Below are 84,631 nucleotides of genomic sequence, written 5' to 3'. Positions count from 1 at the left end.
CCGTTTAACCGGACTGCAAAGATACAAAAAAAATTAAAACCCACAACTTTTATTTATTAAAATATTGCTAAGCTTTTTCTCCTGATTCCTGTAAGCTTTTTTAAATACCTATCGCTTATCTAAAAGCTCTTCTGCGCTACTGAACTACTCTCGTTTTTCAGTGCGGCAAAGATAACAACTTATTCAAACGCAAAACAAACTTATTTAACATAAAATTTACATACATTTTACATTGGGGATAAGTATTAATACAGTATTTTGATTATTAAGACTTTATGAACATGGCGTAGTTATCCACAATCGTCGTTGAGAAAAAAAATAAGAAAGTTTGGTTTAGAAAAAACGTTTAACTAATACCTTATATATAGAGTATCCAATCAGACATCCTATAGTATCTGCTACTATATCTAAAGATTCCATGGATCTGCCTAAGCCCATTTCTTCCTGGAAGATTTCAGTAAGGAAAGCATATATAAGGATGATCTGAAAGAAATATAAAAATTTAATTTTGTGAAAAGTGGCAATGAAACAGAAACCCAACATTGCAAATATGCTCACATGCAAAACTTTATCAATACCGTTGAACATGAACCAGTATTCGTTATTTTCTTCGCCTGGTTTTAGGAGCATATAAGTAAGAAATGCCCAATAAATGGGCAAAATCTTACTAAATATTTTTGAAACTTTATCCAATGATTGCCTGGTATTCTTCTGCAGTAAGCAGTTCTGAATGATCTGCACCATCAGCAATTTCTAATTTAATGATCCATCCGTTTCCATAAGGGTCTGTATTTAACAGCTCAGGCTGATCTTCCAACTCTGAATTAAACTCAATAACTTTTCCGGCAATAGGCAGGAATAAATCTGAAACAGTTTTCACTGCTTCTACACTTCCGAAAACAGCCGCCCCTTCAAGATCATCATCTACAGTATCTACATCTACGTATACGATATCGCCCAATTCTCCCTGTGCAAAGTCTGTAATACCGATTGTAGCAACATTACCTTCAATCTTGATCCATTCGTGATCTTTAGTGTACTTTAATTCTGATGGTGTATTCATTTTAATTTTTATTTTGTACAAATGTATTCAAAATAATAAAAGGTTCAAAGAGGTAATGAATATCTTAATTAAATTTTGGAGACAAAATAAAAAATCGCTACTGAATCAACGATTGACTATTGTATAACAATTATTTTTTTTATTGCTTTTAACTCATCCATTTCTTTCATGAGCTTATCATTATTCTCCTGAAGTTTTTTAAGCTGCTTATTTTGCTCAATCGTATACAGCGTAAGTTCTTCGATTTTCTGAAGAAGCTTAATCTGAAAGTCTCCAATATTAACTCCTTCTTTTTCCATCTGTGCTGCTGATGCAATTTCAGGAAGGTGCTTTTTCTCTTTAATGTGCTTTTCAACCTCATCTAATTCCGGCAGCTTATACTCTTCATCAAAAACAAAATCAGCTGTTGGTGTTAGGGTTACTTTTACTTCCTTTGCTTCAAACTTTCCAAATAAAGCCATATTTCCCTCATCTGAAAGCTTTAATTTTGCTCCATACATTGTTCCATCATTTGAATAATTCCAGAATTGCAAAGCATTCCCATAGTTGCCAGTCATGTTGTATATAGCCCACTTTCCAGCAGTGTTTGATGCTGTTTTTGTTGGATTTTCTAAAACAATTACCCCTCCTTCATTCGAACTCATTTTAGAAGAGAGCTGCCCGTTAACTTCAAATCTGTCTCTACTTAGAGTCGCTATAAGTTTCCTATCATCCGTATTAGAAACTAAATTAAAATTAATCTGATTCTCTAACAATCTTATAAAGGAGCCTCCTAAATTTGTATTTATACGTGGAAATGATTGCCCAGTAACATAGTTTCTAACATTATTACCGATTCCTACACCAGTATATGTCTCTTGAGGCTCTGAAGCCCAAAGTGATAAATTAGCAGGACTATTTACTCCATCGCCAGAAGAATGTAATAAAATGGTAGAGTTTTGATGGTCGCCAGAAACAGTAAGTTTTTCGGACGGGGCTAGGGTTCCTATACCTACATTCCCCATAATTGTTTGTTTACCTATAAAATCATTAGTACCTTTAGTTGCCAGTTCATTCCAAGAATTCCAAACATTAAAGTCCCCATTTCTTGTTCTAAAAGATATGTTGTTTCCATTATAGGCTGAGCTTATTTGTGTATCATACTGATTTGCAAAGCCACCAAAACTTATGAGTGAGCCATTCCAAGGTGTCCCAGAAGTAGCATAGGCAAAAGTATAGCCTCCTTTAAAGTTATCAGCTGAACCAGATGCAGAAATTGATACTGTAGGTGACAAATTCTGTGCTATGGACATTATCGACAATAAGCTAAGAAAAGATAAAGTAATTTTTTTCATATATATTAAAAGTATTTTTTTACAAAGATATTGCATAAACCAAGCTATTCCAAAAAACGTGAATTAAAACTAAAATCCCCTTCTTTTACAGAAAGGGATTTTTATTTTAGTAATTATATATTAATTTTTTTCTTAGAAACCACCACCTGAGTCTCCAAATGTAAATGTTGCAGACAGACCGGCCCTAATGGTAGACAACGGAAATGCCGTTGATATTTTGTATTTGGAAGTCATCTGCTCATAGAATACTCTCAGGTTCAGATTTTCTGAAACGTTATAATCTGCAGAAAGCTTTATATTCATGAGTTTCTGTCCTCCGGTGATCTGTGAATCATTCAACAGGATATTCATGATGGAAGTTTTGCTGTCTCTCAGCGAGATATCTCCTCTGATGTTCAGGTCACTTCCTTTCCCCCTAGATCCTCTCGTATTGGCCATACCAAGTCTGAAGTTTTTAACGATATATCCAAGTCTTACTACATATTCCGTATTGGAGTCTTCAGTAAGAGTATGGTTGACCAATCCTAATAGCATCATCCTGTTTCTATTATACTGAAGTCCAAACTGCATATTGTTTCTCATGGTAACATCTATACCGATAAGTGGCGAGAAAGACTCCACATAACCAACCTGAGAGAATGTAAACGGATTGATGTAATCATTATTGACATCAAATGCATTTCCACCGGAAAGCCTGTTAAAGTAATCTATACTTGACTGGATACCGGTTGCCGTATAGGTCGCGGTATATCCGTGCAGGATATCAAATTTAGAGAACTGACCATTAATGATCGGAATGTTTCTTAAACCTGAATAGGTAATCTTCCAGTTTGGAATCGGAAGACCTGCTTTTTTAGCATTTCCCATCTGCTTAACAGATTTGCCTTCAACTGCCGCCCGGAATGCAGGGATCAATACATAAGCATTGGCAATACTATAATGATCTGCAAAGCCATCGCTATTCAGTACTTCTCCTAATCCCATCTGCTGGGAAAGGATCATTGCATTTTCCCTGATTGCCTGATAAACGGCCTGGGTCTCTTTGAATGACGTTTTAAGAAGTACCACAGAGTTAGAATAAGTTACCTGATCATTCGCAAATGCATAATCATGATTTGCTGTTCCAAGGTTATTTCGGTTATTAAATCCAGACTGTGAAAAGTTTCTGTTGTAGTTATGCAGTGCACTAAGATCAATTCTGAAATCATTGATAGGAACGATCTGTAAATTGGCCCTTAATTCTTTTGTTGACATTTTCACATAAGGATCGGTCATATAAGGGGAATCACTTACCCATCCATTTTCCAGCACGGTTCTTCTGATATCAGCCTGTGATCCGAAAAGGAATCCAATCGTAGGGCCTCCTAATGTCTGGCCATATCCATACATATTTGGTGCTGAAAGTAGACCTGGAAGTACCGTTCCGTTATTTTCAGAATAATTAATATCTAACTGTTTGAATGATGTTAGTGCGAAAGCTGCGCTCTGCAGTATTGTCAGTTTATTTTTGAATTTATAGCTCTTATATCTATATCTTTTCTTCTCCCACTGCTGTGTATATGCGTTGTTCAATGAGTCAATTTCCTGTTTACGCTTCTGCAGTTTTGCAGAAATGTTTTTGAAATATTTAAACTGCCCGAAGAACTTCGGAATATCCGCAGTAGCCGTAGCCTGAATCACGTTTGTATTCTGACCTACGGAACCTAGGCTTCCTTCAGGACTTGAAAGAAGTGCGGTAGATCTTGCATTCCAGTTGTATGTAAGTCCATACCCAACTTCTGCATCGATGAAATCTAAATACGGAAGGTACTGGAATGGCAGTTTGTAGTTTAGCTGTACTCTGTGATTGTACAATACCGGTCTACCTGCTCTGAATACATTTCCAAAGATAGATTTGTCACTCATACCATTTACATCCACATTATCATTGAGGGTTCTCGTTGCAGAGTTGATTTCTAACTTTAATGATTTTGTAAAGTTGAATCCTAAACCGTACTGCCACCCGAAGAAGAAGTTTCTGTTTTTGATTGCAGCAAAACTATCACCGGTATTTCCGCTTAAGATTGCTTCTACATTTCTAAATTCAAGCTCATTGTAATTTCTGTCTACTTCAGTTCTGAAAGATAATCTTGTAGGAACCGGGTTGAAATTGAATTCTTTGATCCATCTCAGATACTTTGTAGATTTCGCCGTATCACTGATCATTTTGTTGAATGGCTTAATTACCCACGGTTTGAAAGTATAGTTGTAATCAACATAACCTCTCAGATATTGTCTATAGTTTCTTGAAGTATAAATATCTCTGTAATAATCGTCATTATAAACTGCCGTTACGGAAACGTTCTCAATATCATAGAATTTAGGTTTCTTATTTGGATTTACCCTTTCCTTATGCATATTGACAACGCCAATACTTCTTTGCTGTGTATAAGTTCTTGCTACTTTTTTAAGCTGCTCCTTGTTAGCTGCCTTGCTGAATTCCACATCGGTATCAAGAGGGTTATATTTCGGATCCTCGATAGTTTGTGAATAGGAATAGTTTAAAGGAATTTTCATCCCGCTTTTTTCAGGAAGGAATTTATCTACGTTTACAGCAGTATTAATACTGAATGCAGACTGTGTAGACTGGTTTCTTTCTGCCGGCTTTGAATCTATATTACCAAAACCTACGGATGTATAAGATGCACTCGTATTTACAGTAGCAAAATCTCCAAGGTTAAAGTTCAAACTTGCGTTACCTGCATATCCTCCATCATTTTCAATTTCAGAAAGACGGATCTCATTTACCCAAAGAATTCTGGTAATAGAGTTTGAACGGCTTGTATTTCTTACCCCAATCATAATGGTAGTAATATTTCCTAAACTTGGACGCCCTTTGATATAAATTCTTTTTGACTCATCTCCAAAATTAGGATCCATGATTCTGTCTACAATATTAGATGAACTCTTATCTCTTCGAATTTTAGCATCTACAAAGTTTTGGATTTCCAGATCCACATTGTTTTCAACAGGCCAGATTTCAAAAGGTGTAGTTGCTGTCCTAGGCGTAAGCAACATTTGAGATTCATATTCATAATAGTTGTCCGTAGCATCACTTCCGAAACGGATGAAGAATTTAGATTCAGAATCGATACCCTGATATCTGTCTGTCGGGTCCTGAGCATGTACAAAAAGTTTTAGCTTTTTATATCTTCTCATATCCAGAGTAGTATTCTTGAAAACTCCTCTTGCTTCTCCGGCAAGACCGTCTATCTTCATGTAAAGTGAAGCTTCATTCTGTCTCTGTGCTCCCGCATTTCCACTCAACACCTGTCTGTCAATTCCCGGAGGCAATACATAAGGAGGCTGGTTAAGGGCATTTTCTTCAATATTTACACTTCCTACTTCAAAGTTATTATTTTGTGCTATACCTACCCCTTCCTGTTGTGAAGATACTGTAGGGCTGGCAATCTGATTTGGATATCTTCTCCAGTCTGATCTTACAAGATCCATTGTCCCGAATCTTAAAGTTGAAGTCTGCTCAAAACCTGCAAGCATTAGTCTCGCGAATCTTACGTTATTAAGCACTGATGCACTTCGTTCTCCTTCCGCATCAGTTTCTGCATATTTCGAAACAGGAATTCTGAACAGGTACCATTTCACGTCAGAAGACTGTCCGTTCTGGAAAGTGGCCTTTACAGTTTTTACATCTACGATATTGTTCTGTCCTAGGGCAAGACTCGGCTTATCTAGTTTTACAACATATTCATTGTAGCTTTCTGTCTGGTCAAGGTTATAATCTTTGTTGATATCTTCTGCGTCCGGAGTCTGTGAAGCCACTTCCAATGAATTAGCCTGAGAGTTTCCTTCCGGGTTTCTGAAATATTTATATCTCTGAACAAGTGATGCCGCCTGATTACCTGTAAATTTATCTGACATGAAGAATACGAAATCATCCACAGCAGGGTCAACCAAGTTGGTAACCGGGTTAACAAATGTATTTCCGAATCTCATAGATTCTTGATCTGAGCTTAAACCATCATATCCTAAATCCTGAGATCTTCTGTCATCACCTTCACTTGAAAACGCATAAAGAATTGGCGGCTGTTTCGGTTGTACTCCCCAATTGGAAGTGGTAGTAGTAGAAGGTGCTCCCGGAGTAGGAAGACCATTTTCATACTGCATTTTGCCGTCTTTCAGGATATCTTCGGAAACGTTTCCTAACTGAAGTAAAAGTCTCGCTCTATCACCTAAGACAGTTCCATCCGCATAAGGATCCATCATCCAGAATTCAACATATTCTATATTTGAATTAACGAAATTGGAAACACTGATGGGTCTCATAATTCCCGCCCATCTGGAAGCCGCTGTTTCGGAACCCGGATTAACGTTGTATGGACCTTTTTCCTGAGGATAGTAAGAAATATCTAAAGTATTGGTGAAGGTCTGCTCACCCGCAACAAAATCTCTGTTATTATAAATTTCGGAATACTGAACTCTTCTGGATGCGTGGTTGGAAACAGACTGCGCTGTAATTCCTGCCGGTGCTCTTCCTCCTACTCCCCAGAATCTCGGATCAATATTATACCATGATAAAAGTCCTCTTCCATAACCGCTTGTCACAGCGTCATCACTAGGAGCTCCGTTAAATGGTGCCGCCAAGTTTTTCTCTGGTCTTGAAGCCAAGCTCCATGCAGTGGGTTCTTTTAAGGATATTTTAGACGTTGTCTGTTCGAAATCGTCTACATAAGATTGATCATTTGTTCCTTTATTCAATCCCGGAAGAAGATATGCCCCTTCCATTTTAAAGTTCAGGTTCGATGGAGCTTCTGTATTTACAAATGGGATCTTATCTGTAAGCCTTGTCAGGAAAGGAACCTGATTGTTGTACATCATGTTGATCCCGGCCATCGTGTTATTAACAGCTTCCTGCCCGTAGTTTACTTTCTGAGTAAGTGGAGATTCGGAATAGTTAACAACTGTTCCCCCTATTATAAAGTTCTCATTGAATCTTCTTTCCAGGTTTAATCCCAAGAATCTTTTTCTCTGGGTATTAAAGGTAAGCTGGTTTTCTAATGAGATATTGATAGCCTGTCCGGACTGCTTAACATTTTCATTGATGATGGTTACTGTTCCAAGCATATAATCCACGGTGTAGTCTACCCCTTCTGTCAGCTGAACACCATTCGCCGAAACTTTTACAGATCCCTGCGGAACGTTTACAGCACCAAGAGAAATCCCCTGCCCCTGTGTTCCTTTGTACCGTCCTTCTATGGTATATCTCTGGGCAAGATTGCTGGAAGATGCCACCTGCTTCTGCTGCCTGTAGAGATCTGTGAAAACAAACTGCGGATCATTCCCGACCTGTCCCTGCATAAAGCTTCCGAAAGGCTGTACTTTGGTAAAGATAATCCTACCTGTTTCCGGCCTGATCGTAATTCCGTTAACAAAGTCAAAGATACCGTCTCCCAATATACCGCTGCTGGCCTGGATGTCACCATTCATGTTGAGACGGTCCCAGTTAAGCAATTTCAGTAAATTTTTGTCCTGGACACTGGTTCCGGGAAGATAATTCACTTTACCACCGGTTTTCGGATCTCTGTAGAATACATTAAGAATAAAGCCGTCTTGCGCTACCTGCCCTGCATCTAAAGAATAGATGTTTTTCATCATCAGGTCCCACATTGGAGATTCTGTATTTACTTTATTGTTTACCCTAAGAACTTTCGTTACCAATACAGGACTTTCTTCGGAGAATTCCCCTACTTTATAAACTTTATTGGTACCATCCGTAAAGGAATAGGAAACGGCTAAAAGCTGATTCTCGTTCAGCTTTTGGTTCAATGAAATATATCCTAACTGAGGTTGTAATGTATATTCATTAGCATTCAGCCTTCTTGCTTTTGTATTAAAAATAAACTGTTCTCCGTTATCGTAAGGCTGCGCACTTCCCGGGAACATCTGCCCCTGAAAGGTTGTCGCATAATTTTTACCAGCTTCTCTTGGTCCTATTGCTGCATTAATAGACGGGTATAATCCATTCTGAGAGTTGTCCGGCAATCCTGAAGCACCTTCTCCCAAATCTCGGATACCAATAATACTTTTCTGATATGCCAGGTTACTGTTCCCCTGGTCTAGTACCCAGACTTCCAGCCTGGTAATATTTACCGTGGAGTTGATCTGTGGATAATTGGACAGTGCATTATCATAACGGTCCAGGAAGTAATGTCCCAGGAAAAAGTGTTGGTTGTCTTCGTAGTCAATAGCGTTGACTTTAAAGTTATTCATAACACCTCCACCCTGTACTACAATATTACGGGCTTCCCCCTGTTGCTGGGAAAGAACTACTGTTCCATAGGTTTTTCCTAACTGGAATTCTGTTTTTACCCCGAATAATGACTGCGAGCCTCGGATAAGACTGGTAGAAAGCGGCATATTAACGTTACCGAATTCTATTCTTTTAATAATTTTATCTTCTCCTCCTGCACTGGGTTTGTCTACTTCACCAAGACCTTTAGTCTGAAGGTCTTTCCAGTTTCCTTTTGCCTGCCATACAAGATTCATCCTGTTTTCGAATGCAAAACCACTCTGGGTATCGTAATTGGCTTTCAACTGGAGATTCTCTCCTACTTTACCCAATAATCCAAGCTGTATCCTCTGGTCTATATCAAAGGTAAAACTGGTCCTGTTCTGTGGCAGGATCAGTGGATTATCTATTTTTTGGTACAGTCCGGCAAAATCTAAAGAGGCATATCCTGAAGGAATGATCTCTATCTTATTACTTCCGAAAATAGTTTCAAACAGCCTGTTGTTGATCATCAAAGACGGAATAAGACCTTTCTTACGGGCGTCCGTTCTATCTCTTCTGTAAAGGAGACTGTACTTATCGGATTTTTCTTTGTAGTAAGCTTTTGACTGCGTTGCGAGCATAAATTCTTTATACTCTTCCGGAGACATGGCTGTAGGAGGACCTGTATAGGTATTTCCTATTTTAGGATATACATAGTACATCCCTGTTTTTATGTCATAAAAGGCCTCATACCTTGTAGGGTCAGCCAGTTGATAATCTTTCTTTATGATCGCAGTATCACGTACCTGTTGTGCAAAGGCACTTACTGACATGCACAGGAACGACAGGAACAAAAATATTTTCAGATGCTTATTATTCGCCACCAAATGTTAAATGTTTTTTAAAATTTGTTTTACCAATTCTTCTACGGAGATCTCAGGATTCTGCTTCATCATCCTGTCTGCGATCTTCTCGCTCATTCGTTTCGGAATCCCTAAAACTTCTAATGCAGATAACGATTCTTCCTTGACTTTATTATCCACAAAAGAAGAAATATTTTCTTCTCCAATACTGAATTTTTGGACTTTATCCTTTAAATCTACAATAATTCTTTCTGCAGTTTTGGCACCTATTCCTTTGGCTTTTTGAATCAGTGCGCTGTTCTTGGAGAGAATGGCTGAAGCGATCTCTTCAAGGCTCAAGGTGGAAAGGAGGATAAGGGCAGAAACAGCTCCTACTCCGTTAACACTTATTAACAGATTGAACATGTCTTTTTCTGAACGAGTGTTAAATCCAAAGAGAAGATGAGCATCTTCCCGTATGATCTGCTGAGTAAATAAGAATGCCGGCTTATTCAGGGCCAGAGCCTGGGAGGTCATCAAACTGATACCTACATAGTAACCAACTCCTTGTACGTTGATCACTGCGTAAGTGGGTGTAAGTTCTTGAACACTGCCTTGTAAGGAAAATATCATTATTAATTTTTAAAACTCCCAAATATAGCAATTTAAACTAATTAATATTTTCATTTCACGTGCGAATGATTTTTAACTTAAATTTTGATCGTAAATTCAAGGAATTAATATAAAAACAAAAGACTCCAAAATAGGAGCCTTCTATTATTTTTATGATTATCAAACTGCCATTTATGGCGGCCTCAGCATTTAACTATTTTTTTTCAGAGTTTTTCTTTTCTCTTCTCTGGGCATCAAGAACCGCCACAGTAGCTAAGTTTACAATTTCATCTACGCTTGAACGCATCTGTAAAACGTGTACAGGCTGCTTTAATCCCATCAAGATTGGTCCGATCACCTGTGCCACTTTCATTCCTCTGATGATCTTGTAAGAAAGATTGGCACTTTCAAGATTCGGGAAAACGAAAGTATTGGCAGGAGTTGTTCCTAATTTTGAGAAAGGATAATCGCTTAAATGATCTGCATTCATGGCAAAATCCGGCTGGATCTCACCATCAACAACCATTTTAGGGTATTTCTCGTGGAGAATGCTTACTGCTTTGGCTACTTTTTTGGAAGTGTCAGAAATTGCGGCAAAGTTTTCGAAACCAAGCATGGCAATTCTAGGCTCTATAGCAAAAGATTTCACTGTGATTTCAGCCATTTTAGCAATATTCACAAGATCTTCCGCTGTAGGATTCTGATTGATGGATGTGTCGGCGAAGAAGATTGGCTTCTTTTCTGAAAGGATCATCATCATTGCTGCTATTTTGTCTACTCCTTTATCTTTTTCAATAACTTCTAAAACAGGACGGAGCACTGAAGTATAGTTTTTAGAGAAACCAACGATAAGGCCATCTGTATCTCCATGTCTCAGCATTAGCGGACCGAAATAATCTCTCTGACGCACATATCTTTTCGCTTTGTACTCGTTCATCCCTTTTCTCTGACGAAGTTTCCAAAGAGTTTCTCTGTACTTTTTCCTGTTTTCTTTCTGATCGTCATCACTTGGATCTATAATCGGAATATCCAGGGTGATACCGAAACGTTCCATTTGCTCTTTGATGTATTTTTTATCTCCTAACAGACTTGGGAAAGCAATCCCTTCTTCGTAAAGAATCTGTGCGGCTTTCAATACATTATATTCTTCAGCGTTGCCTAAAGTAATTCTCTTTGGATTCGATTTAGCACGGCTCTGCATCATTCTTACCAGCTTCTCATCTCTTCCCATTCTGTCCAGCAGCTGGTTTTCGTATTCTTCGAAGTCTTCGATGGTTTTTCTGGCAATACCACTTTCAATGGCTGCTTTTGCTACAGCGCTGGACACTTTGGTAATTAACCTGTTATCAAACGGCTTTGGAATAAAGTATTCTCTTCCAAATTGCAGGTTCTGAACATTATAAGCCAATATTACAGCTTCCGGTACGGGTTCTTTTGCAAGATCTGCGATAGCGTGTACAGCTGCCAGCTTCATCTCTTCGTTGATTCCTTTTGCCTGAACATCTAATGCTCCACGGAAAATATAAGGGAATCCCAATACATTGTTCACCTGGTTAGGATAATCACTTCTACCTGTTGCCATGATCACATCTTTACGGGTTTCAAGGGCAAGGTCGTAAGCAATTTCAGGATCCGGGTTTGCCAAAGCAAAAACGATAGGATTCTCATTCATGCTGGAAAGCATTTCCGGAGTCATTACGTTTCCTTTTGACAGACCGATGAAAACATCTGAACCTTTTACGGCATCTTCAAGTGTTTCGATATCTGTATTGGCAATAAAGTCAATTTTTTCAGGCGTAAGGTTTTCTCTTTTATGATTGATCACTCCCTTACTGTCACACATTAAAACATTTTCTCTTTTCAGACCCAGAGAAATATATAGATTGGTACAAGCAATGGCTGCGGCTCCTGCTCCATTTACTACCATTCTCACTTCTCCGATATTTTTGCTAGCGATCTGAAGAGCATTAATCAATGCAGCAGCTGAAATAATTGCCGTTCCATGCTGGTCATCGTGCATTAAAGGAATATCCAGTTCTTCTTTAAGCTTCTGTTCGATATAGAACGCTTCAGGAGCTTTAATATCTTCAAGGTTGATTCCTCCGAATGTAGGAGCAATACCTTTTACAATCTGAATGAATTTATCCGGATCTTTTTCATCGATCTCAATATCAAAAACGTTGATATCTGCAAAGATCTTGAACAAAAGACCTTTTCCTTCCATTACCGGTTTTGAAGCTTCAGCTCCAATATCTCCAAGTCCTAATACAGCTGTTCCGTTGGAAATTACAGCTACCAGGTTTCCTTTACCTGTGTAGTCGTACACAGTTTCCGGTTTATCATGGATCTCCATACAAGGAACCGCCACCCCCGGTGAGTACGCCAATGACAGATCTCTTTGAGACGAGTGCGGTTTTGAAGGGATAACTTCGATCTTTCCTTTAGGTTCGGCTTTATGATAATCTAACGCGGCCTGATTAAAGTTCTTTTCGTCGCGGTGGGTTTTACTTGACATAGAATTTTGTTTTTTATTAAAGTATATACTTAATATGGTAGTCTACTAAACTTTCGATAGGTTTCTGGACAACGTGGCCCACATGTAAATGAAATTCTGCCGCAACAGAGCGGAGGGTACTTTCATAATAATAAGCGATAGAGCCGATGAAATTGATCTCGGCTTCTTTTGATTCCTGATATGGAATTACCTGGTATTCAAAGAAATTTTTCATTTCTTCGTACACCATATTTTTAAAGTAAGGATGTTCCTTTCTTTCGATGACAAATTTGTTGAAATCCGCTAACCAGGCATTAGGTCGCGGGCTGTGATACATGTTTTTCAATGCATCTTCAATCTTCAGTCCATAGTTCTGTTCGAATTCTGTATGAAGATCTGCCGGCAATTTTTTCATAAAGTATCTGCGCACGAGCTGTTTCCCGATAGCACTTCCGCTTCCTTCGTCTCCCATAAGAAAACCCAGGGAAGGTAGTTCTATTTTAAGGTTTTCCCCGTCGAAATAGCAAGAGTTTGATCCTGTACCTAAAATACATACCACAGCTGGCTTTCCGCTATATGCGGCATAAGCTGCGGCCATAAGATCTTCTTTCACAACGATTTCTGCTTTTGTAAATATCCTTTTAAGCTCTTCTTCAATAGTTTCGCAGTTTTTTTTCACACCGCAACCTGAGCCATAGAAGAAGATCTTGGTTATGGAATTTTTGACTAATATAAGGCTGCTGTTCTTTTCTATTTCAGGAACAATAAGTTCTCTGTTGATAAAATTGGGATTAAAGCCGATGGTTTCTGTTTTTAAAAACACTTTTTTGAAATCATCCAGTATCACCCAATCTGATTTGGTAGACCCACTATCAACAATAGCAACCATATTTTACATTTTAGTTTAAGGATGCTAAATTATGAATTTATCTTCAAATAGCGTTTAAAAACAGACTGGAAGCTTCTAATGTTTTATATCAGCTTTTTGGTTATCAAATTTGATGAGCCAGTCTTCAATTTCATCTTCCAGATAAGAGCTCTGAAGCATGATGGCGTTGATAAAATCATCAGGCACAGGTTCATTGGTAGAGTTTTCTAGGTTCCACAATTCGTCTGTCATATTTTCATATTCTGAATACACTCTTTTGAAGCGGGAATTTTCTCTCTCAAGAGCTTCAATATTTTTTTGCTGAAGCTGGAATTTTCTGTATTTGTTTTGACTTTTCATACAAATATTGTTATAATTTGGGTCGTAAAAATTATGGTAGTATGCGTTATACCGCACATTACAAGATAGAAAAAACCATCAACACAAGAAGTTGAAAATGAATTTATTATCAGGTTATAATTACATCATTCTGAATATTAAATTTAGAAATTATTTTGGTTCAAAAAAATAATTTAACAACTTTTTTCAATGTTTAACATATGCTTACCAAATTATTTTTGGCTGAAACTTTCAGATTCCTTTTAGACATCAATGTTGCTATCGTTTTTAATTTTTTTTGAAATGATAAAAAGAAATTTCCCATTCCTTATTAATAATTATAACTAATGAATATCAGACGCATGACTTTTATAACTATGTATGATACCGGAAATTAAACCATCATATATTTCACTAAAAACCAATTTGTTAAATCAATATTTTATTTTAAAATATTCTTTTATTCTTCCATTATTGACATATAGTTATAAATTTGCACCTCATATATATTGAATGAGAGAATTACTAATACGCCAGAAACAGGTTTTGTTCTTCATTATTGCCGGTGGGCTCAGTGCTATTGTAGAGATTGGAAGCTTCAAAGCATTCAGTACTTACCTTCCGCATGTTTTCGCCAGAGAAACCAATTTTCATGGCATTCATTATCCTTTAAGTAATATTTTCTCTACATGCTGTGGAATCATCAGCAACTATTTCCTAAGCATCTGGTTTGTCTTTGAAAGAGGAAAGCATTCCAAAAGAAAAGAGTTTGCTTATTTTATGGGAGTATCCTTCATTTCAACTTTATTAAGCTTAGGCTTTTTCCAGATTTTTTACAGCTTTATATTTAAGGACAATATCAATTTATTTTTTTATACCTTAAGCCCTGAAATGATCAGTAAGATTGCAGCAATCCTCCTGGTTTCCATACTTAATTATTCAGTGAAAAAGAAAGTAATTTTTAACGGTTAAGCAGTGACAAAAATTTTAAATTATCTCTGGAGACTATGGCTGCTGCTGCTGGCGTTTTTTTTAACGGTCACATTGGGAATCCCTGTCTATATCTTATCCTTTAATAAAAAGCATTACAAATATGCTTACAAATTTATCCGGATCTGGTGTTTTGGAATGTTTTACGGCATGGGTCTGAGGTACGATCTCATCAATCTTTCTGACCAGAAAAAAGACAAAAGTAAACCGTACGTTTTCATTTCGAACCATACTTCCATTATGGATATTATGCTTGCCTGCATCCTGATGCCCCATCATCCGATCTGCTTTGTAGGCAAAAAAGAACTTGTAAAAATTCCCATTTTCGGTACCATATATAAAAGGATATGTGTGATGGTAGACAGAGGCAGCGCAAGAAGCCGTGCAGATGTTTACAGAAGATGTGCAGAAAAGATGGAAGAAGGAAATAGTATTGCGATATTCCCAGAAGGCGGCGTTCCTGACGATACTTCTATTATGCTTGATGAATTTAAAGACGGAGCATTTACTTTATCTTCCAAACACCACTCTCCAATTGCAGTGTACACTTTTGTAGGATTAAAAGAAATATTTCCTTTCGACAGTGCAAAAGGTTACCCGGGAAAAGTAAAAGTATATTTCAACGGAATCATGGAACCATCAGATTCTCCGAGAGATCTGAAAACAAAAGCTTACAAAGAGATAAAAAAAACATTGCTGGAACATTCTATTTAAAAGAAATAGTTATATTTGTTTGCGAAATTTTTAACAAACATGTCAAATTATTCTAAACAAACCAATTGGGGACAGTTTATTCCCTTGGTTACTGTGTTTTTTTTCTGGGGATTTGTTGCGGCAAGTAATGACATTCTCATACCAGTTTTCCAAAAAGCCTTTAAATTGACCCAAACTGAAAGTATGCTCGTACAGATTTGCTTTTATGTGGCGTACACCGTGGGTTCTTTAATTTATATGGCTGTTTCAAAAGGTTTGAAACAGGATCTTATTAATAAAATAGGTTACAAAAATGGTCTTATCTTGGGTCTTCTTATTTCGGCCTCAGGAACTTTACTGTTCTATCCGGCAGCAAATCTGGCATCGTTTCCGTTGATGATCTCCGGTTTGTTCATTGTTGGACTCGGTTTCTCATTACAACAGATTGTAGCGAATCCACTAGCTATTGAAGTGGGACCATCTGAAACAGGATCTCAGAGACTTACCATGGCAGGAGGAATCAATAACCTGGGAACAACCATCGGACCGCTTCTCGTATCATTTGCGATTTTTGGTGCTGCATCTGCAGCTAATACAGAAGCAAGTATCGAAAGCGTAAAGGTCCCTTATCTTATGCTGGGAGTTGCATTTGTACTGGTGGCCATCATGCTTAAGTTCTCTTCTCTTCCTGCAATCACTCCTACTATTATAGAGGATACTGACGATGTGATTCCGGGAGATCACAAAACATCCGCTTTTCAATACCCTCAGTTGGTAATGGGTATGATTGCGATTTTTGTATATGTAGGTGTAGAAGTTTCTACAGCAAGTAACCTTCCTGCTTATATGGAAAAAAGCTTAGGGTTTGAAACCAAAGATGTAGCGCCTTATATTTCCTTATACTGGGCTTCATTAATGATAGGCCGTTGGACGGGTGCTGTAGAAGCATTTGACCTGAGTGCCGGATTCAAAAAGATTCTAAGATTCCTTGCCCCTTATCTTGCATTTGGTGTATTCTTATTAGTGAATGCAATTGCTAAGCATGACCTTTCACCTTTCTATGTATACGGTGCTGTTATTATTGTGATGATCATCTGTGACATTATGAGTAAAGGAAACCCGGCGAGAATGCTTTTGATTTTCTCTGTAGCAGGTATAGCCGCCTTACTGATAGGAATGTTTACAACAGGGATGGTATCAGTATACGCTTTTACCAGTGTAGGATTATTCTGTTCTACCCTCTGGCCTTGTATTTTTGCTCTTGCAATCAACGGTCTCGGAAAGCACACCAACCAAGGTTCAGGCTATCTGATCATGATGATCATGGGTGGTGGTATTGTAAGCTTTATCCAGGGATATATTGCAGATAAAACCAATATTCACTTCAGCTATATCGTAGGTGTTGTGTGTTTTGCTTATCTTGCATTCTATGCAATCCGTGTAACAGGGATCTTAAAATCCCAGGGTATTGATCTGGATAAAATCTCTAAAGGCAGTGGTCACTAATACAACAAAAATAATATATAAAAAGAGATTTTGGGCAGGTGTATTACTTGCCCAATTTCTTTTGTTCTATGGCTTCTCAAAGTCCGGAATAACGATCTATTTCTTTGAGCGTTTTTTTGAATTCCAGAAAAAGCTCCATCAAATACTTTTCAGCTGGATCCCTTTTTCTTTTGGGGATCTTATCTATATTCTCTTGGGAATTTTTCTTTTATACTGTCTTGTTTTATGTTTTAAAAAGAAAAGCAGAAACGAGACTATTTTGAAGCTTCTGGCTACCATTAATATCTTTTACTTCATCTACCAGGTCTTTTGGGGAATGCTTTATTTTCAGACTCCTGTCATTAAAAAACTTTCCAGCCAAAAAGAACCTGAAATTGGTAAAGCAAAAATATTAGCCCTACGCTATCTGGAAAAATGCAAAGCTACCCGACAATCCGTTCGGGAAGATAAAAACGGAATATTCATTATTACCGATCTTATTTCTATCCAGACAGAAATTTTGCATCAGCAAGCCCGGCTTCCGAAATATATTTCGGATAAAAGTGCTCCACAGATCAATGCTTTTAAACCAAGTCTTTTCAAAAGTGTGATGAATTTCACAGGAATACTGGGATATTATAACCCTTTTACAGCAGAGGCCCAATATAATGCAGAACTTCCCCATACTCTTATCCCGTTTACTTCTGCACATGAAAGTTCTCACCAGCTTGGTTTTGCCAGAGAGCAGGAAGCCAATTTCATAGGCTATCTGATTGGTGTGAATTCCAAAAATACAGATTTAAGGTACAGTACTGAATATTTTACGTTAAAAAGTCTTTTAAGGTTTATTGTTGAGGAAGACCCCGAATTTGTAAAATCAGTCCTTAAACAATATTCTCCGGCAATGAAAAGAGATCGGATGTACGAAAGAAGTTTTATTTTCAGACATCAGGGGTGGCTGGATGATTTTTTCGGGTTTACGAATAATTTGTTTTTAAAAAGCAACCAGCAAGAAGGTGCTGTTACTTATTCTTACTTCATTGATCTCTTGTTGAATTACGAAAAGTAATAAACAAACAAAAGAATCGTATCAGGCGATACGATTCTAAAAACACAAATGATGAAAAAAAATTTATTACCTTGACTTGTTCCCTCATTCAAGGCGATGTAAAAGTACAATATATTTTATAAATACAAAAACATTTCCATTGTTTTTTAAAACTTTAAGAAAACTTTATGATTTTTTAAGTTTTTTTGTGTTCAACATTGAAAATTAGAACCTTAACAAAATTTATGATTCAGTAATCAATCAACATAAAAAGTTAAAATAGACTAATAAAAATTCACAAAACTAAACATTTGTTTAAAAATAAAGCATTCATGTTTTTGCAGTTTTTTTATAACCATAAAATTAGAGTTATTTAATAATATTATTGAAGATTCAACTTATTTTTAATCTAGCAACAACAAAACATTAGCACGTATCATTTTACTTTATGGTCAAACTATACATAAATAAAAAGTAAAATTAAATTTAGAAACTAAAATGAATATTTCTGTAAAATAATTATACATGATGATGAGTAAAGCGCGGATATAATCCTTACTCTGAAAAATGAGAGAAATGGAGTAAAAACCTGTTAAAACAAAAAGCAATTGAAAATTATAACTTACCTGAGTTGATAAAAAGCTGATGTGAAAAAACAACTAATCTTCTAAAGTACAGATACGTTCGATAATCAGAGGCGAAACATTTTTTTCTTTAACAAATTATTGATATTCAAATTAAATCCACCAAAACATCCTTATATCTCACCCTTAATAGAAAAAAAATTTGTTTTTTTAAAACATCTGCGTATTTTAGTTAAAAATATTACTATGATTTTCGACAAGCTAATTAACTATCTAAAACTTGATAAACAGGAGTTTTCTTTTCAGTTCAATTCTCATCCAAACTACCCTTCTGCGTTGGCTTTTAGTGATACGCTTAACTTTATGGGCGTAAAAAATGATGCTTATGAACTTGATAAGGAATATTGGGATGAGCTGCCGGAAGAGTTTATCGCGATCGTAGATAATTCCTTTTCTCTGGTAAAGAAATCGGGAGCCAGTTATTCGGTTTATTCTGAAAAAGCCAAAACACTCAATAAAGAAGAACTTCATAAAAAATCAACAGATTTCGTCCTACTTTTTGAAAAAACTGAAAATGCGGAAAATAAGACAGCCTTTGATTTTAAACCTCTTTTATATGTTGTTTTCGCCATCATTCTTGGCTACTCTTTTTTCACTCAAACGATATACGAGGCTCTTTTTAATATTCTTTCTCTGGCAGGTGTCTATATTTCTCTGGAGATCTTCAACCAGAAATTCGGAAATACTTCTACAGTAATCGGAAGTATTTGTGGAGATACCTCTGCCAAACAGACTACCAATTCATGTGACAAGATTATCAAGCAGGATAAAACAAGTATTTTTGGTTTAAAATTCTCAGATTTTTCTCTGATCTACTTTACAGGGCTTGCCATACTGGGGCTTTTCTTACCGGCAACAGCTTATATTGTAAAAGGATTTACATTTGTTTCCGTATTGGCCATTGCCTATTCATTATACATCCAGGCTTTTGTAGAAAAGGCTTTCTGCAGAGTATGTCTTCTGATTATTTCAATCTTGTTAGGGCAATTGGTACTTAGCATTCTGTTTTTTCAAAGTACACCGTTTAGTGTGGGAATTTTATTATTAACAGCTGTTCTGTGGATCCTTGTTTTCTCTGCTGTTTTATATTTCAGCAACATTCTTTCTCAAAAAGAAAGCCTTCAGAAATCAAATGCTAAAAACCTTAGATTTAAAAGAAATTATGAACTTTTCAAAAGCCAGCTTTTAGAAAATGAAAAAATAGAATTCCAGGATACGGAGACTTTCGTATTAGGAAATAAAAACTCTAAACTTCGTCTTTCAATTGTATCCAATCCTTATTGTGGTTTTTGTAAAGACGGCCATAAGATCATGGAAGGGCTTCTTGAAAAATATCCTGATGACATTTCTGTACAGATCCGTTTCAACTACTCTACGGAAAGAGCTGATGAGAAATACACCAAATTACTTTCAGCTTTTAAACATATTTATCACAACAAGTCTGAAAAAGAATTTTTGAAAGCTGTTGAAGAATGGTTTGAAACAAAAGATGAAAACAAGATCGTCTCTTTATCGGGATCGTCTACAACAGAAGATTTAACGCCATTTATTGAAATGACCAAGGATAACAGCAACAACGGTCTGAACTTCACTCCTATTTTCATTCTCAACGGGCATCAGTTTCCGGACAAATATGACCGTGAAGATATTTGGTTCTTTGTTGATGAATTAATGGAAGATGAGGACTTTCAATAAATCTTTCCGGAATTGAAAAATTCACTATCTTAGGAAAAAATAAAAGCGAATTCCAAGAGCGGAAAATAAATAACTTAGTAACTATGAAAAGCTTAAAGAAAATCTCAAGAGAGGGTTTAAAAACCATTAAAGGAGGACTTAGACAATGCCCTCTGGATGGTAATTGTGGTGGAGATCAATGCTGTGCAAACGGTGTATGCAGATCCATAGCCGGAGCTGGTCCTAATACGTATTATTGTACTCCTCCTACAGTGATTGATGTTACGCCGTAAACAGGTTAATAACTTTCAACCTTAAACAAAGCTCAATAATATGAAAAATCTAAAAAAACTGTCAAGAGAAAACTTGAGAATACTTCGAGGAGGTATCACAGAGATTAGCCAAATGATTAATTAGTACAACAATGAATAAAGTAAAAATGTCGTCATATGTGGCGACATTTTATAATGAGTATAAATTTTGAAGAAATTTCCCTTTTATAAACAGCCGGATGCTAAAGACTGCGGACCAACCTGCCTTAGAATAGTAAGTAAATATTACGGCAGAAGTATCTCTCTGCAGCAGATCCGTACACTTTCTGAAACCACCCGTGAAGGAAGCAGCCTTTTGGGGCTGAGTGATGCATCCGAAAACTTAGGGTTCCGTTCCCTTGGAGTCCAGATCGATTTTAATACCCTTGCAGAAGAAGTACCGTTCCCATGTATTGTCCATTGGAATAAGAACCACTTCGTTGTTGTCTATAAAATTGATAAAAATAATAAAGTCTATATTTCAGATCCGAGTTACGGACTGATTACCTATACCCGCGAAGAATTTATTAAATTATGGATCGGGGAAAATGCCAACGAAAACACAGAAGAAGGGATTGCCCTTATTCTTGAAACAACGCCCGCATTTTTTCAGACAGAGTTTGACACAACGGAAAGTAAAGCCAGCTTCTCTTTCCTTTCGAAATACCTGCTTAAGTACAAGTCACTTGTTATACAGCTTGCCGTAGGTCTTTTGGCCGGAAGTTTACTTTCGCTTATATTTCCGTTTCTTACCCAAAGTATTGTAGATGTCGGAATACAGAACCAGGATCTCAACTTTATTTATGTTGTGCTTCTTGCTCAAATTATGTTATTCCTGGGAAGAATGGGTATTGAGGTGATCCGAAGCTGGATCCTCCTTCATCTTTCCGCAAGGATTAATATTTCGATCATCTCAGATTTCTTTATCAAGCTGATGAAGCTTCCTATAAGCTTTTTCGATACGAGAATGACGGGGGATATTATGCAGAGGATCAATGACCACCACAGAATAGAACAACTTTTGACGAGTTCCTCGTTAAATACCCTGTTTTCACTTGTCAATCTTATCATCTTCAGTATTGTCCTACTGTTCTACGATTATAGACTTTTTATCGTTTATCTTGTAGGAGCAGCATTATATATTGGATGGATCAGTTTCTTTCTTAATAAGAGAAAAGAACTGGATTATAAAAGATTCTCTCAGGTTTCACAGGAACAGAGTAAAGTAATCGAACTGATCAATGGTATGCAGGAGATTAAAATGCATAACGCGGAAAAGCAGAAGCGTTGGGATTGGGAATTTTTACAGGTAAAGCTGTTTAAAATCAGGATAAAATCTCTATCTCTGGAACAATGGCAGTCTGTAGGAGGAAATTTCATCAACCAGATGAAAGATATTCTGGTAAGTTTCCTTTCTGCAAAACTGGTTCTGAGTGGCAATCTTACCTTGGGGATGATGCTCTCGGTGCAATATATCATTGGACAGCTGAACAGCCCATTATTGCAGCTTATCGATTTTATCAAACAGACTCAGGATGCAAAAATCTCATTGGAAAGATTGGGTGAGATTCACGACAAAGAAGATGAAGAAGACAAAAATGAACAGTATGCGGGTGAAATTCCGGAGAAAGACATTGATGTCAGCAATATATCATTCAGGTACATTGGATCTGATGTTCCTGTATTTGAAGATCTCACCCTTACAATTCCCTACCAGAAAACTACAGCTATTGTGGGGGCCAGCGGAAGTGGTAAAACCACACTTCTGAAGCTTTTGATGAAATTTTACGAACCTAATTCGGGAGAAATTAAACTTGGAAATACCCAGTTAAGAAATATTTCCCCGAGATTTTGGAGAGATCATTGCGGAGTGGTAATGCAGGAAGGATATGTATTCAATGATACTATAGCCAATAATATTGCGGTAGGTGAAGATCATGTGGACAAACAGAAATTAAGAAGAGCTGTAGAAATTGCCAATATCAAAGAGTTTATTGAAAGCCTTCCGTTAAGTTATAATACAAAGATTGGAAACGAAGGTGTGGGAGTCAGCGGTGGTCAGAAACAAAGGCTTTTCATTGCCAGAGCGGTTTATAAATCGCCGGAATTTATCTTCTTTGATGAAGCCACTTCTGCTTTGGATGCCAATAATGAAAAAGTGATCATGGAGAATCTTGAACAGTTCTTTAAGGGTAAAACTGCTATCGTTATTGCTCACAGATTATCCACGGTAAAACATGCCGACAAAATCATAGTTCTCGATAAAGGTAAAGTGGTAGAAGAAGGTAACCATGCCGAATTGGTCTCTTTAAAAGGGGAATATTACAGACTGGTGAAGAATCAGCTTGAATTAGGAAATTAACAATACTCTGAAAGCACAGGGAAAATTTATCTTTGAAACATGAAAGAAGACATCTTAGACAATATTGAACTTCGTTCGGAAAGTGTTCAGGACATTCTCACACAGCCTCCTCATTGGATGATACGCTGGGGAAACAGCATTATATTAGTTATACTTCTGCTTATCCTTGTGATGAGCTATATCATCAAATATCCGGAATTTGTTTCCGCTCCCGTTATTGTTACGTCACAAAATCCGCCTGAAAAGATAGAAGCCAGAACCAGCTCAAAAATTGAAAAGATCTTTATTAAGGATCATCAGGAGGTTAAGAAAAATGATGTATTGATGGTGATGCAGTCCACAGCAAATTATAAGGATGTTTTGGAACTGAAAAAGCTTGTAGATTCTATTGCTCCCAATCAGCTTAGCTCTTTCCCGATTGCACAGACATCCAGATTCAAACTTGGAGAATTGCAGGGTGATTACAATAGTTTCGCAAAAGCTTTTCAGGATGAGGAGCTTTTCACGAGGCTACAGCCTTATGCTCCTGAAAATATTGCAGCGAATCAAAGTATCTCAGAATACAGGGGAAGAATCACAACTTTAAAACAACAGAAAAGCCTGGAATTAGCTAAATATGAATTATCAAAAAAAAGCTATCAGAGATCTCAGGAACTTTTCAACCAGGGAGTAATCGCTTCCGTAGAACTTGAAAATGAAAAAATAAAATATCTTCAGGCACAACAAAATCTTGAAAACCTTAATATTTCCATTTCACAAATGGATGAGGGAATTTCAAATCTGAACAAAACGAAAAGCGGCACAGCTATCAATACGGAAAAAGATAAAATAACATATTCTTCGCAGACTTTACAGCTTTTTGAACAGCTTCGTAAATCTTTAAAGCAGTGGGAACAAAATTATCTTGTTATATCATCCACCGATGGTATGGCCAGTTTTCAACAGTTTTTCGGAGAAAATCAATTTGTAAAAGTAGCAGAACCCATCCTTTCCATACTTCCTACAAACAAGGAAAAGCTGGTAGGAAGAATGTCTGTTCCTACCGTTAACTCAGGAAAGGTAACTACAGGCCAAAAAGTATTGATTAAACTTGATAACTACCGTTTTCAGGAATATGGTATTATAGAAGGAAAAGTACAGAATATTTCTCTTATTCCTGATGATAAAGGAAATTACTATGTAGATATCACTCTCCCCAAGGGATTAAAAACAAGCTATAATAAGAACCTTACGTTTGATAAAGAACTCAGAGGTAATGCAGAGATCGTAACACAAGATTTACGGCTTATTGAAAGATTTTTCTATCAGATCAGAAAATTATTGGGGTACCAAAGTTAATTTGCCCTCTTACATATAAAGAAACCGCGGCTGTTGTAAGCTGCGGTTTTCTATTTATGACACTATATTAATTCAGATTAAGCTCTCAATAGCTACATAAAAATTAAAATAATGGAAAACTTTATAGGGGCGGAGTTGGGATCATAAATCACTGGAAACTTATAGTAAATGGTTTTAATTCATCTTAAAAGAATATAATGATGAATTTTATTTAAAATAAAAAAAGGAAAGTAATATGTATTACTTTCCCTTTTATTGTAGCGAAGACGGGAATTGAACCCGTGACCTCAGGGTTATGAATCCTGCGCTCTAACCAACTGAGCTACCTCGCCGTTTTGGTGGTGCAAATATAGAAAATATTTGTTTACCACCAAAATTATTTTAGCTTAAAATATTCCAAAACATTGCCCACGTGGTCTGGCTTATTGATTATCTTATTGTTAGCATCTAAAATAAAATAAGTAGGAGTTGCATGTACGTTATAGGTATCTACATAACTGCTGTTCCATCCTCTTAATTCAGAATCATTGATCCAAGGAAATGCAGCAATCTTTTGAGTGTAAGAATTCTTATCCATATCTAAAGACAGCCCAATAACCTGTATATTCTTTGCTTTTAAATCATTGTATTTTGCCAGAAGCTGAGGCAGCTCGCTTTCACAATGAGAGCATGTAGATGACCAGAAAACAATTATTTTCTTATCAGCTTTTACATCATACAATGATTTTGCAGATGTATTAGCCGGTGACTGGAATTTAACATTGGGAAATGCTGCTCCCATTTCAACATTGGCATTAGATTTTAAAGTAGTTGCCAGCCTGTCAGTGATGGTGCATTTAAGGTTTTTTGCAAGCGTAAGATATTTGGTTTTGAACTCTTCCATATCGTAGGCATCAAAAATATCAATCAGCTCTGACAAAACGGTTTGCCCTCTTGGAGTTTCAACCTTTAAACGGTCTAATAGGGTATCTACAGAGCCTGCAACATTCGTATTACCACCTGAATTAAGATATGAAACCAAAACAGGCCTTAAAAGTGAGGAAGACTCAAGCATATCATTGGATTTATCCAGGAAGTTAACAATATCGTCCTGACTGGCTTTTTTTGCAGGATCTGTGGAGCTAGACAGAAATTTACTATAGTTGGTATTATAATAAGAAATGAATGGATGCTGGGCTGCATCAATACCGTTACTCATTCCGGCAAGTCTTTCTATCTCACTTTTTAATGCTTTTCCGAACTCAGTATTATCCTTATAATATTCTTTGATCTGTGCCAATGCCGGAAGGATAAGTTCTTTTTTCTGGGATCCTTCCTGCTGTTTGCTCATCAGATCATTAACTTCATCAAGATAGATAACATCTTTGAGTTTATTATTCTGAACATCCATTTTAATGCTTACATTTTTGTTTTCCGAAACAAAGTTTACCGCATTATTTGAAGCCGGAAAATATACCTTCATCATTCCCATATAATGGTTTGGATATTTAAAGGTCCATGTATTATTCTTGCTCTGTTCTTTAGTGACGATTATATCTTTCGATCCGTTTAATGTATATAGAATGGCATCTTGATCTTTGAATTCTGCAGGAGCCTGAATGGTAACAGTAAACTGAGCCTGCAAAGAAAATGCAGATAATACTGCAGATAATATATAAATCTTTTTCATAAAGTAAAAATAAAAAAACTCTCTGACTAATCAGAGAGTTTAATGTTATTTTAATAAAATTTTAGGCTTTTTGGCTCTTCAATTTCTTTGTATAGTATATAATAAATACAACTGCAACAATAGACAGCAGATAAACATACATGTCAATAGGCGATGCAACCCCGCCGGGTCCTACCCCGCCGGTACCACCATCTTCTGGTGCTGGCGGTATTTCGTCAGCCGCCTTGACCAGTAGGGTCCCAAAAAAGAAAAGAGCAAGTACTAGTTTATTAATAGTTTTCATAATATTTATTTTAAGATTTTAGTGTTAACAGTTTCTCCCTTATCAGAAACAATTTTTACAACATAAGAATTTTTAATTGCTCCATTAAGCTCAATTACAAAATCCGTAGATGTATCAACTGCTTTTTTAGAGATAACTAGTTTACCGCTCATATCATAAACTTCAATATCTGCTTTTTTCCAGTTTGGATCGAATCTAACAATGTAGTTGGTAATTTCTGGATTGTATACCACCATTGTTCTTGAAGGTGTAGCAACTGTTTCTTTTGCGGCTAATACCACATTGCTTGGCTCACCATAATATAAGTCATAAGATGCAACAGCATTAGGTGCAATACCATCCTGTGTTGCAGGTTGTAGAGTACCGTTTGATGCTTTATAGTAAAAGCCGATACCTGCAGATAGCAAGTGAGTTCCTGCTGGAACCAACTCCCCATTTTCTCTTATTTCAAATTTGTAAGATTTTACTTTACCGGTATCGTAATTTACCAGTTTAACATTCTTACCTTTAAAGTTACTTTCATTGGCTTCATTAATGTATAACCAATATTTAGATGTGTAGTTTGTATCATAACCTCCATTTAAAGCTTCTTCAAATGTACCGATAATGTTACTTCCTGCAGTTGCCTGAACAGTAGTTGCTACAGAAGTCTGGTGACCCGTAACAGAATTAGGTGAAACTACATAATAAGTTCTTGCAACTTCTTTTCCTGAATCATCTAAACCAATTACTCCAAGCTGTTTTACCGTACCGTCGATGCTTTTTGCAGCATTTTTAGCAGCAGTAACACTATAATCAGTAGCAGCTGCTCTAACGGTTGAGTTAAATCTTCTAAGAGTATTAAAATCCAATGTTTGGGCAGTGTTATCTCTCAATTTCAGAACGAAAGTCTGCATTGGCTTGATGATCATACCAACATCCCCAACAGGAACCCCACCTGGATTAGTATAAGTCTGAATCAATGCTCCTGTACTGTAAGCATTTCCTTGTGATCCTACAACTACAGTTCCAGGATCATATCTAACTCCCCAAATATTAGAAATGTTATTTCCATCTGTGGTTCCTCCATTTTCTAAATATCCTATTCTTGATAAATCAAGATTAGTTAAGAAAGGGTTTCCAAATTGGTAAATATTCTTACCATAAGTAAGAGTCCAAGGAGTAATTGTGGTTTCAAACTGATCCTGCAGATAAGTATTGTATCTTTCGTTGTATCCATTGATAGCCGTACCATTTGTCCCAAAATTAACATTTCCTGCATTCTGAAGAGTTGTAGCAGAAGCAAATGTCGCATAAGGACGACCATTAATAGTATGCATAGCACTACTTACATCTAAGTTGTTATTGTTAGATCCAAGCATGTAGTACGCAGAACCATTACTGGTAGTAAGGGATAAGTCCGGATAATGATCAGCTATAGCTGCAGTATTGTTCCATTTTAGAATTTCGTTTTGGCTTCTTCTTACAGTGCCAAATGTTTTACCCAATTCAGTGGATAAAGTGCTCATAGTTTTACCAAAGAATGGCAAACCAACCTGTTGATAATAATTTCCAGTACCATTCTTTTTGGTTCTGAATTCCTTACTTACAATTCCAGTAATCTGTCCTTGGCTTAAACCATCAACATATAGCTGTCCGTAAGTAGACACATCGTCAGTAGCAGTGGGAGTATTAAGTCTTAAAATAATATTTCCGCCATCGGTTTTATCTGCACCGGCAGCGTCAATTGTTTTAAAAGCATCTCCAGATACGCCTACAACCATAACGTTTCCATGGACATCCAAAAGGCCATTGCCTCTTGTTTGTACACCTCCACCGCTATAAACTAGGGTACCTTCGCTTACATACATATTAGCATTAGTGTCAACATGACATAGTATCTGCGCCTGAACAGAGTAACTAATTGCTAAAAGACCTATAGCAAATAAACTTTTTCTCATTGTATAAATTATTTGTGTGTTAATACAATCTTCACCCGCAAAGGTAAGATTTTTTTTTAAAGAAAAAAAAATATTTTATTTATTAACAAAAATATTATCTTCAGTTAATATAATTTCTTTCTCTTCACCTATTGAAAACATATAGTCTTCCAGTACTTTTTCAGTTGTTCCTCTTAAGCCTCTGGCTCCCAATCCTTTTTCGATAGTCTCTTCTACGATCTTTTCAATAGCACCATCCGTAAATACCAAATTCGTGCCATCCATTTTGAAGAGTTCTACAAACTGATTGATGATCGAGTTCTTAGGCTCCTTCATGATCCTTATCATCGTCTCTTTGGTGAGCTTATCAAGGTAGGTAATGATCGGAAATCTACCTAAAAGTTCAGGAATTAAACCAAAAGAACGAAGATCGATTGCATTAATATGCGTCAATACATATTCATCTTCATCAGTTTTATTGATTTTTTCTGAACTGAAGCCTATGGCCTGTTTATTCATTCTTCTTTCGATGATCTCTTTAATCCCGTCAAAAGCACCTCCTGCAATAAACAGAATGTTCTGGGTATTTACCTGGATATATTTCTGATCCGGATGTTTTCTTCCTCCCTGAGGCGGAACATTCACAATACTCCCTTCTAAAAGCTTCAGCAATCCCTGCTGTACACCCTCTCCGGAAACATCTCTTGTAATACTTGGATTGTCTGATTTTCTTGCAATTTTATCGATCTCATCAATAAATACAATTCCTCTTTCAGCCTTTTCCACATCATAATCTGCAACCATCAGGAGTCTTGAAAGGATACTTTCCACATCTTCTCCTACATATCCGGCTTCCGTAAGGATAGTAGCATCTACGATACAGAAAGGAACGTTTAGCTCTCTTGCAATGGTCTTTGCCAGAAGAGTTTTTCCTGTACCGGTTTCACCTATCATAATGATATTCGATTTTTCCAGCTCTACTTCCCTGTTTTCGTCCTGAGCGTGAAGCAGTCTTTTATAATGGTTATATACCGCGATCGAAAGCTGCTTTTTGGCCTGATCCTGCCCAATCACATATTGGTTAAGGAATTCTTTGATCACTTTCGGTTTCTTAAGTTCGTCTATATTTGCAGCAGGAGAAGATCCTGTTTTAGAAACGCTGTCTTTTACAATAACATGCGCCTGTTCGATGCAGTTCTCGCAGATAAAGCCACTCTGCCCGGAAATAAGCATTTGTACTTCATTTCTTTTTCTGCCGCAGAAAGAACATTGGTTTGAGTTCATACTATATAATATATGTTAAAGAAAATCGTAAAAAATTTCTTTTTTACGATTTTACGATTTTATGCTTCAGAATTAATAATTGAGTTTTGGATCTCTTTATATTCTTCGTCTGTTAATTTTAGTCTTTCATTTCTGAAGTTCATATCTTCCATCTTGTTTAAAGGAATAAGATGGATGTGTGCATGGGGAACTTCAAGCCCTACTACAGCTACTCCCACTCTTACGCAGGGAACAGCATTTTTAATTTTTTTAGCGACCTGCTGGGCAAATCCCCAAAGATTTTTATATTCTTCACTTTCCAGATCAAAGATCAGATCAACTTCTTTTTTAGGAATCACCAAAGTGTGTCCTTTCACCAAAGGCATTGCATCAAGGAGCGCTATAAAATGGTCATCCTCAGCAATTTTGTATGAGGGAATTTCACCATTAATGATCTTTGTGAATATACTGCTCATTTTTTAGAAGTTAAATGTTAGAATTAGAATTATTCTGGATATTGTGCTTAGATTATAGAGTGATTTCCAATACTTCGAAAGACAGTTTGTTTCCGTTTGGCAATGTAATATCTGCCGTTTCGCCTATTACTTTTCCGAGTAATCCTTTTGCAATAGGTGTATTCACAGAAATTCTTCCAGTTTTAAGGTCGCTTTCATTATCCGGTACTAATGTAAACACCTGCTCCTGATTGGTTGCATTGTTTTTAAGTTTTACAGTAGTAAGGATTGAAACCTTTGAAGTATCTAATTGACTTTCATCTATGATCTTGGAAGTTGCGATAATATCTTTAAGTTTGGAAATTCTCATTTCAAGCATCCCTTGAGCCTCTTTAGCTGCATCATATTCAGCATTTTCAGATAAATCTCCTTTATCTCTTGCTTCTGCGATTTGCTGGGTAATTTTTGGTCTTTCCACAGTTTCTAACTGTTCCAGCTCAGCTTTCATTTTCTCTTGTCCCTCCTTTGTTACATAGCTTGCCATAATTTTCAAAATTTAGGTTTGGTATAAAAAAATAATCCGACATTTGCCGGACAATGTTTTACGTGTTATAATCGTTTAACTTTTACAAATATATAAAAATTTAAATTGAAATGAAAAAAACTTTTTCAATCCTGTCTATTTTAACTTTACTGATTTTCAGTATTTTAACTATAAACTCTTGCGGAAGTAGAGAAGATACTGTCAGCTGTTTCCCGAACAATCCAGTTAATGTAACCTTAAATCTGAATTTACCTGCTTATAACAACCTCAACTATGATGGAGGCTGGATTTATGTGAATGAACAACAGTCTAGCACAAGAGGTCTGATTGTGGTCCGTGTAGGAGAAACTTTCAAAGCATATGACCGGAATGCTCCTCATATTTGTCCTGATGCTAATACCACTCTTGAGGTAAAAGATAATATCAGTATTCTGTGTCCCAAAGACAATACCCGCTGGATCCTGAGAACAGGTCAGCCGGAATCAGGAGCTGCAACTTCCCTTCCTCCTAAAACATATCCTTACAATTATGATCCGTCCACCAAAACTTTAAATATTTATTACTAGAAAATGAAGGTTGTTATACAAAGGGTTTCTGAAGCACATGTAAAGGTAGACGGAAAGGTTGTCGGGGAAATTAAGAAAGGATTGATGCTGCTCACCGGGATTGATGAAAATGATGAAAAAGCGGATGCGGAGTGGCTTGTCCAGAAGATCTTAAATTTAAGGATTTTCGGTGATGAAGATGACAAACTTAATCTTTCTGTGAAGGATATTTCGGGAGAAATTCTGTGCATCAGCCAGTTTACATTAATTGCAGATTATAAAAAAGGCAACCGTCCTTCTTTCATTAAAGCAGCCAAGCCGGATAAAGCAATTCCTCTTTTTGATTATTTCAAAGAGGAACTGGCCAAATCAGGATTAAAAACTGAGAGTGGAATTTTCGGTGCAGATATGAAGGTTTCTCTGATCAATGATGGACCTGTAACGATTGTTATGGATTCTAGCACGAAAAGCTAAAACAACAAAATCATATAAAACTAAACCTTACAATTCATGTTTCCGAATCTTAAATTAATATCAGGTCTTGTCTTAACTGTTAGTATTAATTTTATCAGCTATGCCCAAACCCGTGAAGAACTTTTAAAGTCAAAACTCGATTCTGCATTCTCCCAATTGTTTAAAGCAGACGAACCAGGTGGTGCTATTCTGATCCAGCAGGGAAATAAGGTATTGTATGAAAATTCTTTTGGGTTGGCAGACCTAAAGACAGGTGAAAAGTTTACCAGTAAAACAGTTTCCAATCTCGGCTCTATCTCCAAGACTTTTGTATCGTATGGGATTTTGATGCTTCAGGAGAAACACAGGCTTTCAACGGATGACAATCTGCTGAAATTTTTCCCAAATTTTAAAAATAAAGAACTGGCCTCTAAAATTAAACTCCGGCATCTGCTCACCCATACTTCGGGACTTCCTGATCTTAGAAACGTGGATAAGGATAGTATTTTTTATCTTACGGCAAAAGATGAAGAGAATTTCAGGCCTTTACAGTCTGCAGATTCACTGGAATTTGAGCCGGGAACAAAATTCAATTATTCAAATCCTGCTTATAATGGTCTGGCTATGGTGATCGAGAAAACAAGTGGGATGAAATGGCAACATTTTATCAATCAAAATATTTTTAAGCCAGCCGGTATGAAAGCTAGCCGTATTACAGATGGCAGCTTTCCTGATAAAAATGTAGCTCATGGCTATATCCTGAAAGATAAAGTTTACCGGGAATATGATTATGGGGAATGCCCTACTTTTACTGCTGCCGGAAACGGAGGGGTCTGGAGCTCTATTGATGACCTGAAAAAATACATTGCTGCGATTAATGAGTGCAGGTTTACTAACTGCTCTGTTATTAAAGCTTCAAAAACAGTATACAGTCCGTCTGACTGGAATGGTAAAAAACCAGCCTATCATACCGGAACCTGGTTTGTACATACAGGCTTCTATGCCGATACAAAAACAGAAGAAAACGTAAGCGTCATAGAACATGCCGGTGATCAGGGTGGCTTTAAGTCGCATCTCCTCATGATTCCCGAAAGCAATATTTCTATTATCTGGCTCACCAATAATAATCAATTCATTACCGGCCCTATCCGGAGAACGCTTCTGCAACTGAAGTATATTAATTAAAATTTCATTGTTTTTCTTTTAATTTGAATAAAATGAACGGAGAAAAAGATTTGGCAAAGCTTTTAAAAAGTATGAAGCCCAAGCAGAATCCTGGTGATTATGTTTTTTGTACGCTGAAAAATATAGAGAATTTTGACTTGATGAATGTTGAAATGTTCTTTAGAGAAGACGAAGGATTTACCATTATTATAAAAAAGGAGATTGCAGACAGGTTACATCTCGAATATTCTGTCATTATGTCGTGGATAACACTGACTGTACATTCTTCTCTGGAAGCAGTAGGACTAACGGCTGCTTTTTCAAAGGCTCTCTCTGAAAATAACATAAGCTGTAATGTAGTAGCCGCTTATTACCATGATCATATTTTCATCAATAAAAAAGACACCGAAAAAGCCATTGAAGTGCTAACAAAATTGTCAGAATAAATCTGATGTATATGAAATACAATTAGCCAACAAAAAAGGTTGTCTTTTCAGACAACCTCTTATTTTACTTTGCACAAAAAATTACTGCGCAGGAACGCTATTGAAATTAAGTGCTATTTTAAGTGTCATATCTGAACTTGTTTGGTTTTTCAGCTCGTACACTGTTCTTACTGTAAGGCCTGTGCTTTTTACTACCTCATCCAGATAACCTGTATCATTAAGATCCAGATTTAAGCTGGAAGAATCTGTTGTAATATTGGAACGTGAAGCAATAAGCTTTTCACCTGTTCCATTGGACGAAACATACACTTTTACGGATTTAAGCGCACTCAGGTTTCCGCCTGAAGGAGAAGCTACAGATATTTTAGCATCGGAGATTCTTACATCTTTGATTTTCGCATTATTATTTCCTCCAAACCAAGTCTGTACATTGGTGGCGGTAGCCGTAGAGGACACTTCTTTGTCGGCAGGCACTCCCGTAGAAACCAAAACAGTGGCTGTATAAGGGAATGTATTCTGAACCAGTGACTGTACAGTTCCACAACTTACTGCTATTGCTGAAACTGCCGCTGTCATTAAAAATATATTTTTCATAATTTTAAACTTTAGTATTGATATTGAGTTTGCAGAAATTATACCAAAATGGTCAATCTTACTCAACACTTACATTAAAACCTCCTTTCGTGTTTCCAGAAGCCATATTACTTTTGCCTATTATTAGCCATACTTCGCCTTTGCCTTTGGTTTCGTAGGTGATTTCTCTTCCGAATGGCCCGTCATAATCTCCGTTTGGAAGCTTAATCTGGTTGAATCTTATATTAAAGTCTTTTTCATTGGTCGAAATTGTTGCTTTAATAGTAGGTTTGTCATAATGGGTCAGTTTTAAAACCAGTTCCTGACCGTCTTTTGTAAATTCTTCTCCCAATGTGAAAGGGAGCTGCGATGCATCTGCTGTTCTTATAATCTGCCCCTCTTTTTCGCTTCTCATCACGCCTTTACGCAGTACTTCTTTGGTGACAGGAGCATTGTTAATGATTGAATCTTTCTTTCTAAGGGCTGCAGAATCTTTTTTCTCTGTAGAGTCCGGCATTTCTGTGACTATAGTAGAGTCCCTGTCCGGGGTTTCTGTTACAGCAGGTTCTTTTTTACATGAAATAATAATCAATGGAATTAACAATAAGGATTTTTTCATAATAATTAATCTTTTAATGTTTCAAAGTAAAGGATCTTTGAAAGGAAAGGTTTGGATTTTTCTTGTTTGGCTTTTTCCAATACTTTCTTTTTAAGCTGCAGATCATTTTTTTCTTCTGCATATTTCAACAGTCCTCTTTCACTGAAGTTAATTTGTTCAAAGTGATAGTTTACTGCAAAATCTTTACGCTTCATATTCTGGGAGGTAATGATTCCACCCCAGTTCACATAACTGCATGCTAAAATTGTTCCATAAAAATACCAGATCATTGTATTGAACAGGAATGCATTTCTTTTTTTCTTCTGAATTTTAATGAAGGTAAGAGCCAGCCCGATGAGTGCTAAAAGGAGAAAAGCAAACACGCCGAGTCTTTTGTAAGTAAACCCATAACTGATTATATATTCATAGTTTTTCAATGCTGCAGAAAATACAAGAATAGCATTCAGGATGATCCAGATCCTGGCCAGAAGCTTCATCAGCTTAGCTTTAGGATCAAAATTAAAGCCTGATTTAAAATAGAACATAATCACCAATACGGCCATAATGATAGACATGATCACAGCATTCACTCTTTCATGGGTCTCTTCTGAAAGCTGAACGGGAGTTTTTGAAATTTCATAAAACTGCTCATAATTGTAAGTAATAATAAAAAATACGAGTAAAATATTCAGGCAAAAAAAGGAAATGACACCGCTGGTTCTCTCTGCATCCAGATCAAGAAAGGAATACGTTGATTTCTGTACCTTATAATTATCCGGAAAGTTATCATCCAGCAGAGAATTCTTTTTGTATATCAACCTTTCTACTGCATAGTTCCAGTAATTGAAAGCAATAAATAAGCCCAAAACTGAAAGAACCAGTACCTGCCATATATTAATATCCAGCTCGTAATCTCTGAAGACAGCCGCAAAATGGTCACTACCCACAGAATATATCCCGAAAAATATAGAGATAAACAATAGAGGAATAAGGATGAACGCTAAGGTTTTCTGCCATACACCTGAAATATTCTTTTTCGGCAGCCATGAGTCAAAGCTGAAAAACCGGAAAAGAGCAGTAAAGCTGTTGATGATAAATACAGGAATGAGGAAAAGTATTTTCAGCTTTCTGTTTTTTGAGCGATAGCCTAATAACAGAAGGGAACTTACAACCGCCAACAGGGATGGAAAGTCTCTGAACCATGCAAAAGCAAAACTTGACACAATACTTGTAACGAAAAGTATCAGAAAGGTTCTGGTCCTGTTTCTTTCAGGAGCTTTATACCAGGTCAGCAATGCATAAACGATACCCAGAATACCGAGATTCAGTCCCATGTCCTGATCATAGAAGACAATGACAAACAAAGCGGCTGTAAGAAATATATAATGATGTGTTTTCATGATGGAAAAGATTTGATAATTTAAAGATTCAAGAATTGAAAAATTTACAATTCGAAATTAAAGAGGATGCAGATATAGAGAATGGTGACGGGAATATTGACCAGGAGGAGCAGCACAGAATTTCCGGAGGATTTTCTATCAGGAATATGGGTCAGGAATTCTAAAAGCTCATACAGCAGAATAAAGATATTGACCACTGCTGCAATGATCACGAAATAGAATCCGGATATTACCAGAAAATCTGCACCCGTTATCAGATAAGATACCAGTAATAAAGTTCCTGATAAAAAAGAGATCAGAAAAGTATTTCTGCCTAGCGTACTGAATTTCAATTTATTCATGATCGATCTTTAAAATAATACCGGCGTTTCCTTCTGTTGAATATAATCCTTCAGATGGTCGAAATTCTGCCACAGCAGGCTTTCAAAATCCCAGTGATAAAATGGTCTCATGCTCTGTCCTTTTCTGTATGCTTTCATATATAGTTTCATGTATTCCGGAAGAATAAATGTTCCCAATACAACGGCTGCAAGGAGATGAGCATTGAGCTTACCGTTTCCAAGGAGAAGATACTGCATGGCGATTTCATCTTCGAATTGGGTTCCGCATCCGGTAATCAGGTGATGTACATCATGGTTTTCCATTTTGGGAATCATTGAAAACCCATGTTTTTTATAGAATTCTCCCAGTTTTCTTCCGAGAGAATCTTCCTGAAATTTGAGGAGCTGCTCTTCATTGAACTGCCATTGTCTCTTTTTCTTTTTAAAATATTTTCTGTAAAGTTTCTGGGTTTTATCATAGACAAAAAGCAGAAATTGAACACGTACTTTTTTCATAATGTATTATTTAAATATTAACTTAATTCCTATTAAAGCATAAAGGTATGCTAAGGGAATATTGATGAGAAGAAGACCAATAGCTTTGAGACAAGCTTTAAGTTTAGATTGGCTGGCAATTCCATAAATCAATAATCCAATCACAAAGAGTAGGTTTACAATAGTTCCCCAAGTTAGGAGCATATAACCACAGGCTACAAAACCATCATTTTTTGTTATTAAATAGCCGAAAAGACAAATATTTCCTAGCAGAAAGCATAATCCGAAAATATATTTCCCGATGTTTATTATTTGATGATCTTTCATCTATATCGTATTTTAAGCTTGAGTTAAAGTAAAGACGGTAATTTCTGGACGTACCATAAATCTTATCTGGAAAGAATGGCCAATAGCTCGGTTGATGTACAGCATCCTTCCATCCTGGAGATCTATTTCCCCTGATATATACTTTTTATTTTCAACAGGAAGTACCGGCGTGACAACGCCCGGAATTCTGCATTGTCCTCCATGAGTATGGCCACTTAGTATCCAACCCTGATATCCGTTCCATATATCTCTGTCGCAGGCATCCGGATTATGGCAGAGTATAATATTGGCTTTTGCGGGATCGTAATCATTCATCACTTCCTCCGGATGGAAATTAGGCGACCACAGATCTTCAAATCCTATAAAATTCAGTTCGTGGCTTTCTTCACTGCTATTTTTAAGCATACTGATTCCAAAATCCCTGAGAATTTGACAGATATTTTCTGAGCAGATAATATCATCCCAATTCTTACCGTAGTCATGGTTTCCCAATATTCCGAAGGTTGCCTGCTTTCCGTAGACAGCATTCTTCATTACTTTTTTCAGATCTTCCTGCTCTTCTGCAGTTCCATGATTCACAAAATCTCCGGTGTAGACGACAAAATCCGGATTAAACTTTTGTGCTTTTTGAAAAGATTCGATCAGGAAATTCCAGTCGAAACGGTCTCCGACATGCAGGTCTGATATCTGCATCAGTATTTTTCCTTCCAAAGATTCGGGCAGATTCTTTATAGGTAAATTTTTCTGAACAAATTCTACCCAGAAAGGTTCTACCTGCCACGAATACAGAAAAGGGAACGCTCCCACTGCTGAAAGCTGAAAAAGCCGCTTGAGAAAATGCTTTCTTGTCATCGCTTTAGATTCTGTACAATTAATTTCCGGCGAAAGGAGTTCCGAAAATGCCTACTGCCAATTCTGCCCAGACAAGCAACAGCAGTATAAGAACGGCCCCGCCTAAAAGAATTTTATACGTTTTATTTTTAACGATACGCTGAATCAAATTGATGATAAAAGCCGTTCCAAAAAGTAAAACAGCACCGATTACAAAATCTCCCGGTGACCAGTTGAATTCTTCAGAGAACATATTCCCCAATAATGGAATGCATAATAAAACCGCTGGTGTAGCATAAATAAGAATTGTTTTTGTTTTTGTGTCATCATTTTTTTAATTTTAAATATATAAAGTACTTTGTATTTCAAAGTTAATTTTCAAAAAAATATAGGATTTACCTTCCTAATAATTTTTCAAGAGCATCCAGGTGTTCGTTAAAAGCCTGTCTTCCGTTCTGTGTAACACGATAAGAAGTTTTGGGTTTTTTGCCTACGAACTCTTTTTTCACTTCGATATATCCAGCTTTCTCCAAAGCATTGCTGTGGCTGGCAAGATTACCATCTGTAATTTCTAAAAGCCCCTTCATTTCTGAAAAATCAACCCAGTCGTTGACCATAAGAACGGACATTATCCCCAGTCTTACACGGCTTTCGAATTCTTTATTGAGTTGATTTATCTTTATCATAATAAGTCGCTAACTGCAGTTTTAGAGAAGCTGTTCCCACAAAAGCTGCAAATTTAATCTTTATTTATATTTTTTATGCATGATCAGGCCATACACAATATGTAAAATCCCAAAACCGATGGTCCAAAATACAAGCCCCCATCCTAAGAAGAAAAGAGAGATCAATCCCAGAACAATTTGACAATAGCCTAAATATTTAATATCCGTCAAAGTATATCTTTCTGCACTGACCAGAGCAATTCCATAAAATATCAAGGTAGCCGGCGCTATCCAAACAAATAGATGATGAAAAAGAAGTGCAAGACAGAAAATCCCACCCGTCACCAAAGGAACGGCAAAGGTTAACAGCAAACGTTTGGTTGTACTGTCCCAGATTTTTAGGCCTTTCTTTTTGCTTTTATTGGCTGTGAAAATATATCCGCTGAGTACAGCTGTCAATAAAATCACAGTTCCTACGATTACAAGTTCCCGGACCAATGCCGGGCTAAAGAAATTTCTGTCGCCATCTAAGTAATCAATTCCTTCTCTTTGGAAAATAAAATAAACGTATCCTGCACCAATCAGTGCAGCCAAACCGGCAAAAACTCCGGACAGTCCGCTCAATGAAATAAATCTGGAAGACCGCTCCATCATGGAACGGATATGTGACAAGTCTTCGTGATAATTTTTCGAATCCATAAAAAGAACTTTGAATTACAAAGTTATAATTTATTTTTAATCTGCCAATTATTTTTTACATTTTAATGATAATTTTTTCTCAGCAAATTCAATACAATTATTAACTTTAAGAAAATAGAATTGAATTAGAATCTTCAAAAGTTTTATGAACATACAAATAACCTGCTATGACCGAAATTTTGATAGACTATTCTCAAATACAATTACAGGAAAATATTTCCTTGAGTGATGCAGAGATCAAAAAAATTGAAGAAGGTCAAAAAAAGCTTGCTAAAATAATACCAACTATATTGGCTTTTTGTACACTCTTTACTATGGCAATCCCTATTTTCTGTATAGAAAGTTTCAGCAAATTCAAATACTATGATTATATCTTGTTTGCCGCCGGAGGATTGGCTCTGTTTGGTTTCGCTTATCTGATTTCTTTCTTAGTAACCGGCTATGACAGACGAAATTGGAAAAAAGATAAAATCCATGGAAAAAATAAATTGACAAGCATTATTATTAACCGCGACAAAACAGAGTATGGCGAATACTTAACTTTTGCCGGGAAATTAAAAAATGATAAAATAAGACTTGAAGTTGATCCAGAAGTTTATGCGCGGTATCAGAAAGGAACAAAAGTAGTTGTCATTTATTTAAAGTATAGTAAAACGGCAATTTTTATAAGTGAGTTGTGATTACTCTATTCGCCTCTTCAAATCCATAAATATCAAGCCTTAACTCAAAAATTCATTTCTTTACTTGAGGAATTTTATGGACACATAACTATTTTCGTTATCAATAATATATTTTTAATTTGATTAAAGCGAAAAACTTACATTAAAATAGATAATTTAACTAAAATTATTCAAAATAAATACATAAAAGCTCACCTTCATCAATTATTTAACATTAAATACTTAACAATTAAGAAAAATTTAAGACTTAAGGCAAAATACCATTGTAGATTTAAAAAAAATTAACATATTTGTACAAAATATTTATTAAATTTTGTTAATATGAATGTGAAACTAAAAATTCTATCTACCGCAGTAGTCTTTTTTACAGCTCAGGCTGTAACTGCGCAGAAAGATTCGACAAAAACTAAAGACATTGATGAAGTAGTAATTGTTGCCTATGGTAAACAGAAAAAAGGGACCATTACCGGATCAAATGTTCAGGTAGACGCAGCAAAAATTGAAAATCGTCCTATTTCCAATGTTTTACAAGCATTGGATGGAGCTGGAGCAGGTATTCAGATTGCTGCAGGTACAGGCCAGCCAGGTGAAGGCTCATCAATCAGAATCAGAGGAACGGGTTCTTATCTTGTTTCAAACGAACCCCTTTTAATTGTTGATGGAGTTCCTTTTCCTGGAAATTTAAATTCATTGAATCCTAATGATATTGAGAGTTTAACTGTGTTAAAAGATGCATCATCAACTGCTCTATATGGTTCAAGTGCTGCTAATGGGGTTATTATGGTAACGACCAAGAGGGGTAAGAAAAATTCATCAAGATTTACCCTTAATTCTAATACAGGTATAGTAAGCAGATTTGTACAGGAATATGACAGAGTAGGAACAGCAGATTATTATGTGCTTGCTTGGGAAGCAATGCGTAATGGCAGAAGAATAACAAACCCGACTGAAAGTCTCGCTGCTTCAAACTTATGGGCAACTAATAATTTAATTTCCGGTAACCTAAGAGCAAACGTTTATGACGTTCCGGATAATCAGTTGGTTATTGATGGATTACTTAATTCTTCGGCTAAGTTACGTTACAATGATTTTGATTGGGCCGCTCCGATAATAGGTGTGGGCATAAGACAAGACCATAGTATCAGCTTTTCTGGTGGAAATGATAAAAGTACATTGTTCAGTTCATTAGGCTATACCAATGAACAAGGATATATTGTAAAATCAAGTTTTGAACGTCTTAATTTAAGGATTAATGCAGATTCTCAAGTTAGAGACTGGTTTAAAATTGGCACCAGCCTAAATGGTGTTATTACGAGCCAAGGTTTAGCAGTTAATGGAGCAGATAATAATTCCGCTTATATAAATCCTTATGCATGGACGCGTGGTATGGGACCAATTTATAGTCCATATCAACATAACCCTGTTACGGGAGAGAGATTATATGATGTAAATGGAGAGGTTCTTTATGATGATGGTTCTTTACGCGGTGTTGATGCTGCTGCAGGTAGAAATGTTATATGGGAAACATTACTCAATGATGATAGAACTAATTCATACAACCTTCAGTCTAATGTATATGCAGAGTTTAAACTTTTACCGGAATTGATGTTCCGAACCAATGCAGCGTATAATTTTAGAGGAACATTAAACAAAACATATGGAAACAGACTCATCGGGGATGCTTTGGGAATTGGTTCTGCTTCCAGAACAATGTATCTGACCAGAGATTTTACCTGGAACCAGGTATTAACTTATAATAAAAAATTAGGAGGGCATGATGTAACTGTTCTTGCAGGACATGAAAATTTTGATTATAAACAAGACTACTTATATGGTTATAAACGAAATCAGGTATTGGATAATTTCTACGAATTCGGAAACTTTGTAGATAACAATACCCTTAATTCATATCTAAGAGAAAGGACTAAAGAAAGCTGGTTTACTAGATTGAACTATAATTACAATGAAAAGTATCTTTTAGAGGGCTCAGTAAGATGGGATGGTTCTTCCCGTTTTGCCACAGATGTAAGATGGCAATCATTCTGGTCAGCAGGTGCCGGATGGGTAATTTCAAAAGAAAATTTCCTTCAGGATAATAAATTTGTCAATTTCTTAAAACTAAGAGGTTCTTACGGAGAAGTAGGTAATGATGCTTTAGATACGAATTATGCTTATCAAACCTTATTTTCTTTAGGTTACAACAATGGTACAGAACCAGGGATTTTGCTTACTACCGTAGGTGATCCATTGATTACTTGGGAAACTAAAGCACAATCTGATATTGCCTTAGAATTTGAATTATTTAATAAAAGAGTGCGTGGTACTGTAGAGTATTACAATTCTGAAACGAAAGGATTGCTTTTTCCATTTCAAACTCCTATAAATGCAGGTATTCCGGGTAATAGTATTGACAGAAATGTAGGCAATCTGGTAAATAAAGGATATGAAATTACTTTGAGCGCGGATATTATCAAGAATCAAAACCTGAAATGGACTGTATCAGCTTATGGAACTTCATATAAAAATGAGATTACCGCACTGTCGCAAAACGAATTTATCAGCGGTACTAAAAAGCTAATGGTAGGTAAGGATTTATACGCCTTCTGGTTGAGATCATGGTACGGAGTGGATCCTTCCGATGGATCACCACTATTTGTATTAGATCAGGATTTATTCCCTGCTACTACAGCATCAGATGTAAGAACTGTAAATGGGGTTCTGGTTACTACTAATCAGAATAAAGCAAAATATGAATATCACGGATCTGCGATTCCTGATTTCTTTGGAAATTTTTCAACTACGTTTAATTTCAAAAACTGGGAACTTTCCGCATCCTTTAATTATCAGTTTGGAGGAAAAATATATGATACTAATTATGCCAGCTTAATGGATGCGTTTCCTCAGGGCGGAGCATCACATACTGATATTTATAACCGTTGGACTACTCCCGGACAGATCACTGATGTACCTGCTTTAAATTCATCAACAGTGGCTGCTTCAAATGCTGCTTCATCAAGATGGTTGGTAGATGCCAGTTATTTACTATTGAGAAATGCTTCAATAGGGTATAGCTTTAATCCTGATATTGTGAAAAGCGTAGGAGTAAGCAGCTTAAAATTGTTTGTGAGTGGAGAAAACCTTTGGGTTAGCAGCAAAAGAAAAGGCTTAGAGCCCTACTCTACATTTAACGGTACTGTAAGTAACAGATATTCACCTTCCAGAATTATTACTTTCGGTTTAAGTACAACTTTTTAAAATTATCAAAATGAAATTTATTACAAATAAAACACTTTTAATTTCCAGTCTTTCCATATTAAGTATTTTATCATCCTGTGAAAGAGATGATCTGGAGAAAGATCCAACAGAAGCAGCAAGTGAACTTTTAGTAACTTCAAGTTTGGATAACTTAAATATTGCTATTAATGGGATGCATAGAAATATGTATTACAGACAAAACAGCAGCCAGGGGCAGAATGGTGCTACCGGAGTAATGATTTATATGGATGTAATGGGAGAGGACTTGGTTTTTCCTACTACAGGTAACGGATGGTTTGTAACAACTCTACGTTGGCTGGATAATGCTAATGCCACTTCTACAAATTTATTTTATCCATACGATTTTTTCTATGGACAGATAAGAATTGCAAACATTATCATAAAGGCAGCTCCTAATGTTACGGGAGATCAGGCACTGAAGGACAAGGTAATGGGTGAAGCTCATGCTTTCAGAGCATACTGTTATTTTATGCTTGCCCAAATCTATGCAAAAAGATACGTAGAGGGAACAACGAATTCGCAACCTGGAGTGCCGCTTAGGCTAGATGATTCTTTCAATCCTATTCCAAGAGCATCTTTAGAAGAGGTTTATACTTCAATAAATTCAGATTTAGCACAGGCTTACACTTATTTAAATGGTAAAACAAGGTCGGATAAATCTCACTTCAACGCGAATGTTGTAAGAGGACTAATGGCAAGGGTGGCTTTAGTACAAGGGAAATATGCTAACGCAGCTCTATACGCAAAAGAAGCAAGACAAGGGTTTGCATTAATGAGCAATACCCAGTATAAATCGGGTTTCAACAATTATTCTAATTCTGAATGGGTTTGGGGCTACAAACCAATTGATGCCACAACCGATTTCTTTGGAAATTTTATGGGTTATATGTCCAGAAATTATAATTCAACACAAATTAGACAGGCTCCTAAAGTTGTCAATAATTTATTATATGCGCAGTTTCCGACAACTGATGTAAGAACTCAGGTTATTGATCCTACGGGTGCACATACTGCACTTGCATTGTCTTCTACGTACAGTAAATTTCCATATACATCTCAAAAATTTCTTTCTGTAAACGCATCAGGAACTGTTGATAACAATACAAGCTTAGGTGATATTCCATTTATGAGAGCTGCAGAGATGTATCTTATCGAAGCTGAAGCCTTGGCAAAAGACAATAAAGAGGCAGATTCTAAAATTGTATTTAATGAGTTTACAAAAAATAGAAACCCTTCATATGCTGGTGCTACGACTACAGGTCAGGCTTATATTACTGAAATTTTAAACAGCAGAAGATTAGAACTTTGGGGAGAGGGCTTCAGGTTTCTTGACCTGAAAAGATTGAATCTTCCTTTAGACAGGACGGGTGCCAATCATGTTTCTGCTGTTACTAATAATTTAATGACTGTTCCTGCCGGAGACAAGCGATGGACATGGTTGATTCCTCAGGCAGAGATCAATGCATCTCAAAATTTGGTACAACAAAACGAACTTTAATTCAACATTCATATTAACTGCAGGGGATCCGTTTCATAATTGAAGCGGATCTCTTTTTCTTTTTATCAAGCATCAAATTTTAATAAAAAGAAAGGTTAACCTTTTGGATAACCCTTTCTCTTTTTATGTTAAGCAAAAATTATTTTACTCTCAATTTCTCTTTAATAGATTCAATGCTTTTCTTTGCAGAATCTTCAAGAATAAGACTTGCACTCATATGAATTCTGGCAGGCATCAGCTCATTGAAATGGTCCGTACCTTCCCAGGATACTTTCTTAATTAATGCTAATGCTTCACTGCTCCTCGAAGCTAAAGTCTGTAAAAATTTTTCCAGCTTGCTATCCATTTCTTCAATATTTTCGGAAACGGAATGATAAACATTGTGCTGCTCTGCCCATTCTGCGGATCTGAAATCTGCATCAATAGCCATTGCAGAGAACTGTGATTTTCCTATTTTTCTTTCTACGTAAGGCCCGATCACGAAAGGCCCGATTCCCAGATTAATTTCTGTAAGCGCTAAAGCTGAATCTTTAGTTGCAAAACAGTAATCTGCCCCACAAGCTATTCCTACTCCTCCACCGGTTGTTTTTCCCTGAACTCTTACTACCACTATTTTTCCGCAGTTTCTCATCGCATTCAGAACTTTTGCAAATCCACCGAAAAATTTCGTAGAGGCCTGCAGCTCTTCAATAGCTAAAAGCTCATCGAAGCTTGCTCCTGCGCAGAATGCTTTTTCACCATCACTTTTTACTAAAATAGCTTTTACTTCTTCTTTAGCACCTTCATCCAGAATGGTTTGAGCCAGCTTTTCTAAAATAGTTCCCGGAAGCGAGTTGCTTTTTGGGGTTCCAAAGGTAATTTCGGCGATACTGTTTTTAATTTCTGATACTACGAATTCGTTCATTTTTATTTTAATTGGATTGTTACAAAAATACTAATTACAGCTTAAACATTCCCATATTATATCTGTTCTTTTTAGTCCCATAAATTCTCTGTGAAAAGGAAATGCAGAGATCCATTACGTAAAAATACGGACTCCCTAATTTGGTATTTTCTACTCTAGTAATGCCCTCTTATATATTGTTCCTTTGACTAATACAAACTAACAACCACAGGCGAAATCCGAAAAGCCAAAAAAGAGTAGGAAATTTTAACAACTGAAAAACTATTATCATGGAAGAGTACATTGGAATTGTAAAATTATTTGCAGGCAATTTTGCCCCTAGAGGCTGGTTGTTCTGTGATGGAAGCTTATTAAGAATTTCAACCAATTCTGCATTATTTTCAATTTTGGGAACTACTTACGGCGGTGACGGAGTCACTACTTTCGCCCTTCCCAACCTAAAAGGAAGAATGGCCATAGGAGCAGGGAATGCAAACTCTAATGAATATTATCCTCTGGGAGTCGTTGCTGGAACTACACTAAATACAATTATGGTACAGAACCTTCCAAGTATAGGTGCAGGGTTTCAACTGAAGGTAGCTAATGCCAATGCAACCGTGCCTGCTCCATCGGCTAACACCTCTATTGCCATTACAGGAAACCAGGTAGGAAGAGATTTTACGGCGATTCCAAGCTTTGTACAGGCTGATCCTGATACTACTCTTAATGCAAGATCTATCTCCTACATTGGACAGAATCTTCCGATGAATAATATGCCGCCTTATTTAGGGCTTAATTATATCATTTGTGTAGAGGGAATTTATCCTCCACGTGACTAAAAAAACAACCTATTTAAAACCTAAATCATGAAAAGATCTATTTTTTTAACCATCTGTAGTCTGTTCATCTCTTTATTTTCTTTTGGACAGACCAGTACGGAGCAATTTGAAACGGAATCACACGGAAGTCCGAGTTTTACTGATAACGGAGTAATATTCAATGTTATCTCTCATGTAGGAACTTTTGATATTCAGGCTAACTACCCAGGTACTGGCTGGAATGGAACATCTGTTGACAACAGATATATTGACAACTCCAACGATGCTGCATCACCACCGTCTTTCAGCATTAAAACCACATCTAATCTGTTTAAGGTAAACCGGTTCTGGATGTATCTGTCTGCTCTTAATCTGGATCTGAGTGTATCCGGTACCCTTACCATTACGGGAAAGCTAAGCGGTATCACGAAGTTTACACAGACAAAAACGACCGGTTTTACAACATCACTGGGCTCCACTAATGGATATACTCTTATTGACATGACCAATCTGAATGGTCAGAATTACTCGAACATAATCATTGATGAGCTACGGATTACATTAGGCGGGAATTTCAGATATGCAGGACTGGATGCTTTCACATGGGTAAAAGACACGGGTATTGTACTGGCAACGAGTGAAGCTGCTTCTTCACAAAAAGGTATGCGTATTTATCCTAATCCTACCAGCGGACCTTTTTCGATTACAACGGAAGATAATGTCCAAGCTAAAATTTACAGCCAAGATGGTAAACTGCTGAAAAACCTGGAAATGAAAAAAGGAGCAAATCAGACAGATATCTCGGAACTTCCGAATGGCGTTTATATCCTCAAAACTTCATCCGGATCTTCAAAGATCATCAAAAAATAAATTTCACAAGTGGTTTATACTGCGAAAAAGATTCTAATACATAAATAAAAAATTCCCTGAATGATCAGGGAATTTTTATTTTTTCAATGCTAAAATATATTTGTCAATATACAGTTGTTTTTCTTTTGTTTTATACTGCTGAATATATCTGGGATGTTCAAGAACAGTCATCTTTTCAAATAACTGGGCCTCTTTATTCAATGCTGAAATAAATTCTGAATTCTTTTTTCCTAGCACAAAAACTTCGGAGGTGTCCACGCCCAGACTGATATGCTTCTTCAGAGAATCGATCATAAAATCTTTTACCGTTTCAAAGAGCTTTTTATCATCATAATAATTCGCATTCAGCCAGCCGGTTTTTGTTTTTCTTACAATAGCCAGCGGAAAAGGTGAATTGATATAAACATCTTTATAAAATTCTTCTGCTCCACCATATTCAGTAATCATATCATATATGAAAACCGAGGAAACTTCATGGGTGTGAGCCGATTGCATGTTAATTCCACAGACAGTTTCCAGTCTTTTGGTATCGGTAAACGGAACACCTGTGACTCCTGCTCCATGTCGGCTGGGATTGATCCCGATCATGAATTTCCTTGGGCTGATATCATTGTAGTATTTGTGGTAAAATTCCTCCATGACGGTCATCGTTTCAGGATTGTCCAGATACGGATTCACGGCCTCGAAGCCTTCAGGAAGGTTTCCTGAAAACTGAAGGTTTTTATTGAATTCTATGACTTTATCGGCGAACGTTTTATTCATTCTCTTCGTCTTCATCATCAGATAGTGCCAGTTCTATATCGATAAACTGGATATACAATCCGCAGATCTCTCCTTTTTCATCATACGCGAAATAGACAGGATATCCTCCGTCTCCGAAACCGCTTGCAAACATTGGAATATGATATTCTGTATTGGGAATTTTCCAATTGATCCAGTCTCCCAGTTCTCTCTGGTTTTGTGGATGTTCCTGGTAACTCTGTGCAAACTGTTCTGCAAAATAATCATCGTAAATGTTTTCCACATTCACTTCAGTAAGGAACTTGTCAAAATAAGGAAGTACCTCCGCATCTGTAATGCAACCCAATCCGGCATCTACCATGAATCCGAAATAATCACCTTCATTTAAATCTTCAAGATTTTCAATCCCGATAAGCGCTTCTCTGTAAAGGACAGGTTTTTCTTTGGTGAATTCCACTTTCACAGCAGCATAACGACCACCCCATTCCTCTGACTTTACCACCGCAATTTTCACAGGAAAATCTCCTTTGGGAGCCTGTACGAAATAGGGCTTTTCTCCCGCGTTCAAAAATACCAAAGGATCCCGTACGATCACTTTTCCGGATGGCAGGGAAACATTACCAATCTCCATCACCTCCATTTTCTGCTCCAGAATTTCATCTGAGGTAAAATAGGTTTCCAAATCTACAGGACAGATAAGAATATCTTTTACCTCTTCCCATTTTTGCATCCAGCTTTCGTTCATTGTTTTATTTTTTGTGATCTTGATTTAAAGTTTAAAAATACTTGTTTATTTATTCCCCGTCAAATTCATCTTCATCTTTCAGCCCTTTTATGAAAGTTTCAAAGTCTTTGGCCAGAAATATCTTTTTATAATCATCTTCCTGATCAATGTGAACCACTTCAGGTTCGCCATCTTTTCCGCAATTGGAATAATCCAGCAAAACCATATCATGCCCAGCTGAAGGACAGTCGCAGTTATAGATACCGATGGCCGGATACCCCCACTCATCGATCATGAATTGGCTTCCGAGTTCTCCGCAAATGGAATAGGTTTTCTCTCTTCCGATTCCCATAATTCCGGTAATGGCAATATGATCATCCGCCCAGGAATTCTCTTCTGACGTAGGAAAGCAGGATTTTTCGACCAACCCGCCGTTCTGCAGTCTCATCAGTTCGATATAAGAAGCAGGGAGTTTGTAGCCAAGCTCTTCTTCTACGGAAGCAATGAGCTCATCATCCGGAAACGGTTCTATATAATCTCTTACGGAATAGCTGCTTTCATTCCAGAAATCCGTAAAATCAAAGTCTTTGAAAAATTGTAATTCCATATCTTGTTTTAAATAAATGAAATTTCTGATTTTATTGTAAAAGTAACTATCATTTTTAATAAAATCTTTTTCTGAACTAAGATTTTTCATGGATTTAAAACTCGAAATCAAGATCAACAACCTTTTTATGTGATTGTATAAAATTTTCTCTGTTATCAAATAATTCAATAACCTCATCCCTTTTTAATAAAGTTTTTGAATTACTTAAAATGGATTGATAAGAGGAAAAATTATAATCTGAAAACTCATGAACTATCGAATGATTTTGCGGATTTTGATGAATATAAATCACTGCATTAATTAAATATTTATCTGATGTAATCAATTTTCTTTTAAATGGAGATTCAATAAGAGCACCATGTCTCTTATTTTCTTTATTAAAAGCCTGGGAATAAGAATTGAAAACTCTGGCAAATTGTTTTGAGAAAATATTCTGAGGAGAATGAAGGCCTATTTCAGTAGCCTTAATAGCCTTGTCAAGGTTCAGAACCTTGACAAGGCTATCTAATTCAAAATCAGATTTTATCTTAACTAAAAGATGAAAATGATTAGGCATCAGACAATAAGCATACACATCACAAACAGGAACAAGAAATTCAGACATTTTATTGAGAAAGAATAAATAATTCCGATCTGATTTAAAAATATTTTCTCCATTAATTCCACGATTATAAATATGGTAAAAACGATCTGCTTCAATTGGAGTAGTTCTAACATCTGTCATCATATTTGTGTTTTTAGTTTAACCTTATAAAGATTAAAAATATCTTTAAGTTTTAATTTTTTTTAATCCGCTTACGTCCTAACCCTTGTCAGGGTTTTCAACCTTGACAAGGGTAATTAAAATTCCCTTTCAGTAAAACCGAAAGGGACTATCAATTTATATTTTATTTTAAGAATCAGCACATATATAACATGCTCTTGGAATATTCGGCCATCTTCCAGGGAGACAACAACTTCCCGGAGGGCAAGAATTAGGCAAACAAGCCCAGTTTGGACCGGCACCTTTAACAGATCTCAATTGGTTTCTTGAAAGTTTTTTTAAATTTTTCATAGCAATTAGTTTTTAATGTTTTTTTCCTACTCTATATGCTTTTCGGATTTCGCTTATTAAAGTTACTAATTTTAATATAAACTTTATTTTAATCGGATGACTTATTAACCCTTGGCAAGGACCATTAAAAAATCCCTTTCAGTAAAAACCAAAAGGGATTATAAATTTATATTATATTTTGAATCAAATCAATCCAAACTGCTCAAAGTGGTGCGTAAAATGCTTTTTGTGCATCAGCTCCCACATTTCTTTATTCAGTTTTCCGAACACGAAGTTCATATGCTCAGCCTGTGGATTTTCTCTGTAATAGACTGTAAATCTCTGTAAGTTATCCAGGAAAGACTGCTTGGCAGCATCCAGATTTTTATGTTTTAATTCCAGTAAGGTTTCATCCTCAGCCAGGAATGGAGCAGGGAAATCTTTCGGCATTTTTCTGTGGTTATAAAGAGAGTCCTGCCATTTTTCCAATTGCTCTTCCGGTGTAAAGCATTTGTCGGCTTCTGGTTCGCCTAAACTTACCAGAACTCCATGTTCCAAGTGTTCGATCATTTGCTGAGGAGACATTTCACCCCAGTTTGACGATGTCGTTTCTGTTAAACCACCCAATATCTTCTGAACATTTTTCACATTCAGATCGATGAAAGGAGATTGTTTTGCCACCAATGTTAAGATGGTCGCTACACAAACGATCTCATCTCTCTGGTTAACAACTTCCACCAGCCATTTTACAACGCCGGAAGGAATGTTTCTTCCTTTTACCCCTCTGTTTATTTTTTCTTTTGCGGTTAAATAAACGGTGATCGTATCTCCTGCATATACCGGTTTAAAGAATGAACAGTTTTCCAAACCGTAGTTGGCAATAACAGGTCCTTTTTTCCCTGAAACAAACAGCCCTGCTGCTGCGGAAAGAATGAAGTATCCGTGGGCTACTGTTTTATCGAAAATAGTTCCGGTTAAGCTTGTAGCATCGGTATGAGCATAGAAATGATCCCAAGAAACGTTGGAAAAATTAACGATATCTGCATCAGTAACCGTTCTTCCGGCCGTTTCCAATGAATCTCCTACCTCAACTTCTTCGAAATATTTCTGGAAAGGGTGCTTGTCTGAGAATTTTTTCTCTGCACCCTGCTGATATACTTTTGTAATCGCCTTCAATACATCCGGAGAACCCTGAATCGCTGTTTTCTGAAGGAAGAAATGAAGACCGTTCAGTCCGCCCATTTCCTCGCCTCCACCAGCTCTTCCCGGACCACCATGCATCAAAGTAGGCAGCGGAGAACCGTGACCTGTACTTTCTTTGGCGTTGTCTCTGTTCAGCACAAAAATTCTACCGTGCTGGGAAGCCATTTTCCATGAAGTTTCTGCGATAAAGGTTTCATCGTGGGAAATGATAGACCCTACCAAACTTCCTTTTCCTCTTTTAGCAAGAGCCGCTGCCTCTTCGGCATCCTTGTAAGGCATTAACGTAGAAACCGGTCCGAACGCTTCTACATCGTGAGAGATGTTTTTCTCGAAAGGTTTATCGTTTAAGAACAGTTTGGGGCTCATGAATGCACCGTTATCATAGTCTGCATCTACAAGTTCATGCTTTCCGTCGTAAACTAATTCTGTTTCTGATTTTAAAATATTTACTTTTCTAACGACCTCATCGTACTGCTGTTTTCCTACCAATGACCCCATTCTGGTTTCTCTGCTCAACGGGTTCCCGATTTTGGTTTGATCTAAAGCTTTAGATAAGGCATTCTGAACATCCCCGATCAGGTGTTCAGGAACAATAATTCTTCTGATTGCCGTACATTTCTGACCTGCTTTTGTGGTCATTTCATTGCGTACTTCTTTGATGAAGAGATCAAATTCAGGAGTTCCCGGTTTTGCATCCAGACCTAAAATGGAACAGTTCAGAGAATCTGCTTCCATATTGAAACGTACTGCATTTCCAGCGATAGAAGGCATTGATTTCAGTTTCCTTCCTGTATGAGCAGAACCTGTAAACAATACTGAATCTCCATCCTGAACATAATCCAGGATATTTCCCGGTTCACCACAAACCAATTGAAGCGCACCTTCCGGAAGTACTCCACTTTCGATCATATCCTGGAAAACAGCATTCGTCAGATAAGAACCGTAAGGAGATGGTTTTACAATAGAAGGAACACCTGCCAACAGAGATGTTGATAATTTTTCCAACATTCCCCAAACCGGAAAGTTATAAGCATTGATCTGTATAGAAACTCCTTCGCTTGGTGTCAGAATGTGAGTTCCCAGAAAAGTTCCATTCGCGGAGATTTTCTGAGTTTCTCCATCCACCCAGAACGGAGTGTTGGGAAGCATTCTTTTTGCCAACCCGGAATAGGTAAAGAAAGTACCGAAACCTCCTTCTATATCTACCCATGAATCTGCGTGGGTAGCTCCGGTTTTATATGATAATTCGTAATATTTTTTCTTTCTTTCCAAAAGATAAAGAGCTACTTTTTTCAGCATCTCTCCTCTGTCATAAAACGTCATGGAAGAAAGGTTTTTGTAGCCTACTGTTCTTCCGTAGTCAAGAGCCTGCTCGAAATTAAGCCCTTCTGTATCGGAAACAGCAACCTGCTCGCCTGTGACGGCGTTGTATAAAGGAATTCCGTTTCCGGAACCTTCTACCCATTCTCCGTAGATGTAATTTTTCAGTTTTTCCATATTATTTTTAACTTTTTATTTCTTTTTAATGTTTAAAAAATCCTACTTTTTCTTTAAACCTTATAGGTTTTAAAAACCTATAAGGTTTGCGAACCGTTTATTCTAAATTCATAAAATCATATTCTACACTAGATTTATGATAACCAAGGAAGTCCTCCTTTGAATCGAAGTATTTCAACATTTCTCCTCTTTCAAGACTACTGGGCTTTTCAACATTTGTATAAGAATTATATGAAGAGTATTTCCATTTATCAGCCTGACTGACAAAACCATGATGTACAGGATTATTATGAATATAATGTAATAATTTAAGCAAGTATTTTTCATCCTGAACTCTCTTCCGTCTTAGGAAGTCAAGAAAGAGAGCTCCTTTCCTATTATATCTTCTATTGTAAGCTTTAGCATAACTATTCAGAAAGTTACTGAATGGTCTCATCAGATATTGATGCTCATCATCAATCTTATCACATGCTAAGTCTTTAAATCTTATTAATAAATGAAAATGATTTGGCATCAAACAATAAGCATAGATTTCTGCTACTGGAATAATATATTTTAATAACCTGTCCAGAAAATACTGATAGTTACTATCCTCTACGAACAGCAAATCTTTTCCGTTGGCATGCGAGTATATATGATAAATATATCCGGACTCAAAATGCTCTGCGATGGTCATTTATTCTTTATTAATTCTAAAGTTTATTTTTTAATAATGAGTTGTACTATTTTCCTTCCTCCCATAAACAACAACAGCAGAATAAGAGAAAAATCCAGAATCAGGAATGCATCCGCAAACAAAGTATATAAAAAGTCCTTCTGTTTCAGCTTTCTGATCACCTGTTCTGATTCTACATGTTCCAACGCATCGGAAATACCCATTGATTTCCATAACAGATAGAATCCCGCATAATTGATTCCGATAAGGGCAATCAACAGGAAAATCCAATATTTCTTTAGACAATCTGTCATTTATTTCTTTTTCTGAAGAAGTTCCAAGGCTTCTTTCAATGTATATTTTTTGTATTCGAAGCCTCCTGCATCTTTAGCGTAATCTTCGATGGTCCTGCCAAATCCTGAATTCTTTCTCAGTTCGTTGACATGCTCCGGGTCTTTTATCGGCCACACAAATGACAGAGTTTCTGTTTTCCCTTTTTTTGTTGAAAAAACTGAACGGATCTGCGTTCCATAAATCTGCTCTTTATTTTCGTACATGAGCTTTCTGTCCAGCATCATGGCATAGAGTCTGAACGGCAGTTCTTTTTCATCGGCCGCTTTTTTGATCAGAGGAAGGTACTTCTCAATTTTAGGGGAATGCTGGATCACATACCATACGGCATAATTCTCAGGTTCACCCACCATAGATTTTCCGGGATAGCCATATTTTTCAATGATCTTTTCAACTTTAACCAGATTCTTCTGATCCTGATCATCCATCAATTTGATAAGCCCCGTACTCACGTCTTCCGTAGAGAGGTTTTTCTCTTTTATGATTTCTGCCTTTCTTTCGGGTGTAATGTTGGGCTGTGTCAGCTCACGGTAGATCTGATCGTCTTTATAGATCTGCGCAAGCTCTTTTTTGAGCTCAAGGTTGAGTGGTTTTTCTTCAGTTTTCTGAATCTCTCCGAATTTTAACACTTCATCCAAAGTATAATTCTTAAAAACAAAACTCTTTCCGTAGAGACACTTGGCATAACTTTCCACCGTATCATCAAAACCGGCTTTTTTTCTGAGCTTGTTTACATTCTTAACATCTTTAATCGGCCAGATAATAGGCTCGCTTTCTTTCTCTCCATCATAAGAAGAAAATCCCTGAGTTCCGTAGATCTGTTCTTTCCCATCATCCATTAATTGTCTGTCCAGCATCATGGCATACAACCTAAACGGAATTTCTTTATGATCAGCTGCCGTTTTAATAATTGGCATATATTGATTAATTTTTGGAGAATGCTGAATCACCAACCATGTGGTTTCGTTTTCCGGCTCTCCTACCAGAGATTTTCCGGGATAGCCATATTCTGCAATAATTTTTTCAACTTTTTCAAGATTGATCTTATCCTGCTCATCCATCAGTGACCATAATCTATCTGTAATATCTTCCTTACTGAGATTTTTTTCTTTCATGACCTTTTCCTTTTGCTCCTGGGAAACGTCAGACTCCATCAGCTCACGGTAGATTTGATCATCTTTTTGAATCGTGGCCAATTCATTTTTAAGCTTTACATTAATTTTCTGATCCTGCTTTTTCTGAGCATTGATCAAAACTGAAAAGAAAATGGCGAAAAATAAATATCTCATGATTCGTGTTTTGATGGTTTATTTTTTTGGCTCTTTATACGGGAATAATTTTACCAGACCTTCATACAAACTTCTGTGAAGAATGGTAGCATGATTGTCTGTTTCCATCATTTTATATTCAACAGTCCAGTTCTTTTTACCTGCCTGCTTCAATACATCATAAAGAGATCCTGCATCTTTTACCATTACAGGATGTTCGTCTTTTCCTACAGAAACGTAAACAAATTTTTTCGTATCCGGGCTTTTGGAAAGCCATTGCGGAGCCTGTTTCAATAAACTCTGATCATCCCACCACAAACTTGGGCTGATGATAAAATAATTATTGAACATTTCCGGCTTTTTGAAAAGGATTTCTGTAGCAAGAAGCCCACCCAGTGACTGTCCGAATACATATTTCTCTGTTGTTTTATACTGCTTTCCTATGTAAGGAAGTAGTTCTTTATCCAGAAAATCAATAAACTTATCTGAATGTCCTGTTGTAGGATAATCCTGCTGTAAATCTTTCATATCTGTATGAAAGGTAAAATCTCTCTTTCTGTCGATATTAGCGATTCCTACCACGATAGTTTCCGGCATGGCATACATTTGATTAAAGAACTGTACTAATCCTGAAACATGGATAAAGTCTTCATTCATTGAGCCATCCAGCAAATAGATCACCGGGTATGATTTTGTTTTATCAAAACCTTGCGGCAGATAAATGTTTAAAGTTCTGTCTTCATTTAAAATCTTAGATTTAAATGTTCTGGCCTCTCCGATAGTCAACGGTTTTACTTTTTCATTCTGGGCTAAAACCATGAATTGAAAAGCAAACAGCATACTACAGGCAATGAGCATCTTTTTGATCATATTCGTTTTCATTATATCATAAAACCTTATAATTTTGAATAAGGTTTAAAAGTTTATTTTAAATCCGCCCAAATACTGTAATCCACAGTTTTGGTAGCGGTCTGTTCTACATATTCTGAGAACGGTTCACATGGCAGAATAGCTTCTTTTCCTTCTCTAGCCAGCTGTTGGTACAGCTTGGTTCCTTCTGTTTTCCAGTGGATCATTTCATCGGAAACATCACGGATGATTTTGGCAGGACTTCCCACAATCAGTTTTCTGGGTTCGCAAGTGAAATTAGCCGGAACAAAAGCCAATGCTCCGATGATGCATTCATCACCGATAACAGCTTTATCCATCACGACGGAATTCATTCCTACCAGGCAGTTTTTACCGATATGTCCGGAATGAATAATAGCTCCGTGTCCGATATGGGCTGATTCCTCAAGAATGGTTTCAATATTCGGGAACACGTGAAGGGTACAGTTTTCCTGAACATTGGCTCCGTCTTTAATGATAATTTTCCCCCAGTCGCCGCGGATCACCGCATTGGGTCCGATGTATACTTCTTCACCGATTTCCACATTCCCGATGATCACCGCTTGCGGATGAATATAGGCAGAGGGCTTGATAATTGGGCGGATACCGTGGTATGAGTAGATGTTCATAATTTTTTTATTAAAAAATTAATTTAACAATGTATCAATCTAGCAGTTTACCAATTGAAATGCTTCAACAGACTCAGCATGGCAGGAATTGTTACATTGATACATTTTATATTGTTACATTATTGAAAAAGTTATACTTTTTCAATGACCATTGCATAGCCCTGTCCGACACCAATACAAAGGGTACACAATGCATATTTCTTATCCTGTTTCTGAAGTTCCATAGCGGCAGAACCAATGATTCTTGCTCCCGAAACTCCCAGCGGGTGACCGATGGCGATAGCTCCTCCATTTGGATTTACTCTTGAGTCATCATCTTTCAAACCTAAGCTTCTGGTCACAGCTAATGCCTGTGCTGCAAATGCTTCGTTCAGTTCAATGATATCCATATCGTCCAGGGAAAGATTTAATCTTTTTAATAATTTCTGGGTCGCCTCTACAGGTCCGATTCCCATAATTCTTGGTTCCACACCAGCTACGGCAGATCCTAAGATCTTAGCTTTTGGTTTTAAACCATATTTTTTCACGGCTTCTTCACTGGCCAGGATAAGAGCTGCTGCTCCGTCATTCATTCCTGAAGCATTTCCTGCCGTTACGGTTCCTTCTTTTCTGAAAGCCGGACGAAGTTTTCCTAAACCTTCCATAGAAGATGTCGGTTTGATGAATTCATCCTGATCAAAAATTTTAGGCTCTCCTTTTTTCTGAGGAATTTCAACTTTTACAATTTCTTCCGCCAGTCTTCCGCTTTGCTGAGCTTTTGTCGCTTTCTGCTGAGACCAAAGGGCAAATTTGTCCTGATCTTCTCTGCTGATACTGTGCATATCCGCTAAATTTTCAGCGGTGTCTCCCATTCCGTCAACCCCGTACATTTCTTTCATCTTAGGATTGACAAAACGCCATCCGAAAGTGGTATCAAACATCTGGCTGTCTCTTCCGAAAGCAGCCCCCGGCTTAGACATTACGTAAGGTGAACGGGTCATATGTTCCACTCCACCGGCGATATAAATTTCACCTTCTCCGGCAGCAATGGAACGGAAAGCATTAGCCACCGCCGACATTCCGGAAGCACAAAGTCTGTTGACTGTTTCTCCTCCGATTTTGTAAGGCAGTCCAGCCAATAAAAGCGCCATTCTCGCCACGTTACGGTTATCTTCTCCCGCCTGATTAGCGCATCCGAAAATAACGTCCTCAATTTCCTCAGCAGGAACTTCAGGATTTCTGCCCATAACTTCTTTAATAACCACTGCCGCCAGATCATCGGCTCTTACTTCTGATAATCCGCCCTGCAGTTTTGAGATTGGGGTTCTGACGTAGTCTATGATGTATACGTTGTTCATAATATTTTTAATGTAAAAATTTAGCAATGTAACAGTCTAACAATGCTAAATTGATGGATTTTTATTTAAACTTGTACTTAATATTTTATAAATAATTTTTCCCAATTCTATAATTTGACCTTCTAATTTTTCATCAAAAGGATAATTTTTGGAATGCTTACACAGATATAGCCAATATTTGGTTTCTTCCAATTCTTTGGCTGAAATTTTTATCTTATTGATAAAATCGTTTTTACTGTGAGGGTTTTGTGCTTCAAATGCATTGGCTCCAATGCTTGTTCCACAACGTAATAATTGTTTCGCAATAACAAATTTTCTTTTTTCTTCTAACAATTCACAATATTCAATAATATCTAATGAAAATTGAATCGTTTTAGTTATTAATGGATTATTTTCAAAATTGATCATCATTATTAAATTGTTAGATTGGTAAATTATTACACTGCTACATCGAGCTTACAACTCCGTTACTTTTTTTCCGATTTTGTAAACGGTTCCGACGAATTTTGCGATCAGCTCATTGTTTTGATTGGTAATTTTTATGTCGTAAACCGCTGTTTTTCTGGTATCATTGACCAGAATGCTTTCTGCTCTGAAAATATCACCTTCTTTCCCCGCTTTGGTAAAATTGATGATACAGTTCAGGGCAACGGCTGCGTCTCCGGAACTGTTGGACGAAAATGCCAGTGCAGAATCTGCAAAAGCGAACGTAACCCCTCCGTGAACCGTTTTCAACCCATTGATCATCTCTTTCTTGATGGGCATTTCTATTAAACAATAATTTTCTTTGACTTCGATCATTTTGATATTCATCCATTGGGAAAAATAATCCTGACCGAACATATAATCTGCAACTTGTCTTGGATTCATTTTTAATTTATGCTTGTTATTTCTTCATATAATTCATCAACCAATTTGTCATAAATACTCATGGTTTTACCAAGAATTATCTGTTCATACTTAAGATGATTTTCTGAATTTGATAGATTTTGAGTTAGATAAGGAGCACTTAAATCAATACCGTTTTCATTGGCTATTTTTTTAATTAACTTTTTATATTTCTCATTAAACTTTCCTAGCAACTCAAGTCTCTCCTGCTCATCATCAGAGCAAGTTTCCTGGGTTAAATACCGTTTCTCGATTAAAAGTCTGGTCTCCAACTCAGCCTTGAATTCATCTATATTCATCATATTGACTTAATTTTATTGATTAATAATACTTTTCAAAACTTTAATTCCATTCTCATAGGATTTTTTAAAAAAGAAATTAATCAAGAAATAGATTATTATATAAAAAATAACTATCGGAAATATTAATGCTACTGCCTTTGCTCCAGTTTGAATACAATTAATAAGTACTGCAAAAACTGGAAGAATGCCCCACATATATAATAATATTCTGAATGTTCTATGAAATTTTGAACTCAACCTTATTATCGTCTCGTGTTCTTTTTGAATCAACTCGCCTTCAAAAACACACAAAATTCCTAATGGCATTTCAGCACTTATTACCTTTAAAAAGTTTTTCTCAGTATATCCTTTTAAAGATTTGTCAGTACTTCCCATCCTTAGAGAATGGCTTATCTGGCTGTTATTATTTATATTTAATAAAACCTTTTCAACAGAGTTTAAAGATTTCATTTCATCATATTTTTCAGGAAAATATTTCATATCACAATTTTCTCAACAAAGGGCTCTGTCTGTATCTTTCTTCCTGATATTCTCCGTAAAGATTTTGCAGAGTTTCAGAGATTTTTGAGTAGCCGATTTCTTTTCCCCAGCCTAGTAAGCCTTTTGGATAATTGACTCCTTTCTGCATTGCCAGCTCGATATCTTCATCGTTGGCAATTCCTAATCTTTTGGCCTCTACGGCTTCGTTGATCAACATTGAGATGATCCTTAAAAAGATCTCCTGATACAATGCATCATTTTTCTCAGCAACCGGTTTTTCTGCTCCTTCTGCGTAATCATAGAAACCTTTTCCGGTTTTTCTGCCGTGAAGTTTAGCTTCGGCCATTCTTTGCTGAAGCAGAGAGGGTTTGTATTTCGGATCGTAGAAATAGTCTTTGTAAACGGTTGTGGTTACGGCAAAATTAACGTCAACACCAATTAGGTCCATTAATTCAAATGGTCCCATTTTAAAGTTTCCTAATGTTCTCATCGCTACGTCTACCTGTTCAGGAGTTGCTATGTTTTCTTCAACAATTCTCAATCCTTCCCCATAGTAAGGACGGGCGATTCTGTTGACGATAAATCCGGGAATATCTTTAGCAATCACTGGAATTTTACCCCAATCTTTCATGAGGTTGTAGATTTTCTCCGGTAATGATTTTTCTGTTAATAAAGATGGAATCACCTCAACCAAAGGCATCAATGGCGCCGGGTTGAAAAAGTGAATTCCGATGAAACGCTCAGGTTTCTTTAATTCCGCACCAAGAGAGGTGATAGAAATGGATGATGTATTGGAACCGATGATACAGTCGTCCGAAACATAGGTTTCAAGCTCTGTAAATACTTTGGTTTTTATGTCTTTGTTTTCGATGATGGCTTCTATCACAAGATCGGAATCTTTCAGATCCTGTAAAGCTTCACCTTTAACGATATTGTTTCTGATTTCTGTGGCTTTTTCCTGAGAAATTTTAGCTTTATCCACTAATTTCTGAAGTGTTTTCTCTAAGCCTGATAGTGCTTTATCTATCTGCGGAGCATTTGCATCGAATAAAACGACTTTGCATCCCGCTGTTGCAGCCACCTGAGCAATTCCTACGCCCATGGTTCCTGCCCCAATAATTCCGATATTGTTCATGTTCTGTATTGTGTAAAATGTACAATGTAAAAAGTATAATCACAGCAACGTACTCTGTACATTGTACTTTTTACATTGTACAAAATCCTTTATTTCCCTTTATAATCAGGTTTTCTTTTCTGTAAAAAGGCGTTTACCCCTTCGATGAAATCTTCTGTCTCTGCAGCTTCCTGTTGTAGATCGCCTTCCAGTTCCAATTGCTCTTTTAATGTATTGGTATAAGATTGAGCAAAGGCTTTTTTTGTTAATTTAATCGCGGCAGTCGGCATATTTGACATTTTCTCAAGAATCTCCATAGATTTCGGAGCAAATTCTTCTTCAGTGAACACCTCAGCCACTAAGCCGTAAGATTTAGATTCTTCAGCTGATAGTCTTTTACCTGTAAATGCTAAATAATTAGCCAATTGTCTTCCCAATAATTTTGGAAGGAAATAAGTTCCACCCGTATCAGGAATGAGTCCGATATTTGAAAATGCCTGCGCAAAATAAGATTTATCTACCGCCAAAACAAAGTCACAGATCAATGCCAACATCGCGCCTGCGCCTACTGCAGGACCATTTACCAATGCCACAACAGGTTTTTTACAACGCGTGATTTCTGTTACCAAAGGATTGTAGTAATCCACTACAATTTTTCTGATGATATCGTTATCATGGTGCTCATTACCCTGTACGAAAGCATCATCCAGATTCTGACCGGAACAGAAAGCTCTTCCTCTTCCCGAAATCGCCACACATCTTACTGTTGGATCTTCGCTGCATTCTTTAATAAAATCTTTCAGATCTGATAAAGAAGGCTTGGTAAGCGCATTCATTGTTTCCGGCTGATTGAGGTAAGCAATTTTCAGTTTTCCGTCAAAATGCGTTTCAATATCAAGTTGTGTATACATGGTTTTAAATTTAAAATTAAATGATTAAAGAATTAAAAAATTACACTGCTCTAATTTAACAATATAAAATAATGTGGCAATCGCTGTAGTGTAACAATCTAACAGATTAATGATGCAACAAATAATTTAACAATCTAACAGTTTAACAGTGTAACAATTATTTGACATTGGTAAACTGGTATGTTGATTCATTAGTACATTAATTAATGGCATTTAAAATAATCAAAAGGCTCCAGACAGTCTAAGCATTGATAAGAGGCCTTACACAAAGTAGAACCAAATCTGCTGATCTGTTTTGAATTCATAGAACCACAACGCGGACATTGTTTCGGTTTCCCGATGTGATGTTCGTCTGCTCCCTTTTCAGGAGGTGTGATTCCGTAAATACGAAGTTTTTCTCTTGCTTCATCTGTTAACCAGTCCGTTGTCCATATCGGGAACATTTTGGTTACCACTTTCGCATCCCAGCCGTTTTCCTTCATGATCTTCACAATGTCTTCTTCAATGGTGAACATGGCAGGACAGGCAGAGTAAGTTGGCGTTATAGTTATTTCGCAGGTATTTTCGCCTGTCACTTTTGCCTCTCTTACAATACCTAATTCCACAATATTGATTACCGGGATTTCGGGATCCGGAACCTGGGATAGTATGTTTAAAATATTTTTTTGCATTGCTTTTCTTATCTAAAAGAAAATCATTCAGATAACTAAATAATTACGTTATTATAAAAATTTTCATGATAAATGGTCTGTCCTGGAACGTCTGCATCATGTATTGGTTCAGTTGCATTATAGATCAAATTATCTTTAACGAATACTTTTTTAGTACGTATAAAAAATCCCATATTAAGATTTTCAAGGGTATTATCAGTAACTGTAACAACATTTTCAAGGGTTTTACCTGTATTAATAACGATTCCAGCCCCTGTGCTATTACCTGAAATAAAATTGTCATTAATAAGCACTCTTCCCATAAATTTTGAATCTGACTCCAAACCGTTTATCTGTATCCCTACAAATCCATTAAAACTAGTTTCCGGTCTTGCATTAAGATGATTATCATTGATAAAAATCTTTTCTATTTTTTTAGGTTCCAATGGAGTATGGTCATATCCCGTTTTAAATCCATCTATATTAATACCAATTCCTATTAGGTTAAAAGCCTGATTATTATTAATTGATAACACACTTACATCACCATTAACATTGATTCCATATCTTAAATTATACATTTTATTATTTGAAATCTCAATGTTTTCTGCTGCACAAAAAGAAGAAAGTCCTAATAGTGTAATGCCGTGGCTGTATTCTGTTGCTGCATCCAGAATATTGTTATGAATACTTATATTCTTAAATTTCGTTTGATTGTATTTTACATCTTCTCTTGAAGCTGCCATAATCATCCCGTCCTGATCTGCTATCAGCTGATGAATAATATTATCACATATGATTCCATTTTCCCTGGTTCCATCAAATCTGATAGCTCCCCAAGTTAAGTTTTTAAATATATTATTGGAGACAATAAAATTATTTACATTATCATAAAAATCTACTGCATAAAGCCTGTGTAAACCAGTATGGTTTCTTCCACAATATTCAAAATAGTTATTGTTTACGAGAACTGATCCTTTTTCTCCCAGCGAAAAAGCATAAATCGCAACTACCCCATGATCCGGATTGTGATTTTCTGCATTTTTAAAAGTATTATTTTCCACAACTACCTCTGCATAACTGGACTGCGCAATAACTAAATGCTCCATTACATAGATTTGCTCCTGAACCCCACTTTCAAAAAGATTGTCATGAATTATTATATGTCCCTCACGACAAGAATATATTTTTACAGCATGATTATATAAGTCAAAAAAATGACAATTTGTAATTTCTATATTGCTTGACTCAGTAAAAAATATACCACTGTTAAATTCTTTAAGAGCAGCATCATCAGCACTATTATATGTAATTAAATTACTTTTATTTTGGTCGAACCTAAGCCCCTCTATAATGACATTATCACAACGAGTAAAGCTAAAATAAAATCCTTCAAGACGGTCCTGATCTTTTTTATTTGATTTTATTAATGTATGCTGCTTATCTCCTAAGAGTTTAAAACATGATTTATCTTCAAAAGCCAATTGATTATTTACAATATATTCTCTTGCATCAAATCTTAAAATCGCTCCCAAATGTGCAGCTGTATTAACAGCCTTAGTAATCATAACCTCATGTGTATCAGTCGGAAGACTAGCATACTGACATCTATACCATTCTATATTAATGGTATTCTCTGTATAAATGGCTTTATAATATTTACCATTTTCAGTAATTAAAACAACTCCATCCACTAGGTTTGGATCCAAATCTATTTCCTGATAACGAATAACTTCTCCGGTATTGTGGAATGTTTTAATAACAGTAGATTCCTGACATGTTGATGGAAACTTTTGACTGCTGCAATTTGTCATAATAAATGTTTTTGTGTTGATTATTTTTAAATAAGATCATTAAAAAATGATACTGACGCAAAACTAAGTGCCACTAACGACAAAACCTGTCGTATCATTTTATTATGTAATTTATTTTGAACACGATTTTTTAATATTTTTAATGACATTTAAAATAATCAACCAACTCCAGATGTTCATCTGCTCCTTTTTTGGAAAACATTTTTCTCATCTTCTACCACGTACATCCCGGATACGCTCTCTGCATATACTGAAGTTCGCAAAGAATAAATCCGAAATATTCTGTATGGTATCCTGTTCTGGATTTAGGCTGCATGAATGGATTTGCCGGATATTCCAATCCATATTCTGAAAAATCTTTTTGTGTGATGGCTAAGAATTCTTTGTACAATTCGTCTCCGTCCGGAGCGATATTTAAAGCAATTAAATCATCCTCCCCTTCAACTTTCGCAAATAATCCTTTTGAATATTCCCAAATATTATCAAGAGATTTTACTAAACGTTCACGGCTTTCTTCTGTTCCCTGAGCGAAAATTTTCATCCAGGAAGAAGCGTGCGTATAATGGTATCTCACTTCTTTTAAAGATTTCTGAGCGAGTGCAGAAAGTTCTTCATCTGCGGAATTTGACAATGCCTCGTACATCAGTTTCTGATATACAGAGAATACATAAACTTTAAGAATGGTCTGCGCATAATCTTCATTAGGAAGTTCTACCCAATGTGCGTTGACGTATTCATGTTCGTATCTTAAGAAGGCTAGATCATCTTCACTTTTACCGTTATCAATAACTCTTGATGCATATACATAAAAGTTATTGGCTTGGCCAAGTTCGTCCAATGCAATGTTTGTCAATGCAATATCTTCCTCTAAATAAGGACCTTCACCACACCACGCAGATAACCTTTGTCCCATGATGAAGCTGTCATCGGCAAACTTTAATAAATAATTATATAATGGATTCATTTTTATAGAATTTAGAAATTAGAGGTTAGAAATTAGACTAAATTCTAGAATCTAACTTCTAACTTCTTTATTACATGTTTTTTACATCATTAGGAATATCATAGAATGTCGGGTGACGGTATAGTTTGTCATCTGCCGGGTCAAAGAAAGCTTCCTTGTCTACTCCTTCTGAAGTCACGATATATTTACTCGGTACTACCCAAACGGAAGTTCCTTCTTTTCTTCTGGTGTAAACGTCTCTTGCATTCTGCAAAGCCATTTCTGCTGTAGGAGCCTGTACTATTCCTGCGTGTTTGTGAGATAATCCCGGTTTAGTCTGAATAAACACTTCCCACATATCTAAATTTGCCATAATAAAAATTAATTTAACAATGTATCAATCTAACAATTTACCAATAATGAGATTCTTCGCTTTGCTCAGAATGATCAATTGATTGTTACATTTTTACATTGGTATATTGTTACATTGAAATTTTTTCCTGTTTCTCTGCAAAAGCTATTGCTGCTTCTTTTACCCAAAGGTTTTCCTGCTGTGCTTTTACTTTGGTCTGTAATCTTTTCTTATTACAAGGTCCGTTTCCTTTTAAGATTTCCATGAATTCATCCCACGGAAGTTCTCCGAAATCGTAATGCTGTCTTTCTTCATTCCACTTCAGATCTTTATCCGGAATGGTTAATCCCAAAAATTCAGCCTGAGAAACGGTAACGTCGATAAATCTCTGACGAAGACTGTCGTTACTTTCTCTTTTTACTCTGTAATTCATTGAGATTTTAGAGTTAGGCGAGCTGTCGTCATTCGGACCAAACATCATCAAAGCTGGCCACCAGAAACGGTTTAACGAAGCCTGAGCCATTTCTTTCTGCTGTTTTGTACCACGGCAAAGTGCCATTAGAATTTCGTAGCCCTGTCTTTGGTGAAAAGATTCTTCTTTACAGATTTTCACCATCGCTCTTGAATAGGGACCGTAAGAATTCCCCATCAACATTACCTGATTCATGATTGCAGCACCATCTACCAACCAACCGATCGCGCCGATATCTGCCCAGCTCAATGTAGGATAGTTGAAAATACTTGAATATTTTGCTTTTCCTTCCAACATATCATCATAGGTTGCGTCTCTGTCCGCTCTGATGGTTCCGTTTCCTAAGGTTTCAGTTGCAGAATACAGATATAATCCGTGACCTGCTTCATCCTGAACTTTAGCTAAAAGAGCCATTTTTCTTCTCAGTGAAGGGGCTCTTGAAATCCAGTTGGCTTCCGGCAACATTCCGACAATCTCAGAATGGGCATGCTGTGAAATTTGGCGAACCAACAGTTTTCTGTAATCATCAGGCATTACATCTTTTGGTTCTACTTTATTTTCTTCGTGAACGTATTGAACAAATTTTTCTAAGTCCATAATTTTCAATTTAGCAATGTATCAGTTTAAGAATGTACCAATGATTGTTACACTGGTAAACTATTAGATTGTTACATTAATTTTACACATCATAATTAAGCATCACCACATTCGTTGTCGGGTGACATTGACACGTCAGAACATAACCTCTGGCTACTTCGTCTTCGGTAAGCGCAAAATTTTTCTCCATGAAAACTTCTCCTTCCAGAACCTGCGCTTTACACGTACAACAAACTCCTCCCTTACAAGCAAAAGGTACAGGAAGATTGTCTTTTAATGCTTTATCTAAGATACTCTCTTTTTTAGAATTAAGGTGGAACGAATATTCATCATCATCAATGATTACCGTCACCATACTTTCTATATTCGCAATGGCCTTGAATTCATCACTCATTTCCTCAGAATTTTCATCATCAGGAGCAGTGAAATATTCAAATAAAACCTGAATGGCAGGTACTTTTTTATCTTTCTTTAAATAATCGGAAATCCCTTTAATCATTTCCGCAGGGCCACAGATGAAATAAGTGGCTTCTTTTACATCAATATCTGTATATCTTTCAAATAACTGCTCTAATTTTTCAGCAGAAATTCTTCCTTCAAATACAGGATCTTCATGTTTTTCACGGCTTACCAGATAAATCACCTTCAGTCTTCCGTTGAAATGCTCTACCAGTTTATCGATCTCAGCTCTTTTCATCACATGATTCATGCTTCTGTTGCTGTAAAAAAGATAAGCGCAGCTGTTCGGCTCCTGATAAAGGCTTTCTTTAATATTGGATAAAACAGGGCTGATACCACTTCCTGCCGCCAAACCCACATAGGTTTTCACATTGGTAGGGTGATAAGAAGTATTGAAACCACCCATCGGAGGCATTACTTCCAGAACCTCATCCATATGAAGGTGCTCATTGAAATACCCTGAAACCTTTCCGCCGTCCAAAAGCTTCACCAGCACTTCCAGTGTGTTGCTTTTTTCGCTCGGGGCGTTGCAGATAGAATAAGAACGTCTTTCTTCATTCCCGTTGATCATCATACGGAAATTAAGATACTGCCCCTGCTTGAACCTGAATTTATCCTTCAGCTCCTCAGGAACTTCTACCGCTACGTTTACCGCATCAGGAGTATCTTTCTGAACCTTTACCGTTTTAAGTTTATAAAATGAATTCATTATTTTTTAAGTATTCTATTAATTTTTCCGCCTTCGCACTTAGGCAAGCTGTCCTGGGCATGAATTTTTACTTTCGTGGTAATTCCTACCCTCTTTTTTATTTCGTTTTCTATGTTTTTTCCAAAGCTGCCGACAAAATTAAAATAATCATCGGTATTAGCATCTATTTTTTGAGCTTTCACCAGTTCATCATCAATTTCTACGTCGATATCCAATGCTACACACATCTGCTCTTTTTCAACCGGTGTAAGATAATAGTTCGGAACTACTCCTTTTACGTGTGAAAATGCCTCTTCGATCTGGCTTGGATATACATTAACCCCTCTTACGATCAGCATATCGTCTGCTCTTCCTTTGATAGGTCTCATTTTCACCATGGTTCTCTTCGCATTTTCATCATAGTAAAGACTTGTGATGTCATTCGTCCAATACCGTAAAAGCGGCATGGCTTTTTTCGTTAAAGTCGTAATAACCAGAACCCCTTCTTCCCCAAACGCAACCGGTTGTTTCGTCACCGGATCCAATATTTCAGGATAAAAATGGTCTTCCCAAATGTAAGAACCTCCTTTCTCTTCAAAATCCTCCATGGATACTCCGGGACCGATAATCTCGCTTAATCCATAGATATTCGTTGCATGAAGGCCTAATCTTTCCTCGATATGGCTTCTGATAATTTCCGTCCATGGCTCAGAGCCTAAAACAGCATATTTCAGACTGATTTCATCTGCAGAAACTCCTCTTTTCGTAAATTCATCCGCAATCGTCAATGCATAAGAAGGCGAGCAGCAGATTACTTCAGGTTTAAAATCTAAAATCAGATCAACCTGTCTGGCGGTCATTCCTCCCGAAATAGGAAGAACGCTCATCCCCAACTTTTCTGCTCCGTAATGGAGCCCTAACCCTCCGGTAAAAATTCCGTATCCGTAAGCATTGTGCAGCTGCATTCCCGGTCTTGCTCCTGCTGCATATAATGATCTGGCAACTACTTCACTGAAAAGATCCACATCTTCTTTTGTGTAGCCCACCACTGTAGGTTTTCCTGTAGTTCCGCTGGAACAGTGAATTCTCTGCAGCTCATTTTTCGGAACGGTAAAAAGTCCAAACGGATAATGATCCCTCAAGTCCTGTTTGTAAGTTATAGGAAGTTTCGTGATATCTTCAATCGACCTTATATCCTGTGGAGCTATTCCTGATTCATTAAATTTCCCTCTATAAAATTCTGATCTCTCTCCAAGATAGCCGACCAAATCTGTCAACCGTTCAGACTGAAGCTGTCTCAACTGGTCGAGCTTTATATATTCAATTGAAAAATCCATATTCTACTAACTAACATTTGTTAGGTGTAAATTTAAAAAGAATTTCTATGCTGACAAAATTTTTATGACTTTTGTCACATTTTGAATGATTCTAAATAACTGAATAGGCTACAATGAGTTATTTTTCCGTAAACAGTCTCAATATTAGGGTTACATGAGAAGACTCTTATTTGAACCATTAAGATTTTTTAAGGAAGAATAATTAAGGAAATATCAAAGCTATTGTCATTCATACTTGAAGAGAGTAACTATTAGGTCACGTCATTCCTGAACATCCTTGGCAAGGTTTAAAACCTTGCCAAGGATAAAAAATACGATTTTCAGCACTAAAGCATTCAGCTTAAAATGTAAATCTTATGCACAAGCTTTTGTGTCTTTTGTGGTAAAAAATTATTGCTTTTGATTTCCTAATAACCCATACAAAAGCTTTGCTCTTATTTCATTGGTAATTTCGGTGGTAGATTCTGTATTTCTTTTGAACCAGAAATAGGAATTATTAAGGGTATGAAGAATAAATCTTGTCGTAAAAGTCGGTGATTTCAGTTCCCATTTTTCAGCATCATAGATCTCAGAAATTAACTGCTCTACCTCATCCTGATAGTTCTTTCTCAATGCTATAAATTCAGGAAGTCTTTCTTCAAGGTGTCTCCATTCATTAGAATAAATATGGGTAACATCACGATTTTGAAGAACGACGGATAAATGCTTGTCTAAAAATAAATTGAGTTTATCTTTTGGAGCAATGTCCGTATTTTTCACTTCCTGGAGTTCATCAAAAAAATCCTGTGCAATGCCAAAGCAAATCCATTCCAGAATTTCTTCCTTTGAACGGATATGGGCATACAGTGACGCAGCTTTGATATTAAGCTTTGTGGCAAGATCTCTAACCGAGCTGCCCATATATCCTTTCTCTTTGAAAAGTTCTACGGCTACGTCTAAAATTTTCTTTTGTTTTTCTTTAAGCTCCATCTGGTAAAATGCAAAAGTAATTATTCTGAGGTTAATAAATTAATTTAACACTATGATTTTAAACACAGAAGCGGGAGTTTTGCTAAACGACCTTGTCAAATCAGCAATTTTTCCATTTGGAGTTCTGGTTAAGTTTAGGTAAAAAAGCCTTTAAATATTAAAATAGCTCCTTCATTCCATTTTCAATTTTTCCCGAATCGGACGGTTTTTCCATTATTTCAAAGCCAATATTAAAGAATCGGAAATTTTGTCAAGTTAATTTAACGTTAAAAATAGATAATCCGGAAATTTTGTCTATGTTTTTTGTAAATTTAATAATTGAACGATTTTTGAAATACAGTAATCGATTAAATGATTAAATAACTTGATGGCATTAAGAAACCGGGCCTGAAAATTTGGTTTCTTGGTGTCTTTTTAAAACTGAACCAAAAACAAATATTACCAAAAACATAAAAAATATGAACTTAAACCAATATACTGTAAAATCACAAGAAGCCATCCAGGCAGCACAGCAGACTGCCATGGAATTTGGTAACCAGAGTATTGAGCCACAACATATACTTGAAGGAATTTTTCAGGTAGATGAAAATATTTCACCTTTCTTACTAAAAAAATCTGAAGCGGATGCCAATCTGGTAAGGGAAAGAAACAGGGAAAATATTGAGAGACTTCCAAAAGTTCAGGGAGGGAATATTTACCTTTCCCAGTCTGCGAACAAAGTTTTGCTGGACGCCCCGAATATTGCTAAAAAAATGGGCGACGAATATGTAACTATTGAGCATCTGTGGCTTTCGTTACTGGAAACCAGTTCCGAAGTATCCAAAATGCTTAAGGATATGGGCGTTACTAAAAGCCTGTTGGAAGGTGCTATCAAAGAATTAAGAAAAGGAAGCAAGGCTACTTCTGCCAGTTCGGAAGAGACTTACCAATCCTTAAATAAATATGCTAAAAACTTCAACGAATTAGCAGCAGAAGGAAAACTGGATCCGGTAATCGGGCGTGATGAAGAGATCAGAAGAGTGCTTCAGATTCTTTCGAGAAGAACTAAAAACAATCCGATCCTTATTGGGGAACCAGGTGTAGGTAAAACAGCCATTGCTGAAGGTATTGCCCACCGAATTATTTCGGGAGATATCCCTGAAAACCTGATGGACAAAACGCTGTACTCTCTGGATATGGGGGCACTAATTGCCGGAGCCAAATACAAAGGTGAATTCGAAGAACGTTTGAAATCTGTGGTGAATGAGGTGATCAAGTCTGAAGGGCAGATCATCCTATTCATCGATGAAATCCATACTCTGGTAGGCGCCGGAGGCGGTGAGGGTGCAATGGATGCAGCCAATATCCTGAAACCTGCTTTAGCAAGAGGAGAATTAAGAGCAATCGGTGCCACTACCTTGAATGAATATCAAAAATATTTTGAGAAAGATAAAGCATTGGAGAGACGTTTCCAGAAAGTAATGGTGGAAGAGCCGGATACGGAATCTGCCATTTCAATTCTTCGTGGAATTAAAGATAAATATGAGGCTCACCATAAAGTACGAATTAAAGATGAGGCGATCATTGCCGCAGTGGAAATGTCTCAGCGATATATTTCAGACCGTTTTTTACCGGATAAAGCGATTGACCTTATTGACGAAGCTTCAGCGAAGTTGAGAATGGAAATCAATTCAAAACCGGAAGAACTGGATGTACTGGACAGAAAACTGATGCAGCTGGAAATTGAATTGGCAGCTATCTCAAGAGAAGGCAACCAAACGAAAATTGATCATTTGAAAGAAGATATTTCAAAAATTTCTGAGGAAAGAAATGAGATCAACGCGAAATGGCTGAAAGAAAAACAAAAATCTGAGGATTTAACACAGATTAAAAAAGATATTGAGTCTTTGAAACTGGAAGCAGAAAAAGCCTCAAGGGCTGGAGATTATGCGAAAGTTGCAGAAATTCAATACGGAAAAATAAAGGAAAAAGAAGATGCTTTGCAGAAACTAGAACTGGAGATGCAGAACCATCAGAATGAATTAATTAAAGAGGAAGTAACTTCTGAAAACATCTCTGAAGTGATTGCAAAATGGACAGGAATTCCTGTTACCAAACTTATCCAGTCCGAAAGAGAAAAGCTTCTGAATCTTGAAACTGAGCTTCACCATCGTGTCGTTGGGCAAGATGAAGCAATAGGAGCTGTTGCAGATGCCATCAGAAGAAACAGAGCAGGATTAAGCGATGAGAAAAAACCAATCGGATCTTTCTTATTCTTAGGAACAACTGGTGTTGGTAAAACTGAGCTTGCTAAAGCTTTGGCTGAATATTTATTCGATGATGAGAATAATATGACGAGGATTGACATGAGTGAATACCAGGAAAGACACAGTGTTTCCAGACTGGTAGGTGCTCCTCCGGGATATGTAGGATATGATGAAGGCGGACAGCTGACGGAAGCAGTACGAAGAAGACCTTATTCTGTGGTTCTTCTGGATGAAATTGAAAAAGCGCATCCGGATGTTTTCAACACTTTGCTGCAGGTTTTGGATGACGGGCGCCTGACAGATAATAAAGGACGTGTGGTGAATTTTAAAAATTCAATCATCATTATGACTTCCAACTTAGGTTCACACCTGATCCAGGAGAATTTTGAAGACATTACAGAAGAAAACCAGGACGAGATCGTCAGCAAAACCAAGGATGAAGTTTTTGATCTTCTGAAACAAACGCTCCGTCCGGAATTCCTGAACAGAATTGATGAAGTGGTATTATTCCAGCCTTTAAATAAAAAAGAGATCGGAAAAATTGTTCAGTATCAGCTGAGAGGTTATAATGATATGTTAGGCAAACGTAATATCATCATGACCGCCACTCAGGACGCCCTGGATTACCTGATGAATAAAGGCTATGACCCTTCCTTCGGAGCAAGACCGCTGAAAAGAGTAATTCAGCAGGAAGTATTAAATAAATTGTCAAGAGAAATTCTGGCCGGAAAGGTAAATGACGGTGACAGAATCACTTTAGATTATTTTGAAGAAACAGGTTTGGTTTTCAGACCGACAGATCAGTAAAGTAGTTTTTTTCATATATATTATTTTTGTAAGTAAGTGGTGCAGCCCAATCTGCATCACTTATTTTTTTATTGATTTTTTTATCATAATCATGTGAAATATTACTACATTTATCATTCAAAAAAAATTACTAACTAAAACAAAATCAGCATGAAAAAATTAAAAAGAAGTTCATTAAGAACTATTTTAGGAGGAAAAATTGACTGCAGTTGCAACATATTAATTTACCCTGACGGCTCTACCAGCGGAACGTGTGCTACAGAACATTGTTCACAGATCAACATCAATTGTGGACAGGCTGAATGCAGACCTGGTCTTATTGACTAGCCTCTAAAATAATGGTATGAAAAAGCTAAAAAGAAATGATTTAAAAAGAATCAGTGGTGGTGTATCGTCTGCAATTACAGAATGCGACATCGATATGAACTGCCCTGCAGGACTGTGCTGTTCAACAGGATATATCTGCAGGGACCCCAAAAAATATCCTTGTATTTAACTATAAGCCGGAGTAAAATCTCCGGCTTTTTTATTTATTACAGCCGTTATAAGATAGGAGTCCAAAAGTCAGTTGGACTATATTATTTTACAGCCCATATGCAATCCGTAAAAACACGGAAAATAAACAGGAAAAAACACATCCGTTTACCTTGAAATTTTTACGAGATTTGCACTACTAACTAACATTCTTTTATAAAACTAACGTTATGAAAACAAAATCTACTTATGAGGCCGGAGCAAACGAGTCTGCCTCAAGCACAAATACCATTGCTTCAGAGCTTGTTCAACAGTTAATAGGCAACTACAGAAACAATCAGATGCAGGCTGTTAATAAAGAATTAGGGATTACGGATTCTCATGCCATATGGTTTGATCTTCCTAAACTCAAAAAATTTATAGCATGTGTTGAGAATGAAGCGGCAAAAGTAAATCCTGAGGTTACTGAAGAAGATTTAGGCATCAGGTTCTATTATGCTGCCTATCCAAAAGCTGAAGACTGGGCCATTATGGAAAGTCATCCTGTAGAAAAGGAATATGCAGAAAGACATACTTTAGTAATGATCCCGACCCTGAAAAAAGCGGATGAAACAGGGGAAATGCTTAACTATGATTTCTGTCCGTTTAATTCAGAATCAGTTTTAGCTATGGCTTCAAAAACCGGACAGCCGGCTGGTCTTGAAACCCTTGCTGAAAATCACGGAGCATTATCACCTCCAGACAATCCTAAAGCTGAAATGTTTCCTTAACACAATCACTAATTTATTTTTACTATACAATTGACATGACTGATTTTCAGAAGATACTTCAGGAATCCATGATCTGGACAGAAGGACTTGCAGCCGTTATATCGGTTATTTACTATAATCGTAATAATAAGGAAAAGTACTGGAAGTATTTTTCCATTTATCTAATTATTATTTTCCTGTCTGAAATCATCGGAAAATGGGGAGGCCTGATCATAGAATATAATAAACAGAATTTTTTCAATTATTTTGTAATTCCCCTTGAATTTCTTTTTTTTTACTGGCTTTATGCTGCAAAATCACTGGGCAGGCCAAAGCTGTTCTACACCATGTCCCTGCTGTATCTTTTGTCATTTGTATCAAGTGAATTCTTCTTCACCACGAAAAAGATCATTTTATCCTTTAACTATACAGTCGGATGCCTGCTCTTAATGGTATTGGTAATCATGGAATATTACAAACAAATCAATTCTTCTGAAATCCTGAACTTCAACAGAAACAAGATGTTTTATATCAATCTTGGAGTGACATTATTTTATATAGGAACACTTCCATTCTGGACATTCTTTAATCTTATTAAGGAATACAGAGAGCTGCATTATATCTATTTTTCTTATTTTCTTATGTCAGGAATTATAATGTATCTATTATTTTCAATTTCATTCATATGGGGAAAACAGAGCTCATCATCGTATTAATTTTGTTTAATATATTCTTTGTACTGTTTGTATCCGCAGTAATAGTTTACATAAGGAAATATCAGCAGCGTAAAAAAGAGTATTTGAATAAAATTGAAGTGAAAAACGAAATCCACAAACGGGAACTCCTGGCTACACAGCTTGAGATCCAGCAGGCCACCATGCAGCAGATAGGACGTGAGCTTCATGACAATATCGGCCAGAAACTAACACTTGTGAGCCTGTATACCCAACAGTTGCTTTACGAAAACAGAGTTCCTGAAGTAAACGAGAGAATCGATCAGGTTTCTCAAATTATAAATCAGTCGCTACAAGACCTCCGAAGCCTTTCAAAAACTCTGACAGATGATAATATAAACCAGAAGGAAATCGTAACTTTGATCCAGGAAGAGGTAGATAATACCAACAGTTTCAAAAGATGCCATGTGAGTTTTGAACACAACTTTAAGCAGCTTGATCTTGGATTTGTCCACAAAAATGTGCTTCTCCGGATCATACAGGAATTTATTCAGAACAGCATCAAGCATGCAAACTGTAAAAATATTTTTATCAACCTGAATACTTCCGAGGAAGTACTCTGGGAGCTCAACCTCAGGGATGACGGTATTGGATTCGACAGCACCGAGATAAAATCCAACGGCATTGGCCTGACTAATATGAAAAACAGGGCAGCCATCATAGGTGCGGATTTCAGTCTTGAAAGTCAGAAGAATACCGGAACTACACTCAATATTATTTTAAAAAAACAGCCATGAAAAAAACAATAGTAATTGTTGATGACCATGTATTAATTGCCAAAGCTCTGGAAGGAATTATTGATAATTTTAATGAATTTGAAGTAATCTATGTGTGTGAGAATGGTAAAGATCTGATCCAGAAATTTGAAGACAACGGTGCAATCCCGGACATCATCCTTCTAGATATCAGTATGCCAATTATGGACGGCTTTGAAACCGCTGCCTGGCTCACACAGAATCATCCGGAGATTAAAGTAATGGCACTGAGCATGCAGGGTGATGACAACAGTGTCATTAAAATGATCAAAAACGGTGCAAAAGGATACTTATTAAAAAATACCCACCCTAAAGATCTGGAAACGGCATTAACAAGATTAAATTCTGACGGCTTTTTCTATCCGGAATGGGCTTCAAAAATTATATTTTCCAATCTGAACAAAGATAAGGAAGCAGAAAATACCGTAAGAATTTCGGACCGCGAAAGAGAATTCCTGAAATATACTGTCACCGAACTAAGCTATAAAGAAATTGCAGACAGAATGTGTTGCAGTCCGAGAACTGTAGAAAGCTACCGCGACCAATTATGCGACAAATTGGACCTGAAAACACGGGTCGGCCTGGCAGTTTTTGCTATTAAAAATGGTTTTGCAGGTTAAACTGATAAAATAAAAGTTAAAAATATAAATCAGTTAAAATAATTAAAGTAAATATTTTTAATTAAAACAATTTTAAGTGAAAAATATTTAAATTCAAATTGTAAAATTTATTAAAATTCAATTAAAAAAGCTGAAAACAAAATAATACTCAACAACTACCGCTATTTAATGGTGATTATTCAAATATGTGTGAATATTTTTGTGTATTAATTTTTTATAATATAAATTTGGAGAGCAAACCATTTACAATATATTATGAAAAAACTATTCTTCGGAGCTCTCGTTCTGGGCTTCATGTCAGCTTGTACAAGTGATAATATATCCAATCAGGAGGATATATCTCAGGATCCGGGAAATCCTTCAAGCACTATGGCTTCAAAAAGAGCCTGTCCTTCAGATATCATAAGGGAAAAGGCGCTCAAAAGCGATCCGGCATTAAGAGCCAGATTTGAAGCTAATGAGTTACAGTCTGAAAAGTTTTCAAGAGACATTATGATGGGCAAAGTGCTTGCAGATGGAACAGTGGAAATTCCGGTTGTTTTCAATGTGATCTATAACACTTCTACCCAAAATATTTCTGACGCAAGAATTGCAGAACAAATCGCAGTACTAAATGCAGACTATGGTGCTACCAATTCTGATGTTGCTAACATACCATCTGCATTTCAGCCAGCAGCAGCGGGTGATGTAAAGATCCGTTTTAAACTGGTGACAACCAACCGTAAGCAATATACAAAAACAGGCTGGAGATCCGATCTGGAAGAAATGAAAAAATCAACTACCGGAGGTATTAATGCAACTGATCCTACTAAAAACCTGAATATCTGGGTGGTTAATTCTATCCTTGATGAGAATAGCCAGCCCGGGACACTGGGATACGCTTATTATCCTGAATCTGCCGGTTTATGGTATGACGGACTTGTTATAGGCTATCAGTACATCGGAAAAACAGGTGCTTCCGTTCCATTCAATTTAGGCAGAACAGTTACGCATGAAGTAGGCCACTATTTAAACCTGCCTCACCTTTGGGGATCATCCAACACAGGCTGTCAGACAGATTATTCTAATGACACTCCTACTTCTCCGGGACCTAACTACGGAACACCATCTTATCCTTTAAACAGAGTTTGCGGAGGAGTAAGCCGGTCCCAAATGTTTATGAACTATATGGATTATGTAGATGATAAAGCTATGTTCATGTTCTCTGCCAACCAGAAAACAAGAATGCAGGCCGTAGTAGCTGCAGCCGGTCCAAGAGCTGGATTAAGATAACAATATCCAAATTAACTTAAATATAAGAGCCTGAAGTTTTCTTCGGGCTTTTTATTTAATGATTCAGTATTTTTAGACTATGAGTTATCAGAACATATGAGTAAAATGCGGAATAAAGTATTTCTAATAAGAGAATTTGAACTTAAAACCCACTTGCTGTAATTCATATTAATAATAAACAAAATAACCTATTTCAAATTCAAAAAAATTAAAATTTTGCTATAAATTTTAAAAAAATTAAATTATTTTTCCGTCAATCATCAAATTAACATAAAATCAACACAAGTCCAAATTAGCAATAATAAACACAACGAATTGAGTAAAATATTATTACATTAATAATAAAAATTGAAAAAGTGTTGCATAATAGTTTTTAATAATATAAATTCACACTCTGAAACTATACAAAATAACAACTTTATGAAAAAACTATTATTGGGAGCCGTTGTATTAGGCTTTATGTCGGCTTGTAACAGTGACAATATGTCAAACCAAAGCGAAAACCCTGCAAATGAAGAGGTTTCTTCGGCCGACATGTTCAAAAGGGGTTGTGCCTCTGAAGAAGTAAGACAGGAAGCATTAAATAGTGATGCTCAACTTAGACAAAAGTTTGTAACACTAGAAGCGAATACAGAAAAATTCGCTAATGAATTAAAACTTGGAAAAGTTCTGGCAGATGGTACTGTAGAAATTCCGGTTGTTGTAAATGTATTATATAAAACTACTGCAGAAAACGTATCTGACGCAAGAATCGCGGAACAAATCGATGTATTAAATGCTGATTTCACAGGAACAAATAGTGATGCCAGTAAAATCCCTGCTGAATTTCAGACTGTAAGTGCTGGTGATACGAAAGTAAAATTCAGATTGGTAAATACCATAAGAAAAGCCACAAGCAAGACAAGCTGGGCAACCAATGATGATATGAAGAAAGCATCCAAAGGAGGAATTGATGCTACAAGCCCGGCAAATTACTTAAACATCTGGGTTGTAGGTAAAATGACAAGCCAAGGAAGAACTATTCTTGGATACGCTACATTCCCCGAATCTGCAGGATTATGGAATGACGGTGTAGCCATTGCCGCTCCATATTTTGGAAAAACAGGAGCAGCTTCACCATTTAATTTAGGAAGAACCGCAACACATGAAGTAGGACATTATTTAAATCTTAGACACATCTGGGGAGATGCAAGCTGTGGTAACGATCAGGTTACAGACACTCCTACGCAGACTACTGCTAATTATGGAAAACCAACGTATCCATTATACAACACATGTAGTGGTGTTCAAAGATCTGTAATGTTTATGAATTATATGGATTATGTAGATGATGCTGCCATGTTTATGTTCTCAGCTGGACAGAAAGCAAGAGTTCAGTCGGTAATTGCTTCTACAGGAGCAAGATCCGGACTAAGACTTTATTAAAATTTAAATTGATTTCAATAAAAAGCCTGAATTTTCTGTTCAGGCTTTTCTTTTATAATGATTTCGTATTATTATCAGGGGTATAATCCATAAAAATATCTCCATCCAGCGTCACCGATTTTACTTTCTTTTTAATAGGGATCGCAAGGGCTGCATGCATCTGGTTTTTTTCCCATAAGGAAGGTGAAAAATGAAGCTTTTCCACCGATCCGTCTTCATAATTTAAGACAGCATCAAAAGGAATTGCAAAACCTCCAACATTATCTACGTTGACTGTAAGAAGATCGTTAAGCTGTATAATGTCGGTTATTTTCAGATCAATATAATTGTTGGTATAGAACCAGTTTTGGAAGAACCAGTTCAGGTTTTTCCCGGAACCTGCGTTCATTGAATTAAAATAATCCCAAGGTACCGGGTGTTTTCCATTCCAGTTGTTCATATAATGCAGAAGCGCTTTTTTGAACAGTTCATCTCCTAAATAATCTTTCAATGCAAGATAAGACAGGGATGCTTTTACATAGGAATTGTTTCCGTATCCGGCTCCGCTTACCTGTGTACTCATGGTAATAACCGGCTGGTCCTGTTCTGCAGAAGGATCGTTGATCCATTTTTTGACACGGAAATTTTTATAGAATTCTTTTGCCGCGGCTTCACCGTTTTCATCAATTCCGATCAGGTATTCAAGGGTAGTTGCCCAACCTTCATCCATAAAAGCATACCGGGTTTCATTGATTCCCATATAAAAAGGGAAATAGGTATGGGCAATCTCGTGATCTGCGGTAAGCCTTGCATCACGAAGATCATCAGGAATACTTGTATCATTAATCATCATTGGGTATTCCATATCCGCATATCCCTGAATCGCAGTCATAACATTATAAGGATATTCCACGCCCGGCCATTTTTTTGAGAACCAATCCAGATTATAACGCATCCAGTCTACATATTGCTCAAAGTCTTTTGCTCCGGCTTTATATCCTGCCTGGACACTTGCTCTTTTTGTTTTTAACTGAACGCTTGCTGCATCCCAAACATAATGACTGCTTAATGCAAAGCAAAAATCCGTAATATGATTGGCTTTGAATTTCCAGACATTCCATTTGTTCTGCCTGGTTACTTTTCCGGATTTCATTTCCTCCTCAGAAGCAATATGGATCACTTTGTCGCTTTTAAGAGAAGTTTTATATCTTTTTAAATATTCCTGCTGAAGTACTGCTTCAGGATTCAGAAAATCACCGGTAGCCCATACTACAAAATTCTTTGGTGCTAAAATGGTAAAACTGTAATCATTAAAATCATTATAAAACTCCTGTCTGTCTGAATGGGGAAGCATATCCCAACCATTGTAATCATCATAAACGGAAATCCTCGGGAAAGAATAGGCTACATAAAAAGTTTCGGGATCTATCTGCCCTTCTCTTCCGCTCTGTATGGAAAGCGGATATTCCCATTCTATTTTCACTTCAGCTTTAGCTCCGGCCTTGAGTGCTTTATTCAGCTTTACTTTTTCTACGGTTCCCCAATCATCGCTGTTTACCATATATTTCTCACCATTGATGATCATAGATTTAATATGAAGACCTGAAGACAGGAAATCTTTGGACACAGAACCTGATCTCGGCGACTGTGGCTTATGAAGGTTATTTACAAATCTGATTGCCAGTTCATGAAGTTCATCAGGGCTGTTATTGCTGTATGTGATCGTTTCTTTTCCGGAAACTGTTTTGCTTCCCGCATCCACTTTTACCTCAACATTATAAATCCCTTTATTCTGCCAATAGTTTTTGCCCGGAGCACCGGAAATATCACGGGTTCCTTTTTCATAGGCTTTCTTAATATTTCTTGGCATATACAGCTCCTGGGCAGCGATCTGCTGCATCGAAACAGTAGCTACCAGAGCATAAAGAAATTGTTTCATATCTCTAATTTTAAAAAATAAATATCAAAATTAGCGAAAATGTCACACAGAAAAGGAATTTCTTCTATAATAATGTTTTTATGGATACCAGTTCTTTATTTTTTATAAAGGCTGATGCCGAGGGACGAAAGGTATTGAACATGTTATATAATTTCTGTAATCAATAAGTAACAGCAATCTTCTATAATCTATCCTCTTCATCTGTTTTCTTAATAGTTCTTGCATTCTTCACGGACTGGTTTCCAAAATTGAATTTAAGAGAGAGTGTGAATCCCTGAGTATCTCCGTAATCCAGAAAATAATTGTCCTGATTGGCATATTTTGTACTTACCTTCTGCCCCATGCTCCTGAAAATATCATTGAAAATAAATGAGGCTTCCAGTTTTTTATCAAAGAATTTACGGTTCATTGCAAGATAAGCAGACCATGCGCTGGAGATCGTAAAAGTTCCCTGTATCCCAGGTGAATAATACTTGTGCCCAATCTCCATTTTCCAGTCATTACTTTTATCTAAAGTAATTGCTGTTGAAACATTGGACACCCAGTTCCAGACCTTATTTTTATACAGAAGTCCATCAAGTCCTTTGAAATAATTTTCGTTGTGTTCCAGGTTTTCAGAAACGATCAATGTCCACCACGGTTTGATCTGAAAGCTTTTGTACAGACTTGCTCCAAAAGCCTGACCTTTTTCAATATTGGTAAAATAATAGATCAGATTATTCGTACTGGGTTCCTGGAATGAAATTTCCATAGACGGATAGATCTCTTTTCTATAGTATAAATCCAGATTCCAACCTTTCCAGGAATACGTCAGATTGAGGTTATGAATAATGGTAGCCTTCAGTTTCGGGTCTCCCTGGTAATAGGAGAATAAATTATAATATGACTTCGCAGGATTTAGCCAGGAATAAGAAGGCCTGCTGATTCTTTTTCCATAGGAAAACCCGAATTCATGCTTACTTTCCGTAGAATACTGAGCATAAAAAGTCGGAAAAAGACTCCAGTACTTATTTTTGTTGCGTTCATAAGGTTCGGATACTACCCCTTCCAGATCCGTCATTTCAGCGCGAAGACCACCTTTAAAATTCCATTTTCCAAGATTGTAAGCCAATGACGAATAGGCAGCAAAATTATGTTCCTTGTAATCAAACAGGCTGCTTTTCTCCGGACGCAATTGAAGAGAGCCGTTTTCGTTGTCGGAAAAATCCAGTCCGCTCATTGTTTTCACAAAACTGTACTTCAGTCCGGACTCTATCTCAAGCTTTTTATCTTTCCATTGATAATCAGCTTGTGTGGAATACAGCTGGACATCTGTTTTATTTTGGGTGAAAAAATTATCATCCTTTGGTGCTTCCCCTGCAAAATTCAGGTGAGTCAGTACATTTTGATATTTATCCACGTTGTTTCCGGTAAAATAACTGATCCATGAAAGGCTGCTCTTCTTATTAAGTTTTCTGTCAACCTGAAAGCTTAATGAATTATTGATCGTCCGGGACTGATGATCATTAACCGTTGTATAATCAGACTCTGCAATATCCTGATTGTTGTAGATCAATGTAGGGACGACGTAAGTTCCAAAAGACTTCGGACTGAAGTATCCTGAATAATTCAGACTCATATTTGTCAGGCTGTCAATTTCATATTCAGCATTGAAATTGAGGGTATTCTGTGCTCTGTTCTTGTCCTTTCTGTTCATCGTACTCACCCATCTCTTCTGGCTTTCCTGGTAATTCACATAATCTGTTCCCTCACGATAGTACGTTCCAAAACCTCTGTAATAACTTCCCATCAATGAAAGCTTGTCTTTCTTATAATATTGGGAGACCCCTGCAACTCCTTTTGCATATTGGGTCTGAACATATTTGGAGGAAACAATTCCGCGGTAGCCTTCGATCTTATTTTTTTTCATCACAATATTCAGGACTGCGCTGCCGGCTGCTTCATATTTTGCTGGTGGATTGGTGATGACTTCTACCGATTTTATTTCGTCTCCCTGTGTGTTTTCAAGAAAATTTTTGAGCTCATCACCAGTCAGCATTACCTTTTTATCATTAATGGTTACCAGAATTCCCGTTCCTCCTTTGATGGTGATCACATCATTGTTTATTGTAACACTCGGCGTTTTCTTTAAAATCTCCCAGGCATTAAGAGAAGAAATATTGCTGTTTTCTACATTGAATTCCAGTCTGTCTACTTTTCTGATGACCATCGGTTTCTGTTTGGTCATTACTACAGCTTCTATTTCCCGGGTTTCTTTCTTAAGAATAATCTTTAAAAGTCCATTATCCTTTTGTAAACTTATTATCTTTTCAAAAGGAGTATAATCTGTTTTTTTGACTGTTATTTTCACTGAATCAACGGCTATACCTTCTAAATGGAATTGTCCGTCTGTATCTGTTTTCAGTGTTTTGATCAGCTCATTTTTTAAATTATAAATTCCGATATCCGCAGAGGCTAGCTTTACATTCTCAGTGTCCGTCACTGAACCTTTGATAATCTGCACCTGTGCGGACAAGAGCATTGGAAAAAACAGGAAAAGAAAAATTTTATACATAATTGATTCTGAAAAGCATGGATGTTACTCTGCTTGACAGCTCAAAATTCAGTATTTACAAAGAGAATTTCGGTTAATGGAAGGTTAATGATGGGTTAATGCCAGCAAAAGGAAAGACTAAAGTTTTATCTTTGTTTTCATGATCACCAAAAGCAAATACCTCATCCCCCTTTTTGCAGCACTGTTCCTCTTCCTACTGGGAATACAGGTATACTTTATGTACAAGACCTATCAGGTAAAAGAGCGTGAAATTTACAGAACAGTTCATGAAAAAATATCGAGTTACACCGATAATCTGGAAGATTTGGGTGGTATCAAAAACAAAACAGATGATAGCATTCAGAAGGTTCTGATTAATTATCATGACAAAAAAGTCAGTAGAAAAGATTTTCTGGAATATTTTAAGAAGAATAGGAAAGAAAATGAGGCACGTTTAAATGACTATGTGGACAACAGCTTTAAGAAAGAAGGTTACAAAATTGCTACAAAAATTGAATATACCTCTATTGTGTATCTTCCGGACGGTTCCCACCTTATCGACCGTCCACTGGTTCTTTATGAAACCACCAATAAAGTGGTCAATCCGAGAATCTCCAATACAGGGACATGGGAAACTACTTCAACATTCTCTGCTAAAGACGGTAAACCCGGCAGAAATGATTCTTTTTTGGTCAAAAGCAACACCGGATTTGAGATCTTAAACATCAAAACGATCATATTTAAAGAACTTGCTTTACTTACGATCTGCTGTGCAGCCATTCTTCTAAGTGTTCTTTTGCTTTATATCTTTACCGTAAAAAATTTAGCCCGCCAGCAGAAACAGGTCGAAGTTCTCCACACAGTTGTGGATAATATTTCGCACGAATTCAAAACTCCGATTGCCACTTTAAAGATCGCGTCGAAAGCTTTAAAAAAGGAATGGAATCCTGAAACCCTGCCACTCATCGACCGCCAGATCAGCCGCCTTGAAAACCTGATGTTCCAGCTTCATAAAGATGAGACCTCTGAAGAGGTTCTCTCCATAAAACCTGAAGATTGGAACTTTTTTGTGCAAGATCTCGCTTTCACTTATCCTGAGACAAATTTTGAATTGACCAACCATGTTTCGGAAGAACTTCTCCTTGATAAA

The 84,631-nt window shown here is 36.7% G+C and carries 81 protein-coding genes and 1 tRNA gene (1 of these 82 only partly in view); 28 read left to right on the top strand and 54 right to left on the bottom strand.

What is annotated here, in order from left to right:
• Nucleotides 1-333 precede the first annotated feature (333 nt).
• The 8 genes from ACTJIV_RS04270 to ACTJIV_RS04235 all read right to left on the bottom strand — a co-directional run bounded on the left by ACTJIV_RS04270 (nt 334) and on the right by ACTJIV_RS04235 (nt 13,841).
• Nucleotides 334-744, bottom strand: a complete 411-nt coding sequence (locus ACTJIV_RS04270) for a VanZ family protein (RefSeq protein WP_338075514.1) — start codon at nt 742-744, stop codon at nt 334-336.
• A complete protein-coding gene (gcvH, locus tag ACTJIV_RS04265) occupies nt 686-1,063 on the bottom strand; it encodes a glycine cleavage system protein GcvH (RefSeq protein ID WP_111957411.1) in 378 nt (125 codons plus the stop codon). The genes ACTJIV_RS04270 and gcvH overlap by 59 nt, the downstream gene beginning before the upstream one ends.
• Before the next feature lie 116 nt (nt 1,064-1,179).
• Nucleotides 1,180-2,397 (bottom strand): hypothetical protein, encoded by a 1,218-nt coding sequence (locus ACTJIV_RS04260; protein WP_440625793.1) that lies wholly within the window; start codon nt 2,395-2,397, stop codon nt 1,180-1,182.
• Between the two features lie 132 nt (nt 2,398-2,529).
• Complete coding sequence (gene sprA / locus ACTJIV_RS04255; RefSeq protein ID WP_440625806.1) at nt 2,530-9,498, bottom strand: cell surface protein SprA; 6,969 nt, start codon at nt 9,496-9,498, stop codon at nt 2,530-2,532.
• A gap of 57 nt (nt 9,499-9,555) precedes the next feature.
• On the bottom strand, nt 9,556-10,140 hold the full coding sequence (gene ruvA / locus ACTJIV_RS04250) for a Holliday junction branch migration protein RuvA (RefSeq protein ID WP_111957407.1): 585 nt from the start codon (nt 10,138-10,140) through the stop codon (nt 9,556-9,558).
• Nucleotides 10,141-10,333: 193 nt separating this feature from the next.
• Complete coding sequence (locus ACTJIV_RS04245; RefSeq protein WP_111957405.1) at nt 10,334-12,634, bottom strand: NADP-dependent malic enzyme; 2,301 nt, start codon at nt 12,632-12,634, stop codon at nt 10,334-10,336.
• 16 nt (nt 12,635-12,650) lie between these two features.
• Nucleotides 12,651-13,502 carry a BadF/BadG/BcrA/BcrD ATPase family protein gene (locus ACTJIV_RS04240; RefSeq protein ID WP_440625790.1) on the bottom strand — a complete coding sequence of 284 codons (852 nt, stop codon included), beginning with the start codon at nt 13,500-13,502 and terminating at the stop codon, nt 12,651-12,653.
• Between the two features lie 75 nt (nt 13,503-13,577).
• Nucleotides 13,578-13,841 (bottom strand): hypothetical protein, encoded by a 264-nt coding sequence (locus tag ACTJIV_RS04235; protein WP_111957401.1) that lies wholly within the window; start codon nt 13,839-13,841, stop codon nt 13,578-13,580.
• Nucleotides 13,842-14,333: 492 nt separating this feature from the next.
• Here ACTJIV_RS04235 and ACTJIV_RS04230 point away from each other — a divergent pair, with 492 nt between their 5' ends.
• The 9 genes from ACTJIV_RS04230 (at nt 14,334) to ACTJIV_RS04190 (ending at nt 24,365) form a co-directional block, all read left to right on the top strand.
• Entirely contained in the window at nt 14,334-14,792 is a 459-nt protein-coding gene (locus ACTJIV_RS04230; protein WP_111957399.1) for a GtrA family protein, read from the top strand.
• Between the two features lie 3 nt (nt 14,793-14,795).
• Nucleotides 14,796-15,524: a lysophospholipid acyltransferase family protein gene (locus ACTJIV_RS04225; protein WP_440625787.1), complete on the top strand. Its 729-nt coding sequence runs from the start codon at nt 14,796-14,798 to the stop codon at nt 15,522-15,524.
• A 39-nt stretch (nt 15,525-15,563) separates the two neighbouring features.
• Complete coding sequence (locus ACTJIV_RS04220) at nt 15,564-17,009, top strand: MFS transporter (protein WP_111957395.1); 1,446 nt, start codon at nt 15,564-15,566, stop codon at nt 17,007-17,009.
• Nucleotides 16,972-18,057 carry a DUF3810 domain-containing protein gene (locus tag ACTJIV_RS04215; protein ID WP_440625785.1) on the top strand — a complete coding sequence of 362 codons (1,086 nt, stop codon included), beginning with the start codon at nt 16,972-16,974 and terminating at the stop codon, nt 18,055-18,057. The genes ACTJIV_RS04220 and ACTJIV_RS04215 overlap by 38 nt, the downstream gene beginning before the upstream one ends.
• Before the next feature lie 809 nt (nt 18,058-18,866).
• A complete protein-coding gene (locus tag ACTJIV_RS04210; protein WP_440625784.1) occupies nt 18,867-20,375 on the top strand; it encodes a vitamin K epoxide reductase family protein in 1,509 nt (502 codons plus the stop codon).
• A gap of 83 nt (nt 20,376-20,458) precedes the next feature.
• Nucleotides 20,459-20,647 (top strand): bacteriocin-like protein, encoded by a 189-nt coding sequence (locus tag ACTJIV_RS04205; RefSeq protein WP_146897182.1) that lies wholly within the window; start codon nt 20,459-20,461, stop codon nt 20,645-20,647.
• A gap of 40 nt (nt 20,648-20,687) precedes the next feature.
• A complete protein-coding gene (locus ACTJIV_RS04200; RefSeq protein ID WP_407934742.1) occupies nt 20,688-20,771 on the top strand; it encodes a bacteriocin-like protein in 84 nt (27 codons plus the stop codon).
• A 63-nt stretch (nt 20,772-20,834) separates the two neighbouring features.
• Nucleotides 20,835-23,027, top strand: a complete 2,193-nt coding sequence (locus ACTJIV_RS04195) for a peptidase domain-containing ABC transporter (protein WP_223558329.1) — start codon at nt 20,835-20,837, stop codon at nt 23,025-23,027.
• A gap of 39 nt (nt 23,028-23,066) precedes the next feature.
• Complete coding sequence (locus ACTJIV_RS04190; RefSeq protein WP_440625781.1) at nt 23,067-24,365, top strand: HlyD family secretion protein; 1,299 nt, start codon at nt 23,067-23,069, stop codon at nt 24,363-24,365.
• Between the two features lie 258 nt (nt 24,366-24,623).
• On the opposite strand, the gene ACTJIV_RS04185 is transcribed toward ACTJIV_RS04190, so the two are convergent.
• The 7 genes from ACTJIV_RS04185 to greA form a co-directional block, all read right to left on the bottom strand.
• Nucleotides 24,624-24,697, bottom strand: a tRNA-Met gene (locus tag ACTJIV_RS04185).
• Nucleotides 24,698-24,741: 44 nt separating this feature from the next.
• Nucleotides 24,742-26,034, bottom strand: a complete 1,293-nt coding sequence (locus ACTJIV_RS04180) for a TlpA family protein disulfide reductase (protein ID WP_440625779.1) — start codon at nt 26,032-26,034, stop codon at nt 24,742-24,744.
• Between the two features lie 61 nt (nt 26,035-26,095).
• Nucleotides 26,096-26,317 carry a signal peptidase gene (locus tag ACTJIV_RS04175; protein WP_174772331.1) on the bottom strand — a complete coding sequence of 74 codons (222 nt, stop codon included), beginning with the start codon at nt 26,315-26,317 and terminating at the stop codon, nt 26,096-26,098.
• A gap of 5 nt (nt 26,318-26,322) precedes the next feature.
• Entirely contained in the window at nt 26,323-28,167 is a 1,845-nt protein-coding gene (locus ACTJIV_RS04170; RefSeq protein ID WP_157963382.1) for a T9SS type A sorting domain-containing protein, read from the bottom strand.
• 165 nt (nt 28,168-28,332) lie between these two features.
• Nucleotides 28,333-29,520 (bottom strand): ATP-dependent Clp protease ATP-binding subunit ClpX, encoded by a 1,188-nt coding sequence (gene clpX / locus ACTJIV_RS04165; protein ID WP_111957377.1) that lies wholly within the window; start codon nt 29,518-29,520, stop codon nt 28,333-28,335.
• Between the two features lie 59 nt (nt 29,521-29,579).
• Nucleotides 29,580-29,975 carry an HIT family protein gene (locus ACTJIV_RS04160; protein ID WP_111957375.1) on the bottom strand — a complete coding sequence of 132 codons (396 nt, stop codon included), beginning with the start codon at nt 29,973-29,975 and terminating at the stop codon, nt 29,580-29,582.
• 52 nt (nt 29,976-30,027) lie between these two features.
• The gene (greA, locus tag ACTJIV_RS04155; protein ID WP_111957373.1) at nt 30,028-30,498 is read right to left on the bottom strand and encodes a transcription elongation factor GreA; all 471 of its coding nucleotides are present in this window, start codon (nt 30,496-30,498) and stop codon (nt 30,028-30,030) included.
• A gap of 110 nt (nt 30,499-30,608) precedes the next feature.
• Here greA and ACTJIV_RS04150 point away from each other — a divergent pair, with 110 nt between their 5' ends.
• Genes ACTJIV_RS04150 through ACTJIV_RS04135 form a run of 4 tightly spaced genes read left to right on the top strand, consistent with a single transcriptional unit; the run spans nt 30,609 to nt 33,106 of the window.
• Nucleotides 30,609-31,064 (top strand): hypothetical protein, encoded by a 456-nt coding sequence (locus ACTJIV_RS04150; RefSeq protein WP_440625776.1) that lies wholly within the window; start codon nt 30,609-30,611, stop codon nt 31,062-31,064.
• A gap of 3 nt (nt 31,065-31,067) precedes the next feature.
• On the top strand, nt 31,068-31,517 hold the full coding sequence (gene dtd, locus ACTJIV_RS04145; RefSeq protein ID WP_440625774.1) for a D-aminoacyl-tRNA deacylase: 450 nt from the start codon (nt 31,068-31,070) through the stop codon (nt 31,515-31,517).
• Nucleotides 31,518-31,553: 36 nt separating this feature from the next.
• Nucleotides 31,554-32,681 (top strand): serine hydrolase domain-containing protein, encoded by a 1,128-nt coding sequence (locus ACTJIV_RS04140; RefSeq protein ID WP_440625772.1) that lies wholly within the window; start codon nt 31,554-31,556, stop codon nt 32,679-32,681.
• Nucleotides 32,682-32,713: 32 nt separating this feature from the next.
• Nucleotides 32,714-33,106: an ACT domain-containing protein gene (locus tag ACTJIV_RS04135; RefSeq protein ID WP_111957365.1), complete on the top strand. Its 393-nt coding sequence runs from the start codon at nt 32,714-32,716 to the stop codon at nt 33,104-33,106.
• An 81-nt stretch (nt 33,107-33,187) separates the two neighbouring features.
• Here the strand turns inward: ACTJIV_RS04135 and ACTJIV_RS04130 are convergent, their stop codons facing one another.
• The 10 genes from ACTJIV_RS04130 to ACTJIV_RS04085 all read right to left on the bottom strand — a co-directional run bounded on the left by ACTJIV_RS04130 (nt 33,188) and on the right by ACTJIV_RS04085 (nt 39,014).
• A complete protein-coding gene (locus ACTJIV_RS04130) occupies nt 33,188-33,700 on the bottom strand; it encodes a hypothetical protein (protein ID WP_111957363.1) in 513 nt (170 codons plus the stop codon).
• 58 nt (nt 33,701-33,758) lie between these two features.
• Complete coding sequence (locus ACTJIV_RS04125) at nt 33,759-34,298, bottom strand: hypothetical protein (RefSeq protein ID WP_111957361.1); 540 nt, start codon at nt 34,296-34,298, stop codon at nt 33,759-33,761.
• 5 nt (nt 34,299-34,303) lie between these two features.
• A complete protein-coding gene (locus ACTJIV_RS04120; protein WP_440625769.1) occupies nt 34,304-35,677 on the bottom strand; it encodes a DUF4153 domain-containing protein in 1,374 nt (457 codons plus the stop codon).
• Between the two features lie 44 nt (nt 35,678-35,721).
• Complete coding sequence (locus ACTJIV_RS04115; RefSeq protein ID WP_440625767.1) at nt 35,722-36,018, bottom strand: hypothetical protein; 297 nt, start codon at nt 36,016-36,018, stop codon at nt 35,722-35,724.
• Nucleotides 36,019-36,027: 9 nt separating this feature from the next.
• Nucleotides 36,028-36,513 (bottom strand): Coq4 family protein, encoded by a 486-nt coding sequence (locus ACTJIV_RS04110; protein ID WP_111957355.1) that lies wholly within the window; start codon nt 36,511-36,513, stop codon nt 36,028-36,030.
• Between the two features lie 6 nt (nt 36,514-36,519).
• Entirely contained in the window at nt 36,520-36,819 is a 300-nt protein-coding gene (locus ACTJIV_RS04105; RefSeq protein ID WP_440625765.1) for a hypothetical protein, read from the bottom strand.
• A 12-nt stretch (nt 36,820-36,831) separates the two neighbouring features.
• Nucleotides 36,832-37,671 (bottom strand): metallophosphoesterase, encoded by an 840-nt coding sequence (locus ACTJIV_RS04100; protein ID WP_336377643.1) that lies wholly within the window; start codon nt 37,669-37,671, stop codon nt 36,832-36,834.
• Nucleotides 37,672-37,690: 19 nt separating this feature from the next.
• Complete coding sequence (locus tag ACTJIV_RS04095) at nt 37,691-37,903, bottom strand: hypothetical protein (RefSeq protein ID WP_440625762.1); 213 nt, start codon at nt 37,901-37,903, stop codon at nt 37,691-37,693.
• A 142-nt stretch (nt 37,904-38,045) separates the two neighbouring features.
• Nucleotides 38,046-38,336 carry a winged helix-turn-helix domain-containing protein gene (locus ACTJIV_RS04090; protein WP_223558318.1) on the bottom strand — a complete coding sequence of 97 codons (291 nt, stop codon included), beginning with the start codon at nt 38,334-38,336 and terminating at the stop codon, nt 38,046-38,048.
• A 60-nt stretch (nt 38,337-38,396) separates the two neighbouring features.
• Nucleotides 38,397-39,014, bottom strand: a complete 618-nt coding sequence (locus tag ACTJIV_RS04085) for a hypothetical protein (RefSeq protein WP_440625760.1) — start codon at nt 39,012-39,014, stop codon at nt 38,397-38,399.
• A 167-nt stretch (nt 39,015-39,181) separates the two neighbouring features.
• Between ACTJIV_RS04085 and ACTJIV_RS04080 the strand changes: the two genes are divergently transcribed.
• From ACTJIV_RS04080 to ACTJIV_RS04070, 3 genes are all read left to right on the top strand, one after another.
• Nucleotides 39,182-39,694, top strand: a complete 513-nt coding sequence (locus ACTJIV_RS04080; RefSeq protein WP_440625758.1) for a hypothetical protein — start codon at nt 39,182-39,184, stop codon at nt 39,692-39,694.
• Nucleotides 39,695-40,015: 321 nt separating this feature from the next.
• Nucleotides 40,016-42,949, top strand: coding sequence for a SusC/RagA family TonB-linked outer membrane protein (locus tag ACTJIV_RS04075; RefSeq protein ID WP_440625756.1), 2,934 nt, complete (start codon nt 40,016-40,018; stop codon nt 42,947-42,949).
• Nucleotides 42,950-42,959: 10 nt separating this feature from the next.
• Entirely contained in the window at nt 42,960-44,468 is a 1,509-nt protein-coding gene (locus ACTJIV_RS04070) for a RagB/SusD family nutrient uptake outer membrane protein (protein ID WP_440625754.1), read from the top strand.
• Between the two features lie 139 nt (nt 44,469-44,607).
• On the opposite strand, the gene ACTJIV_RS04065 is transcribed toward ACTJIV_RS04070, so the two are convergent.
• Nucleotides 44,608-45,372: an enoyl-CoA hydratase/isomerase family protein gene (locus ACTJIV_RS04065; RefSeq protein WP_440625752.1), complete on the bottom strand. Its 765-nt coding sequence runs from the start codon at nt 45,370-45,372 to the stop codon at nt 44,608-44,610.
• 269 nt (nt 45,373-45,641) lie between these two features.
• Here ACTJIV_RS04065 and ACTJIV_RS04060 point away from each other — a divergent pair, with 269 nt between their 5' ends.
• Both ACTJIV_RS04060 and ACTJIV_RS04055 read left to right on the top strand, forming a co-directional pair.
• The gene (locus ACTJIV_RS04060) at nt 45,642-46,190 is read left to right on the top strand and encodes a phage tail protein (RefSeq protein ID WP_111957337.1); all 549 of its coding nucleotides are present in this window, start codon (nt 45,642-45,644) and stop codon (nt 46,188-46,190) included.
• Nucleotides 46,191-46,217: 27 nt separating this feature from the next.
• Entirely contained in the window at nt 46,218-47,039 is an 822-nt protein-coding gene (locus ACTJIV_RS04055) for a T9SS type A sorting domain-containing protein (protein ID WP_111957335.1), read from the top strand.
• Between the two features lie 75 nt (nt 47,040-47,114).
• Here the strand turns inward: ACTJIV_RS04055 and ACTJIV_RS04050 are convergent, their stop codons facing one another.
• The 26 genes from ACTJIV_RS04050 to ACTJIV_RS03925 all read right to left on the bottom strand — a co-directional run bounded on the left by ACTJIV_RS04050 (nt 47,115) and on the right by ACTJIV_RS03925 (nt 69,948).
• Complete coding sequence (locus ACTJIV_RS04050) at nt 47,115-47,801, bottom strand: SMUG2 DNA glycosylase family protein (protein ID WP_440625750.1); 687 nt, start codon at nt 47,799-47,801, stop codon at nt 47,115-47,117.
• The gene (locus ACTJIV_RS04045) at nt 47,794-48,525 is read right to left on the bottom strand and encodes a DUF4241 domain-containing protein (RefSeq protein WP_440625748.1); all 732 of its coding nucleotides are present in this window, start codon (nt 48,523-48,525) and stop codon (nt 47,794-47,796) included. Before ACTJIV_RS04045 ends, ACTJIV_RS04050 begins: the two co-directional genes overlap by 8 nt.
• Before the next feature lie 49 nt (nt 48,526-48,574).
• Nucleotides 48,575-49,111 (bottom strand): SMI1/KNR4 family protein, encoded by a 537-nt coding sequence (locus ACTJIV_RS04040; RefSeq protein ID WP_440625746.1) that lies wholly within the window; start codon nt 49,109-49,111, stop codon nt 48,575-48,577.
• A 94-nt stretch (nt 49,112-49,205) separates the two neighbouring features.
• On the bottom strand, nt 49,206-49,838 hold the full coding sequence (locus ACTJIV_RS04035) for a transposase (protein WP_336377652.1): 633 nt from the start codon (nt 49,836-49,838) through the stop codon (nt 49,206-49,208).
• Between the two features lie 165 nt (nt 49,839-50,003).
• Nucleotides 50,004-50,165, bottom strand: a complete 162-nt coding sequence (locus ACTJIV_RS04030; protein WP_420866792.1) for a bacteriocin-like protein — start codon at nt 50,163-50,165, stop codon at nt 50,004-50,006.
• A 183-nt stretch (nt 50,166-50,348) separates the two neighbouring features.
• Nucleotides 50,349-52,844: a phenylacetic acid degradation bifunctional protein PaaZ gene (gene paaZ, locus ACTJIV_RS04025; protein ID WP_440625743.1), complete on the bottom strand. Its 2,496-nt coding sequence runs from the start codon at nt 52,842-52,844 to the stop codon at nt 50,349-50,351.
• 97 nt (nt 52,845-52,941) lie between these two features.
• On the bottom strand, nt 52,942-53,520 hold the full coding sequence (locus tag ACTJIV_RS04020) for a transposase (protein ID WP_440625741.1): 579 nt from the start codon (nt 53,518-53,520) through the stop codon (nt 52,942-52,944).
• 23 nt (nt 53,521-53,543) lie between these two features.
• Nucleotides 53,544-53,813, bottom strand: a complete 270-nt coding sequence (locus ACTJIV_RS04015) for a hypothetical protein (RefSeq protein WP_440625739.1) — start codon at nt 53,811-53,813, stop codon at nt 53,544-53,546.
• Nucleotides 53,814-55,139, bottom strand: coding sequence for a DUF6624 domain-containing protein (locus ACTJIV_RS04010; protein WP_440625737.1), 1,326 nt, complete (start codon nt 55,137-55,139; stop codon nt 53,814-53,816). It abuts the gene before it with no gap.
• A gap of 18 nt (nt 55,140-55,157) precedes the next feature.
• A complete protein-coding gene (locus ACTJIV_RS04005) occupies nt 55,158-56,000 on the bottom strand; it encodes an alpha/beta hydrolase (protein WP_440625735.1) in 843 nt (280 codons plus the stop codon).
• A gap of 41 nt (nt 56,001-56,041) precedes the next feature.
• Entirely contained in the window at nt 56,042-56,635 is a 594-nt protein-coding gene (locus tag ACTJIV_RS04000) for a transferase hexapeptide repeat family protein (RefSeq protein WP_429935133.1), read from the bottom strand.
• Between the two features lie 131 nt (nt 56,636-56,766).
• Nucleotides 56,767-57,972 (bottom strand): 3-oxoadipyl-CoA thiolase, encoded by a 1,206-nt coding sequence (gene pcaF, locus ACTJIV_RS03995; protein WP_440625733.1) that lies wholly within the window; start codon nt 57,970-57,972, stop codon nt 56,767-56,769.
• Between the two features lie 45 nt (nt 57,973-58,017).
• The gene (locus ACTJIV_RS03990) at nt 58,018-58,380 is read right to left on the bottom strand and encodes a four helix bundle protein (protein WP_116012078.1); all 363 of its coding nucleotides are present in this window, start codon (nt 58,378-58,380) and stop codon (nt 58,018-58,020) included.
• A gap of 48 nt (nt 58,381-58,428) precedes the next feature.
• On the bottom strand, nt 58,429-58,842 hold the full coding sequence (locus tag ACTJIV_RS03985; protein ID WP_223558306.1) for a PaaI family thioesterase: 414 nt from the start codon (nt 58,840-58,842) through the stop codon (nt 58,429-58,431).
• Nucleotides 58,843-58,844: 2 nt separating this feature from the next.
• Nucleotides 58,845-59,162: a hypothetical protein gene (locus ACTJIV_RS03980; protein ID WP_223558305.1), complete on the bottom strand. Its 318-nt coding sequence runs from the start codon at nt 59,160-59,162 to the stop codon at nt 58,845-58,847.
• A gap of 12 nt (nt 59,163-59,174) precedes the next feature.
• A complete protein-coding gene (locus tag ACTJIV_RS03975; RefSeq protein WP_440625730.1) occupies nt 59,175-59,642 on the bottom strand; it encodes a hypothetical protein in 468 nt (155 codons plus the stop codon).
• 1 nt (nt 59,643) lies between these two features.
• Nucleotides 59,644-60,777, bottom strand: a complete 1,134-nt coding sequence (locus ACTJIV_RS03970; RefSeq protein WP_440625729.1) for a 3-hydroxyacyl-CoA dehydrogenase NAD-binding domain-containing protein — start codon at nt 60,775-60,777, stop codon at nt 59,644-59,646.
• 89 nt (nt 60,778-60,866) lie between these two features.
• Nucleotides 60,867-61,667, bottom strand: coding sequence for an enoyl-CoA hydratase/isomerase family protein (locus tag ACTJIV_RS03965; RefSeq protein ID WP_440625727.1), 801 nt, complete (start codon nt 61,665-61,667; stop codon nt 60,867-60,869).
• Between the two features lie 203 nt (nt 61,668-61,870).
• Nucleotides 61,871-62,338 (bottom strand): 1,2-phenylacetyl-CoA epoxidase subunit PaaD, encoded by a 468-nt coding sequence (paaD, locus tag ACTJIV_RS03960; protein ID WP_440625725.1) that lies wholly within the window; start codon nt 62,336-62,338, stop codon nt 61,871-61,873.
• Nucleotides 62,339-62,373: 35 nt separating this feature from the next.
• A complete protein-coding gene (locus ACTJIV_RS03955) occupies nt 62,374-64,131 on the bottom strand; it encodes a right-handed parallel beta-helix repeat-containing protein (protein ID WP_440625723.1) in 1,758 nt (585 codons plus the stop codon).
• Nucleotides 64,132-64,345: 214 nt separating this feature from the next.
• The gene (gene paaC, locus ACTJIV_RS03950; protein ID WP_440625721.1) at nt 64,346-65,095 is read right to left on the bottom strand and encodes a 1,2-phenylacetyl-CoA epoxidase subunit PaaC; all 750 of its coding nucleotides are present in this window, start codon (nt 65,093-65,095) and stop codon (nt 64,346-64,348) included.
• 70 nt (nt 65,096-65,165) lie between these two features.
• The gene (gene paaB / locus ACTJIV_RS03945; RefSeq protein ID WP_034725794.1) at nt 65,166-65,447 is read right to left on the bottom strand and encodes a 1,2-phenylacetyl-CoA epoxidase subunit PaaB; all 282 of its coding nucleotides are present in this window, start codon (nt 65,445-65,447) and stop codon (nt 65,166-65,168) included.
• Between the two features lie 109 nt (nt 65,448-65,556).
• Entirely contained in the window at nt 65,557-66,495 is a 939-nt protein-coding gene (gene paaA, locus ACTJIV_RS03940) for a 1,2-phenylacetyl-CoA epoxidase subunit PaaA (protein ID WP_223558299.1), read from the bottom strand.
• An 82-nt stretch (nt 66,496-66,577) separates the two neighbouring features.
• Nucleotides 66,578-67,663 (bottom strand): 2Fe-2S iron-sulfur cluster-binding protein, encoded by a 1,086-nt coding sequence (locus tag ACTJIV_RS03935; RefSeq protein ID WP_111957305.1) that lies wholly within the window; start codon nt 67,661-67,663, stop codon nt 66,578-66,580.
• Nucleotides 67,663-68,979 (bottom strand): phenylacetate--CoA ligase family protein, encoded by a 1,317-nt coding sequence (locus tag ACTJIV_RS03930; RefSeq protein WP_440625718.1) that lies wholly within the window; start codon nt 68,977-68,979, stop codon nt 67,663-67,665. Before ACTJIV_RS03930 ends, ACTJIV_RS03935 begins: the two co-directional genes overlap by 1 nt.
• 390 nt (nt 68,980-69,369) lie before the next feature.
• Nucleotides 69,370-69,948 carry a TetR/AcrR family transcriptional regulator gene (locus ACTJIV_RS03925; protein WP_440625716.1) on the bottom strand — a complete coding sequence of 193 codons (579 nt, stop codon included), beginning with the start codon at nt 69,946-69,948 and terminating at the stop codon, nt 69,370-69,372.
• 458 nt (nt 69,949-70,406) lie between these two features.
• On the opposite strand from ACTJIV_RS03925, the gene clpB reads away from it, so the two are divergent.
• From clpB to ACTJIV_RS03880, 9 genes are all read left to right on the top strand, one after another.
• On the top strand, nt 70,407-73,001 hold the full coding sequence (gene clpB / locus ACTJIV_RS03920; protein ID WP_440625714.1) for an ATP-dependent chaperone ClpB: 2,595 nt from the start codon (nt 70,407-70,409) through the stop codon (nt 72,999-73,001).
• Between the two features lie 150 nt (nt 73,002-73,151).
• Nucleotides 73,152-73,328, top strand: coding sequence for a hypothetical protein (locus ACTJIV_RS03915; RefSeq protein WP_167409422.1), 177 nt, complete (start codon nt 73,152-73,154; stop codon nt 73,326-73,328).
• A 16-nt stretch (nt 73,329-73,344) separates the two neighbouring features.
• Entirely contained in the window at nt 73,345-73,497 is a 153-nt protein-coding gene (locus tag ACTJIV_RS03910) for a hypothetical protein (RefSeq protein WP_157963381.1), read from the top strand.
• A gap of 208 nt (nt 73,498-73,705) precedes the next feature.
• Complete coding sequence (locus ACTJIV_RS03905; protein ID WP_111957297.1) at nt 73,706-74,245, top strand: hypothetical protein; 540 nt, start codon at nt 73,706-73,708, stop codon at nt 74,243-74,245.
• Nucleotides 74,246-74,280: 35 nt separating this feature from the next.
• Nucleotides 74,281-74,940: a hypothetical protein gene (locus ACTJIV_RS03900; RefSeq protein WP_440625712.1), complete on the top strand. Its 660-nt coding sequence runs from the start codon at nt 74,281-74,283 to the stop codon at nt 74,938-74,940.
• Nucleotides 74,941-75,023: 83 nt separating this feature from the next.
• Complete coding sequence (locus tag ACTJIV_RS03895; protein WP_223558295.1) at nt 75,024-75,695, top strand: sensor histidine kinase; 672 nt, start codon at nt 75,024-75,026, stop codon at nt 75,693-75,695.
• Nucleotides 75,692-76,333 (top strand): response regulator transcription factor, encoded by a 642-nt coding sequence (locus tag ACTJIV_RS03890; RefSeq protein ID WP_111957291.1) that lies wholly within the window; start codon nt 75,692-75,694, stop codon nt 76,331-76,333. The genes ACTJIV_RS03895 and ACTJIV_RS03890 overlap by 4 nt, the downstream gene beginning before the upstream one ends.
• Nucleotides 76,334-76,588: 255 nt before the next feature.
• Nucleotides 76,589-77,605 (top strand): zinc metalloprotease, encoded by a 1,017-nt coding sequence (locus ACTJIV_RS03885; RefSeq protein ID WP_440625709.1) that lies wholly within the window; start codon nt 76,589-76,591, stop codon nt 77,603-77,605.
• 420 nt (nt 77,606-78,025) lie between these two features.
• Complete coding sequence (locus ACTJIV_RS03880; protein ID WP_336377666.1) at nt 78,026-79,030, top strand: zinc metalloprotease; 1,005 nt, start codon at nt 78,026-78,028, stop codon at nt 79,028-79,030.
• A 52-nt stretch (nt 79,031-79,082) separates the two neighbouring features.
• On the opposite strand, the gene ACTJIV_RS03875 is transcribed toward ACTJIV_RS03880, so the two are convergent.
• Entirely contained in the window at nt 79,083-80,948 is a 1,866-nt protein-coding gene (locus tag ACTJIV_RS03875) for a M1 family metallopeptidase (RefSeq protein WP_440625707.1), read from the bottom strand.
• Between the two features lie 181 nt (nt 80,949-81,129).
• The gene (locus ACTJIV_RS03870; RefSeq protein ID WP_440625705.1) at nt 81,130-83,502 is read right to left on the bottom strand and encodes an outer membrane beta-barrel protein; all 2,373 of its coding nucleotides are present in this window, start codon (nt 83,500-83,502) and stop codon (nt 81,130-81,132) included.
• A gap of 139 nt (nt 83,503-83,641) precedes the next feature.
• Here ACTJIV_RS03870 and ACTJIV_RS03865 point away from each other — a divergent pair, with 139 nt between their 5' ends.
• Nucleotides 83,642-84,631, top strand: partial view of a sensor histidine kinase gene (locus ACTJIV_RS03865; protein WP_440625703.1) — the 5' portion only. 327 nt of this gene lie beyond the right edge of the window; the window shows 990 of its 1,317 coding nt (coding positions 1-990); the start codon lies at nt 83,642-83,644; the stop codon falls past the right edge of the window.

Origin of the sequence: Chryseobacterium sp. 22532, assembly GCF_052044665.1 — a bacterium.
Taxonomy (GTDB): Bacteria; Bacteroidota; Bacteroidia; order Flavobacteriales; family Weeksellaceae; genus Chryseobacterium; species Chryseobacterium lathyri.
This window is presented reverse-complemented; position numbering and strand designations above follow the sequence as displayed.

Coding starts and splice junctions, on each gene's coding strand:
- ACTJIV_RS04270 (WP_338075514.1), bottom strand. CDS start 744: ATGGTGCAGATCATTCAGAACTGCTTACTGCAGAAGAATACCAGGCAA.
- gcvH (WP_111957411.1), bottom strand. CDS start 1,063: ATGAATACACCATCAGAATTAAAGTACACTAAAGATCACGAATGGATC.
- ACTJIV_RS04260 (WP_440625793.1), bottom strand. CDS start 2,397: ATGAAAAAAATTACTTTATCTTTTCTTAGCTTATTGTCGATAATGTCC.
- sprA (WP_440625806.1), bottom strand. CDS start 9,498: ATGTCAGTAAGTGCCTTTGCACAACAGGTACGTGATACTGCGATCATA.
- ruvA (WP_111957407.1), bottom strand. CDS start 10,140: ATGATATTTTCCTTACAAGGCAGTGTTCAAGAACTTACACCCACTTAC.
- ACTJIV_RS04245 (WP_111957405.1), bottom strand. CDS start 12,634: ATGTCAAGTAAAACCCACCGCGACGAAAAGAACTTTAATCAGGCCGCG.
- ACTJIV_RS04240 (WP_440625790.1), bottom strand. CDS start 13,502: ATGGTTGCTATTGTTGATAGTGGGTCTACCAAATCAGATTGGGTGATA.
- ACTJIV_RS04235 (WP_111957401.1), bottom strand. CDS start 13,841: ATGAAAAGTCAAAACAAATACAGAAAATTCCAGCTTCAGCAAAAAAAT.
- ACTJIV_RS04230 (WP_111957399.1), top strand. CDS start 14,334: ATGAGAGAATTACTAATACGCCAGAAACAGGTTTTGTTCTTCATTATT.
- ACTJIV_RS04220 (WP_111957395.1), top strand. CDS start 15,564: ATGTCAAATTATTCTAAACAAACCAATTGGGGACAGTTTATTCCCTTG.
- ACTJIV_RS04210 (WP_440625784.1), top strand. CDS start 18,867: ATGATTTTCGACAAGCTAATTAACTATCTAAAACTTGATAAACAGGAG.
- ACTJIV_RS04205 (WP_146897182.1), top strand. CDS start 20,459: ATGAAAAGCTTAAAGAAAATCTCAAGAGAGGGTTTAAAAACCATTAAA.
- ACTJIV_RS04200 (WP_407934742.1), top strand. CDS start 20,688: ATGAAAAATCTAAAAAAACTGTCAAGAGAAAACTTGAGAATACTTCGA.
- ACTJIV_RS04190 (WP_440625781.1), top strand. CDS start 23,067: ATGAAAGAAGACATCTTAGACAATATTGAACTTCGTTCGGAAAGTGTT.
- ACTJIV_RS04180 (WP_440625779.1), bottom strand. CDS start 26,034: ATGAAAAAGATTTATATATTATCTGCAGTATTATCTGCATTTTCTTTG.
- ACTJIV_RS04175 (WP_174772331.1), bottom strand. CDS start 26,317: ATGAAAACTATTAATAAACTAGTACTTGCTCTTTTCTTTTTTGGGACC.
- ACTJIV_RS04170 (WP_157963382.1), bottom strand. CDS start 28,167: ATGTATGTAAGCGAAGGTACCCTAGTTTATAGCGGTGGAGGTGTACAA.
- clpX (WP_111957377.1), bottom strand. CDS start 29,520: ATGAACTCAAACCAATGTTCTTTCTGCGGCAGAAAAAGAAATGAAGTA.
- ACTJIV_RS04160 (WP_111957375.1), bottom strand. CDS start 29,975: ATGAGCAGTATATTCACAAAGATCATTAATGGTGAAATTCCCTCATAC.
- greA (WP_111957373.1), bottom strand. CDS start 30,498: ATGGCAAGCTATGTAACAAAGGAGGGACAAGAGAAAATGAAAGCTGAG.
- ACTJIV_RS04150 (WP_440625776.1), top strand. CDS start 30,609: ATGAAAAAAACTTTTTCAATCCTGTCTATTTTAACTTTACTGATTTTC.
- dtd (WP_440625774.1), top strand. CDS start 31,068: ATGAAGGTTGTTATACAAAGGGTTTCTGAAGCACATGTAAAGGTAGAC.
- ACTJIV_RS04140 (WP_440625772.1), top strand. CDS start 31,554: ATGTTTCCGAATCTTAAATTAATATCAGGTCTTGTCTTAACTGTTAGT.
- ACTJIV_RS04135 (WP_111957365.1), top strand. CDS start 32,714: ATGAACGGAGAAAAAGATTTGGCAAAGCTTTTAAAAAGTATGAAGCCC.
- ACTJIV_RS04130 (WP_111957363.1), bottom strand. CDS start 33,700: ATGAAAAATATATTTTTAATGACAGCGGCAGTTTCAGCAATAGCAGTA.
- ACTJIV_RS04125 (WP_111957361.1), bottom strand. CDS start 34,298: ATGAAAAAATCCTTATTGTTAATTCCATTGATTATTATTTCATGTAAA.
- ACTJIV_RS04120 (WP_440625769.1), bottom strand. CDS start 35,677: ATGAAAACACATCATTATATATTTCTTACAGCCGCTTTGTTTGTCATT.
- ACTJIV_RS04115 (WP_440625767.1), bottom strand. CDS start 36,018: ATGAATAAATTGAAATTCAGTACGCTAGGCAGAAATACTTTTCTGATC.
- ACTJIV_RS04110 (WP_111957355.1), bottom strand. CDS start 36,513: ATGAAAAAAGTACGTGTTCAATTTCTGCTTTTTGTCTATGATAAAACC.
- ACTJIV_RS04105 (WP_440625765.1), bottom strand. CDS start 36,819: ATGAAAGATCATCAAATAATAAACATCGGGAAATATATTTTCGGATTA.
- ACTJIV_RS04100 (WP_336377643.1), bottom strand. CDS start 37,671: ATGACAAGAAAGCATTTTCTCAAGCGGCTTTTTCAGCTTTCAGCAGTG.
- ACTJIV_RS04095 (WP_440625762.1), bottom strand. CDS start 37,903: ATGTTCTCTGAAGAATTCAACTGGTCACCGGGAGATTTTGTAATCGGT.
- ACTJIV_RS04090 (WP_223558318.1), bottom strand. CDS start 38,336: ATGATAAAGATAAATCAACTCAATAAAGAATTCGAAAGCCGTGTAAGA.
- ACTJIV_RS04085 (WP_440625760.1), bottom strand. CDS start 39,014: ATGGATTCGAAAAATTATCACGAAGACTTGTCACATATCCGTTCCATG.
- ACTJIV_RS04080 (WP_440625758.1), top strand. CDS start 39,182: ATGACCGAAATTTTGATAGACTATTCTCAAATACAATTACAGGAAAAT.
- ACTJIV_RS04075 (WP_440625756.1), top strand. CDS start 40,016: ATGAATGTGAAACTAAAAATTCTATCTACCGCAGTAGTCTTTTTTACA.
- ACTJIV_RS04070 (WP_440625754.1), top strand. CDS start 42,960: ATGAAATTTATTACAAATAAAACACTTTTAATTTCCAGTCTTTCCATA.
- ACTJIV_RS04065 (WP_440625752.1), bottom strand. CDS start 45,372: ATGAACGAATTCGTAGTATCAGAAATTAAAAACAGTATCGCCGAAATT.
- ACTJIV_RS04060 (WP_111957337.1), top strand. CDS start 45,642: ATGGAAGAGTACATTGGAATTGTAAAATTATTTGCAGGCAATTTTGCC.
- ACTJIV_RS04055 (WP_111957335.1), top strand. CDS start 46,218: ATGAAAAGATCTATTTTTTTAACCATCTGTAGTCTGTTCATCTCTTTA.
- ACTJIV_RS04050 (WP_440625750.1), bottom strand. CDS start 47,801: ATGAATAAAACGTTCGCCGATAAAGTCATAGAATTCAATAAAAACCTT.
- ACTJIV_RS04045 (WP_440625748.1), bottom strand. CDS start 48,525: ATGAACGAAAGCTGGATGCAAAAATGGGAAGAGGTAAAAGATATTCTT.
- ACTJIV_RS04040 (WP_440625746.1), bottom strand. CDS start 49,111: ATGGAATTACAATTTTTCAAAGACTTTGATTTTACGGATTTCTGGAAT.
- ACTJIV_RS04035 (WP_336377652.1), bottom strand. CDS start 49,838: ATGATGACAGATGTTAGAACTACTCCAATTGAAGCAGATCGTTTTTAC.
- ACTJIV_RS04030 (WP_420866792.1), bottom strand. CDS start 50,165: ATGAAAAATTTAAAAAAACTTTCAAGAAACCAATTGAGATCTGTTAAA.
- paaZ (WP_440625743.1), bottom strand. CDS start 52,844: ATGGAAAAACTGAAAAATTACATCTACGGAGAATGGGTAGAAGGTTCC.
- ACTJIV_RS04020 (WP_440625741.1), bottom strand. CDS start 53,520: ATGACCATCGCAGAGCATTTTGAGTCCGGATATATTTATCATATATAC.
- ACTJIV_RS04015 (WP_440625739.1), bottom strand. CDS start 53,813: ATGACAGATTGTCTAAAGAAATATTGGATTTTCCTGTTGATTGCCCTT.
- ACTJIV_RS04010 (WP_440625737.1), bottom strand. CDS start 55,139: ATGAGATATTTATTTTTCGCCATTTTCTTTTCAGTTTTGATCAATGCT.
- ACTJIV_RS04005 (WP_440625735.1), bottom strand. CDS start 56,000: ATGAAAACGAATATGATCAAAAAGATGCTCATTGCCTGTAGTATGCTG.
- ACTJIV_RS04000 (WP_429935133.1), bottom strand. CDS start 56,635: ATGAACATCTACTCATACCACGGTATCCGCCCAATTATCAAGCCCTCT.
- pcaF (WP_440625733.1), bottom strand. CDS start 57,972: ATGAACAACGTATACATCATAGACTACGTCAGAACCCCAATCTCAAAA.
- ACTJIV_RS03990 (WP_116012078.1), bottom strand. CDS start 58,380: ATGATCAATTTTGAAAATAATCCATTAATAACTAAAACGATTCAATTT.
- ACTJIV_RS03985 (WP_223558306.1), bottom strand. CDS start 58,842: ATGAATCCAAGACAAGTTGCAGATTATATGTTCGGTCAGGATTATTTT.
- ACTJIV_RS03980 (WP_223558305.1), bottom strand. CDS start 59,162: ATGATGAATATAGATGAATTCAAGGCTGAGTTGGAGACCAGACTTTTA.
- ACTJIV_RS03975 (WP_440625730.1), bottom strand. CDS start 59,642: ATGAAATATTTTCCTGAAAAATATGATGAAATGAAATCTTTAAACTCT.
- ACTJIV_RS03970 (WP_440625729.1), bottom strand. CDS start 60,777: ATGAACAATATCGGAATTATTGGGGCAGGAACCATGGGCGTAGGAATT.
- ACTJIV_RS03965 (WP_440625727.1), bottom strand. CDS start 61,667: ATGTATACACAACTTGATATTGAAACGCATTTTGACGGAAAACTGAAA.
- paaD (WP_440625725.1), bottom strand. CDS start 62,338: ATGCAAAAAAATATTTTAAACATACTATCCCAGGTTCCGGATCCCGAA.
- ACTJIV_RS03955 (WP_440625723.1), bottom strand. CDS start 64,131: ATGACAAATTGCAGCAGTCAAAAGTTTCCATCAACATGTCAGGAATCT.
- paaC (WP_440625721.1), bottom strand. CDS start 65,095: ATGAATCCATTATATAATTATTTATTAAAGTTTGCCGATGACAGCTTC.
- paaB (WP_034725794.1), bottom strand. CDS start 65,447: ATGGCAAATTTAGATATGTGGGAAGTGTTTATTCAGACTAAACCGGGA.
- paaA (WP_223558299.1), bottom strand. CDS start 66,495: ATGGACTTAGAAAAATTTGTTCAATACGTTCACGAAGAAAATAAAGTA.
- ACTJIV_RS03935 (WP_111957305.1), bottom strand. CDS start 67,663: ATGAATTCATTTTATAAACTTAAAACGGTAAAGGTTCAGAAAGATACT.
- ACTJIV_RS03930 (WP_440625718.1), bottom strand. CDS start 68,979: ATGGATTTTTCAATTGAATATATAAAGCTCGACCAGTTGAGACAGCTT.
- ACTJIV_RS03925 (WP_440625716.1), bottom strand. CDS start 69,948: ATGGAGCTTAAAGAAAAACAAAAGAAAATTTTAGACGTAGCCGTAGAA.
- clpB (WP_440625714.1), top strand. CDS start 70,407: ATGAACTTAAACCAATATACTGTAAAATCACAAGAAGCCATCCAGGCA.
- ACTJIV_RS03915 (WP_167409422.1), top strand. CDS start 73,152: ATGAAAAAATTAAAAAGAAGTTCATTAAGAACTATTTTAGGAGGAAAA.
- ACTJIV_RS03910 (WP_157963381.1), top strand. CDS start 73,345: ATGAAAAAGCTAAAAAGAAATGATTTAAAAAGAATCAGTGGTGGTGTA.
- ACTJIV_RS03905 (WP_111957297.1), top strand. CDS start 73,706: ATGAAAACAAAATCTACTTATGAGGCCGGAGCAAACGAGTCTGCCTCA.
- ACTJIV_RS03900 (WP_440625712.1), top strand. CDS start 74,281: ATGACTGATTTTCAGAAGATACTTCAGGAATCCATGATCTGGACAGAA.
- ACTJIV_RS03890 (WP_111957291.1), top strand. CDS start 75,692: ATGAAAAAAACAATAGTAATTGTTGATGACCATGTATTAATTGCCAAA.
- ACTJIV_RS03885 (WP_440625709.1), top strand. CDS start 76,589: ATGAAAAAACTATTCTTCGGAGCTCTCGTTCTGGGCTTCATGTCAGCT.
- ACTJIV_RS03880 (WP_336377666.1), top strand. CDS start 78,026: ATGAAAAAACTATTATTGGGAGCCGTTGTATTAGGCTTTATGTCGGCT.
- ACTJIV_RS03875 (WP_440625707.1), bottom strand. CDS start 80,948: ATGAAACAATTTCTTTATGCTCTGGTAGCTACTGTTTCGATGCAGCAG.
- ACTJIV_RS03870 (WP_440625705.1), bottom strand. CDS start 83,502: ATGTATAAAATTTTTCTTTTCCTGTTTTTTCCAATGCTCTTGTCCGCA.